The organism is Anaerobacillus sp. 1_MG-2023, assembly GCF_030547345.1.
Classification (GTDB): Bacteria; Bacillota; Bacilli; order Bacillales; family Guptibacillaceae; genus Guptibacillus; species Guptibacillus hwajinpoensis_B.
Genome location: NZ_JAUORD010000007.1, coordinates 115,343 through 217,602, shown reverse-complemented (window position 1 = coordinate 217,602; position 102,260 = coordinate 115,343). Strand labels below are relative to the sequence as shown.

Here is a 102,260-nt window from a genome sequence, read left to right as displayed (position 1 = left end):
CTAAAGTATTAGGTTAATAGAGCAAAAGTGTAAAATCTCATCAAGCGATTACTGTCAACTTTATTCTAGCGTTTACATAGGGATTATTACTGGTTATAAAATAGGTAAAAGGCAGCGTGATTAAAGTAGATGTAGAAAGTATTTCTTCCATTATCATCGGAGCTTATCTGGAAGACCAACAACGTAATAACTTAATATAAATTCACCTGAGTCCGGTGCTACTAGTCGATAGCTTTGATCAAAATTAAGAAGGAGTGATCTAACTATGGCAAAAAACAAATTACTAAGAATGGACAATGTCGGCATCGTTGTAGAATTTCTTGATGACGCAATCTCATTCTTCGAGGAGATTGGCTTGAACCTCGAAGGGCGAGCTACTGTCGAAGGTGAATGGGCTGGTCGCGTAACAGGATTGGGTTCTCAGCGCGTAGAGATTGCTATGATGGTTACCCCAGATGGTCACAGCCGACTTGAACTTTCGCGATTTCTCACCCCACCTACTATATCAGATCACCGGACTGCTCCTGTAAACGCCCTCGGTTATCAACGCGTCATGTTCACCGTTGAAGACATTGACGAAATGGTATCCAGACTCACTAAGTATGGTGCTCAGCTCGTTGGCGAATTAGTTCAATACGAGGACTCGTATCGGCTCTGCTACATTCGTGGAATCGAAGGACTTCTAATCGGTCTGGCAGAACAACTCGATAACAAATAAGTAAGCGAGGTATTATAAAGAGCCTTTACTGAAATATAAATTACTGAAGTAAAAATTGAAACAGACAAGCAGTGTGAAAGTAATTCGAATAAGTAGGTGATTCACGTAAATACATTATCCTTTTTGTTACGATTATAGAGCATTTAAAAGAGGTGTGACCTATGATATTAGTGAGTTCCTGTTTAGCTGGGTTAGAAGTAAGGTATGACGGTCACCATAGTTTAAATGAAAATGTTAGAAAATTAGTAGAAGAGAATAATGCTGTAACAATCTGTCCAGAATTGCTTGGTGGATTTTTAACTCCAAGAGAACCTGCGGAAATAGTAGGTGGGGAAGGAGAAGACGTCTTAGATGGTAAAGTTCGAGTCATTGAAAGATCTGGAAGAGATGTAACCGAACTATACATAAAAAGTGCCTATAATACCTTAGATAAAGCGATAGAAATAGGTGTATTGTTGTTCTAAAGGAGAATAGTCCATCTCGTGGTAGTTCAATGATTTATAATGGAGAATTCACAGGAAAAAGAGTTTGGGGTAACGGGGTTACTTCAGTATTATTAAAAAGAAATGGAATAAGAGTCATTTCAGAAAAGCAGTTTGCAGAAGACTCATTCTAGAGTATATAAACTAGTAGAGTCTTCAACAATCTCGGAGCAACTCTCTAATATCATAGCTTTGTAAACGTGGAATATCAATCTTCATTTTTCAGACGTAATCCCCAACTGAGGAATTACGTCTTTTTTTAGAATAAGGTTGAGTATGTGGGTGTGCTTTGAAATAATTGGAATTAAGTGATAAGTTAGCAATTTTGTTATGAATGTACTTTTATTTTAATTGGAGGTTTTTTTATGTTATTAGCAGCTGGATTTAATACTGGGGATGTTATATTCCAGGTTATTGCATTTCTTCTTTTAGTAGCTATACCTGTAGGGATTGTGATGCTCATCATTTTATTAAATAAGAGAGCGTCTAGACTAGGGCGAGTGGAAGCGAAGATAGATAGGTTATTAGAAGAGAAATCTGATCGAACGTAAAACTTCGATCATTACAAGATAGATTAATTTGAGATCGAGTCTTCAACAAACTCTGAGCGATAGCTGCACAGATGCTATCGCTTATTGTGCTAACGGAGTAGGTTTAGGTTACTTTAACAATGAATTTAGATTGAGGAGTGGGTATTTATGAAGCTGATGAAAATAACTGGTGTTATAGCTGTTTCTTTAATTATTTTTGTCGGTGGTTATTTTACCGGTAATCTAAACAATAATGAGGCTTCCAGGGAAATCAGGATTGGTTATCAAAACAGCGATAATCCAAGTCGAATTGATTATCGCAATGTTTTTAAAGATACGGAAAACCAAGCCATTATTGATAATTTACTAATGATTTATTTAGGTAAAGAGAAGATGAAGAATGTAAATATAGATAAAGAAAATCCAGATATTTATTATAAGTTAATAAGTCCGAGGCAATCGGTTAGCTTAATTGACTCTAGAGTATGGTTCACAAATGATGGTGCTATTATTGGTGAGCGTAGTGGAGAAGGCTGGGACCAAGTAGAATATTATAAACTTGATAAAAATAATGCTAAATATCTTAAGGAAACTATTGATTATAAAGAAGGATAACTTTCTTGAACTAACGAGTGCATTAATTTAAGATTTGCTTCAATTATCTCGAAACCAATTCTTCCAGTATCTCGGAGATTTAATAGATCAATACTTACAAAGTCAATAAAGGAGGAATGAAAATGTTTCGAGGCTTTAGGTGTGTGCCATGGTCATGGGTGAACAGATTGTTTATTCATGATTAACGTAAAACTTAATCATTTAATAACTGATCTGTTTTCTACTCTAGTATTGATGTAAACAAATAATGCAGCCCTATAGAATGGAGAGATAACATGATTAAGTTAAGTATGGTTAATGAAGTGGAGTTCAAGGAGTATTTGGATTTTATGATTCCTGATCATGATAATGAAATTATTAAAAACTTCAATTTAACATTGGAGCAAGCTTTAGAGGAATCAGAAATGATGATCACGACATGTTTAAGGATGGCTTAGCCACTGAGGGACAATGTCTCTATAATATTATAAAAACTAACTCAAATGAAAAAGTGGGACTTCTTTGGTACAGCATCATTCCAGAAATTAATTCAGCCTACTTGTATCACATTTTAATTGATTATGGGACTAAGACTATTGAGATGCTACAAGATAATCTTAGAGAACGTGGTGTGAATTCAATTGGGTTAAGTGTGTTTGGGAAGAATGATGGAGCTTATAGGTTGTACAAGAAAATGGGATATTCAAATACGAGAATATCAATGGAGAAAACTCTTTAAGACCTAATTACTTTAGAGTCAGCCATTTGTTATGAAAGCGCTCCTTTGTCATGGCAAGAATCTTGGTTTATTCCATAAAATCGGAGCGATAGTTTAAAAGAGTGTTTGCTTTAGGCTCCAAAGTTGCTGTTATTTTAACATTAAAAGAGAAAGGAATTGATAATGATTCGTTCAATATTTTCTATAGTAAGTTTAGGGTGTATATTTTTATTGACCGCCTGTATAGGGGAGGATTACGATTTCACTCCTCCAACAATGACAGTTTGGTACCACCATCTAAACGACTATGATTCATATGAGCTTAAAGAGGCTTCCTTGAATTGGGAAGGTCCTAATGAGGAATACAAAAAGACTGTTGTTGATTTTCAATCATTAGGAATCGAACAGAATCAAATTAAGGTCAATGCTGGTTCAGAGGGAAACCTAGAATTAGGACATTCTGATTTTCAATTAGAAAAGTTTCAAGTATCTCTGTGGCAAAACAATGAAGAGATTGAATTGCCTGTAAATAAATCTAATGGTTTTCAATTTCCCGATTCAAAAGGTAATTATATCTTAGAAGTGAATCTGTCTTCTGATATGGGAGAGGTTCAATATGTGGGTAACATCGATCTAAATTAACAATAATTTAGGGTGAATTCTAGAACTTATCCTGATCCCAAGTCTTCTGGTTTATCGGAGCTTATCTGTAATAAGATAGGCTTCTTTTTAATTAAATAAAAGATGGAATTGTAGTTGGTGTTTTGAAATAATTGGTACTAAGCTATTGAGCAGTATAGTAATACATTGGAATTCAAAGGAAAACAGGAAGAGGTTCTTGTTTATGACTAAGGCGAGGTTTATACAAGTAAGTGATTATAAATTGTTTACTAAATTGATTGGAAAGTAGAAAGGTAAACCGACTGTTGTTATGGAAGCCGGATATGGGGATTATTCCAAGGGTTGGGATTCGATTATTTCTGAAGTTGCTTCGTTAACAGAAGTGCTTGTTTATGATAGAGCAGGTTTAGGAAAAAGTGAAGTAAGCTCTAAACCTAGAAATAGTTTAGAGATGGTAAAAGAACTGAAGGAACTCCTTGATAACATGTCAATTACTCCTCTATACCTATTAGTTGAACACTCCTTTGGTGGAGTTAACGCAAGGCTGTATGCCTGTAAATATCCTGATGGTGTTAGTGGCTTAATACTAGTGGACTCGACTACGGAAGATTATAGAGAAAGGTTCCTGCCCACTATGTCAGAAGAATTTCAAGAAGCCTATCGTAAACCATTCACTGTAGGAGGCAATTATAATGAATTTGGTGAAAGGTTAAATCAATTAAAGGAATGCAAGGTGCGGCTAAGCGTCCCTTTGATTGTTCTATCAGCTGGCAAAAACGATCATTATTCGGGTGAATCACAAAAACTATGGAATCAAATGCAGGAGGAGATTCTTCCGGTTCCTTTTATTAGTGAACTGATAATTGCTGAAAATAGCGCTCACTACATACAAGATGATGAACCATCCGTTGTTATAGGTGCAATAAAAAGGCTATTAGAAACATCGGAAAAGATTTAATCGACTATTATCTAAGTTTCCATACTCACAAATGCAATCAGTTTATTAAAATAGAGGAAAGACAACATGGAAAACAACTTTACTATTATTCATGAGCCACCAACTCCTGAGGAGTACATTGAATTACGATTAGAAGGTGGTATAAGTGGAAAGTCACACAAAGCTGCAAAAGTTGGCTTGGAAAATTCATTGTTTGTGGTGAGCATCTACGATAATAAGTCATTAATTGCCATGAGGCATGTGATTGGTGATGGTGGTGCCTTTTTTCAAATAGTCGATATAGTAGTAAAACCAAGCTATCAAGGTCGAGGACTTGGTAAAGTGGTAATGAAGGAACTAATTAACTATCTTGGTGAAAATACTTATTCTGGTTCTTTTGTAAGTCTTATAGCAGACGATCCAGCAAACAAACTGTATGAACAGTTTGGATTCAAGTATACGTTTCCTAATTCACATGGCATGTTTAGAATGTACTAAAGCTCCTATTCCATAAACGCGGAGCTTTCCTGGAACAGATTTATTGAAAAGAACTGGTTAAATCAAAGAAAAGGGATTGAGTGGTTTGTTAAATAAGATTATGGTTTACGCTTTTTATAGGAATGGTAGTGCTGATATTAGGAATGGGGTTTACTACCCCTTCCAAAGCAACTTTTAATAAATGGGTACACGGACATTACGATATTAAGTGTGAGGAAGGTTATTGCTTAAAAGAAGATGAAAAAATAAAATTGACTGCTTCACATTTAAAAAACGCCTTTGTATTTTCTTCTTATGAACAGCAATTTCAGAGTTCTAATGGAAAGGAGTCTACGATTAGAACTGTAGGCGTGTTTGGTAAAGTTTTTGAGATGGAAAACAATCAATTATGGGGAACGCTCAATTAGATTTTTTATGTATTAAACATTAAGAAGGTAACTTGAATTATCTCAAGTCTTCATGTAAATCGGAGAAGTTCTTTAAAAAGGTAGGCTATTTGAAAGCTGGTGTTTTTTACTATGAAGTTATTAGGTCAAATCCTTTTGCTAGCCGGAGTGCTTCTCTTATTGGCTAGTTGGCTAATAGATGGTATACAAATCTTTACTATTTCATTAGTGTTATTAGGAATTGGTGTTATAGCAATACTGATCTCTTCTATCAGAGAACATACAAGTAAGCCTTTACTATGCAAAATAGGTTTACACAGATATAAGCATATGGATTGGGAGCAAGGTTCTCCTAGAGCTATTTATTAATGTGAAAGATATGGAGAAGTAAAAAGAGTTATGAGAGGAATGTAGAAAAATATTGCTCTCTAAGAAGGTCTTCCACAATCTCGGAGCTGATTGATGCACAGATTGATTAGTTTCTAATTAATTTTTTGTGAGGAGGAAGTGCTGATGTTTGTCAAAGTATATGAATATCAAATTCATCCCGAAAGCATAGTATTATCTCATTCAACAAAAAGCTGGAAAAATTTATGGAAAGTATATAGGCGTCGAAACCACTTACTTACAAAGCAAGGAAGATTCATCAAAGTGGATGGAAATTGCAAAATATGAAAGTGAAGAAGATTATCAGAAGGCAATGGCACTAATAAATCAGGAAAAGGAGATTCAAGAATTATTTAAAGCATTTGAAGACATCCTCTTGTCGGAGAAAAATATGATAAGGGATGAAGACTTCATGGATATTAAAGAGATATCAAATTTTGATCAACAATCTCGGAGCAGTTAATCTAAAAGAACTACGCTCTGCTTTAGTATAGCTAATAACACGTTAGCTTAATGGGGTAAAGGTACTCCGAAATTCTAAAACAAATTGGACAGTAGAGTTCAGTAAAGTCAAAATGATAGGTTGGTATGTAGAAGATGAGAGTAGGGGTATTTATTATAAAATCAAATAAATTAATTCTAACTGTTTTAACATTGATGTTATTTCTTTTGAGTGCTTGTCAAACGAATACTGTAAAAGAAGCGCCATATGAAGGCGTACCTTTAAAGATTGCAGTTGTTGGTGAACAACCTAATGTTAGAGAGGAACAGATAAACTTTAATGAAATATCTTTAAGTGAATTACATAATTCAAACTCAAGAAAGTATGATGCAGTGTTCATTATGGAAGACCATTTATCTGATGCTTCAAATTCAAAATATGTAGAAATGTATAAGAATAAGAAAGTTCCATTCTTCTTTGTTGGCTCCCTGGCAAATACAATACCATTTCAAGGTTTAGAAAATCCCGTGTCTTATGAAGAAGAGGATGAAAAGGTTAATGGTACGCAGAATTTTATATTAGGAATGTTGTATGGAGAAGAAGAAAAAGGCTATCGTGGCTGGAAATTTGCATACCCAATTAAAAACAGTGAAGTACAACGAGATAATGTAAAAGCAATATACTCTGAGGTATTCAAGGTCGTTGAAAATGAAAAAAATAAAAATTTTTAAACTACAGGGGGATTAGCTCAAAACCTGAGGATATCTCGAATTCAATTTTTCCGTAAAATCGGAGCGATTACTCGCTTTAATCACATAATCATATAGCAAAATAAAAATTAATTTATAAATGACGGTGCAGGCTTACTAGTTATTTCAATAAAAACCCTAAGATGAAGGTGGTGTATCTCACAATGGTCGATATTGTAATGTGTCCTGAATGTGGTAATCAGTTGAAGCAAGGATATATTTTCTCTCCTCGAAGAATTTGCTGGTCAGACTCGCCTAATTCCATCTTTGCGGATTTTGGAAGTGAAACATTAATAGGTGATGCATGGTTAAAAGTCAAAAAAGTTCCAGCGTTAAGATGTGAAGAGTGTAGTGTAGTTATTTTTAAACATGGGGAAAACAAAAATATAAAATAGAAGTAAAGTAATTTTGAACTTAACTTATTTAGCAAACGGGGGTAAATCAAGAATGTTGAATTGAGTCCATTGTTCCTTTATCTCGGAGCTTATCCATAGTAAGGATTAGCTTCTTGAAATGTCAATATAACTGGAGTATGGGCAATATTGCTATAAGGAGTGAAATTAATGTCAACCCCTTATTTAATAGTTGTCACTGGTCGACCAGGTTCAGGGAAAACAACATTTTCTAAGGAACTTGGTAATGAGATCTTTATGCCAGTAATCAGCCGAGATCAAATTAAGGAAGGGTATGTGCATACTTTCGGTAAAAGCCATAACGAGCTTCCTCCTGAAGCCAATATAGCAGCCACGGAAATCTTCTTTGATACGCTCATGGGGTTGATATCAAACAATGTGTCAGTGATTGCTGAAGCAGCGTTCCAGCATAGTATATGGTCATCGATGCTTGAACAGTTCATGGGGAAGGCGCAGGTTTATCTGTTGATTTGCAAGGTTGATGAAAAGATAGCGCTTGACAGGTTTGTCCGTCGAGGGCTGGACAACCGGCTTCGAGAGTACTTCCATGGCGATAAGAAAGTGGACCTGGCTAGGAAAGGAATTAAACTTAGCTTAAGCCCTTACGAGGAACCGAGGATCGACGTCCCTAACTTCTACATTGACACTTCAGGGGTATACAACCCCTCCATTAAGGAACTAAACAAGAAAATCTTCGACGAATAGGATCGTCATTCTAGAAGAAGAGTGGAACAACTAAAATATATAATAGATTTACAACTTAGTACTTAGCTAATAAAAAATTAATTAAATTAGATTTATCTTGAATTAAAGTCTTCATTTAACTCGGAGCGATTGCTAAGCAGGTGTATATAGTGAAGTAAATAGATTGGTGGTATGTTAGTGTCCGAGTGGAAAGAAATAGAAGTCATCGGAATTTCTGCTATAGAAAAATGCGTTGCTGAATTCCAAGTATGGGAAATAGAAACAGTACCTACTGGAAAATTTAAAGTGAAGATTTTTGAAAACAAAAGAGGTAGTTATAAAGGATTTGCAAATGTTGCAGTGATTGTAGATGCATCGCCTGAGTTTGGTGTAGGCTCTGGCAATACTATTGAAATGGCGTTAGAGAATACAATTAAAAACTTCGTAAAGGATCTAACAAACAAGAAATCAACAAAGGGTGAAGAATTAACTGATGAGGACTTTGCCTGGGCTGATCCGAACGATTTCTAGATTCTAATGTGTAGACTTAATAAATCAGCACAAAATAGTCACTCGTTCGTATAGCAATAGATAATGAAGTCGACTTATTAAACAATCTCGGAGCGTTTGCTTAACGAAAAGCAAACGCTCTTTATAGAATCAGAGCAATAATAGGGGTAGGAAAAATCTGGGGAGGCTATTTATTGAGTAGGATATTAGTTTCAATAATGTCAATTTTATTGTTGCTTTTGATGGGGTGTTCAGAAAAAGAGCTTTTTTACACTGAAATTAATAGTAAAGATGCAAAAGAGAAAGTTAGGGACTTTATTAAAGAGACTGAAGATCTCAATGGAACCCATTTGTATTATAAAAATGATCAAGTAGTCTATGTATTTCTGAATGCAATAAATGTAACCCAAGGTGATGAAGCCATTCATTTTAAAGACTTTAATTTAAATGTTGATAAGGAGAACGATGCCTTAGAGATTTCTTACACCCAAAATAAAACTGAAGATTATTCAAACAAAGAGTTAAATCATCAACTTTTATACAAAGTGGTGTTAGATAAGAAATATGATACTCTGATTGCTTTTCAAAATGGGGAACGCGTTCCTTTTGGTACAGTTATGTCTGCTGATTGATTCATTCATTCATTCATTCAACAATCTCGTAGCGATGGATCAATAGAGTACTAGCTCTTTTTTTATATAAGCAAAAGGAGTATCAGACCTATTGACAAAGCAGATAAGTTTAAGATTGTACGATATATTTAAACTCCAAATTGTTTTAAATGGTGGTCAAGATGCTTGTAGATGCCTTTTCCCCATTGGTCAGAAGTAAGTTTTCCGAAAAAAGGATGTGGATGTTCTGTACAAGACTCTGGTCCATTCTTTTGAAATGTTATTATTTTTTGTTTTAGTTTTTCTCTTTCAACTTCAAAATCTCTTCTAGATGTAATTAAAATGGTTGGAATAGTCGGCATGTTGTGATCTAAAGGTTTATCATTATAAAAGATTGGTTTTGCAAGTCTACCTATTAATAATCCTAACAAACCTCTTTTAGGGAAAGAATCTCCCATTGCGATATCTTGGAAAGATGAGCAATGAGCTAGCATTTGAGAAACGTCCATCTCACCCCATATTGGTTGTGAATTTATATTTAAGTTTTCGATACGAATTAATATTTCATCTGTATGCTTGAGCTCGAGAATATTATTCATTAGAATCCTCCTTTAGTTTTTAAAACTAAAAAATCCCATTAAATATTATAAGAGTTCACCGTCACCGTTGTTAATCCTTTAAACTAGCAGGTGCTTTAGTTTAAAATCTGCTCCAAGATATATCTCGGATTTGAGTCTTGCAGATTAGCGAGCAACTCAAGAATATAGAGTTGAGTCTATTGTTCCGTTAACTCGGAGCATTAATCTAAAAAGGAATGCGCTCCTTTTTGTTTAAGTTAATAACAGGGAAGTTTAACGGAATAAGAGGTTGTTATATTTAATCCATAAAAGGGCCAGAGATTGTTGAAGAAAAACCTGTTCAGTTTATGCTAGAAACTAAATGGAATACTAATCATAAAATACATTAAAAAGTGGGGATATCAGTGGTTGCAAAAACTAAAAAGGATTTTGAAGGATTGAAAATAATTGGTGGAATTTGTGGAGCGATTCGTGATGAATTGGTCCTTAGTACAAAACCCGGAATTACCACAAAAGAACTCGATGAAATGGGAAGAGAGATGTTTGAAAAGGCAGAAGCTCAATCTGCGCCAAAAGGAGAATACAATTTTCCTGGGTATACGTGTATTAGTATAAATAATGAAGTGGCGCATGGGATACCGAAGAGAAAACGGGTCATCCATGAAGGAGATTTAGTGAATATAGACGTTTCAGGTTCAAAAAACGGATATTATGCAGATACTGGAATTTCATTTGTAGTAGGGAAAGGAGACGCGGCATTACAAAAAATATGTGACGTTTCTAAAGAGGCATTCCATGCTGGACTTAAGCAGGCAAAGCCAGGTTCAAAAAAAAGTGCTCTTGGAAAGGCTGCACATAATGTAGCGAAACGCCATGGGTTAACAGTAATAAAAAATCTTACAGGACACGGTATTGGACGTTCGCTTCATGAAGAACCTGAACATATTTTTAATTATTTCGCTAGTTGGGATGATGAAATTTTAAAAGATGGTGCGGTAATTGCCTTTGAGCCTATGATCTCTACATTTGAAGAGGAAGTTTTCCAATCTGAAGATGGATGGACCTTCTTAACCAATGAAAGCTTTGTGGCTCAATACGAACATACGGTTATTCTTACAAATGAAGGACCCCTTATTACGACATTATAAAAAGCACAACACGGCAATCGAGCGCTATTCATGAATATTAATTAAGTCCTGTTCCGATATCTCGGAGCATTAACCTAAAAAGGAATGCGCTCCTTTTTGTTTAAGTTAATAACAGGTCAGGGTGCTTTAGGAAGGATTAATGCTCATTTATGTGAAATATACTAGATAATGAAAGACAATTAACTTTCTACAAGAGTGGAGGGGTATCAAATGCAGAAATGCAAAAACTGTGGTAGAGATTTATTTGTAAAAATACCAGAGTATGAAAAAGAACTCACTGTCTGTTTGGAGTGTGGGGAGGTGGTTTCAATAAGGTTCGTAAACCCAAGTATATTAAAGAAATATGCTAATTCAGATATTGTAAAATAAACATATATTAACATAGATAGATTTGATATTATAATTGCCTTTTCTAAATAAAATGGTCATTATAACCAAGAAATATTCTACAATCGAGGCAACTTAAGAATATTGAATTGAATCCATTGTTCTATTAAATAAGAGCTATAGCTGTATAGTGGCTATAGCTTATTTTGCTAACGAAGCAGGTTAAGCTAATGATTATGTTCATTAGCTTTCAAAAATCGGTTCAGTTTATTGTTTTGCTTATTAACTAAAGCAATAGGTTAATTAAGTGGGATATCATTTCCTCTCAATCATTGAAGATATCCTTCATTTCATTTTTTTCTTTTTTTAATCGTTGAAAATGCCTTTCTATTCGTCTTGCTATAAAAGGCAGAAATATAACTATTAACATAAGCCAAAGCATAAAAGTCCACCTTCATTTAAGATTTTCCCAGTCAAACTCCCCTAATCCTTCCGTTTAAGGAAAAAAGAAATGTTAGATATTGAACTTATTTAATCTAAGTGTATCATAAGTTTTGTACGAAATTTATCATCAGACTTAAATTGATATAACTCCATCCTTTTTCAGTCGCATAAGTTTTAAAGTTACGCCAAGAGCACAAGACATTTTTCTGGAAAGCTTATGACCGATGTTTTATTTAATTGATCTTTTGTTAACCGTCCCATTCCCATTGTCTAAAAGAAGGTCATCTTATCACGGTCTCTTGCAACTAAAGCACATACTTGCTTATTACTTATACCATGTTTTTTGCGATGTTCTTTTAAGCCGTTAACTATATTATAACTACGATTATTATATATGGTAATGTACAGTAGTGGACTGTTAGGATCGTTATTTACTATATTCTAGTATCTGGGAGTTCATCTGTAATAAGATGGGCTCCTTTTTGTGAAATAAGCATTGGATTTATTAGAACTGTTTTGAAATAATTGGGATTGACGAGTAGAGCAGGATTATCTAAGAGAGTTGTTACTGTTTGAATAACAATTGTAACATTTACTAGAGGGGGATATTTGTGATTAGTTTATTAGAGATTATATTTCAAGTATCAGGAGTTGTGTTGCTCATATGTGCAATTTATTATTATTTTCATTTTAAGAAAATCAAACGGGAAAGGAAACTGACTCCAGTTGAGTTAACAGTTTTCGCTGTAACTCAACTGGCATTTCTTCTTTTAGGAAGTAGCTATTTACTACTACTTTTGAATAAAAATTATTAAACAAACTCAGAGCTTTTGTGTAACAAGGCAAGTTTAATTCTTAATGAAGAAATGGGATGGAGGGAACTAGATTGATTGATGAATTAAAAAAAATCGTAGAAAGTTCTACCGAACAAGAAGTGAAATCATTGTTATTTCAATTTTTATTGCGGATGAATATGGCTGAAGAAGTAGAATAATATTCTGATACACAATTGGTGAAGGATTTGAGAAAGGCTTGTAACTCGTTTCTGGAGTATAAAACAAATCAAATCACCAGGGAAGATGTAATCCGGTATCAAGCAGTTCATATAGTGTTTGGTGCTTCTCTCTCAGGAAGTTTAAACATAGTTTTCAAAAAAATGAAGTTAAAAGATACCGAAAAAATCATTTCCTTTTCGGACTTGTTATCTATTGGTCCAGTGTGGCGTTTACATGAAAAGGTTGGTCTTAGAAAAAGGTATGAATGGTTAAAGAACCATATAAATTTTAATGATGAAGATATAGATAATTATCAAAAGAATTTCAACGATACGACTTTGGAAATTAGCGCTATCCCTGAAAATACGCCAATTATTATCTGGATGGGTCATAACGCACATGAACAAACAGCTCTAAGGTACGTTCTTTATCTTTTAAAAGGAAAAACTAATGATATCTCTTTAATAGATGCAACTAAAAAATTCAAAGATCTATTTGTTACAACAGATACGAAATATACTTTGTTACATACAGGGGAAATTCCGCCTGAGAAATTAGAGTTGATTTATAAAAGCAATAGCCAGAATTCACCGTTGTCTCAAGAGGAAAGGAAACAATTTGAGGAGGAATGGGAAGCGTTATCTACTAAACAAGAATTACTTAGGATTTGGAAAAATAGTGAGATATGTCATGTTGATGAAGCCTATTACGATGACTATATAATAAATGTAGCCAAAAGGTTACATAACGAGCAAGAGCAAGATGGATTTATGAAATCAGCCCGAGTTATTGGAGAGATCATTGGACATTTAGATCAGTATATCGGTGATCAGTATATTGAGTACAGGTTAAGGAATTTAATATTAGATGGTTCCTTAGAAATCCAGGGTATTCCAAAAGCTATGAGGTATTATAGTGTGAAACCCAGATAAAATCTTATTTAACTGTAATAGCTTATTTTGATAACAAGTCTTCAAGAATCTCGGAGCATTATCTTTAATAAGCTAGTCTGCGGTCGCTTTGTATAAATAAACACGGCTTAACAGGTTGGCCATGTTTATTCAGTTATCTTTTATAATTTTTCTTAGAAAACATTAAGATTTCCTAGGTATTCAGCTGTATGCCATAGGCTGATCGACTGTATTGCGTCTTCTGTAGATGCTTAATAATAAACCGACAGCAGTCATTTCAAGTAGTATATGGAAGCCGCCGAAACTCATGAAAGGCATGGCAGCGGTAGGGACCCCCGATAAACCGAGGTTTATAAGTATGCTTAGAATGAACTGAACCGAAAATGTGGTTGCTAGACCGATAGTAAGAAGTCGTCCATAGGAATGAACCATGTTCCTGCCCGTACTAATGATTCTCCAAATGAAATATACAATCAGCACGAAAACGATGCTGGCGCTAGATACGGACATAATGGCAATGGATACGATCAGGGTGATGAATGAGGCGGCCACTGCCCCGTTCGTTGAAAGCAAAAGGATCGGTACGGCAAGAAACCTTGTGATGATGGAATGAAATGGCAGATTTGAGGCGTTTGTTTAGAGAAGGATGGAAAGAGAGATGTACTTCCTTTATAATGAGGGATAATTCAACTGGAATTGGAGAACTTCTATGACGTACAACGATGAATATTTCATGAAAATAGCTATCCAACAGGCTTCAAAATCAAGAGCAGAAGGAAACGAACCTTTTGGTGCAATCCTGGTTAAAGGCAATGAAATTGTAAAAGCTGCTGAGAATAAAGTACATACCCAATCAGATCCTACCTACCATGCAGAAATAGGTCTAATCAGAGATTTTTGTTCAGAGAATCAGCTATTTGATTTGGAGGAATACACCCTGTACACTAGCTGCGAGCCTTGTGTAATGTGTTCAGGTGCAATGGTTTGGTCAAATCTAGGTAAATTAGTATATAGCGTTACACATGATCAATTAGCACAAATAGCAGGTGGCAACATAATGATTTCCTGTAAAGAAGTATTTACTAAAAGCCCACTAAAACCTTCAGTAGTAGAACAAGTATTGAATGACGAAGGTTTGAAGGTATTTGATAGATACACGTTTAGATAAAACAGCTTGATTGTAAATAACCCCAGGCAAAAAATCTTTTGTCTGGGGTTTTTAACGCAGCAAGGGAGCGAATTAGAAGAAAGGGTTGTAAAGTAGTATCATAGTTTCCAATAAACTCGGAGCATACTTGTATTAAGATAAGCTCCATTTATCTGAAATAAAGATTGATTACTGTTCCCTGATTCGAAATAATTGGAATTAACACCTAGGAAAGTTTACTTTAGAAAAATTATGGAGGTGTCAAATATGTCTAAAGAAGTTATTTTTATCTTAGTTCTAGTATCTATGGCTATATGGGTTACGGTTTCTAAAGAGGCTGTAAAACCTTCAAAGGAAATAAACTGGTGGAAAATGATAACATTACTGTCTGCTGGTTCTTTATCTACATTAGTTATAACTCTTACTCTTTTTCAAAGTCTGTCGTTTTAGTTCCGTTTATTCGGAAAATTGCTGTTATAAAGGAGCAAAGAAGAGGTTGAAGACCGAACTTCATTAATCGTGCGCTCAACGTTTTTTTACATATCAGATCAACTTAAAGAAAACACTAACCTTTCTTTTTGGTGATAAGGATACTTTCTACTATCTATGTGATCATATAAAAGTTGTTTTAAAACCTAATGATTTTTATGAGAAGGAACAAGGAGTATTTATGATAAAAAATGGATGATGTTGGTATCCACATACTCATACTTGTATCGCTCGATGAGGAATCATGAAACACAGCGTTAATTCATTCACATATTGATAAAGCAAAGGTATTTGGAGAGGAAGTAACTGCACCATCGCCTAAAAACTTCAAACAAGTTAAATGTTAACGTGATAATAGATCAGGGGATTGAAACGTTATCATATGGTTTAAAACATAATAAAGTCATGAAAATGAAAATAAGTCTGCCGTTCAAATTGGATGGCGGGCTTATTTTCATTTTTATATTTATTACAGTACCTTAATCATTTTTTAATTATCTTAAAATAACTTAATATTTGAAATAGAAAAATATTTTTGATTATAATAAAGAGTTTAAAACTTTTTTTGACTTTATTAAAATATTAAAATATTATAGTAAAGGAATAAGGGAGGTAGTAACATGTCATCAATGAATAAACAGAAAATTGTGGATAGCGTCCCTCAAAAAGGTTTCTTTGGACATCCGAAGGGATTATTCACTTTATTCTTCACAGAATTTTGGGAGCGCTTTTCTTATTACGGAATGCGTGCCATCCTTGTATTCTACATGTACTATGAGGTTTCAGAAGGCGGTTTGGGTCTAGAGCAAAACACAGCTTTAGCAATCATGTCGATTTATGGTTCACTTGTATATATGTCCGGAGTAATCGGAGGCTGGTTGGCAGATAGGATATTCGGAACTTCGAAAGCCGTTTTCTACGGTGGAATATTCATCATGTTTGGTCATATTGCATTATCATTTCCAGGAAGTTTAGCTATGTTCTTTGTTTCCATGGTATTGATCGTTGTGGGAACAGGACTATTAAAACCGAATGTTTCAACTGTGGTTGGAGAGATGTACAGTGAAAGTGACACGCGTCGCGATGCAGCATTCAGTATTTTCTATATGGGTATCAACCTTGGTGCATTCATTGCTCCGCTAATCGTTGGTAAACTTATGGAAACAAAAGGATTCCATTGGGGATTTGCGGTTGCAGCCGTCGGTATGTTCGTAGGTCTTGTGGTATTTATGATAACAAAGAAGAAGAATCTTGGTCTTGCTGGTACTTATGTTCCAAACCCGCTTGCCCCATCTGAGAAAAAGAAATATGGATTAATCGTAGGTTTAGTTATTGTTGGTCTTACTATCGTTTTAGGTATTACGATTCCTGCGGGCTTATTTACATTAAACGTATTTATTAATTTAGTAGGTATCTTCGGAATCGTCGTTCCAACCATTTACTTTATCGTGATGTACTATAGTCCGAAAACAACGCAAACTGAACGTTCCAGAGTCATCGCTTATATTCCATTATTTATTGCAGCTGTTATGTTCTGGGCAATTCAAGAACAGGGTTCAACTATCCTTGCAGTTTACGCAGATAAGCGAACTGAACTGGAATTCATGGGAATCAGTATATCCCCAGCTTGGTTCCAATCGTTAAACCCTTTATTTATCATTCTATTAGCTCCAGTATTTGCTTGGATGTGGGTGAAACTTGGCAATCGTCAACCGTCGATTCCGAAGAAGTTTTCATTTGGTCTATTGTTTGCCGGTTTATCATTTTTAGTGATACTACTGCCTGTATATTTGGGAGGAGAAGATTCACTAGTAAGTCCATTATGGCTCGTGCTTAGCTATTTTATCGTTGTACTTGGTGAGCTATGCTTATCACCTGTAGGTCTTTCTGCCACAACTAAATTAGCTCCAGAAGCTTTCTCTGCTCAAACTATGAGTCTATGGTTCTTAGCTTCAGCTGCCGCACAAGCATTGAATGCACAACTTGTCCGTTTCTATACACCAGAAACAGAAACGCTGTACTTCGGGGCAATCGGAGGTATGGCAATCATATTGAGTATTGCACTATTCCTACTTTCACCTAAGATCAAGAAATTGATGAAAGGTGTAAAATAATTGATTTAACCCTCTGAATGTTTTCAGAGGGTTTTTATATACTTGAAGGGGGAATGGAGTGGCTTCTTCAATGCCAGTAAAGTAGAAAAGAATTCCGCTATCTAACAATTAGTAAAAGTCCCAATCACATGTTCTTTTACGTCTTCTTCTATGATTATCTTTAAAAAGATAGGCTTCTTTTAACTGGAATTAAAGATTGAGTTATGCGGAATTATTTGAAATAATTGGTATTATAAATTTGGGTAGTTTAGTAAAACAATTTACTTTCCTATCCTTAGATTGGACGCAAATAAATTGAAAGTTTGTAATGGAGGTATGAAAGGTGAAAGTTGAAGTTCTTATATTTGTGATAAGTGTATCGTTAATGGCTTACTTTTTGTTTGAACTTTTTAGTGGCATTAGTAATCAAGCAGGAATTAAATCACTAATCTCCTCAATTTTTATGTTGCTATTGTTAGTTTCCTCTGCAAGCCTTATTGTAAGTCATTGGAAAGAGAAAAAAGAGTCCAGAATGTAATATTAAAGGGAAATAAAAAGTATTTAAGCTAATAGGGGCGTTAGCAATAAGACAATAATATCAAACAGAACTTCCGTTTTATGGAGGTTCTGTTTTTTCTATAAATATCAACATTATACTTTCACAGTGCCTATGAAATATAGATTGATATAGTCTATGCGGTTTGAAATAAGTGGCATTAAGTTGTTGACAAGGTTTTAGCGAATGCTAAAAAGAGTTCTCTTAATTGCATAAGTGCAGAGAGTATCATAAATGTATCTTTAAGGGGGTTACGAAGTGTTAAAAAGTAAGGTTTTCTTCATTATTACAGTTTTAGCTATTACTATGATAGGTTGTTTACAGGTTGAAGAAGCAACATTTATTAAAGGGGAAATAACTAAAATCAACAAAGAAAGTGCGGAAATCGAGGTCGAATCTTGGTCAACAGTTAACGATGCAGAATCCTCTACAGAGTCTTATGTATTTAAGGAGATGCCAGATATACAAACTATACGAATTTCCAATCCAGAAAGATTCGATGGAGGGCAAAAAGTACAGGGGAAAGTTATCAAAAATTATAAAGAAGATGGCTGGGATATAGATAGGTTAAAATTTGAAGTAGAAAAGGCAATTTTGACTATTAATCTATGGGTTACGTTAGTGGAAAGTCCTAAAGAATTGTCAAAATCAAGTCTTCCATAAGCAATCGAAACTTGTCTTTAAAAAGATAGGCTCCTTTTTTAAAAGTAAAGATTGAGTTATACATGCTATTTTGAAATAATTGGTATTAATCCAACGTTAACGTTCAGTAAACTTGAAATAGCGTTAAATAATAAGACGCTAATAAAAGTATTGATTTGCTTTAAGAGGATTTTATTTGAATACCGTAAGACTAGATTTGATTATCTTATTAACCATGATCGCTGTAGTTCCGAAATGTACAATTCTACCTTATTTTGGAATAACTCCGGATCTTTCACTATTTTCATCTTGCCTCATAGGAGTAATGTCTTCTGTCCTACGGATACAAACCAATAGTTGAAAACACCGTTAACACATAACGATGTTCCGTAAACTCGGAGTTATCTGGAATAAAGTTCATAGACAAGTCCGTGTTAGTGGCAATTAGTTTGTGGTTGAGAAGAGAAAACTAAGGCAATGGGAGGGGAGTTATGGGAGAATACCACAATGAAAAATCTATATTAAAAACCATGTTGCAAAAGTTGATTTACATCATACTCTGCCCTGTTGTAGTAGGAATTGTTATTTATATTATTACACTGATGGAAGGCGAGCCGTTTCGGTTAAAAGCTGAGTTGCCATTAATGCTTGGAGTATCGATACCACAATGGATTATTATTCTGTTTTTTCCTCATTTTTACGGTTCACTAGGAAAGGAAGAAAGGCAAAAAAAGAATCAAATTCTGAGGAATACCATCTTTTGTTTGTTAATTTTAACTATCATTCTACTTATCATTTTGTTATTTAATTAACTTTAGGAGTGTAATAATTATTCTACAGTCTGCGGTTTTTTAACATCACCGAGTTAAAAGGATTGTAAAAGAAACGTCAGCAAGGGGGATGAGCGGTGAGAAGGTTGCAAGCTGTCGATGTAGTCGAATGATCAGATTCTTTTTGAAGAAGGAATAACCGAAATGTATGGGGAAGAATCACTTGCATTTGTAAGAATGGGGAAGGGGGATGTAAATACTGTTTACTCAAGAGAGGAAAGTTCATATAACGTTTACATTAGGCGTTTAAAGGTGAGTTTTATTGAGCGGGAGATCAAATGACAATAGAAGAGCTAAAATGTTTTAAGATTTGTTATGATAATAGCACGCACATGTATGTATTTATCTAATTGATTATCCATTAAAAATCGGAAAAAAGAACAACTATTGACTGTTTCTCTTTTCCGATAAGTAACATACTAGGTAGCAAGAAAAGCGGTGCTCTCTTTTAATTAACTAAATCGATCTGAAGAAAGTTTTCAACTGTAAAGGCTACTACGCCTAGGGCAGAAGAATGAGTTGAATGCTCAGAAAAATCAATCCTAAGTCCTTTCTGTTGAAATCTTTGTGTATGATCATTGATATGTTTGTTTACTGGTTTTTTTAGCCATTTTTTGGCTGAAGCGAGACGATTTCCTATGATAACTTGTTCTGGATTGAATATATTTATGATATTGTTAATGCCGATTCCAAGGTAAGTTCCTATTTCTTCAAACAAATCAGCAGAACGCTGATCCGTATTAGCCAGTTTAATCAATGCATCTAAACAAAGTTCTTTTCCTTGGTGTGGGTTTAACTTTAATTCTTTAGCTTTTTTAAGCAAAGTATTCTCTGAAGCATATAATTCCCAGCACCCCTTATTCCCGCAGCGACATTCGAGACCATTCACATCAATTGTCATGTGGCCCATCTCTCCTGAAAAACCATCATGACCCTGATAAAGTTTACCGTTCAAGAGTAAACCAACGCCAATTCCAATTCCAGCACTAACATATACAATATTATCAAATGCCTGACCAACTCCGAATTTCTTTTCGCCATATGCTCCAGCATTTGCTTCATTCTCGATGATAACAGGAATGGCAAACTCATCTTCAATAATGGTTTTTAACTTAATGTTCTTCCACCCCAGGTTTGGAGCTAATAAAATTTCGCCGTCTTTATTCACAATTCCTGGTACGCCAATTCCAATTCCTATTACACCGTATTTGCATGAAGGAGTGTTCATTGAAAGACTCTTGATCATGGCAATGAGTTGAGACTCAATTTTATTATATGTTAAATCATAGAAATTCAACTTTTCCTCTTTGACAATGTTGCCATTTAAATCTGTTAAGATGCCTAACATATAGTTTACACCTAGATCAATTCCAATTGAAAAACCGGCAAGCTCGTTGAACAGAAGCATAACGGGTCTTCTGCCACCACTCGATTCTCCAGGGCCAGATTCATATATCAATTCTTCGAGAAGGAGCTCGCTGACAAGAGAGGAAACAGTACTTTTATTAAGCCCGGTCATTTTCGCTATATCCGCTCTTGAAATCGGAGTATTGTCTTTTATTACTTGTAGTACGATCGATTTATTCCCTCTTTTTACAACGTGTTGATTCCAAGTGTGGTTTAGTGTCATTTTCATTTTGTTCCCCTTTTCGATTAACTTCTTACCAATATTCTAACACAAACTTAGTTTATCCAGTAGACAAACATAAATGTATTTGCTATTCTGAATTTACGGAAAGCGGTTTATTAATTATAAGGGGGGATTTTAGATGGGTTATAAGAAAGCGTTTACATTTTTTGTGATGGTTTTATTCACGGTCTTACTAGCTACAGGTTGTGCTTCTTCAAGTAGTAATGAAGAATCGAGTGGTGATACGAAAACGATTGATTTCATGCACCTTTGGCCTGAAGGAAGTTCTAAAGATCACAACAGAATTGTAAGCGAAATCATTTCGGATTTTGAAAAAGAAAACCCGGATGTAAACGTTAACCTTGAGGTGCTTAGTAATGAACAATATAAAGATAAGTTAAAAGTATTATCTACGTCAGAACAGCTACCAGATGTAGGAATGACGTGGCCAGCAGGATTTTTGGAACCTTATGTGGATGGTGAGATGTTTACACCACTAGATGATGTTCTGGATGATGGATTAAAAGATCAATTCGTCTCAGGTACAACTGAGGCATATGAGATTGATGGAAAGACGTACGGACTTCCACTTGAATTAAATATTGCAACTGTCTTCTATAACAAAGCGATTTTTGAGAAGTATGGTCTTAAGGCGCCGAAAACGTATGAAGAATTAAAAAACGTAGTAAAAACATTGAATGAAAATAATGTGGAACCAATCGCATTAGGAAATAAAGATAGATGGACTGGCTCATTGTGGTACATGTATCTTGCAGATCGAATTGGTGGATCAGACATGTTAACTAAAGCGATTGATCGTTCTGGCACTTTTGAAGACCCGGCCTTAGTGTCAGCAGCAGAAAAGGTTCAAAACCTTGTAGACATGGGAGCGTTTGAGAAGGGGTTTAATGGCCTGTCAGATGAAGAAGCCAAAAGTATGTTTATGAACGGACAAGCTGCTATGTATTTAATTGCAACTTGGGATCTACCAAACTACACGACGAATGAAGATGTTCCTCAGGAGTTTAGAGATTCAGTTGATTTCTTTAAATTTCCAACAGTTGAAGGTAGTGGTGATGAGAATAGTTTCGTTGGTGGTCCAGGTGTTGGGCTTTTTGTAGCGGATAATTCAGATGTTAAAGAGGAATCGAAGGAATTTGTTAAATTCTTCGTAGAGAAATGGGGAGAGAAGTCTGTAGAAGAAGCGGGCGTAATCCCTGCAACAAAGGTGAATAGTGAAAATCTTGAGCTTCCAGATATGTACAACGATGTACTGAATGAATTAAATGAAGCTAGTAGTATCACGTTGTTTGCGGATGTGCAAATGAAGCCAGAGGTGGCCCAGGTTCACCTTGATGCCATTCAGGCGCTTTTCGGAGGAGAAATTACACCTGAAGAGTTTGCGAAGTTGCACGAGAAAGCACTCTCGGATTCTGAGTAATGGGAAATAAAAGTATAGCTGGCCTCTATTGCAAGTGAGGCCAGTTTCTTTCCTTTCTAATAACAAAAATAGCAAATAAAGAAGCGCCTCTTATTTCCTTTGTATTTTGGTTAAACATATTAATTTGTTTTTCATTGAAAATAATAAAGTCGTCCTCTCTAGCGAGTAGGTAGCATTTTCTAATCTGAACAGTATGGAGTTGTGGTTATGAATAAAGTTATGTCGAATAAGTTTGTCATTGCGTTATACGTTCTACCATCTCTGTTACTTATAGGGCTTCTCATTTTCATCCCTCTACTATTGAGTGGTTATTATGGGTTAATGGATTGGGATGGTATAAGTGCGATGAAATTTATTGGAATGGATAATTATATTAATGTTATTCAGGATGATAAGTTTTGGGATAGTGCTCTACATTCTTTTCTCCTTGCATTGTTTTCAACACTCAGTTTGATTATCTATCTGGCCATTTCTCTTATCCTCGTATCGAAGATAAAAGGTGCCGATTTATTGAGGAAAATTTATTTGATCCCTATGCTTTTATCTTCTGTTGCAATCGCACAGCTATGGATTAAAGTCTACAATCCTAATAATGGTATTCTGAATAGTATTCTTATAGGGATTGGAATTGATAATCCGCCTTCGTGGTTAGCGGAGCCTTCGCTTGTATTATACGCCATTTTCATCCCAATTCTATGGCAGTATGCAGGGTTTTACATATTGATCTATTATGCTGCGCTCAAGAATATTCCAGATTCGATTATTGAAGCTGCAAGGATTGATGGGGCATCTGCTCTGCAAATCGCTTATAAAATAAAACTTCCACTTATTATGGGCGTCGTAAAAGTGACTGTCGTACTTGCCATTGTAGGTTCTTTAAAATATTTTGATCTCATTTACGTTATGACTGGCGGAGGGCCGAACGGGGCTAGTGAAGTTATGGCTTCCTATATGTATAAGCTAGCATTTTCAAATTATAAGTTTGGCTATGGAAGCGCGGTAGGTTTTATGCTTCTTCTAATTACGTTGATCGTGACACTCATCATTCGTAAACTGACGGAATCGGATGAAAATATCCAGTACTAGGAGGGCTTCTTTTATGAATCGTTTAGGTTATGTCTTGCTCTATCTCTGCTTAGGGATATTAGGTTTATTTCAAATATATCCAATCATTTGGTTGTTCTTATTCTCTCTGAAAGATAATCAAGAGATTTTTTCGGGATCTCCTTTTTCCTTTCCCAGCAAGTTTAATTGGGAAAACTACCAGAAGGTTTGGGATGGAGGGGTTGGCCTATATTTCTTCAATAGTGTATGGATTACAGCGGTAGCCATCCTATTAACAGTACTATTAGCCAGTATGGCTACTTTCGCGATTACGAGGCTGAATTGGAAATTAAGTAAACTAGTACTGGGGTTGTTTATGATTGGTTTGATGATCCCGATTCATTCAGCTCTCATTCCGTTGTTTAATATGTTTTTAAATGTGAATTTGATAGATAATCCATTGTCTATTGTTGTCACTTATACGGCATATAACTTACCGATCACAATGATGATTTTACTAGGATTTTATTATACGTTGCCCCGTGAGATTGAAGAAGCAGCGATTATTGACGGTTGTTCCATTCATCGATTGTTTTTTAGAATTATTTTGCCAATGACGATTCCAGTTATGTCTACAACCGTAATTATTAATATGATCTATAACTGGAATGAGTTTGTATTTGTTAACACGTTTATTAGCTCAGATAAGTACAAGACGTTAACGGTTGGTATTCAGAATTTCATTGGTCAGTACATGACGGATTGGGGGGCAATCGGAGCTACTTTGATCATTAGTGTGTTACCGATTTTAATTGCATTTATTTTTTTCAGTAACAAGGTTGTAGAAGGAATATCATCTAGTGCAGTTAAGGGATAGCTTATTATAGGAAAAGAGAGGGATAGTTATGCCAGAAAACAATTTTTATAATGCTCATCATTCACCGATCGGTGCTTTTTCAAGTTTTACATTAGGTTATGGGGGTAATGGAGGTGGACTCGATTTAGAACTAGGGCGTTCACCGAGGAAGAACATATACGTTGGACTGGAATCACTGAAGCAAAAAGGTCATTATGATGCTCTTCCATTCTTTGATGCGAATGACGATGAGAGTAAGCGGTATGATATTGAGAACCCGGATCCTAACCCAGACAATCCTGACATCATTCATTCCTTTCCCAAAGACCAAGTTGAACGAGATTTTCAACTATGTACAGATACCTGGAAAGCAGGTGATTTAACATTTACGGTGTATTCCCAGGTTCATCCAGTAGAGAATCCAGAAACAGCAAGCGAAGAGGAATTGAAACGAACGCTTGTCCCGGCAGTTCTAGCAGAATTAACCATCGATAATACAAAGGGAGAGAGAAAGCGTCGAGCCTTTTTTGGATACGAAGGAAGTGACCCGTATTCTTCAATGCGGCGATTGGATGATACGGCAGAAGAATTGGCAGGTATCGGTGAAGGAAGAATAACGGCTATTGCAAGTAAGAAGGCTGAAACGAAGTCAGCTATGCACTTTAGTATGGAAAATATCCTAACTACTCCTTTAGAGGAAAATTGGACGTTTGGTCTCGGACCAGTAGGTACGCTTATTGCCGATGTGCCACCAGGGGAAAAAGCCACGTATCAATTTGCCATCTGCTTCTATCGAGGGGGAATTGTGACAGCTGGTATGGATACTTCTTATTTTTACACAAAATACTTTTCAAACATAGAAAGCGTAGCAAACTTTGCTATTGAAAACTTTGATGAGCTGAAACAACGGGCACTGCAAAGCAATGGGATGATTAGTGAAGCAAATTTATCGAACGATCAGAAGTTCATGATGGCTCATGCGGTCCGTAGTTATTATGGAAATACTCAATTACTTGAACATGAAGGGAAGCCTTTCTGGGTAGTTAACGAAGGCGAATATCGAATGATGAATACATTTGATTTAACAGTGGATCAGTTGTTTTTTGAGTTGAAAATGAATCCTTGGACAGTGAAGAATGAATTGGATATGTTCATTAATAGATTCAGTTATGAAGATCAGGTTCGTTTTCCAAATGAAGAAGAATTGTATCCAGGTGGAATCAGTTTCACTCATGATATGGGCGTAGCGAATACGATCAGTCGTCCACACTACTCTTCTTATGAAGTGTACGGGATTGATGGATGTTTCTCTCATATGACAGGGGAGCAGCTGGTTAACTGGGTACTCTCTGCGTCAGTTTATATTGAACAAACCCATGACGAACAATGGTTATTAGACAACTTAACTATTTTTAAAAGCTGCTTCGAGAGTATGTTAAATCGCGACCATCCAGACCCAGTTAAGCGCAACGGGTTGCTAGGGCTGGATTCAAGTCGTGTTATGGGCGGAGCAGAAATTACAACGTATGATAGTTTGGACGTTTCCTTAGGACAGGCTAGAAATAATATTTACCTTGGAGGGAAAATGTGGGCGGCCTATGTCGCGCTAGAAAAGATTTTTTCAGATCAAGGGGAAAAAGAGCTGGCTACAATAGCTGGAAGACAAGCAGAGAAAAGTGCTCATACGATGGCAAGTCATTTGACGGATTCTGGCTATATCCCTGCTGTGATTGGGGAGAATAATGATTCTAGAATTATTCCTGCTATTGAAGGACTAATCTTTCCATATTATACGAATTGTAAAGAAGCTCTTGATACAGAAGGAAGATTTGGGGAGTACATTAGGGTTTTAAAAACACATCTCGATACGGTCCTAAAAGAAGGCGTGTGTAAGTTTGATGATGGAGGGTGGAAAATTTCCTCTACTAGTAACAACTCCTGGCTTAGTAAAGTGTATCTTTCTCAATTTATTGCTCGTGAAATATTGCATCACGTTGATGAAAACGGAGCAAAAGCGGATGCGGCGCATGTGAAATGGCTGACACATCCAGAATTGTCAGTTTGGAGCTGGAGTGACCAAATTATCTCTGGTGAAATAACAGGAAGTAAATATTATCCCCGAGGAGTTACAAGTATTCTATGGTTAGAAGAAAAGGAATAATACTGACAAAAGGACGAAACCGATTAGGTTTCGTCCTTTTGTTTTGCTAAGTGTGGGAGCATTACAATGAACAAGCTCCCCGCGAAGCGAGGAGCTTTCATGAGATTACGCCAATTTCTTTTCCTTAATACCTTTTTTTCGTAAAAGCATTTCTAATTCTTCTAATGATTTTCCTTTTGTTTCAGGAACAAACTTCCATACAAAAATGGCTGATAGAATACTCATAATTCCATAAAAAGAGTATGTCAGACCACCGCTTACTTCCATCATCATAGGATAAGTAGAAGAGATTAAGTAGTTAGCCGCCCATTGAGCAGCAACAGCGATTGCGACGGCTTGTCCTCGGATTTTGTTCGGGAAAATTTCTGAAATTAATACCCAAACGATCGGTCCCCAGGACATCATAAAGGAAGCTGTATAAATAATAATGAAAACTAACGTGGCTATACCGATAATGCCAGAGAAAGCCATTCCAGCTACGCCGAACATTCCGATTGTCATACCGATTGAGCCGACAATGAGAAGAGGTTTTCTGCCCCACTTATCAACCGTTAAGATGGCGATAATCGTAAAGATCACATTGACTAATCCCATGATAATCGTCTGAACCATTGAGGCGTCTCGTGCTGCTCCCATACTTTCAAATATTCGTGGTGCATAATAGAGAGCTACATTTATTCCTACAAACTGTTGAAAAATAGATAGCAAAATACCTACAAATACGATGGTTTTCCCAAAAGCAAAGAGTTTTGCTTTATTCGTGTCAAATGAATTTTTTATCTCATATAGGGTTGCCTTAGCCATCGTTTGATCATGAATTTTTGAAAGGATAGCAAATGCTTCTTCATTTTTATTGATAGATACGAGGTACCTTGGTGTCTTAGGCACCGTAAACAATAGCAACAAGAATAGTAGAGCCGGGATAGCTTCAGAAGCAAACATATACCTCCAGCCTATATCATTCATCCATTCTAGGGGTTGCCCCTTAGCGATGCCCCAGTTAACGAAATAGACGACGAGCATCCCGAAAATAATAGCGAATTGGTTAAGAGATACTAACGTTCCTCTTATATTAGATGGAGCGATTTCTCCAATATACATTGGGGAAACAGCTGAGGCTAAACCAACTCCGATCCCACCTATGATTCTATAAAGATTAAACATAATTAACAAAGAGTAAGTCGGCTCCTCACCATAGCCAAAAAACAAAAATTCGGGATAAGCTGAGCCGAGAGCTGATAGTAAAAAGAGTACAGCAGCTAGTATAAGAGAATATTTTCTGCCAATCTTTTTGGAAAAGTAACCTGATAAAACCCCACCGATGATACAGCCAATTAACGCACTTGATACAGTAAGTCCGTGAACCAGAGAGCTAAGCTGTAAATGATCTGAGAAGTATGTCTGTAGTGACCCTTCTGCCCCAGAAATTACTGCCGTGTCGTAACCGAATAAAAGTCCTCCTAAAGTTGCAACAAGGGTGATTAACATAATGTAAATGCTTCGGTTTAGTTCCATTTTTTACAGAGTAGAGAATATCTACTCTTTCCTCCCTTCGAATGAAATCGCTTGCAATGTTTTCATTTTATCAGAGGTTTCTTAGTTTGTATAGTGGATAAACTAACTATGGGTTTTTTATTTATGATAGAAATCACTAGCGCATGTTTGTAGGTTCTCATAGATGTTTAATCGAATTTTTACTGGTTACTTTAGAAAATGCATGAAGAGATAGCCACATAAGAATGAAAGCTGTTGCACTGCCTCCAAAGATAAACGCTAGTGCGGGTAATAGTTTAATTATAAAATAGATAGACGTTAGACAAATAACCATCATTATCGTAGTTAAAGGGCTAAGCAACATTATAAAGAAAGTATTTTTGAAGACAGTGCTCAGCTTAATTTCGAAATGAACAAAAGTAGGGAAAATGTATAAGAATAGTAGTCCAATCAATAGAATAAAAGCGAACAAAGGAATATAAGTCCATTGATCTGGATGTATGTGCTTGATATAAAACAAATCAAGACAGATAAAGCCAATCAAGAAATATAAAATTGCTCCTAGAATATTTCCTTTCCAAAAATCTGCTTTATAATAGTGCCAGAATGATTTACTGATTGATAACTGTGTATTTCCTTTTAACCATTGTCTAATAACAGCAAACATAGCAAGCGTAGAAGGGAAGATCCCAAGTAGAATCCCTCCTCCTAATGAAAATAGTAACCAAAGCAAATTAAGAAGAGCGAGTTTCGTTATCCACTCAAAGGTACTATAAAAAGCATTAAATGTATTTGTCATTTCTATACCCCCGATAGCTATTAGCTTGTGTGCTTAGATTACTATAAGCTAAAAAAAGTATATCACAATAGCCTGATACTCCTCGTTATTTGTTAACTGTTCTCGTAGTGTTTGAAAGGAATTTTCTATGAATTTGAGTAGGATAGATGAATGTTACATCGTCGTCTAAGTTAATATAGCAGCATTTACGACTTTCTGATTTGGGGGGAGGGATATAATGAACTCCGATTACTATAAGAACGTTGAGGCAAGCAGAATCAATATTGGAGGAGTATATATGGCTAGAAATACAAATATTTACAGAGGGGGCGAATAGCAGTCCACTTTTTTAAATAAAGAAGTCCGGTAGAAGCAGAAAATTGCGTTGAGTGTAAGTGCATTCGTGAAAGAGAATTACCATTGGATGAATAATCTCTTACTAGTGAAGATGTCTTATTTCTCCAAATCAACTATTAATGATATAACTGCCTCTACAAGTAGCATCTATTTGAGTAAATTATTAATATTGTTCACTTTAGTAATTATGAACTTTGTTTATCTAATAGACAAACTAATTTAGGGGTGCTATACTTTTGAATGAAAGCAGTTACATAAAGTCATTAGAAAGTAGATTAGTATTAAGGATTTTTTAACTATAGGTGACATCATGTTCTCTGCTTTACATCATGAAGTTCTTATCTAGTAACAGGTAGGGTTAAGCATTGGTTAGCTAATTTTATTTGAGGAGGAGATTATTTTGGGTTATTTTAACAACATTAATCGTATTCAGTATGAGGGAGCACAATCCACAAACCCATTTGCATTCAAATATTACAATCCTAATGAAAAAATTGGTCATAAAACGATGAAAGAACATCTTCGTTTTTCGGTTGCTTACTGGCATACATTCACTGCAGATGGTGCTGATCCATTTGGTGCTGGCACGATGATACGTCCATGGAGTGAATACAGCGGTATGGATCAAGCAAAAGCAAGGGTCGAAGCTGCATTTGAACTGTTTGATAAGCTAGATGCGCCATTTTTCTGTTTTCATGACGTAGATATAGCTCCTGAAGGAGAAACACTTAAAGAGTCATATAATAACCTCGATACTATCGTTAAGATGATAAAAGACTACATGAAAACAAGCTCTACAAAGCTGTTGTGGAATACGGCAAACATGTTCACCCATCCGCGATTCACTCACGGAGCTGCGACCACCTCTGAAGCAGACGTGTTTGCTTATGCAGCAGCGAAAGTGAAGAAAGGACTGGAAGTTGGGAAAGAACTTGGCGCAGAGAATTATGTATTCTGGGGTGGGCGTGAAGGATATGAAACTTTGCTTAACACAGATATGAAGCTGGAACTCGACAACCTAGCACGCTTTTTCCACATGGCGCTTGATTATGCAAACGAAATTAATTTTACCGGACAATTTCTTATTGAACCGAAACCAAAAGAACCATCAAAGCATCAATATGATTTTGATGTAGCTACATCTCTATCATTTCTTCAAAAATATGATTTGCAGAACCATTTTAAATTCAATATCGAAGCGAATCATGCGACGTTGGCAGGTCACACGTTTGAACACGAACTTCATACCGCTCGAATAAATGGCATGCTAGGATCTGTGGATGCTAATCAAGGTGATACACTTCTTGGGTGGGATACTGATGAATTCCCAACGGATTTGTACGCTACTACTCTCGCAATGTATGAAATATTAAAAAATGATGGACTTGGAAAAGGTGGCTTGAACTTTGATGCTAAGGTTCGTCGGAACTCCTTCGATCCTGACGATCTTTTCCACGCCCATATTGCTGGAATGGATAGCTTTGCAATTGGATTAAAGGCGGCTCATCAAATGTTAGAGGATCGAATTCTTGAGAATTTTATTTCGGATCGCTATCGTAGTTTCTCAGAAGGTATTGGGAAAGAAATTATCGAAGGAAAGACGGACTTTCATAAGCTTGAGAAATATGCTTTAGGACTTAATGACATTGAGACAAAATCAGGACGTATGGAAAAACTAAAAGGTGAGATTAACTCATACTTACTAAATGCTTTTTCAAATGTTCGTGTATAAGTTAAAGAATGAAACTTAAAGTAAAAGGTTGAGAGAAAGGAGGAAGCACCATGAGCTATGTTATTGGAGTTGATCTAGGCACAAGTGCAGTTAAAGTCATCGCTGTAGATCGAACTGGGCAAGTTCAAGCAGAAGTATCAAAGACATATCCACTTCATCAACCGAAGTCTGGATACAGCGAGCAAAACCCTGAAGATTGGGTGGAACAAACCCTTCATGCTTTGGAGGAGATTACCCGACAACTTCCTTCCTCGGCAATTATTGAAGGAATGAGTTTCTCTGGGCAAATGCATGGGCTTGTCTTACTGGATCAAGAAAATAAGCCTCTTAGGCAGGCCATTCTCTGGAATGATACAAGAACAACTGCACAATGCCGAACGATTGAGAAACTTGTGGGGAAAAAGAGGTTGCTTGAAATCACCCATAACCCTGCGCTCGAAGGATTTACACTTCCTAAATTACTTTGGGTGAAAGAGAATGAACCAGATTTATACGCTAGAACTAAGGTTTTCCTCCTTCCAAAAGATTATGTACGTTATCGTTTAACAGGTGAGCTCCAGATGGAGTATTCAGATGCAGCCGGGACCTTGATGATGGATATTAGTGGGAAGAAATGGAGTGAAGAAGTCGCTTCCAAGACTAACATCAGTCTATCCCTATGCCCACCGTTGATTGAATCTACTGCCAAAGTCGGTAATATAACAAAGGGATTAGTGAAAGGCTTGGATAATGTAGAAGTTTTTGCTGGTGGTGCTGACAATGCATGCGGGGCTATTGGAGCTGGGATTCTTAGAAATGGTAAAACCCTCTGTAGTATTGGAACTTCTGGCGTCATTTTGTCATATGAAGATCGCAATCAACTTGATTTTGACGGTAAGGTTCACTTTTTCAATCATAGTAAGCCGGGTGCTTATTATACAATGGGGGTCACGCTTTCCGCAGGTCAGAGTCTGAACTGGTTTCGGGACCAATTTGCCGAAGGAGCGACATTCGATGAATTGCTTTCTTCTATCGACAACATCCCTGCAGGTGCGAATGGATTGCTCTTTACGCCATATTTGGCCGGAGAGAGAACGCCGCATGCGGATTCATCCATACGAGGAAGTTTTATCGGAATGGATGTTTCACACACTAGAACTCATTTTGTAAAAGCAGTATTAGAAGGGATCACTTTTTCGCTGAAGGAGTCACTTTCTATTTTTAGAGAAAATGGAAAAGACATTCATGAAATTGTTTCTATTGGTGGTGGGGCAAAGAATGACTCCTGGCTTCAAATGCAGGCAGACATTTTTGATGCTACTGTTGTAAAGCATGAGAGTGAAGAGGGGCCAGCACTTGGGGCGGCGATGCTAGCAGCTGTGGGTTGTAACTGGTTTTCTACACTTGAATCCTGCAGTGATTCCTTTATAAAAGTGAAAGAACGTTTCACTCCGAATCAAGCTAATGTAAAAGTATATAGAAAACTGTTTTCGATTTATCAATCCGTATATATTCAGACAAAAGAATTAAGTGAGCAGTTAAAATCAATTCGTCAATAAAAAATGAGTATGAGTAAACATTAGCTTAAATTGAATAAAAAAAAGGTCCCGTTCATCAGTATTGGATAAACGGGACCTTTTTTTGCCGAGTTTGTTCCTATTCTAGTATGTGCACTAATGGTTTCCTAATACCTTCATCTTTTTTACACGAGTATAAAACCAAGCTATTATATATGAAAGACGACACCTGATCCACTAAGGATTTAAGTGTCGTCTTTCTTTTGTATAAGATCTACTAGTCGATTCTGCTACATCATATCCAACGAACTTAAGCAACTAACAGAACAAACTAAATGTTGATATCTTTCTCTGAAGGAAAAAATGATGGCAAGATTCGTGAAATGCTGTTAAACCGTTTCAAAACATTACATCAAACGGGGAGGCTTTGGTAGATTAACGCTATATTTGAGAGTCTATGTCTGTTGATAAGAACCTTTGTCATCTGGCAGGAAAACTGGTGTAGAGGTATGGAATAACTCATTATAAAATCAACGGGGAGGAATGATGAAGATGAATAATACTTTGATGATTTCCAGGGTGGCTTCCATGTTGAACGTGTCTCGTCATACATTGAAATTATGGGAAGAGCAATTTGCTCCGTTTTTAACTATACCACGTGATGAAAATAACGCTCGGACGTATACAATTGGTGATATTGAAGTGCTTCAATTAATTAAGAATATGAAGGAAAGCCATGCCGAAGATGAGGTCATTATTAATGCATTGGATCAACAAGGGAAAGGGATTGAAAATACTCCTGAACCGATTAACAATCCTGCTGATCAGACTGATATTCAATCATCTCTCTCAAAAATTATCTCCTTTGTTGAATCTGATGAAGTGAAGAAACTACTGAAAATCGATGAAACGGTTAAACGATTGGAAAAGGATATTGTCCATCAGGTTCATGAAATTGTTCATGAAGAAATCGCGACTGCATCAGATGCACATGCAACCATTAATCAAATGGAACTCAATTCTATCGGTAAAAAAATCGATAACCTTGCTGATATTTCAGTTGATGAGCGTGAGTTTTATCAATTTGAAGTGACAAAAGAAAGAAAGATCGCTGAAGATCATATGTCAGCTCGAGAAGAAAGACTGATGGCAGTGGTACAGGATCGTTTCCGTGATGAAAGCAGATCACATGATCCTAAATGGGGCGTAACGAAAATTAAAAATATTTTCGGATTTGCAAAATAAGGAATCGTAATAGAGTAGAGAGAAATCCGAATGGGGGAAGATGAAATGGATCAGGTTAAGGTGATGTTTTCCATACTCAGTCTCCTCGTCGCTGCTACATTCGCGGCTCTCTATATTTATATTTTCTCACTGCATACCGCAGTGAATGGTACAAAGGTGAAAGCGCATGATCAAGTAGTATCTTCTGCATCATTCCCGGCCGAATATAAACAAGTGGAAGAGTTTGTCGGAGATTTTCATGCTTTTTACAATCGAACAACGGGTTATGGCATGATTGATCGTCCGATGGACATAGAAGCCCAACAAGTTCAAGCGGATGCTGCTGTAGCATATATCAATGTGTTTTTAGAAACTGGTGTAGATCATGACGATCTTAAGAAGGACTTAATGGCGATTAAGGGTCTTGCTAGTATGGAGATTACGAGGTCAGAGGTTCGAGAAATTCACAGGTATTTTCATGACCTTGATAAAGCACTGAACAACTACGACCACGAAGATACCTTTGGTGTCACCGTTACTTTAGGAGATCAATAAGATGAACCATTCCACTCATGCTGTATAGCCAAAAGCGATATCGATTAGCTTATGAGATATCGCTTTTGTTGCGTTAAAGATCAGAATAATAAGGGAGGCTATGTCGTGATGAATACCAGACTAAGATTCATCATACTTGGTCTAGCTACAATAGGTAGCTTGGCCCTTACCATTTATGCCCTATTTTCTATAAACGAAAATGTGCAAACTTCAAGTAAGGAACTCGTATCGCCGGTTTTGGAGGATAGACAAGTTTATTCGAAGGAAGAAATGAAGGATATTGCCTCTCTTCTTCCTGAAAAGACAGATTTCGAAAACCTGAACGCATTTATTGCAGCGAATCATGCCTATTACAATCAGACAACAGGATTTGGAGAAATAACAAATTTGAATACAAATGATCAAACCGATAAAGCTATTGAAATCGTATCTTATATAAATTTTTATGCAAACAATGAGGAGAAGGATCTTGAAAGAGATCTTCAGGAGATCAAATCCATCGCGCTTCGTTACGTTGAGCATGCAAGTCAAAAGGATGTGCAAATGCTGCATCGCTATTTCCACGACCTCGATATTGGGTTAAATGGCTACGGAGCATACGATAAAGTATGGGGTGTCACTGCTGTGCTTGGTAAAGGTGAATGAAGAAGTCTTAAACTTATAATGGGGGATAAGGAGGATTGCTAAGTGACTAGCATGTCCTTTTTTTGTTTTGTCATAAAAGAGTTTATATGAATGATGAAAAACATTGTGATATGTGCATTATTTTGACAAAATGAATAATAAAGAAAGTTGAAATAAGTGGATTTGTTAACAAGTGATGATCCGCTGATGATGTAAGGTTGTTTAAACGAAATGGTAAGTAAAAAGTAGGTGAGAAAGGTCTATGTACAAACTATTAATTTCAGACCGTGATTCACAAGAACTGAGCGGATTAGAATGGTTAATTTCAAAGTATTCCTTTCCTATTTCCTTATTCATAACTGCGAACCATCTAACAGAAGTGATGACTATGTTAGAAAGGGAATTACCAGATGTGTTTTTCATTGAATTAGATATGATTCCCCGGGGGAAGTGGGGTCTTATGAGAACTTTTATTAACCGGTATGCAGGTGAAGTTATTGCGATGACGGCAGAACCAACGTTTGAGCGGGCAAAAGAAGCAATTGAAATCGGTGCAATAGACTTAATTGTGAAACCGCTTTCTCCTCTAGAGGTGAAAACTTCTCTGCAAAAAGCTTTTCGTAATGCTAAAGCGGGAAATAGGAAACTGTCAGGAGAAGAGGCATATGAAAGAGTTTGGTATAAATCATTGTTTATTGATGATCAAGTAAACTATCACTTTCCAGTATATTTAATGAAGTTAGAGAAGAGCGATTATCTTGAGGATTTGCGTCAGTTTATTGATCAATTTGATTTTTATGACAAACCACTTGTCTTTTCAACGAGTGACCGAATCGTTGTTGTGTTTGAGAGTACCATTCCAGATTCAAATAGTCAGGCACAGCGCTTCTTACGGGAGTGGGAGCAGTTGAATGAATCGCCCCTTGTCATAGCCGTGCATCTTGGTAAGTCAGATCTGTCACTACACCAAATTTATATGAAGTTAAAAAAAGTTATGGAAATGGTGTTCTTCACTGGTTATCAACAAATCCTTCGTGCTGATCAAGATGAAGCGTGGGAGGAGATAGATCCATTTTTGACGATTACAGAACAGCGGAAGTGGGTGTTCATGCTAGATGAATCTCGAATAGATGAAATGAAAAAGTGGATGTATGAGCAATTTTATGGAATGGAACCTCCATATCCAGAGCCAGGATTGCTGCGAACACGTTTAACAAGCATTCTTGCTCAAATTCGAAGGTTTATGGTTCGAAAAGGGCTAACGGATGTCCGTAATGAAACTTTGTATAAAGAAGTGTTTGAATCGATATTATATAGTTCTGTTCTTTACCGAATTGTACAGGACTTAATATTATTCATCACACAACTTCTTCATCAATTAGCCGATAACCCGCCTTTAAAAAGAAATATCATTGAGGAAACGCTCGCTTACATTGATGATCATTCCAATGATCCTAATCTATCATTAGAAGAAGTAGCTAATAATGTCCTTCGCAATCCAGCTTACCTAAGCCATACATTAACACAAAAATATGGGAGGTCATTTCGGGAAATATTAACGTCTACCCGTATTCAAAAAGCAAAAGAGTTGCTCATTACGACACAAGAATCTATTCAATTCATTGCGAGTGAATCAGGATTTAAGAGTGCGAACTATTTTAGTCGAGTTTTTAAAGAAGTCGCAGGGCAAACTCCAGGAGAGTATCGACGGCTTCAGTCAAATGAACCGAAAGTGAAGAAGTTCTCCACATAACAAACGGGTGCGAATACATTCTCGTATTCACACCCGTTTCGTATTGATCAGAAGAAATAAACTACTATATCTACTTGTTACTATTTTTTATTAACTGATGCATCATAAATGGAATCAACCGCACTTTGCAACGCTTCATTAAATTCTGCATCAGACTGATTCGCATTTAAATCAGCCGCTAATGCTCTCGAAAAGCTTGCGATCAGACCATCATTTTCTTTCAGCTTTTCATTGGCTTCATCACGAGAATAACCGCCTGAAAGTGCTACAACGCGAAGAACGCGAGGGTGTTCAATCAATTCTTTGTAAGCATTTGCTCGTGTTGGAATTGAAAGCTTTAGCATGACATTTTGATCTTCAGTTAAATCATTGAGTTGCTTCATAATTTCATCGCGCAAAATCTCTTCAGATTTTTCTTTGTTTTCACTATGGATATTAACTTCTGGTTCAATAATTGGCATAATATCAGTCGCTAAAATTCGTTTGGCAATTTCAAACTGCTGATCCACGACTGCTTTAATGCCACTTGGATTAGGCTCATGGATGACAGAGCGCATTTTAGTCCCGAAAATCTTTCGCTCAGATGCACGACCTAGCGTCTCATCTAAATCATGAATTGGTTTCATAAGCTGTACGCCATTCTCTTGATCTGCTAGTCCTTTATCCACTTTTAGGAAAGGAACGATCCCTTTGTCTGCAAGAAAGTCTGCTGTATACTTTCCTTCGATTTCGCGATCCATTGTTTGTTCGAATAAGATAGCACCTAGAATTTGATCTCCACTAAAAGCGGGTGAAGTAATAATTCTTGTACGCATTTGATGTACTCGGTCAAACATTTCATCTTCGTTAGAGTAAGAATCTTCAGGAACGCCATATTCTGCGAGCGCCTTAGGAGTACTACCACCACTTTGGTCTAACGCTGCGATAAATCCTTTTCCGTTCTTGATTTTGTCAAATTGACTGTTATTCATGTTCTCCACTCCTTTTTGATTCTAAACTATAAAAGCAACCACCTATACTCTTCCCATTATTACGTCATACATAACACGGAATTTCTTCGATAACAGAATACTAATAAAACCGATATAAAATATCGCTTTTTCTATTTTCATAGACTTTCATAAACAGATGGTTCCCTACATTCATGAAACTTACCCGACTGGGCTTACTTTTATTCATGTAATGGAAATAGCTTAATTACTCTTTACAAAATAATTACTATTCGTTTTGATAGCAGCATAAACTGATATTGTTTTTTATAAATAATTTGCTATTATTCGAAAATTGGTCATCTATTTCCATAGTGATAGTCATGCTACGATTTCAATATGAACGCATTTCGAAAGGATGGGGATTATGTCGGATATCAAATCAAAAAGAGTGACGCAGTATAGAGGCACAGAGCTTCATACAAAAGGCTGGGTTCAGGAGGCAGCTTTACGGATGCTTAGTAATAATCTACATCCTGATGTGGCAGAAAATCCAGATGAACTTGTTGTATATGGAGGAATAGGAAAAGCAGCACGTAACTGGGAGTGTTATGAGGCGATCGTGAATTCGTTAAAAGAGTTGGAAAATGATGAAACGTTGTTAATACAGTCTGGAAAGCCGGTTGCTGTTTTCAGAACTCATAAAGATGCTCCGAAGGTATTGATTGCTAACTCTAATTTAGTTCCAGCATGGGCTAATTGGGAGCACTTTCATGAGCTCGATCGAAAAGGGTTAATGATGTATGGCCAGATGACGGCTGGCAGCTGGATCTACATTGGAAGTCAGGGAATTGTACAGGGGACATATGAGACGTTTGGTGAATGCGCCAAACAGCATTTCAATGGAACTTTAAAGAATACGATTACCCTAACAGCTGGCTTAGGCGGGATGGGGGCTGCTCAACCGTTAGCTGTAACTCTTAATGGTGGGGTTTGTATTGCGATAGAAATGGATCCAAAGCGAATGGAGCGGAGAATTGAAACAAACTATCTTGATACTTCTACTAATAGTCTTGCTAAAGCGATTGAAATGGCGAAGAATGCAAGTGACAAAGGAGAAGCGCTTTCAATTGGTTTACTTGGTAATGCAGCAGAGATGTTACCTAAAATGATCGAAATGGATTTTATTCCAGATATTCTAACAGATCAGACTTCGGCACACGATCCCCTTAATGGATATATTCCAGTGAAATTAGATCTAATAGAAGCGAATAAATTAAGGATAGAAAATCCAGTCCAATATAACAAATTGGCAAAGAAAAGTATCGCTACACACGTTCAAGCTATGCTTGAAATGCAAAAACTCGGAGCCATCACCTTTGATTATGGAAATAACATTCGTCAAGTGGCAAAAGACGAAGGGATTCAAAATGCATTCGATTTTCCAGGTTTTGTACCGGCTTATATTCGCCCGCAATTTTGTGAAGGAAAGGGTCCATTTCGCTGGGTAGCTTTGTCGGGAAATCCAGAAGATATTTATAAAACAGATGAAGTGATTTTAAAAGAGTTTAGTCATAATGAACACTTGTGCAATTGGATTCGAATGGCAAGGAAGAAAATTAGTTTCCAGGGACTTCCCTCACGTATTTGTTGGCTCGGCTATGGGGAACGAGCTAAATTCGGAAAAATTATAAACGATATGGTAGCGAGCGGAGAATTGAGTGCACCAATTGTGATTGGACGTGATCATCTTGACTCTGGCTCTGTAGCTTCACCAAATCGAGAAACAGAAGCCATGAAAGATGGAAGCGATGCTGTAGCCGACTGGCCCATTTTGAATGCCATGATTAATAGTGTAGGTGGAGCAAGCTGGGTCAGCGTACACCACGGTGGCGGTGTTGGAATGGGATACTCTCTCCATGCAGGGATGGTCATTGTAGCAGATGGCACGAAAGAAGCGGAAAAACGTCTTGAACGTGTGTTAACAACTGATCCTGGTATGGGTGTCATTCGACACGTTGACGCGGGGTATGAACTAGCAAGGAAAACAGCAGTAGAGAAAGGGATTCAAGTCCCGATGTTACGAAAGAAATAGGAGGTGGATTGTAATGAAAAAGCGACTATTAATAAAGAATGCGGCCCAGCTAATCACGATGGAAGGTTATTCCAATCATCCTGCTAGAAAAGAAGAAATGTCGCAAATTGGAATGATTGAAGATGGTGCGGTTTATATGGAAAATGGAATTATTATTGAAGTAGGACCAAGCGCCGACATAGTTGATAAGTATCAAGATTCTATTCATGATGCGTCAGAGATCATCGATGCAATAGGGAAAGTGGTAACTCCAGGGCTAATAGATCCTCATACGCATTTAGTTCATGCAGGGACGAGGGAAAATGAATATGCGATGCGATTACAAGGGATGACGTATATGGAAATCATGGAAGCAGGCGGGGGGATTCATGCAACAACTCGCGCGACTCAAGAAGCGAGTCATGAAGAACTTTTCGAACAGTCTAAAAAACGCTTGAACAAATTTTTGTTACATGGTGTGACAACACTTGAGGCCAAAAGTGGTTACGGGCTAACGCTAGATCATGAGATAAAGCAATTAGAGGTAGCTAAACAATTAAATGAGTCGCACCCTATAGATATCGTTTCAACCTTTATGGGTGCTCATGCTGTTCCTTTATCAGAGAAAAACGATCCTGAAGAATTCGTCTCGAAAGTGATTACTGAAATGATCCCTGAAGTAGCGAAGCGGAAGTTGGCTACTTTTAATGATGTTTTTTGTGAACGGGGTGTTTTCACACCGGATCAATCAAAGCGAATCCTTGAAGCAGGTAAAGCACATGGACTAATTCCCAAAATTCATGCAGATGAAATTGAACCTTATGGCGGAGCGGAACTAGCTGCATCCGTTGGGGCCATTTCAGCAGATCACCTTCTCAGAGCATCGGATCAGGGGATAAAGGACATGACAGACGCTGGAGTTATTGGCGTATTACTTCCGGGAACAGCATTTTTCTTAATGGCTGATTTTGCAGAGGGGAGAAAAATGATTGATGCAGGAATAGCCATTGCGTTGTCTACTGATGCGAATCCAGGGTCATCTCCCACACTTTCTCTCCCATTTATTATGAACTTAGGCTGTTTGAAAATGGGAATGACACCTGAAGAAGTGTTAACTGCGACTACAATCAATGCAGCCCATGCAATTGGTTGTGCAGATGTGGCTGGAAGTATTGAGTCTGGAAAAAAAGCAGATTTCACAATATTTGATGTTCCGAATTATCTAACTCTCTCCTATCAATATGGAATGAATCATGTCGATACCGTCATTAAAAGGGGAGTGCCACTCGTAGTAGGAGGCCATCTGCAATGAACGATTATCCATACCCAATGTTAAATCGCCCTAGTATGATTTGGTCAAAGCAAACAGATAAACGAGTTGACCTAAAAGTCCATGAATGGATTGAGACAATAGGGGAGATGAAACCACACTGGGAGGATTATGACGTTACCATTCTCGGGGTACCTTTATCTAAATCGTCTATTAGTACGTCTGCTGCTAGTGAAAATCCTGATGCCATGCGAAGAGCATGGCGGGCATTTGGCACTTATAACCTTGAAGAAGAGGTTGATCTAGCTCGTTTAAAAGCAATAGATCTTGGAGATGTCAAGCAGCATGTGACGGATATCAGGTATACACACCAGCAAATTCAGCAAGCGATGGTAGCCATGAGAGAACACCATCCACATACTATACCATTAATGATGGGTGGGGATCATTCGATTACTGCTATGTTAATTAAAGGCTGGAAGCAAGTTCATAACAACGAAACGATTGGCATTTTACAATTGGATACACACTTTGATTTACGAGATTTAGCACATATCGGTCCAGCAAATGGAACGCCGATTCGTCAATTAGTAGAAAGTCACACAGTTGAAGGAAAGCATGTTCATACGATCGGATTGCATGGTTTTTTTAATAGTCATGAGTTGAAGAATTATGCTGATCAACACGGCGTTCACTATACTACGATGAAGAAGGTAAGAAAAAACGGGATTCGACACATTGTGACGGAGGCCTTAGCTCAACTAGAAAAAGTGGTTGATACGATTTATTTAACGGTTGATATGGACGTCCTTGATATCGCATATAACCCGGCAGCACCAGCAGCAACGCCTGGTGGTATGAGTACGGAAGAGCTGTTTGAGGCTGTTCAGTTAGCTGGTGAGCATTCGAAAGTAAAAGCAATGGACATTGTGTGCTTGGATCCTAGAAAAGATGTAGGGGAGATGGGGGTGAAAAGCGCCGTTCATACGATGCTCTCATTTTTAACAGGCGTTTGCAGAAGATATTGATCATGATCAAAACATCCTAAATCATCTTGACCGCACATATTGGTAGCGCTTACAATTAAGTGAGATATTAGTGAATAGTAGAATGATAGACAGGTGAGAGTATTGGCACAAAAAATTTTGATTGGAAAATTAGCGATGCTTGTGGCTTCTTTAACTCCTGAAGAGTTAGAACCATTTTTAGCTCAGCTAAAAGATGTTGATTACTGTCAGGGAAAGTCAGGATCTATGAGCATGCAAAAAGTAATATCAGCTGTCGAAACATCCGCAAAAAGGAATAATATTATTTCGGAAGACCTCTATCGAGAAACGCATGCGTTATATCATGCCATCTTAGAGGCATTAGAAGGGGTCATGCGGGGGCAAATTGGAGCAGGTGACATGATGAGGACTGTAGGATTGCGCTTTGCTATTGTACGCGGCTCTCCTTATGAGCATTATGACGAAGGTGAGTGGCTTGCGGTAGCATTCTATGGAACAATTGGTGCTCCGGTGAAAGGTCTTGAACATGAAACTTTTGGACTAGGGATTAATCATATAGGTTAAAAGCTGCCTAAAGCCATTAGCGATGAGGAGGCGGCAATGGAACAGTCTGTTCCATTGTCGTCTCTTTTTTTTGGCGATCAAATTACTGAAAGAAGGGGATCGACATGATTCAATTAAACGGATCTAATTTAACATTAATCGAAATGAAACAACTTATTTATGATGGAGAACAGATAACGATTGATCCAGTCAGCATGAATAAAGTGAAGCGGAGCAGAGAGGCTGTAGAAAGGATTGTTGCTAGTGGAAAGACCGTATATGGGATCAATACAGGCTTCGGTAAATTTAGCGACGTTCGTATACAGGATAAAGATGTTGATACACTTCAGCTCCATCTCATTCGTTCTCATGCGTGCGGGATAGGTGAATACTTCCCAGAATCAGTGAGTAAAGCAATGGTTGTACTCAGATTGAACGCTTTACTCAAAGGATATTCTGGCGTGCGTCCTTGTATTGTGGAGCGCCTTTGCCATCTTGCGAATGAAAATATCATTCCAGTTATACCAAGTCAAGGTTCTCTTGGTGCTTCCGGGGATCTAGCACCCCTATCTCACCTTGCGCTAGTTCTGGTAGGGGAAGGAAAAGTGCACTATAAGGGCAGCATCGTTCCTACAAAAAGTGTGTATGATGATCTCTCTTTGCCTGCTCTTTCCTTAAAGGCAAAAGAGGGGCTTGCACTAATTAACGGTACACAGGCAATGACGGCGATGGGAGTCATTAACTATATTGAAGCAGAGCGCTTAATAAATCAGTGTGATTGGATTGGAGCAATGACGTTTGAAGCGCTTGAAGGTATAGTAGATGCCTTCCATCCAGCGATACATGAAGCGCGTGGGTATCCAGAACAAATGGAAGTTGCAGAGCGAATACGAGCGCTCACGAACGATAGCAAACTCGTGACACATCAAGGAGAGAAACGAGTGCAGGATGCTTACTCGCTTCGCTGTATCCCGCAAGTACATGGAGCTTCTAGACAAAGTTTAGTGTATATTAAAGAAAAACTTGAAATCGAAATGAATGCTGCAACAGATAATCCTCTCATCCTAGAGGATGGACAAACGGTCGTGTCCGGAGGGAATTTTCACGGTCAGCCCATTGCAATTGCGATGGACTTCTTAAAAATAGCTGTAGCCGAAATGGCTAATATTTCGGAACGACGAGTGGAGAGACTCGTTAATCCTCAGCTAAATGATCTCCCAGCATTTCTAAGTCCGGACCCTGGTTTGCAGTCTGGCGCCATGATCATGCAATATGCGGCTGCTTCTCTTGTATCAGAAAATAAAACACTAGCACACCCAGCAAGTGTTGATAGCATTCCATCTTCAGCAAATCAGGAAGACCACGTAAGTATGGGGACAATAGGGGCTCGTCATGCTTATCAAATTATATTGAATGCCCAAAAGGTAGTCAGCATTGAAATGATTTGCGGGATGCAAGCATTAGAAATTCGCGGAATCTCGTTAGCTTCTAAATCAGCTCAGAAGCTTTATGAAGAAGGTCGATTAGTTGTCTCTTCCATCAAGGAAGATCGTGTTTTCTCCGAGGATATCGAAGCTCTTACAAAATGGTTAAAGACAGATCAGTTTGATTGGTCCATTAATCGTCAGTTAATTCCAGGATAAGGCGTAGCTAATCAGAGGAGAAAATAGTGAAATAAGCTAAAAAGGACAATGCCTATTAAATAGGATTGTCCTTTTCAATGTCATCTCTTAATCTTCGTAAAATTCGTGGTCCGTTTCAAAGAGAACTTCTTCCTGACAGGATACACAGTCATTGAAGCATCGTGTGAAGTCTAAAGGAAATAAACGACGACAAACGTTAGAGCAGTATCTAGAACAGCTCGGACCTGTTTGGCGACCTCTTGTGTCACTATCTCTTGATCCACATCCTCTAGATCTACGATCAGTTGTTTCACCTTCTGTTTGGTTGTTTCGTTTAACATATGTTCTAGGGTTACTTGTATTACGGCGATTTCCCATTTTAACACCTCCTGTCTCTCAATACTTTATGTCGAAAGAGCTGGACATGCTTATCCATTAGCCTAATAAAACATGCAAATATTCAAGTTTCGAATAAATTTTCAGAAAATAGTTTATTAACCTTGTATTTTTAGAAATGTATGTAAAAATAGGTATAAATGCCCTTTTGGACTTACGAAACGTTAAATCTAATCAATCCCTTTCCGATTTAAGAAGGATCGATTTGTTTAAGGAGTTGGAACAGTCAATGCCATCTACAAAAACATTAATCATTTCCATTTCTATTATTTTGGTCTTCATATTTGGATACACTTACTGGTTTATTTCTGATTTAGGTTGGGATTTAAAAGAAACAACGAATGAAGCGGATACCGTTGATGAAGCGACTGGATCATCTGTTGACCCTGCGCGCTATGTAAGTGACAGTGAAGAACCGATTAGCGCTGATGGCATACCAAAGGAAAGCAAATTTCAGGATTACATTCACGGTATGACTCATCAAAAAGTGGTTGCTAAAGATAAATGGGGAATCTATCAAATTTCAGAGGAACGCATCGATAATATGTTGGAAGTATTAGAGAAAGTACAGGGAACGAATGAAGAATATAAATATCAAGATTTTTACGTTGAAACATTAGAAGAATGGGACGAGGGAGATTTTTCTAATGCGGTAGAAGTTCATAATTACATATGGGATTTAAATGGAGGAACAATTGGAAAAGCAAAAAGATTAATGACAACCGAAGAAGAGCAAAAATATATTGATCAAACATATGATAAGCGGTAATTCCGCTTATTTTTGTTTTTTAGGATTATAGAGCCCATTTTGGTACACTGAAGATAGATAAACCAAGAAACGGAGGGTGTAAACGTGAAAAATCAAGCCAATCAGCCATACGAAAATAAGTTAATTCATGAAAAGTCGCCCTATTTGCTTCAACATGCTCACAATCCAGTAGACTGGTATCCATGGGGAGAAGAAGCGTTTGAAAAAGCGAAGCGGGAGGATAAGCCTGTTCTCGTTTCGATCGGGTATTCGACCTGTCATTGGTGTCATGTAATGGAAAGAGAAAGCTTTGAGGATGAGGAAACAGCAAAGCTTTTAAACGATCGATTTGTAGCGATTAAGGTCGATCGCGAAGAGCGTCCAGATATTGATTCAATATATATGAAAGTTTGTCAGGGATTAACGGGTCAGGGTGGGTGGCCATTGAACGTTTTTCTAACTTCTGATCAAAAACCATTCTACGCAGGAACGTACTTCCCGAAAGAAAGCAGATACAATATTCCTGGGTTTAAAGATGCTATCATACAGCTTTATCAGCAATATAAGGAAAACCCTGATCGAATTACAGGAATCGGAGATAAAATTACAGCCTCCTTGCAGGAGCGGATGAATGCAGAAGGTGGGGAATTAACAGAGGAACCATTACATAATGCTTTTGAGCAGATGCAAAATTCCTTTGATACCATTTTTGGTGGTTTTGGTCAGTCTCCTAAATTCCCCTCACCTCATATGCTGATGTATTTACTTAGATATTATCGACAATACGATAATGATCTCGCATTAACAATGGTTACACGAACGCTTGACGCGATGGCAAAGGGCGGGATATATGATCATGTTGGCTATGGCTTCGCAAGATATGCGGTAGATCAGGAATGGCTAGTGCCTCACTTTGAGAAGATGTTGTATGATAACGCCATGCTTGCCCTTACCTACACGGAAGCTTATCAAGTAACGGGAGAAGAACACTATAAGAAAGTCGCTTGTGATGTTCTCGAGTATGTGACGCGAGATATGACTAGTGAGCAAGGTGGCTTTTATTCCGCTGAAGACGCTGACTCAGAAGGAGAAGAGGGGAAGTTTTATGTTTGGACAGAGAGTGAGGTCCACGACATCCTTGGCGATAAGCTAGGCTCCCTATATTGCAAAGCTTATGACATCACGTCAAAAGGGAACTTTGAAGGGAAAAACATTCCGAACTTGATTCAAACCGATCTTTCAAAGGTAGCTAAATCATTTAGCATGACAGAAAAAGATGTTAATAAGCAGTTAGAAGAGGCTAGAAAGAAGCTGTATGAGGTTCGTGAAAAACGGATTCACCCCTATAAGGATGATAAGATCCTTACAAGCTGGAATATGCTTATGATTGCAGCTTTCGCTAAGGCAGGAAGGGTGTTCGCTGAACATACCTACACACAAACTGCTGAGGAATCATTCAGATTCATCGAAGAAAATCTCGTCATAGACGGTAGATTAATGGCTCGTTACCGTGATGGTGAAGTGAAATTTAAAGCATACCATGATGATTATGCTTATGGATTATGGGCATTAAACGAATTGTATGAAGCTACGTTTAAGTCAGAGTACCTCCTCAAAGCGAAAAAACTGTCAGATGAGATGCACGATTTATTCTGGGACGATAGCGCTGGAGGTTTCTATCTTTACGGCCATGATGCAGATGAATTAATTGCACGACCTAAGGATGTGCATGATGGGGCGCTACCGTCTGGAAATAGTGTAGCTGTTCTTCAACTGCTCCGTTTGTCGAAGTTAACGGGGGAGGCAAAGTATGATGTGTGGGCTAACAAGATGTTTACCGCTTTTTCAGGTGATGTATCTTCGTATTCCAGTGGACATGCTTATTTCTTAATGAGCAAGCTTTATACTTTATCCTCTCCAAAAGAAGTTGTTATTGTTGGGGATAATGGTGATACAAGCAAAGAAAAGATTGAAGAGTTTTTACAGCAGAACTTTTTCCCTGAACTTACAGTGATTAGTACTGCAGATCCTACCTTGTTAAAAGAAGCAGCTTCGTTTGCAGCTGAATTTGAAAAGACAGATACGACAACGATCTATGTTTGTGAGAATTTTAGTTGTTCGCTTCCTGAGACGAATGTAGAGAAGGTAATAAAAGAATTGGATAATTAAACAAAGAAGCTACCCAGGTTGTGAGACCATGGTAGCTTCTTTGTCACTAATTAGGTTGTCGGATGAGAAAAAATATGGTGATGAAACATTTTCGATAGAAAACTTCTATTGCACCCTTAGTTGATATGTTTATATTTTGAAGATAAATACGCGTGCCTTAAGAGAAAAGTGTGTTCTCTTAAAGAAAGATATGAGCTCGATTCTAATAGCATTGGCGAAGGTTTTCGATTATTAGTTAGTAGGTAATGGAAAAGCTTTACTTTCAAATCAAAACGGTATCCATTCGAACGCATATTCGCTACAATAGAAATAGAATAATTTTTGAGGTGATCGGATGGAAAGAAAAAAGAAACTGCCCCAGCTACTGGAGATGTTTCAGCAGGAGGAAAAGTATCGATCCAATATTGTTAATTGGAAAACGATTGAACCGAAAGAAGCTAAAACAGCGTCATATCCTGCAGGATTGCAGCCTGAGTTAAAGAAAGCACTTGAAGATAGAGGAGTGCAACAGCTATATACTCATCAGGCTACAGCATATGAAGAAGCTTCAAAGGGGAACAGTTTTGTCGCTGTTACACCAACCGCCTCTGGGAAAACTTTGTGCTATAACTTGCCTGTTTTGGATACGATCTTGAAGGATCCGTCAAGTCGGGCACTGTATTTATTTCCTACAAAAGCCCTTGCACAAGATCAAAAAAGTGAAATTAATGAATTGATTGATGAAATGGAAGTGGATTTAAAAGGGTATACGTATGATGGGGACACTTCTCCAACCATTAGACAAATCGTTCGAAAAGCAGGCCACATTGTGATGACGAATCCAGATATGCTGCATTCTGCTATTCTCCCACACCATACGAAGTGGGTTTCTCTTTTTGAGAACCTTAAAGTGATTGTCATCGATGAGCTACATACGTATCGTGGTGTTTTCGGGAGTCACGTAGCCAATGTGATTCGAAGATTGAAAAGGATTTGTCGATTCTACGGAAGTAATCCCATATTTATTTGTACTTCGGCTACAATTGCGAATCCAAAAGAGCTTGCAGAGGAGCTTACTGGTGAAGGAATTACGTTAATTAATAACAATGGGGCTCCTACTGGACGAAAGCATTTTGTTCTTTATAATCCCCCTGTTGTAAATCAAGCCTTGAACATTAGACGATCGGCTACACTTGAAGCACGAAACTTAGCGGCGGAACTATTAAAAAACAACATTCAAACAATTGTTTTCGCACGTAGTCGTGTTCGGGTTGAGATCCTTCTCACATACTTACAGCAGCTAGAACAGCGTGAATTAGGACCGCGTTCTATTATGGGATATCGGGGTGGTTATTTACCGAAGCAGCGAAGGGAAATTGAAAGAGGACTTCGAAATGGAGACATTAAAGGCGTGGTAAGCACGAACGCCCTCGAACTTGGTGTGGACATTGGACAGCTTCAAGCGTGCGTGCTGACAGGCTATCCAGGCACCATTGCGAGCACGTGGCAGCAGGCTGGACGTGCAGGTCGCCGTCAAGATGAGTCTGTTGTATTTGTTGTCGCTAGTTCTAGTCCGCTTGATCAATATATGATTACACATCCGGATTACTTTTTTGAACGGAACCCAGAAGAGGCGCGAGTGAACCCTAATAACTTAATTATTCTTGTGGATCATGTTAAATGTGCAGCGTATGAGCTTCCGTTTCAACAAGGGGATACGTTTGGTGGGGAAGACATTGAGGATGTTCTTGAGTTTTTAACAGACGAACAGCTGCTTCATCATCGGGCAAATCGCTGGTTCTGGATGAACGATGCATTCCCGGCTCATAACGTAAGCCTTCGTTCTGCCTCGCAGGAAAATGTCGTTATTATTGATCAAACAACGGTTGCTAATGTAAAAGTCATTGGAGAAATGGACAGATTTAGTGCCATGACGCTTCTTCATGAAGAAGCGATTTATCTTCACCAGGGTGTGCAATATCAAGTGGAGCTTCTTGACTATGACGAGAAAAAAGCTTGGGTAAGGGAAGTTGATGTGGATTACTATACGGATGCTAATCTTGCTGTTCAACTGAAGGTTCTAGAAGAAGATAAGCGTGAACCGCTCCCACACACAACCGCAACGTATGGAGAAGTTATGGTAAATGCTATGGCAACTATTTTTAAGAAAATTAAATTTGAAACTCACGAAAATATTGGATCAGGTCCGATTCACTTACCAGAAGAAGAGCTTCACACGAATGCTTGCTGGTTCGACTTTCCTGAAAGCTTTGTTCAAACAATGGGAGAAAATCGCTTAGAGGAGGGATTGTTAGGGCTTGGTAACGTTCTTCGTAACGTTGCTCCGCTGTTTGTCATGTGCGATGTATCCGATCTCCATGTGACACCACAAATCAAAGCTGTCCATTCAAACAAGCCTACCGTTTTCTTCTATGATCGCTACCCTGGGGGCATTGGGCTATCGGAGCGAGTTTACAAAGAGCTAGGGGTTGTATTAAAAGAAGCCGAATCCATTGTTGTTAATTGTGAATGTGAAAGTGGCTGTCCTTCGTGTGTGGGCGTTTCCGGTGAAACGGGTGAAAATAGTAAGCAAACAGCCATCTATTTACTTGAATATTTAAGAGGTGAACATTCTGATGTCACTGAAAGCTAAATTAAATCGAATGAAAAAGCATATGAACTTGAACGAAGGAGAAGAAGTGGAAGCGAAAGTAGAGCAGCCGATTCACGAAGTTCCTCATTTGAATAAGTGGCGTGATCTAGATGCTCATCCGTTTTTCTTTGACGGAGAATATGCGCTAGTGAGAAAAAAACAGTATCCAACTTCCTATAAGCATGGACGTTACACTTTCCAAGAACTTGAGCAAGTTGTCGAACGCTGGAATCGTCACTATCGTGCACATCCACTCTCCTCAAAACACCTTCAGCCCTCCGATTTATTGTTTTTTGATACAGAAACAACTGGCTTAGGAGGTGGGGTTGGAAATACTATCTTTCTACTTGGATATAGCCAGTATACAGAGGAGGGAATTTCTGTAAATCAGTATTTTTTGCCTGGCCCAGGTGCAGAAGTTCCGATGTATCAAGCTTTTCTAGAAGATGTAAAAGAATTGAAGAACCTAGTTACCTACAATGGCAAAGCGTTTGATTGGCCACAGGTGAAAACACGTCATACGCTTATTCGTGAACAAGTCCCTAAGTTACCGCAATTTGGTCATTTCGATCTGTTGCACGGAGCGAGGCGATTCTGGAAAAATGATATGGAGTCTGTTAGACTCGCGAACGTAGAAGAACAGCAGCTAGGTTTTGAACGGGAAGAAGATATTCCAGGCTATTTAGCTCCTATGCTTTATTTCGAGTTTGTAAAAGATCCAGATCCAGAGCTGATCGCAGGCGTGATGAAACACAATGAAGAAGATATCTTATCTTTAATCACGCTATATACTCGTTTGTCTAATCTCCTTCTTGATGTGGAAGGAAAGTCCTTAACAGCTGGTGAACAATACCAGTCTGCTCGATGGTGGGAAGCTGTTGGAGAAGAGGATCATGCGGCTTTACTATATGAAAAGACAACTGGTCGTCATGAACAGGACGCCAAAAAGGCGCTTGCTCGGATATATAAGAAGCAGGATAACGTTCAAGAAGCCATCGAGATTTGGCTGTCGCTATCACAATCCACAAATGATGAAGAGTGCGATATTGAATTAGCTAAATATTATGAGCATAAAGCGAAAGACTATGAGAAAGCCCTTCACTATGCTCTGTCTGCATACCAAAAATGGAAAGAGAAGAAACGGATTCTTAAAGATAAAGAAGAGAACGAGCGGCTGCAATATATGAAGCGAATCGAGAGAATTGAGCAAAAAGCAGCTCGCTAACGATAGGAGGTTGTTATGCAGGATTTCTATGAAGTGTTGAAGAAAAAGGAACCATTTCATTCTTTGAGCGATGCTGAAATCGAAAGTCTAATGGAATCAGCACATTTCGCAACTTATCAAAAGGGTGAATTTTTATATCACGAAGATGAAGATACGAATACGCTTTATCTCCTCGTCTCTGGTATTGCTAAAAACATTGTGCACAAAGCGAATGGGCAACAAACGACAATGCGTTTCTATTATCCCGGAGATCTAGTTGGGCTCATGATTATGCTTACAGATGAGTCTATGACGTTTTCTGTGCAAGCTAATGAAGATTGCCAGGTTATTCGAATCAAAAAAGAAGTCATGCTAAAGATCATGACAGAAAACCCTGCCTTTTCACATAATGTACTCGATACCATTGGTGAACGTATGAGAAGCCTCTATGATGAAATTAAGCAAGAGCGAGATCGGGAGGCTGATGGTGAAAACATCGCCTTGTATAGAACACGAGTGAGCTCGATTATGGATACGAAAGTGACGATCCCACCAACTTATACGGTATTAGAAACCGCGGAGCTCTTTCGAACGAAAAATTATGACGGTGTGATAGTAAGCGAAGATCGTGAAAGTGTTCTTGGTACAATAACACCGCTAGAGGTCATAAATGCACTTACAATGGGACAATTTCAAGATCCTATCCATAAGTGGATGTATCAAAAACCTAATATGGTAGAAGAGGATGCCTTTAGTTATGAAGCATTGGCGTATTTAAAATTTCACAAAGTCTCTTCGCTACCTGTTGTAAAGCGAGATCGTATTGTCGGAATGGTTTCAGCAAAATCTTTCTTAGGAATTCAGGAATCGGCCTATTTAGATCTGTCCTATCGACTATCACGAGCTAAAGAGCTTAATGAAATAATGAATCTTTCACCACCAATACATGAAGAATTTCGCTCATTTATTCAAGAGTTACTTGACGCGAATACGTTGGGTTATGAAATATGTGAGATGATGTCCAATTATAATGATGAAATGCATCGACGCATTATTTTACTTGCAGAGAAGGAAATGATCAGTGAGGGATATGGACGGGCGCCAGTGAACTTTTGCTTCATCGTTATGGGGAGCGAAGGGCGCAAAGAACAGGCTTTTAGTACAGATCAAGACAACGGACTTATTATTGATGATTATGAACACCTCGAGCATAAACAGGAAATTGAAACGTATTTCTCGATATTTGCAAGGAAAATCAATACGATGCTTACGACATGTGGTCTCCCTGAGTGTGAGGGGGGGATAATGGCGAAAAATGAGAAATGGAGACGCTCCCTTTCTAATTGGCAAACAGAAGTAAATCGTTGGATTACTGAAACAGATGCTGAAGAGATCCGGAATTTTACAATTTTTATGGATTTTCGTCCTGTTTACGGAGATTTTGATCTCGCACGAACATTAAGAAGTCGCATTACTGCGCGAATTAAGAAAGCTCAAACGCTTCAAATGCTGTTAATGAAGGATACGATTCGTTTTCGCGTGCCGTTAAATCCTCTTGGAAAGCTTCAACTTCGTGGGAAAGAAAAAACGCTTGATTTGAAAAAAGCTGCTATTATGCAAATCGTGAACGGTATTCGAATATTTGCAATGAAATATGGAGTGGAAGAAGTTAATACAATTAAAAGGCTTCATGAGTTAAAGAAAAAAGAAATTTTTCATCATCGTGATGTGATCAATATCGAAACATCTCTTCATTACCTTTATACGTTCCGTGTTAGACAAAACCTTTATCAACTAGAAAAAGGGGTAGAGATTTCGAATCAAGTAAGGCCAATCGAATGGGAAAAAGAAGAGAGAAGGAAAATGAGGGAAGCGTTGCTTGTAGCAAAACGGATGCAGCAGGTAAGTGAATTAAGCTTTCGAAGGAATCGGAGTATTTAACAATGTCGTCCATAGGTTTGAAATTATTGCGCTATTATCTATATGATCGTGTGAAATGGCAGAAAAAGATCAAAAGGGACAAGGATTTACCAGTTTATGATCGCTTGCAGGAGTCTCTGTTATTATATCAAGAATCAAGCAGTCGATATTTTACCGTTTACGATCTCGAAACGACGGGTTTTTATCCAGCTATCGGGGATGAAGTAATCTCGATCGGTGCGGTGAAAATCGATCTTGTGGAAGGAAGGATCCTCGAAGAAACTTTCTATCGAATTGTTCGCCCTATTCATAAAGTACCGCGGGTTGTTAGACAGCTAACGGGTCTATCCATTGATGAAATAAGAGCGGGATGGACATTTATTGAAGCGTTTGAAGAATTTATGGCGTTTAGTAAAGGGACGACTCTTATTGCTCATCCCGTTAAATTTGATGTTTATTTTCTACAAACACTCGTTCAAAAATGGGGGTTGCCAGATTATTTACCTCCTTATTTGGATTCGGAAGCACTGGCGAAGGAATTATTTCCTCGCAGTAATCCGCAGCTGGATTCGTTGATAAGGAAGTTGAATATTGAACGTCATGAACGTCATCATGCCCTAAACGACGCAAGAATGACAGCGGAGCTCTGTTTGAAAATGTTTCACAAATTGGACATGAAAGACGGTCATGAACAAGAAATAAGACGGCGAATTGCGAGAGATAATCTCGTATTTGGTAGGAAATAGCTTCATTTACCTAATTATTCCCCGGGCAAGCGCACAAAGAGATGATATTCGACGATTTCTTTTAGAAAACATGTAGAAACACCGTTTACAATTGTCGTCTCTTGTTGTAACTTTGAGTAGTATATTGAAGTTTCTGTTTTTTTTAGAAAAGGATTCAGATTTGATGTAATGGAGAGATGGTAATTGAAGCAGGTCATTATGGTAATGTTTTTTATGGTAATTGCGTTAACAGTGGTCGTTATGAGTCAAATTAGTGAGTCGGCCCAGATTTATAGTGACAATGAAGTAGTCGTACAAAAATAGGCGTGGAAATTGCGTTTGTATTGAGGAAATAAGGACGAATACACAGTACATGTACATTGTGATCAACATAGGCTAGTAGGGAATTCACCAATTTAAGAAGGGGGAACCTACACTATGTTTCATAGACATCATCGCATGGGCCCGAATGGAAATATGCCAAACCAGGTAAGTCCAGCAATGCAGGGACCTAATGCGAATATGCCAAATCAAGTAAGTCCAGCAATGCAGGGTCCAAATGCGAATATGCCAAACCAGGTGAGTCCGGCCATGAAAGGCGGCATGCCAGGGCAGGTAAGTCCAGCAATGCAAGGTCCTGGAGGTCCATGTCCGACAAGTCCTGTTGTTTATCCGACAAAGTGTTGTGTCAAGAATCACTATTATAAGCACAACGTAGATCATATTCATCCTACGCATATTAAAAACGTCCATCATCACATGTATGAGCACAATCATAGTTATCCTTTAACAGAGTCAGAGGAAGTGCTAGCTTCACACATGAACAATTATCCGCCACCACGCCCGACAGGCGCAATGCCGGCTGGATACGCACCTACTAATCCTTCCCAAGTAGCAGGAGCTATGCAAGGACCAAATGGCAATGGTATGCCAGGTCAAGTAAGTCCTGCCCAAAAGAGAAGAAAATAACGAAATAATGAAACGAACTGGTCTTCCAGTTCGTTTTTACATAGGAGGTGTCTAAGTGGCAAACGTTTTACTTGTTACTGGCTATAAGGCACACGAACTAGGAATCTTTAACGACGATCATCCTGGACTTCCAATTATAAAGGCAGCCCTTCAGAGTCGCATGTCTCAGCTTATCGAAGAGAGAGATTTTGAGTGGATACTAATCAGTGGGCAAACTGGTGTTGAGCTCTGGGCTGCTGAAGTCGCACTTGATCTAAGAGAACTCTATCCCGAATTGAAGCTAGCCGTTTTAACGCCATTCCTAGATCAAGAAAGTAAATGGAAAGAACCTACTCAAGAATTTTATCATATGATCATGGGAGAAGCTGACTTTGTTGAATCAATCACAAGTCGACCTTACGAAAATCCAGGGCAATTGAAAGCAAAGAATGAATTTCTCGTTCGTAAGAGTCATGCTATGCTCGTATTATATGACGAAGATACGCCTGGTTCTCCTGATTATTACTTGAAAGAAGCAAAGAACAGACAGAGAACTGATGAAGGTTACGAAGTTTTTACCATCACACCTATTGACCTTGATTTATTAGAGCAGGATTTACGTGAAAGTAATCCCGATTTCTACAGTCAATAAGGAGAATAGAAGAGATTCCGATTGACAAGAGGAAGCTCTTTTGGAAGAATAAAATAAAGACAATAACTGCATACATACAGAGGTGATAAAATGGCAGAGCAACAACCGACTCAATTAACAGCTAAAGATATTCTTGAAAAAGATTTTAAAAGCGGATTTCGCGGTTATGATCAGGATGATGTCGACAAGTTTTTGGACGTAGTAATTAAAGATTATGAGCGTTTTGAAAATGACATTGAACAGCTGAGACAAGAGAATACGCGTCTTAGAAGAGAGATGGATCGTATGTCTGAGCAACAAAAGCGACAGCAGACGCGTTCTCAAACGCAGCCTGGAAATACCAATTATGATATCCTAAAACGACTATCAAACCTAGAGAAACACGTTTTCGGGAGTAAGTTGTACGAATAAACCACCAAACGGCGGTTTATTTTTTACAGTTTTAAAATTTCAATTACCGTACTATATTAATAAACATAAACATAACAATTCTTTAAGCAACCTTGCATCATTGTAGAATATAAGATATAATTGCTTTTGCTGTCCTAACAATGATAACGTTCGGGTAGTCGCTGTATGTCGCAATTAAGCGGCATGTAGAGGAAAGTCCATGCTCGCACGATCTGAGATGATCGTAGTGTTCGTGCCTGATGAAACAATAAGTCAGGGTAGTCCAATTGGGCTAACGGCGGGGAAACGGCCTAAGTTCTTCACGGATAAGGCCCGAATACTCTGAAAGTGCCACAGTGACGAAGTCTTAATGGAAACATTAAGAGTGGAACGAGGTAAACCCCACGAGCGAGAAACCCAAATTATGGTAGGGGAGCTTTCTTGAAGGAATTGAACGGAGAGAAAGCCAGGCGGTGAGGACGCGTCTGGAGATAGATGATTACCACCTGAGTACGAGGGGAGACCCGTTCGCAGTACGATGGAACAGAACATGGCTTACAGAACGTTATCATCTTTGATGAAAAGCCCTTAAGGGGCTTTTTTGTACGTTAAGGCTATGAATGCGCATGGATTGGAAAGCATAATAAAAAGACTTAAAAGAATACATTCTCTTCTCCACGCGAAATAGGTCTAACATGAAACGATTAATTTTGTATGATAATAGGGTAAACCTACGTTACATAAAAGAGCAAAAGATTGGAGTGGGTAAAATGGCGAAAATGGAACTAATTGCAACGGCCACCATGGGGCTCGAATCATTGGTTGCTCGTGAAGTAAAGGATCTTGGTTTTGAAAATGTACGTGTCGATAACGGAAAAGTCACTTATGAAAGTGATGAGATTGGAATATGTCGATCGAACTACTGGTTAAGAACAGCTGACAGGGTTAAGCTTAAAGTTGGGGAATTCAAAGTAACGACATTTGATGAGCTTTTCGAAGCAACGAAAGCACTCCCGTGGGGAGATTTACTACCCGAAAATGCTGAGTTTCCCGTAAGTGGTCGATCTGTAAAGTCGACATTATATAGTGTTCCGGACTGCCAGGCGATTGTCAAAAAAGCGATCGTAGAGAGCATGAAGGAAAAATATAACGTTTCGTGGTTTGATGAAGATGGACCACTATTTAAAATCGAAGTTGCGATTCACAAGGATACGGCTATTCTTACAATTGATACGAGTGGCAAAGGCTTGCACCGTAGAGGGTACAGGTACCTCCATAGTGCAGCTCCACTTAAGGAAACTATGGCAGCAGCAATGGTGATGCTCACAAATTGGAATGCAGATAAACCATTCATGGATCCATTCTGTGGATCAGGAACCCTTCCAATTGAAGCAGCTATGATCGGCCAAAACATCGCACCCGGTTTTAATCGAGAATTTGCTTCTGAAGATTGGGAGTGGATCGGGAAGAAGCGCTGGGAAGAAGCTATGATTGAAGCGGAGGACCTTGCAAATTACGATCAACCTCTTCACATTTTTGGTAGCGACCTTGACCCTAAAATGGTCGACCTTTCTAAGAATAATGCTCTTGAAGCTGGATTCGGAGATATGATTCAATTTAAGCAGATGCAAGTTACGGATGTTAGCTCTAAGTTTGAGTATGGAACTCTCATCGGAAACCCACCGTATGGTGAGCGTCTTGGTGAAAGAGAAGAAGTGGAAGACATGTATAGAAAGATGGGGAAAGCCTTCCGTGAGCGTCTTGATACATGGTCTGTTTATATTCTAACGTCACATCCTCGCTTCCAAGAAGTTTATGGAAAGAGATCAACAAAGAACCGCAAACTCTACAATGGTGATATCAAAACGCATTACTATCAATACTTTGGACCGAGACCGCCAAAGAAAGATTAATATAATAAGACTGTAAAAACACCTCTCTAGTGACGAGAGGTGTTTTAATTTGGATTTTTTGATAGTAATTATCTTTTATAACAGGTCATTATACTTTTTCAACAACATAAGCACGTTTATCCCGAAAGTACTTCTCACCTTCATCAGAAGAATGTTCAAAAAAACCTTCCACTTCATGGGTCACCTTATACTCACGTTCCGGATCAGAAAAAAGTTGTGAAGCATTACTTGAAAGTAAAAGAACATCCGTAGTTGATACAAAGCTATCCAGTTCTTTGGCGGTATAGTGTTCACCTGGTTTTAGCGTATTGATTCGATGTTGTCTCATTTTCATTTTTCCTCCCCTTAACTTATGATGTACTTATTTGTTCCCACGTCTAATAGACATTTAAACGGAATAATATGTATATGGTATAAAAGAGCTAAAGAAACAAGAGAGGGGTGAAATGAATGAAAAAAACGATGTCTATTATCATCGTCGTATTGGGGTTCGTAATGTTTCATACAAATCCTAATCTGACTGATTATAGTAGGTGGGTAGGGGATCAACTTAAAAAAGACCAAAATGCGCTTATGGAAATAGGCGTCGATTTGGCTGTCATTCCATATGTTGAAGCAAATACCACTAGAACGAATAGGTACGTGTTTTCTGTATATCGAACAAAGTTATGGAATGATAAAGAAATAGTAGCTTATGGATTATTTAATCATTTTTACATAAATAAAGAAAAATTAGAAATTATTATAGACGAATCATAAAATATCGTGTATTCTTTCCGGGTCGGGAATGACGGAAGGAGGGTTTACAATCGAGTTTATTGGTCTTATTGTACCTATTGCAGTCGCCATATTTCTAATAATGGACGCCCCAAAGCATGATAAGAATCCCTGGTTATGGGGAGTATTAGGATTCCTATTTACATTTCTTACACTTGGAATTTATCTACTTAAAACGGGACGTAAAGTAGCTGGATGGATTTTTATAGCGCTTTCTATATTATCAATTATTGCAACAATTGCTCTTATTGGTGTGGTGATTGCAATTATTATGAAGGCTGTATAAAGGAGTTGGAAATGTAGAAAAGCCATGGGCAGCATTGCCCATGGCTTTTCATGTACGTATCACTAGAAACTTATGGTAGGATAGAACAAGAGGGATTAAAAGGCTTTCATTTCTTCATGCGTGAAGTACTCTGGTTTCTTTGCGCCTTGTGAGTGGAGCTCTTTAAAATAGGTTTGATACTCATATAAAGAAATCGAACCTTGTAAATAATTCACCTGGATAAAGTCGAGTAGTTCGTCTGCACTAGCAGGCTTTCTTCCTTTTACTTGATCAAATGTGTTTATCAGATTTTGAATTGACACCTGAATCCCTCCTTGAACTATTGAGCTTATCCAAAGGATAACATGAGATAGTTCATATCCATTATTTTAGAATTTTTTAACTTCCGACAAATCCTTACATAGTTAAACGAGATATGTCGAATTTATTGTTATGAAGGAAATTACTTTTTAAGGAGTTGAACGATTTGGCAACAGAAATCAAACAAACCGAGCAGGAATTTTTAAATTATGTAAAGAAAATGACGAGTTTTAATGAAGCGATTGGTGTAATGTATTGGGATCTCCGCACTGGCGCACCAAAAAAAGGTGCTGAACAGCGCTCTGAGGTTATTGGAATGATGTCTTCTGAAGTTTTTGAAATGTCGGTATCTCCTGAAATGAAGGGGTATCTTGATGAGCTTACAAAGGAAGACCAGCAAACTGAATTAAGTGAAATCACTCGTAAAACGGTAGAAGAGTGCCGTAAAGACTACGATCGGAACATAAAAATTCCTGCAGAAGAGTACTCTGATTATGTCATTTTAAGTTCGAAAGCAGAGACGATCTGGGAAGAAGCGAAGGAAAAAGCTGACTTCGAATTGTTTAGACCGTATCTCGAAAAGCTTGTGGCATTCAATCAGAAATTTGTCGAATATTGGGGATACGATGAAAATAAATATGATACGCTGCTTGACCTATTTGAACCAGGTGTAACAGTGAAAATGATTGATCGCGTATTTAACCAACTTAGAGAACATATTGTGCCACTTGTAAAACAAGTTGTTAATGCGAGTGATCAGCCCAAAACTGACTTTTTGTTTGAACATTTCCCACAAGATAAGCAACAAGCCTTCAGTATGGAAGTATTGAGGAAAATGGGGTATGACTTTGACGCTGGTCGTCTTGATACGACGGTTCATCCATTTGCAACAGGACTGAATCCTGGTGATGTGCGTGTTACGACGAAGTATGATGAAGGTGATTTTCGCACAGCAGTATTTGGTACGATTCATGAGGGTGGTCATGCTTTATACGAACAGAATTTATCACCCAAATTGATTGGCACGCCTTTATGTACGGGTACGTCTATGGGGATTCACGAATCACAGTCTCTTTTCTGGGAAAACTTTGTTGGTCGTCATCAATCATTTTGGAAAAACAATTACGACAAGCTTAAAAGCTATTCAACTGGACAGTTTGATGATGTTTCATTAGAAGATTATTACCGTGCCATTAACGTTGCAGGTCCTTCTTTGATTCGAATTGAAGCAGATGAAATGACGTATGCGCTGCATATCATGGTTCGTTACGAAATTGAAAAAGGATTGATTAATGGAGAAATTGAAGTGAAGGATTTGCCAACGATCTGGAACGAAAAAATGGAGGAGTATTTAGGTATTACTCCAGATAACGATGCGGTCGGCGTTCTTCAGGATGTTCACTGGTCAGGTGGCTCATTTGGTTATTTCCCTTCCTATGCGCTAGGTTACATTTATGCGGCTCAAATTAAGAATGCTATGTTAAAAGACATCCCACAATTTGATGAGCTATTAGAACAGGGTGACTTGATGCCTATTAAAGAATGGTTAACAGAAAATATCCATCAGTACGGTAAGCTAAAGCAACCAATTGATATTATTAAAGACATTACTGGCGAAGGGCTAAATGCTGAATATTTAATTCAATATCTTGAAGAGAAGTATTCACAAGTTTATCGCCTGCAAAAATAATAGATGAAAAATCCTGCCGGCAAGGCAGGATTTTTTTCAATTAATCTGTCGATAGAGCATCATAATCGTTCTCGTTAACACCAACGAATCCATTAAGTATGACCGCTGCAAATAGCGGAGTACGCTCTTTCAATTCTTCTACTGTATATAGTCCTGAGAAATATTGGACGATTAATCCATCAATCATCGCCACAAATGCGCTAACGCCTTCACGGTAGTGAAGTGGCCAATATTCTTTGTCTGGATCGAGCGCCACAAAGCGATCTCTTAAATATAGGAGCATTTCATCAAATGCTCTTTTAAATTCTTCGGGTTCTTGATTCTGAGCTTGTTTCCCCATTTCTTCCGTTAGCTTAGGAAGGTTCTGTTCGTTGTAGTCCATTGAGCCATATATGAAATTCTCTACAAATTCTGGAACAGTTTCCCCTTTGCAGTCATCTGTGAATTTTTCATATTCTTGTGTGAGCTGGTATAAGTTTTTATTCATCTTCATTCTTCCTTTCAAAGTGATAAAACACTATTTCCCAATTTTATCTATGTAAAACATGAATTTTATATTGAATAGTGAGAACGGCTACATGTATGATAAACGAAAGACATACCATACGGTCAGTATGAAGGAGGCTATTATGAAGAAAATGAAAACGAGTTGGCCAGAAGGTGTTTCAGAAACGTTAGAATACTTATATGGAAAAAAGCCGCTTCATGAATATCTTGCATTAAATGCCGAAGTTTCACCAAATCAAACAGCAATCCATTACTATGGTTACGAATTGACATGGAAGGAATGGAATGAGCGATCAAATCAATTGGCTAATTATTTGGCAAGGATAGGGGTAACGAAAGGCGATCACGTGGCAGTATTTATGCAAAACTGTCCGCAATATCTTATTTCCCATTATGCGATCCAAAAGCTCGGGGCAGTTGTTGTACCATTAAACCCAATGTATAAATCATCAGAGCTTTCATATTTAATAAGCGAAGGAGATATCAAAGGTATCGTATCTGGCCTAGAACTGTTGCCAATGCTTCACGAAATGGAAGATAGTCTCTCCTTTATTGTTACGGTTTCTTATCAATCGCTTATTCAGCAGGACACACTCTCTCTCGTACCGCAAGAATTACTTAACTCCGAGGAAGCCTCAAGGTTTACGACTCTTGAATCACTTTTTGAAACAGAATCGAATCTATTTCATTCTTCTAATGTTCAATTAGATGACGTTTCTCTGATGGTGTTTACATCTGGCACAACAGGAAGACCGAAAGCAGCTATGTTAACTTATGAAAACGCTTTATATAAAACCGCTGCAACAATGACATGTAATCAAGTAGGGGAAGGTGAAAAGCTACTGGCCAATGCCCCGTTATGTCATATTGCTGGAATGGTTATGGGCGTCAATCTTCCAGTTTATAGTGGCAATGAAACGGTGTTACTAAGTCGATTTGACCCAGAAACCGTAGTTCGTACAATTGAGGATCATCGTATTACAATGTGGTATAGCATTGCTCCAATGAATGGAGCGATCATGCAAATACCAAATATTGAACAGCGTGATTTTACTTCCCTTCGACTAAACTTAGCGACGAGTTTCGGGCTCCAAGTAACTGAAAAACTAGCAAATCAATGGAAAGAAATAACGGGCGGTTTGCTTTATGAAGCTTCTTATGGATTGAGTGAGACACATACATGTGACACTTTTATGCCAAAAGAAAACATTAAGTATGGGAGTTGTGGCATTCCGATTCATCATACTACCATTAAAATCGTCGGTCTTGAGAGTGGGGATGAGCTACCACCTTATGAAGAAGGAGAAATTATTATTCAAAGCCCTGGTGTGTTTAAAGGGTACTACAATCGACCCGAAGAGACTGCGGCTACGCTTAAAAACGGATGGGTTCATACAGGCGACATTGGTCACCTTGATGAAGAAGGATATTTGTATTTTAAAGGTCGAGTAAAAGAAATGATAAAGAGCTCAGGATATAGCGTTTTTCCAGAAGATGTAGAAGCACTAATGAATGAACACCCAGCCATTATGCAAACAGCTGTTATCGGAATACCTGATCAGCAAAAAGGAGAAATCATTAAAGCTGTCATTGTCCTTGACCCTAACGATTCAAATCGATCTATAGAAGAATTATTAGCATGGGCTAAAGCTCATATGGCAGCTTATAAAGCACCAAAAGTGATTGAAATTCGAAAGAGCTTACCCGCAACATCTTCAGGTAAAGTATTGAGAAGACTGTTAAAAGATAGATAAGGAGAGTGAGATTATGGAGAATATTGTAGAAGAGTTAAAGAATCGTAGAGTTTTTGCAGAGCGGATGGGGGGACAACATAAAATCGACGCGCTTCATGCAAAAGGTAAAAAGACAGCTAGGGAGCGAATTGCCCTACTAGTGGATGAAGGGTCCTTTCTTGAACTTGGTAAATTAACCTCGTCTGATATTCCAGGACTCGAGGAAAAAAGTCCAGGTGACGGTGTGATCTGTGGAGTTGCTCGGGTAGATGGACGCCCGGTAGTAGTTCAAGCTGGTGATAAAACAGTATTTGCAGGTACAGAAGGTGCTGTCCATATTCGAAAAACAAAAGCTGCTCATGCGTATGCATTAAAGAGAGGTTTACCATTAGTTAATTTAAGTGAAGGGGGAGGTCTCCGAATGCCAGATGGAATGGGCTCTGATGGTATTAGTGATAAGCTTTTCCCTCAAGAAATGTTAATGCATCACCGTGAAGTTCCGATGGTCACAGCGATTTTAGGTGATAGTTTCGGAGGACCAACATGGCTAGCGGTGTCTTCGGATTTTGTGACACAGCTGAATGGGACGTGCATGGGGGTAGCTGGTCCAAGAATGCTTGAGATTGCAACTGGAGAGAAAATAACAGAGAATCAGCTAGGAGGTGTTGAAATTCATCATAAGCACACAGGTCAGATTGATCAATCTGCAGACTCGGAAGAGGAATGCATTGATCAATTGAAGTTATTCTTAAGCTATCTTCCTTCGCATAGTGAAGAGGAACCACCATTATGTCACAATGAGGATTCGCTCGAAAGGCGAGTTGATCAGCTACTTTCAATTGTTCCAGAGAAACAGAATCGTGCGTATAACATGAAAAAGGTGTTGAAAGAGTTAGTCGATAACGGGGAGTTCTTTGAACTTAAACCCGAGTTTGGACCTGCTCTCTTAACTGTTCTATCAAGAATAGGAGGAAGGACAGTAGGGATTATTGCAAATCAACCGATGAAATATGCAGGTGCTGCTGGTGTACAGGAATGTGAAAAGGCGACTGATTTTATCTGTATGTGTGATTCATTTCATATACCTTTGATTTTCCTTCACGACATTCCAGGGTTCCGAGTAAGTTCCGAAGCAGAAAAGGGAAAAATCCCGACGAAAATTATGGTGTGGAATCAGGCTCTAGCGCAGTCCACGGTTCCGAAACTTTCCGTAGTCATCAGAAAAAGTGTAGGGGCAGCTTACGGGAATATGTGTGGCCCAACAATGGGAGCGGATTTTGTCGTCGCCTGGCCATCAGCAGAAATTAATTTTACTGGACCAGAAGTTGGTGTGAATGTCGTTTATGGCAGAGAATTAATGCAATCTGAAAATCCTAAACAAGATCGAGAGAAGCTTTTAGAGAAATGGAGCTTTGATAGTTCTCCTTATAAAGCAGCCGCGAAGCATTTAATCGATGATGTCATTGATCCAGGGGAAACGCGGGTGTTTCTTGCCAGAACCCTTGAACTGGCGTGTTATAAAAACGGTTCAAAAAGCAATAGAAATTTAGCTAATTGGCCAACAGGATTTTAAATTCTAACATTTGTATTGAATATTTTGAATAATAAATTTATACTTATTACAAGAACATACCAACCGGTTAGTTAGATAACTGGTAAAAGGAGCCAACAAATGATGAATTTCGACTATTCAGAGCGTTGCTTATCGTATCTTGAAAAATTAACCGCATTTATGGATGAGAATGTATACCCTAATGAAAAAGTCTATGAAGAACAGCTTTCAGCGCAAGATAGTAGGTGGTCTGCCATTCCACCAATTATGGAAGAGTTAAAACAGAAAGCGAAAGATGCTGGATTATGGAATCTTTTTCTTCCAGATAGTGAGTATGGCGCAGGTCTTACCAATGCTGAATATGCTCCTCTTTGTGAAGTAATGGGGCGTTCTATGATTGGGCCTGAAGTATTTAACTGTGCGGCACCTGACACTGGAAATATGGAAGTATTAGTCCGTTACGGAACAGCGGAGCAAAAGAAACAATGGCTTGAACCTCTTCTTTCTGGGGACATCCGCTCCTGCTTCTCAATGACAGAACCTGATGTTGCGTCATCTGATGCTACAAATATTCAAGCACGAATCGAACGTGATGGTGATGAGTACGTTATCAACGGAACTAAGTGGTGGTCGTCAGGTGCAGGTGACCCTAGGTGCAAAATTGCTATTGTAATGGGCAAAAACAATCCGAACGCATCAAAGCACGAACAGCAGTCGATGATTCTTGTTCCTCTTGATACGAAAGGCGTTACAATAAAACGTGTTCTTCCTGTCTTTGGGTATGACCACGCACCGCACGGACATGCTGAAATTGAATATAAAAATGTTCGAGTACCTGCTACAAACATGCTATGGGAAGAAGGAAAAGGTTTTGCAATTGCTCAAGGGCGACTTGGTCCTGGTCGAATTCACCACTGTATGAGATTAATCGGTACGGCAGAGCGTGCACTTGAAGATTTATGTAAGCGCGTACAAGAACGAGAAGCGTTCGGGAAGAAAATATCTGAGCAAGGTGTTGTTCGAGAATGGATCGCTGATTCTCGTATTGAAATTGAACAGGCAAGACTTCTTACCTTAAAAGCGGCATATATGATGGATACAGTTGGGAACAAAGAAGCGAAAGCAGAAATTGCGATGATCAAAGTAGTGGCTCCTAATATGGCGCTTCGTGTTATTGATCGCGCCATCCAAGCTTTTGGCGGTGCTGGAGTTAGTGATGATTATACGCTAGCTGCTCACTGGGCTAATGCGAGAACGCTAAGACTGGCTGATGGTCCGGATGAAGTGCATCGTAGCGCAGTAGCAAGACAAGAATTGAAGAAGTATAGATAACGAGGGGGATATAGGATGAACGTTATGCAACTGTTTGACTTAACTGGTAAGACTGCGATTGTTACAGGAGGTGGAAGAGGACTTGGTAAGCAAATCGCAGAAGGATTTGCAGAAGCTGGAGCTAATGTAGTTATTTGTTCAAGGAAACGAGAGGCTTGTGAAGCTGTTAGTGAGGAGCTACAGAAAGCCGGAGTAAAGTCTCTAGCTTTTGAATGTGATGTAACGAATCAAGAGCAAGTTCAGCATGTTGTAGATGAAACGATGAAAGAATTTGGTCGCATTGATATTCTTGTCAATAACAGCGGTGCATCATGGGGTGCGCCAGTCGTTGAAATGCCACTTCAAGCATGGCATAAAGTTATGGAAGTTAATGTAACTGGGACATTTCTCTTTGCACAGGCCGTTGGAAAAGAAATGATTAACCAAAAAAGTGGAAAAATCATTAACATTGCTTCTGTCGCAGGTCTTGGTGGTGCTGATCCACGCTATATGGACGCGATTGGTTATAACACGAGTAAAGGAGCCGTTATCACATTTACAAAAGATCTTGCTGTAAAGTGGGGTGGCTATAACATAAATGTTAATGCGATTGCACCAGGATTCTTCCCTACAAAAATGTCGAAGGGATTGATTGATGCAGGTGGCGAAAAAATGTTAGAAACGACTCCACTTAATCGCTTTGGTTCAGATGATGATCTAAAAGGTGCAGCACTATTTCTAGCATCAAATGCTTCTAATTATGTAACAGGAAATATTTTAATTGTTGATGGTGGACAACATGCAATGTAATGGGGGAGGAAACTAATATGAAACGTGATGCAGTTATTGTCTCAAGCGTAAGAACACCTATTGGTAGGCAAGGAGGAGCGTTTGCTGGGATTCAAGCACACGAGCTTGGGGCAATCGCTCTTAAGGAAGCCGTTGCTCGAATCAATTTGGAGGTTGAATCAATCGATGATGTGATCTTTGGAAATGTTATTGGCGGTGGCGGAAATATCGCTAGACTGACAGCATTGCAGGCTGGTCTTCCGCTTTCTATACCAGGTTTAACAATCGATCGACAGTGCGGATCCGGACTGAATTCGATTAATCTTGCTGCACAGGCGATTAAATCGGGAGACGGAGACGTTTATATTGTCGGAGGGGCAGAAAGTATGAGTCAAGCGCCTTATTTAATGGAAAAGCCTTCAAAACCATATAGTACAATGCCACCACGCTTTATGAAATCCAGGCTTTCCCCTGATGAAATTGGAGATCCTCCAATGGGAATTACAGCCGAGAATTTGGCAGAGAAATATCAAATTTCTAGAGAAGAACAAGATGAGTTTGCACTAAGAAGTCAGGAACGAATGGGTAAAGCTATGGTAGAGGGATATTTTGACTCGCAGATTGCTTCTGTTCATGTTCCTGTTCGTAAGGGTGACCCAATTGAAGTGACAAAGGATGAACATCCTAGACCTGAAACTACTTTGGAACGGCTTTCTTCCTTGGCACCTGTCTTTAAGAAGGGAGGATCGGTGACAGCTGGATCTAGCTCAGGCTTAAATGATGCGGCATCCGCTCTCATTGTCATGTCGCGTGAAAAAGCAGGGCAGCTCGGTTTGAAACCACTTGCCGTAGTTAAAGGATATGCTGTAAGCGGAGTAGATCCTAATATTATGGGAATTGGACCTGTTCCTGCTACAAATAAAGTTATGCAGCAAACTGGATTATCTCTTGAGGAAATGGATTTAATTGAAATTAATGAAGCGTTCGCTGCACAGGTACTTGCATGTGATCGAGAACTTAACATGAACCATGATGTGCTGAACGTCAACGGAGGAGCTATTGCTCATGGTCACCCATTAGGTGCAACAGGAGCGATTTTAGCCACAAAGGCAGTTTATGAGCTTGATCGTAGAGATGGAAAATATGCGCTGATTACAGCTTGTATTGGTGGAGGTCAGGGGATCGCTACAATACTTGAAAGAGAATAAGGGAGGCGTAAAATGAGGCTGCAGGATAAAATCGCGATTGTTACTGGAGGCGGAGGAGGAATTGGAAGAGCGACTGCCATTCGCTTTGCAAATGAAGGGGCGAAAGTAGTTATCTCAGATATTCACTCTGAAACTGGAGAGGAAACTGTCGAACAAGTGAAGAAAATGGGAGGTGATGCCATTTTTGTAAAAACAGACACAGCAAATGAAGGAGATATGAAAGCGCTTGTAGAAGAATGTGGAAAGCATTATGGTGGACTCGACATTCTTTTTAATAATGCTGGTGTTAGTAATGAAGAAGTAAAGTTAGCTGATATGTCCGTTGATGAATGGGACCGTGTCGTGTCGATTAATTTACGAGGCGTTTTTCTAGGAATGAAATTCTGTATTCCGTTAATGGAAAAAAGAAATGGTGGTTCCATTGTTAATACATCTAGCCTTCTAGGACTAAAGGGGAAAAAATTCATGGCCCCTTACAATGCATCTAAAGGCGGGGTGATTACATTAACGAAAAATGCTGCACTTGAATACGGAGGTAAGAATATTCGAGTGAATGCTGTGTGTCCAGGTGTTATCGATACGAATATTGTTACACCATGGAAGGAAGACGATCGTAAATGGCCCATTATCTCAAAAGCCAATGCACTAAAAAGGGTAGGACAACCAGAAGAAATTGCAAACGCCGTGCTGTTTCTAGTCTCGGATGAGGCCTCATACGTAACAGGAACTAGCCTTCTTGTTGACGGAGGAGGATTAACGTTTTAATTATTCGGAGGTGTAAGCATGAACGAGCATAAGAGTTGGTTTAAGCATTACCCTGAATCGATTTCCAGTACGATTGATATCCCGAACATTTCACTTCAAGATATGTTAATGAAAACAGTGAACGATTATCCAGATCATGTTGCGCTATCTTTCTATCAGAAAAAAATAACGTACCGTGAGCTTGGGCACTTTTCTTCAGCATTTGGTTCTGCGCTTCAGAATACCTCACAAATGAAACCAAAAGATCGTGTCGCCCTCATGCTGCCTAACTGTCCACAGTTTGCTATTAGCTACTATGGTGTATTAAGAGCAGGAGGAACCATTACACAAATTAATCCAATGCTCGTTGAACGCGAACTTCAGTACATATTAGCGGATTCAGGTGCGGAAACGATTGTGATCTATGATGCCCTTTATCCAAGATTAAAAGCGATACAGAATGAAACGAGTGTGAAAAACGTTATTGTTGTTTCCCTTCAGCCTACTGAGGCATCTTTCGCTCCAGATATGCCCTTTGACCAATTTATTCAAAGCTCAACTCAGCAACTAAACGAAATTTCTGTCGATCCAAAGGAAGAAATCGCTGTTCTTCAATATACTGGCGGGACAACTGGGAGATCAAAAGGAGCAATGCTCACTCATCGTAATCTAATTGCAAATGTAGAGCAAAGCCTTGAATTCTTTAAAGGAGAGTTTATCTTTGGTGAAGAGAAGTGCCTAACGGTCATTCCGTTATTTCACGTTTTTGGAATGACGTCTTGTATGAATTTATCAATTCGAATTGGTGCGGAGAGCGTGATTTTACCAAGATTCGATGTTGATGAAGTATTGAAGACGATCGAAACTGAAAAACCAACAATGTTTCCAGGCGTCCCAACGATGTATGTAGGACTTACAAACCATCCTGATGCAGAAAAGTATAATCTCGGTAGCATTCGGACCTGTAATAGCGGAAGCGCCCCAATGCCCGTTGGATTAATGAAGGAATTTGAGAGGAAAACTGGGGCCAAAATACTCGAAGGATATGGATTGAGTGAAGCTTCACCGACGACTCATGTAAATCCCCCATTCGGTGAACGTAAGCCTGGTAGTGTTGGAATTGGTTTTCCTTCAACGGATTATAAGGTTGTCGACCTAGGTGAAGGGAAAACAGAGCTTCCGTTTGGTGAGTCAGGGGAGCTGGTGATTAAAGGACCACAAATTATGAAAGGGTACTGGAACATGCCAGAAGAAACGGCTAATACATTGCGAGATGGTTGGCTATATACAGGCGATATTGCAAAGATGGACAGCGATGGGTATATTTCCATTATTGATCGCAAAAAGGACCTTATTATTGCTAGTGGGTATAATATTTATCCGCGTGATATTGAGGAGGTTCTATATGAACATCCTGCTGTTATGGAAGCTGTTGTAGTAGGTGTTCCGGATCCTTATCGTGGTGAAACTGTCAAAGCCGTTATCGTTAAGAAGCCAGGAGCTGAATTAACAGAGCAAGAAGTTGTTTCTTATTGTCAGGATGAAATGGCTCCATACAAAGTGCCAAAGGTCGTCGAATTCCGTAGCGAGCTCCCTAAAACTAGCGTAGGGAAAATTTTAAGAAGATCCATTCGCGATGAAGCACGTCAAGTATAGCTAAGGATGCTTCTGAGTAGCCTCCATATGATATAATCTTAATCAATGAACATTGATAGATTGAGAGGGTACTAGCATGAAACACAAACTGACTGTCAAAAGTATTGAGCTTTTTGAGAAGCAAGGCTTTAGTGAAACGTCAATTCAAGATATTGTCGATGCCATTGGCGTAACGAAGGGCACATTTTATTACTATTTTAAGAGTAAAGAAGAACTGCTGATGGATATTCACTCTTCTTATATCGACGGAATGATTAAGCAACAAAAGGAAATTTTAGAAGATGTGTCGAAAGATTGTAAAACTAAGCTATACGATATGGTGTACATGTTAATTCACAACGTCGAATTAGAAGGTCATAGTGCACGAGTTTTCTTCCGTGAGATGAAAAACTTGAAAGAAGAAAACTTAGCCGAAATTCTTCCAAAGCGTGATCAAATTCGCTATTACTTTCAGGATCTATTAAAACAAGGTGTTGAAAACGGAGAATTCAAAAGTGATCTCAATATTGGGATTGTGACGTTTGCCATTCTTGGCATTACAAACTGGACGTATCAGTGGTATAAACCAAACGGTCCAGTTTCAGATAAGGAAGTAGCTAGCATTTTTGTGGATATGGTACTAAACGGAATAGAGGAAAGCGAATAAGCTTTCCTTTCTCATTTCACTATAATGTAAACGCTTTCGATCCAAACATTCTAACCGGTTAGTTAATTAAGGAGGAAAAGGTATGAAAATCGATGAAGTCAAGAACATCACAGTATTGGGAGCAGGTTCAATGGGTCACCAAATTGGGATGCTTTGCGCACTTGGTGGCTATGAAACAACCATTCAAGATATCAATGAAAAAGCACTAAAAGAAGCTGGAGAAAAGCTTGAAGGAATTATGTCAAAGTGGGTTTCAAAAAGGAAGATAACCGAAGAACAAAAATCAGCAGCATTTGAACGCCTGCAATTCACGACTAGTCTTGAAGAAGCTGCTGTTCGAGCTGATTTTATCATTGAAGCAATTGTAGAGAAGTTAGATGTGAAACGAGAGGTATTTGAAAAGCTCGATCAACTAGCTGATCCGAATACAATTCTTGCTACGAATAGTTCAACGATTGTGAACTCGTTAATTGCGTCCGCAACGAATCGTAAAGATAAAGTTGTGAATATGCACTTTTTCTTCCCACCACTAGTGATGGATTGTGTGGAAGTTGTTATGAGCGATGCAACGTCGGAAGAAACAGCTAAGCTTACAATGGCTGTTTGTGAGCAAATTAATCGAACAGGTGTATTGTTAAAGAAAGAGATTTCCGGTTTTGTTGCGAATCGCATTCTTGGTGCCTTACAAAAAGAAGCGATGTATTTATATGAGGAGGGCATCGCTGATTTTGAAGATATTGACCTCATCTGTAGAAAAGCCTTAAATCATCCGATCGGTCCGTTTGAATTGATGGATTTATCAGGAATTGATGTAGGTTATTACGTGATGCAGCAACGCTATAATGAAACAGGTAACCCAGAGGATAAACCTTCAAAGGCGATAGAAGATAAAGTGAAAGCTGGAACATTAGGAAGAAAAACAGGTAAAGGCTGGTATGACTATACAAAAGAAGGAGTGAAGAATTAATGAAAATGGTAACGTATGAAATTCATGAGAAAACAGCGGTTGTGACGATTAATAATCCCCCTTTAAATGTGATGAGTAAGCAAGTATCTACAGAACTTTTTGAAGTATTTACAGAGTTAGAAGCCAATCAAGATGCTGTTGCAGTGATTTTAACAGGTGCTGGTAATAAAGCATTCATGGCTGGTGCAGATATTAAGGAATTTCCTGAGTGGATTGGACATACAGGGTTTAAAGATATCGTGATGGAAACTCATCAGGTATTAAACTATCTTGATCACTTTCCTAAGCCAACAATTGCGGTTCTTAATGGTTTAACATTCGGCGGTGGATGTGAACTTGCGATGACATGCGATATGCGTATTGCTGAAGAGCATGCTCAACTCGGACTTCCTGAAATAAAGCTAGGTCTTTTCCCAGGAGGTGGGGGAACTCAGCGGCTCCCTAGACTGATTGGAGAAGCAAAAGCAAAAGAAATGATGTTTACAGGAGAACCGATTTCTGCAGAAGAAGCCGATCGATATGGGCTAGTAAATCACGTTGTACCGTCGGGCCAGGGAATGGCTTATGCGCAGGGACTAGCCGCCAAAATAACTGGACAATCCCTACAGGCTTTATCACGAATTAAGCACGCTGTGAACAAAGGAGCTCATCTTCCAATTGAATCAGCTGTTGAGCTTGAGGCTGAATTGTTCGAGGAAGTTTTCCAAACAGATGACATTAAAGAAGGCGTTCAAGCATTTATCGAAAAGAGAAAGCCTGCTTTTACTCATAAGTAATAGAAAAGAGGAATCGATATGAGCGTTCATACAAGTGTGAGAGTAAGATTTTGTGAAACGGATGCGCTTGGCCATGTTAATAACACAAGCTACTTTATATATCTCGAGGAAGCACGTGTACAATTTTTTGATTATCTAGGTAAACGTTCTGGAACAGATGATTGGCCATTTATTCTCGTTTCTACGAAATGTGATTTTCTAAAACAAGCTTATTTTAAACAGTCACTTCATGTAGAAACTTCTGTTAAGCGAATTGGCACAAAAAGCTTTACACTCATGCACTATATAAAGGATACGGAAAGTGATGGTGTAGTAGCTGAAGGTGAAGCGACTGTCGTCTATTATGATTTTAAGAAACAAGTAAGCGAAGTTATACCGGATGAATTGCGAAGTAAGCTTGAGGAATCTTATCAACTGCTATAATCGTGGTATTTTTTAAGGGTAAATGACTGAATATTACGTAATCAGGAGAGTGGCGTATGACTTATTCACACGATACGATACCTGTCCGAGATGGAGAACAGCTCGATCTAAAGAAACTAGAGAGGTTTATTAAGGAAAACATTGACCATCTGAGTGATGATCCTCTCATAGTTGAACAGTTTGGAACAGGTCACTCAAATTTGACGTATGAGCTATCGATTGGTGAGTGGGAAGCAGTTCTCAGAAGACCGCCTCTTGGTCCTGTTGCTCCAAAAGCGCATGACATGGAACGAGAGTATACGATTTTAAGAGAATTACATCCCGTTTTCCCACTAGCACCAAAACCATACATCTATAATGAAACTTTACTTGATGCCCCATTCTTTCTTATGGAAAGAAGAAGGGGAATTGTGCTTGACACCTCGTTTCCTGATGGCGTTCAACCTACTGAAGAGTTGTGCAGAAGGATCTCAGAAACGATGGTAGATACGCTAGTTGATTTGCACAGTGTTGATTATCAGAAGACAAATTTAAGTAAAGTAACTCACCCTGATGGTTTCATGGAACGTCAGGTGCACGGCTGGATCAAACGATATAACCGCTCGAAAACAGATGATATTCCTGGTATTGATGAATTGACGACATGGATGGCTTCGAATATCCCTAAATCACAAAGCCCTACTGTGATTCACTACGACTATAAATTAAACAATGCGATGTTTGATCAGGAAGACTATAGCAGAATGGTAGGTTTATTCGATTGGGAAATGACAACTGTTGGTGATCCTCTGGCTGATCTTGGTGCCGCAATGGGGTACTGGTTGCAACAAGATGACCCAGAAATCTTAAAAAAGGGCATGGGTAAAGCACCGGTAACTGTTATGAATGGATTTATGACGAGAGAAGAATTTATTGCGTCTTATGCTACTAAATCAGGGCGTGATGTCTCGCAAATGAACTTCTATTTAACATTTGCTTATTTCAAACTTGCTGTCATTTGTCAGCAAATCTATTATCGCTGGAAAATGGGTCAAACATCGGATGAACGCTTTCGTCATCTTAATCAGTTTGTAGCGAGTTTAATTGCACATGCTCGTGACAATGCCAAAGTAAAGCGTTAGGAGTTCATATGGGAAAAATACATGTCGTTTTAAAAAAGGAAGATATTGATCAGGCAAAAATTAGTGAAGAAAAAATTGCGGTTGTGCTTGATATTCTTCTAGCAACATCAACCATAACCTCAGCACTTGAATTTGGTGCAGAACGGGTTATTCCTGTTCTAGATCAACACGAAGCATTGCAAGAAGCGAAAACGTTACCTGAAGGAAGTTATTTGCTTTCAGGTGAGTATGAAGGGCGAACAATTGAAGGGTTTCTAGATCCTAATCCATTGCAATTAAAGAAAGCTGTTAAAGGAAAAACGTTAATTTTATCAACTACAAATGGAACCGTAGCAATTAAACGAACGAGAGAAGCTAAACGAGTGTATGTGGCTTCGTTACTGAACGGTCATGCCATCGCAAAAAAGCTCAATGATAGTCACCGAGAGGAAACGATTGTGATTGTTTGCTCGGGTTCATCCGGCGAATTTGCCTTGGAGGACTTCTACGGTGCTGGATATCTTATACATCAAATGCTTACTACTCACGATTGGGAGCTTACTGATTCCTCACGTGCTGCTGTTTCATTTTATGAAGGTAGTTCGAAAAGCGGTGAGGACGTGTTACTTTCCTCGCGAGTCGGTGAAATGATTAAGAGGTACGGATTTGAAGAAGAAGTAAGTTTTGTTGCTACCGAAGGGATTTTCTCAGTCGTCCCTTATGTGAAGGCGCAAAAAACGGTGGTTCGAGAGGAGGTTCATCATGACACAAACCAAGTCTAGTCGTTCTGGTGCGGATTTTATGTTTCAACATTCTAGTTCAGAAGAAATATTCACACCAGAAGATTTTACCGATGAACATAAAATGATTGCAAAAACAGCTCACCAGTTTATTACTAAAGAGGTTGAACCGCATAGAGAATCGATTGAAAATCAACAGTTTGACAAGGTTGTAACTTTGATAAAAAAAGCTGGTGATCTTGGTCTTCTCGGTCATAGCATACCTGAGAAATATGGTGGTCTTGGACTAGATAAAGTTTCAAAAGGGATCGTAGGAGAAGTGGTTGGCCGGACAGGTAGTTATGGCGTTGCTCAATCCAACCACACCTGCATCGCTACGCTTCCAATTACACATTTTGGAACGAAGGAACAAAAGAATCATTATTTACCGAAACTCGCTTCAGGCGAATACATTGGTGCTTACTGTTTAACTGAACCTAACGCAGGCTCTGATGCCCTTGCATCCCAAACCACGGCTATTTTAAATGAGGAAGGCACTCATTATATTTTAAATGGGACAAAGCTTTATATCACGAATGCGGTCTTTTCAGATACTTTTATTATTTATGCCAAAATAGACGGAAAGCACTTCTCGGCATTTATCGTAGAAAAGAATTTTCCAGGTATTTCTCTTGGGCCAGAAGAAAAGAAGATGGGTATAAAAGGATCATCGACAAGATCGGTTATTTTAGAAGATTGCCTAGTTCCAATTGATAACCTTCTTGGTGATAAAGGGAAAGGTCACGTTATTGCTCTTAATGTCTTGAATTTGGGAAGGTTTAATCTGGGATCTGCTTGTACTGGAGGAGCAAAACATGCTCTAGGACTGGCGTTACAACATACAAGTGAGCGTAAACAATTTGGTCGAACCATTGCCGGTTTTTCAGCTACTCAAGAAAAAGTAGCGATGATGATGGCTAAAATTTATGCTTCAGAATCACTACAATATCGGACAGCCTCTCTACTTGAAGGTGCGATGGAAGGTTTATATGACGAAGAAGACCACAGGATTGTTGGAAAGCAAATGATGGAGTATGCCGTGGAGTGCGCTATTTGTAAAGTATTTGGATCTGAAACGCTCGATCAAGTTGTTGATGAGTCATTACAACTTCATGGCGGGGCAGGATTTATTCAGGAATACCCAATTGAGCAGATGTACCGCGATTCCAGAATCAACCGAATTTTTGAAGGAACGAATGAAGTGAATCGTTTGTTAATACCAGGAAATTTATTTAAGAAAGCGATGAAAGGCGAAATTCTTCTTGAAGAGCACATTGAAAAAGCGAAGCAGGGATTAATGCAGCCGAACAATCGTTTATTAAATGAAGAAGCGGCTATTCAAAGCATACGAAATGTATTTCTTGTATGTGCAGGTGTAGCCTACAAAGAGCATGGTAAAGAACTGATGGAGCATCAAGAATCCCTTATGAAGCTTGCGAATATAGCGATTATGCTTTATGCAAGTGAAGCTGCAGTTCTCCGAGCATTTAAGAAGGATGAATCAGCCGGTGATTTGAAGCAGATGCTAGCTAGAACTTTCCTTGAAGAAGCTCTTTTGCAAGTAGAAACGTCAGCTCGCAAACTGGTTATGAGCGTACTCTCTCAAGATGAAAAGGAACAAACATTAGGATTAATTATTCAAGAACTTTCGAAATATGACTTTGGAAGTTCGCTAGAACGAAATCGACTAATTGCAAAACAAAGCTACAATAAATTAAAGTACGAAGTTTAGAAAGCGGTGAAAGAAATGGGAAGGTTTTCAGGACGAACGGCAGTGATAACCGGGGGTGGCAGCGGAATCGGTGCCATGACTGCAAAGCGGATAGCGAGTGAAGGAGGAACGGTTATTCTTGTTGGCCGTACAGAGGCTAAGCTGTTGCAAACGGCTAACGAGCTTAAAGAACTTGAAGGAAAAGTTCTTACTTTTGTAGCTGACGTAACAAAGCAGGAACAAATTGATCACCTAACAACATTCGTTAAAGAAAGTACTGAAACTCTTCATGTATTAATTAATAATGCTGGAGGGTCTCAAGGTTCCCCCATTCTTGAAATGACGGAAGAAAATTGGGATCTTGCACAAAATGTGAATTTAAAAAGTGTTTTTCTCGTTTCGAAGGCGCTGGGGAAATTAATGCTAGAAACCGCAAAGAAAGAGGAAGAAATGGTAGATTTCTCTATCGTGAACGTAGCCTCGTTATCAGGGCATAAGGCTGGTGCACAAATTCCTCATTATAGTGCAGCGAAAGCAGCCGTTATTAATTTTACAAGAGCACTGGCGGTAGAACTTTCCCCATACATTCGAGTGAATTCAGTTTCCCCTGGATTTGTTGAAACTCCGTTAACAGAAGACGGTTTGAAGAATGAAAGGTTTGAGGCGTCAATTAAGCGAAATACAGCTTTGAATCGAGTGGGACAGGCTGAAGAAATTGCAAACGTTATTTCATTTGCTGCTTCACCTGAAGCGAGTTATATGACTGGATCTGATCTATTAGTCGACGGTGGCTGGCTCATCGTATAAATAATAAGGAGAGTGTTTAAAAATGGAAACAACAGTAAAAACGGATCATCTTAAAGTAAATGTACATGGTGCTGTGCTTCATCTTACACTTAATCGACCTGAAGCGCTAAATGCGTTTAGTCCCGAAATGATCTTAGGACTAACAAAAGCGATTCAAGATGCGAAAGAAAACGACGACATTCGAGTTGTTATGCTTTCAGGTGCCGGCCGTTCTTTCAGTGCCGGTGGTGATGTAAAAACGATGGGGGATACTTCTTCAACAGAAGTTTATGAACATATTGGTAAGTTAAATGAACTAGTTCTTACGATGAGGGACCTTGAGAAGCCGATTATTTCAGTTATTCATGGTTTTGCTGCTGGAGCAGGATTTAATCTAGCGCTCGCTAGTGACATTATTCTAGCAGCAGAAGATAGTAGTTTCGTATTAAGTTTCTCTCAGGTCGGATTAATTTCAGATGGTGGAGGACTATCTTTCCTTCCGCGTTTAATCGGTCCTTATAAGGCGAAAGAGCTTTTCTTCTCTGCCCAGCCTATTACTGCAAAAGAAGCGAAACGATTAAATATTGTAAATCAAACTTATCCTTTAGCTAGCTTAGAGGAAGAAGCAATGGCATATGCTGATAAGCTTTCTAGAGGTCCTGGTAAAGCATATGGTTTTATTAAAAAGATTGCCGATGCTTCACTCACTTCATCTTTATCTGAAGTGCTTGAACAAGAACGTATTACTCAGGCTTTAATGGTAACGACAGAAGATCACAAAGAAGGCGCAAATGCGTTTAAAGAAAAACGTGCTCCTCAATTTAAAGGTAAATAAACTTGTTAATCTGGATTGAAGATTTCTTCAATCCAGATTAATTCCCACATCTTGAATCCTCTTCATAAGTCCGCCGTCCCCTTAGTCTGGATCCTATCTAATAGAGGAGGAATAACATGGAGCTCCTTTTCCAGCAGATTTTTAACGGACTTACAATTGGAAGCGTTTACACGCTTGTTGCCCTTGGTTTAACACTGGTTTTCGGTATTTTACATGTTCCCAATTTTGCTCATGGTGCTTTTTATATGGTGGGTGCTTACGTTACTTTAATGATGATGGTAGGTTTTGGTTTTCACTATTGGATCGCTATCATTGCATCGATTGCTGTCGTTGCTCTTCTTGGAGTAGTGACTCAACAGCTTATTTTCAGTAAGTTAGAAGGCGCTGATGGGATGAGAATGATGGTTGCGGCCATTGGTATCCTTCTTTTTCTAGAAGCATTTGGTCAATTTATGTGGGGAACAGAATACCACAGAATGGACACCCCATATGGTTCTGTCGTTAACTTATTCGGTTTAACGGTAACTCTGCAAAGACTCTTAATTATCGTGGCAGCTGTGATCCTTATGCTTGCGCTTCATTTTTTCTTAACCAAAACAATGATTGGGGCAGCTATTATTGCCATGGCTCAAAATCGAGAAGGGGCCTTTCTAGTAGGAATTAATGCAAATCAGGTAGCATGGCTCACGTTCGCGATTGCTGGTGGTTTAGCGGCTGCAGCAGCTTCACTTGCTTCGCCAATTAATCTCGTATTCCCTACGATGGGAAACCTCGTCATCATGAAAGCATTTGTCATCATCATCATTGGCGGAATGGGGAGTATCCCTGGTGCCATACTTGGAGGTTATTTACTTGGATTAACGGAGAGCATTGGAGCAACGTACATATCCTCTGACTATAAAGATGTGATTGCGTTTCTCTTACTCGTTGTGATTCTCACAGCCAAGCCGACCGGGTTGTTTACTAAGGGGGTTCAGTAATGCTAAATGTTCTTTCAAAACGAACCCTTTTACTTTTGATAGCGTGTGTTGCTGTTCTTTTTCCGCTAGTTTTCCCAAATATGTATGTGCTGCAATTACTAACACTTGTGTTTATTTGGTCCATTGCAGTCTACGGTTTTAACATCATTTCGGGCTATGTGGGTTATTTATCTCTCGCTCATGCAGGATTTTTTGCAATAGGAGCATATGGACTTGGATTACTGACGACAAAAGCTGGAATGCCTTATTGGATGGCTTTATTTCTTGCTGTCGCGATCACCTCTATAGCAGGCGCTATTGTCGGTGTGGTTGCTCTTCGGACGAAATCACATTTCTTTGCTATTTACACGATGTGTGTAGGCGTTATTATCTATCTCCTAATAGATAAATGGGATAGTTTAACTGGAGGAGTGCGAGGGTTAATTGGAATTCCCGCTCCTGGGAGTATCGGTCCCATCACTTTTGATACGTTAACATCTCAGTATTATCTGGCTCTATTTTTTCTATCATTTACGATTTTTCTTTGTTATCGCATCGTACATTCATTACTTGGTAGGACATTTATTGCGATCCGAAATAGTGAAGAGCTTGCGAAAACGATTGGTATTTCTATCATGAAAAATCAGTTGCTTGCTTTTACCCTATCAGCATTATTTGCTGGATTATCTGGGGCTTTGTACGCGTCTTTTATTCGGTTTATCGGACCACAAATCTCAGCTATTACCGTTACGTTCGAGATGTTGATGTACCTTCTTGTGGGAGGGATTGGAACTCTAGCAGGTCCGATTGTTGGCACTCTCATTGTCATCTCTCTTACGCAATCATTGCAGTTTCTTGAAGAGTATCGAATGCTCATTTTCGGTCCTGTAGTTGTTTTATTAGTCTTATACTACCCTCGTGGAATATCAGGTAGTATTCAAGCGTATATGCAAAAAAAGCGGCAGAAAAAGGTGGAAACCGCTAAGGAAGAGCGTGATGTTAAAAGGAACGTAGGGGAGGCAGGCTAATGTTTTTTTCAACGGAGGGAATCACGAAGCGCTTCGGGGGACTAGCGGCAGTTGAAGATGTGAATGTGTCTATAGAAAAAGGGACCATTACAGCAATCATTGGACCTAACGGCGCCGGGAAGTCAACTTTTTTTAACTTGATTAGTGGGATACACCCACTGACATCTGGAAGAATTAATTTCAACGGAAAAGAGATTACAAAGTTACCTCCACAGCAAATTGCAAGACTAGGAATAGGAAGAACTTTTCAAACAACAAACTTATTTGAACAATCGACTGTTCTAGATAATGTGCTAATCGGCCATAGGCTTCGTACCAAATCCGGAATATGGGATGCGCTTTTCCGTACGAAAAGAGAAAAAGATGAAGAAAAAAAGTCCTACGAAAAGGCATTAGAAGCGCTAAAGTTTGTTGAAATGATGCATGTTGTTGAACATCCTGTATCTCTTATATCACAGGAAGAAAAAAAGAGACTCGCATTTGCTCTAGCTTTAGCGACTGATCCTGAAATGGTTCTTCTTGATGAACCAGCTGCCGGAGTGAATCCAGATGAAACAGATGGACTTGCGTATTTAATGAGGAAGATGGCTGACCACGGCATTACGGTTTGTCTTATTGAGCATAAGATGCCGATGATTATGAGTCTAGCAGATCAGATTGTGGTCTTGAACCACGGGAAGAAAATTGCAGAAGGGCGACCAGAGGAAATTCGCCAAAATGAAGCTGTGATTCAAGCTTATCTAGGGGGTACAGCGCATGCTCCAGCTATCCACAATTAATGTCAACTACGGTGCATCGAACGTTCTTCACCAGATTTCCTTAAATGTTCACGAAGGAGAAACGGTTGTTTTACTTGGAGCTAACGGGGCAGGTAAGAGCACTATATTTAGAACGATCAGTGGTTTGATGAAACCAGTATCTGGTGATGTTCTGTTTATGGATCGCAAGGTAACGGGAAAACCGCCTCACTCTCTTGTGAAGGAAGGCATAGTCCAGTGTCCTGAAGGGAGAAAGTTATTTCCACAAATGTCTGTCTATGAAAATCTGAAGATGGGTAGTTATGTTCCTCGAAAGCATCGAAAGGAAATGGAAAATCAGTTAAAGGAGGTGTATTCTCTTTTTCCTATTTTATTCGATAAGCGCCATCAAGCAGCTGGATCTCTAAGTGGTGGTCAACAGCAGATGCTTGCCATTGGTCGCGCATTAATGGCCAAGCCGAAAGTCCTTCTCCTTGATGAACCATCATTAGGTCTAGCGCCATTGATCGTTGAGCAAATGTTCCACATTATCGAGGATATCAATGAGCAGGGAACAACGATTCTGTTGGCAGAGCAGAATGCAAATGCAGCACTCCAGATTTCTGATCGGGGTTATGTCATTGAGAGTGGCAAAATTGTACTAGAAGGAAGCAAGGAAGAACTTTTGTCTAATGATGAGATTCGAAAAGCTTATATTGGAGCATAATTGGAATCGATTAGTATAGGGGGGATAGCGATGAAAATTGGGAAAAAGCTTTTTGTATTTATGATGGTGTTAATTGGACTGATGGTTGTGGGCGGTTGTGCGGCGGGATCCGTTAGTAACTCCAGTAATTCAGAAGGATCTTCTAATGAAAATAAATCAAAAGACACTAGTACAAATGCAGATGCAACATCTTCTGCAGAGAACACGGTCAACATTGGGTTTAGTGGCCCACTAAGTGGACCTGCAGCATATTATGGGGAAAATACGTTGAGCGGATTAGAAATGGCCGTAGATGAGATTAATCAAGAAGGTTTCGAAGTGAATGGCAAACAATATGGCATTAACCTTGTGACACTAGACGATCAATATCTACCGAATGAAACAGGTACAAATGCAAGAAGACTTGTACAAGAAAATGATACGCCAATTATTTTTGTTCCTCATAGTGGAGGCGTATTCGCTACTCAAGTATTTAACGAACAAGAAGACTTTCTTATTGCAGCCTATACGAGTGAACCGAAAATTATGGAACAAAATAATTCGCTGACATTAGGGGTTCCGCCAGCTTACAATGCTTATCCTGAGCCTTTTACAGACTATCAAATGGAGCGATTTGGAAAGAAAATAGCTCTTCTGCCTACTTCCTCTCAATATGGTAAAGATTGGACAGAAGCATTAAAGCCGGTATGGGAAGAAAATGGGGGAGAAGTTGTATTTGAAGGCTCTATTGATTTTAGTAAGGATACAGATTTCTTCTCCATCGTGACAAAAGCATTAAGCAACAATCCTGATGTAATGTTTGTAGGAGGACCTTCTCAGCCTACAGCGCTCGTGATTAAACAAGCAAGAGAGCTTGGTTTTGAGGGCGGTTTCATGCTGATGGATCAGTCAAAAATCGAAGAAATTGAGCCAGTACTAGGCGGGCTTGATCAGTTAGAAGGTACGATAGGTGCTCTTCCAATTATTGATAGTGATGCTCCAGGGGCTGAGAATTTTATTCGTCAATACAAAGAACGATTCGAGCGGATTCCAACTGCTGAAGGTGCTTTTAACTATCAAGCGATGCATGTCATCGTAAATGCGATGAAAGAAGCCGGGTCAGTTGACGATCCAGCCAAAATCATGGAAAGCATGGATGCAGGTGTTCAATCACTTCCCGACGAGCAAATGGTTTGGCATTTAACTGGCATTTATAACGGTGGTGCATTTGACTGGAAACCAGCTATCGGAGCTGTTGAAGACGGAAAAGTAGTTAAGATAGAAAATTAAGTGGACTTGAAAGGGGATCGAAAAAATGCAAACAAATCATTTTAAATTCTGGCCTAAACGAGTACCATATTCACTTACCGTTCCTGAAACGACAATCTATGATAACCTCGTTGTTTCGGCCAGAAGATATCCGAATAAAGAAGCAATAATTTATTACGGAGCAACACTAACATACAAAGAGCTACTAACGGAAGTTGATCGTACGGCTGCTTTTCTTGAGCAGTTGAAGGTCACTGAGGGTGAAAACGTTCTTCTTTTCATGCAGAATTCTGCACAGTTTGTCATTTCCTATTATGCGATCCTAAGAGCGAATGCTGTCGTTGTTCCCATTAATCCAATGTTAACAGCAGAGGAACTCTCTTTCTATATTAAGGATTGCGATATTAAAACCGCAATCGTAGGTCAGGAGCTCTATGAAAAGGTAGAACCTCTAGTAGGGGCAACCACACTTACTAATGTTATCACGGCAGCTTATTCTCACTATGCCGGTAACGAAAGCGATATACCAGCAGAAGTTTCACTAGAAGCTAGAAGAGTGGACAAGGCGAATCATAATACGTGGGAAGATGTAGTCAATCACCAATATTCACCTGGAGAATATGTAAGATCTATTCATGACGTTGCGGTCATGCCCTATACATCTGGTACAACGGGTCTTCCAAAAGGATGCATTCATCCAAACCGCACGCTTCAAGCAAATGCTGTAGGAGCATCTCAATGGATGAATATCACAGCAGATGGCATGCATCTTGTAACGCTACCTTTATTTCATGTGACAGGTATGCTCCATAGCATGCATGCTCCCATTTATAGCGGGGCTCCAATGGTAGTCATGACACGTTGGGATCGGGATTTGGCTGCTAAATTTATTGAAAAATATGAGGTTGCTAACTGGGTTAATATTAGTACAATGCTGATTGATTTTCTATCAAACCCTAATCTACCAAACTATTCAATTTCATCACTAAAAATACTAGCTGGGGGCGGTGCTCCTTTACCAGCAGCTGTTGGGGAGAAATTATATAACTTAACAGGCTTACGATTTATAGAAGGGTATGGTTTATCTGAAACGATATCTCACACTCATTTCAATCCACCTGATTTTCCAAAACTTCAATGCTTAGGCGTTCCTTCATTCGACGTGGATGCTCGTGTAATCGATCCTAATACAATGAAAGAGCTTGGACCAGGTGAGCCAGGTGAAATCGTAGTGAACGGCCCACAAGTGTTTGATGGATACTATAATCGAGAGGATGAAAATCGCAATTCGTTTATAGACCTTGATGGGAAGTCTTTCTTCCGAACGGGTGATATAGGACGCTATGATGAAGAAGGATACTTTTTTATGATTGATCGCGTAAAGCGAATGGTCAATGCTTCGGGTTTTAAAGTGTGGCCAACAGAAGTCGAGTCAATCTTATATAAGCACCCAGCTGTTCAGCAAGCTTGCGTTGTCGGTGTTCCTGATCCTCGTCGAGGTGAAACAGTTAAAGCTTTTGTCATTCTAAACGAGGGTGATAAAGGAAAAGTCACGGAAGAAGAGATTATCGAATGGTCCAAAGAACAAATGGCAGCTTATAAATATCCAAGAATGATTGAGTTTATGGATGCATTTCCAACTACGAGTAGTGGAAAGATTTTATGGAGAAAACTCCAGGATAACGAGCGTCAAAAAGCAGAAGGAGTGAAATAATATGGGGAAAACAGTAGAAACAGTGACGGGTCCAATTCCGGTAGAGCAGCTCGGGAAAACGCTAGTTCATGAGCATTTTGCATTTGGTTATCCTGGTTTTAGTGGGGATGTTTCTCTTGGAGCATTTGATTTTCAAGAAGCACTTCAGGTAGGTATATCAGTTGCCGAAAGTGTCATGGCACACGGTGTGAAAACGGTAGTGGATCCTACGCCGAACGAGTGTGGTAGAAATCCGGAACTTCTTCGAACAATATCAACTGAAACAGGACTACAAATAATTTGTGCGACCGGATACTACTATGAAGGGGAAGGTGCGACCCCTTATTTCAAATTTAGACAGGGTCTTGGAACGGCAGAAGAAGATATTTATGAGATGTTTAGCAAGGAAATTTCGGATGGGATTGGAACAACTGGAATTAAACCAGGGGTTATTAAACTAGCCTCTAGTAAAGATCAAATTACAGATTATGAAATGATGTTTTTTAAAGCCGCTGCACGTGTCCATAAAGAAACGGGCATTTCAATTTTAACGCATACACAAGAGGGGACAATGGGGCCTGAGCAAGCACAGCTTTTGATTGAAGAAGGTGTCCACCCACAATCCATCATCATTGGTCATATGTGTGGAAATACAGATGCTGCTTATCATTTGAAGACTTTAGAAATGGGGGTAAATATCGGTTTTGACCGCTTTGGCATACAGGGACTCGTTGGTGCTCCTTATGATAAAGAACGTCTTATTACGTTAATTGGATTATTGAATAGCGGATTTGAAAACCAAATCATGCTATCACATGATACCGTAAACTATTGGATGGGGCGCCCACCAGTTCTTCCAGAGGCAGTGGAAAAAATCATGGCTAATTGGCAACCAGCGTATATTTTTGAAGAAATCATTCCTAAATTGAAGGCAGCTGGAATATCCGACGAAACGTTGACGATTTTATTTGAAGAAAATCCAAAGAAATTATTTTCCTCAGAAGCAAAAGTAAAAGCATAAGAAAAAGCGAGGATTCATCCTCGCTTTTTCTTATGCTGGTTTATTTTTTTTGAATTTCGTACGGTTTTATTAAACGATAAAGCGTTTCTGTATAAGGAAGTTTCAGCTTTACCTGCTCAGCAAGACGAAGCGCCCCTCCTTGAAGATGCTCGACTTCTAGCTTGTTCTTTTTTCTTTTATCTTGATGCATGGAAGAAGTCGCTTCGTAAGGAAGGGATTGGAATGACTTCATGCGGCGATCAATATCTTCTTGATTGATGTGTATGTCATACTGTGATGCAAGTGTTCTGATCTCATTCATCACATTTTCAACTAGTTTGAGGGTTTCGGGTACATCTCTTATGATGCCCGTGTGAAAATCCCCAGCCGTAGTTACACCAGACATCGCTGAAATGAACATATACTTTTTCCACATCTCTTCTTCGATGTTTGAAGTTAATTGAGAATTAAAATTCGCATGCTCATTCATTTTGCTTATTGAAGCACAGATCTTTTCTTGGGAAGGGTGGAGCGGACCGAAGATTAGGTCATGTAGTTCACTCGTATGTTGTACGTGCCCGTGGTCATCAAGAGTAGCAATAATATATGATAATCCACCGAGTACTGATTCTTCCCCGAGTTCATCTTTGAGGATGGAAATATGTTCAATTCCATTTAGTATAGGAAGAACCTTTGCTCCTTTCGCAACAAACTCTTTGAGAACTGGAAGACTATCTTCAAGGTGATACCCTTTAACGCCCAGAAGAACAAGGTCAACGGAAGATACTTCAGACGCATTTGTGATGAGTTTAGGAGAGCGCATCTTCGTATTACCTTTTACACTTATTACTTGCAACCCCTCTTGTTCAATTTGCGCTTTTCTTCCTTCACGAACATAAAAGGAGACGTTTTCCCCAGTTTCAGACCATCTTAACCCGAAATATGTACCAAGTGCACCAGCACCAAAAATTATAATATTCATAAGCATCCTCCTTGTCGAAATCTTCTTTCTAATAACACTCTACTTATTCTTACAAATAAATTCAAGTAGGGATAAAAGGAAATGACAACGTTGTCCAGAAATTAGCTATAAGTGACCGAAAAGGTAGAAAGGGTTGATTAATGTGAAGATATTATCACAAGACCGTTTTGAAGCAGCATGTTCCTTTGTACGTAATCATGCGAGGCCGGTTGATCGAGAGTATTATGCTTTTTGGAAAGGAAATGGCGACAAAGAAAGTGTGCTCAAAGAACTGGAAGAATTCCGAAATAAAGATGGGGGATTTGGGAACAATCTTGAACCTGATTTTCGCCTGAAAGAGTCTTCTCCTATGGCCACCTCAGTTGCTTTTCAATACATGAGTCAGCTTGACCTCGATTCTGATCACCCGTTTGTTAAGGATGGTCTTCACTATTTGAGAAGTACATATCAAGTTGATAAGCAGAGTTGGCAAGCTGTACCTCATTCAGTGAATTCAGTGCCACACGCTCCGTGGTGGAAGGTAACGGAAGGAGAAGTCACTTATTCTGCCAATCCCGATGCAGAAATTGTAGGGTATTTTTTACACTATGGGAGTAATTATCCGATCACTTCAGAATCATTGGCTAAAGTGATGAATCACCTGGATAGCCTAAATGAATACGAAATTCACGAGGTACAATGCTATCTTCGTTTAGCTCAGTTAGCTGGTGGTGAGATCAACAAAAAAATTCACGAGAAAATTAAGCAGAAATTGCCATATATCATAGATCGTCCTGAAAAATGGGATCATTATGGTGTACAGCCCGTTGTTCTTGTTGAGTCTGATCAATCCCCTTTTGCTAAAGAGCTCAATCAAGAGCTTCAAGTGAATTTGGATTATTTAATTCAAAAACAACTTTCTAATGGCAGTTGGGAACCAAGTTGGTCATGGGGACAATACGAAGACAGTTGGGAAGGCGCAAAAAAAGAATGGCAGGGATTTTTAACAGTTCAGAACTTAATAACACTCTCTAAATTCGGACGTATTGAAAGTTAGTCTGTTTAGAATGAGGGATATAACGGGAACATAGTAGAGAATCAATGATTGAGAGGAGTTTCTACTATGAAAGCAGTTGTTATTGAACAGTATGGAGGAAAAGATCAGTTAGTTGAAAAAGAGGTAGCCTCACCTTCTCCAGGAGAAAACCAGGTTGTTGTAGAGAGTTATGCAACGTCGATCAATCCAATTGATTGGAAATTGAGGGAAGGCTACTTGAAAGAAATGCTCCCTTTTCAATTTCCAATTATCCTTGGTTGGGATATTGCAGGTGTCATAAAAGAAGTAGGCTCAGCCGTAGAAGGTTTCAAAGAAGGAGATCGAGTATTTGCAAGACCCGCAACAACTGCAAATGGTACATATGCAGAAGAAGTCGTGGTAGATGATCATTTGCTTGCCTTCATTCCAGATAATATTTCATATGAAGAAGCAGCATCGGTTCCGCTTGTAGGTTTAACCGCATGGCAGTGCTTAATTGATTTCGCTGATCTTCAAAAAGATGAAAAGGTGTTAATTCATGCTGGGTCCGGTGGTGTCGGTAGTTTTGCCATCCAGCTTGCAAAACACAAAGGGGCATATGTTGCCACAACAGCGAGTGGCAAAAACGAAGCCTATCTAAAGTCACTTGGAGCAGATCGAGTTATTAATTATCGTGAAGAGGACTTTTCAGAAGAATTAGAAGAATATGATGTAGTTCTTGATACGATGGGTGGCGAAATTCAAGAAAAAAGCTTTACAGTTCTCCGTGGTGGAGGTCGATTGGTTTCGATTGTAGGAGAGCCTGATAAAGAGAAAGCGAAGGAAAAAGGTGTTCGCTCAGGAAATGTATGGCTTGAACCAAATGGAGAACAATTAAAAGAAATTTCTTCATTAATGGAAAACGGTCATATTAAAGCGACGATCGGTCACCGTTTCCCATTTAGTCAAGAAGGCATTCAGGAAGCACACGAACTAAGTGAATCACATCATGCTAAAGGAAAAATTGTTATTTTGTTTGATAAAGAATAAAAAAACGCGGCTAATATGCCGCTGTTTTTTTACGCAAATTAAAAATTTCATATACCGTATTTATAATAAAAAAATATAAAAATGCTATTTAAAAGTATCAATTATATAAATAATAGCAAGAAACAAAATAAAAAATCCGGAACTATTTGTCCCGGATTTACTAATTTAGAAAATAATATGTGCCATGACTACAATAATAGGTAAAGAAATAATCGTACGTTCAATGAAAATAATAAATAGGTCAATAAATCGTACAGGAACTTTTGATCCTAAGAGCAAGCCACCAACTTCAGACATATAAATTAGCTGAGTAACAGACAGACTAGCGATAACAAAGCGAGTAAGATCGCTTTCGATATCTGCACCAATTATGGCTGGTAAGAACATATCTGCAAAACCTATTACCATAGTTTGAGCTGCTTCAGCAGCTTCAGGAACTTGCATTAAATTTAGAATAGGAACGAACGGAGCACCAAGATAACTGAATAGTGGTGTTGTTTCAGCAATAATTAAAGCAATGGTCCCGATCGCCATAACAATTGGAATAACGCCCATCCACATGTCGAGTACATTTTGAAATCCGCCTTTGATAACGTTCGAGGCACGATTATCTACCGCTGTTCTTGTTGCTTGGATTACTCCCCACTGAAAACGAGATTTGCCTTCAGGTATCGTATCATCAGGAGCATCTGCTTCTGTTTCGTAAGTAGTATCGGGTTTCCTTGAGAGGGGTGGGATTCTCGGCATAATAACAGCTGCCACAATTCCAGCTAATACGATCGTTAAATAATATTGTAAGAAGTATTCCTCAAGTTTCATTTGTTGCAGTACAACAATACTGAAAGTGATCGATACTACCGAGAATGTTGTGCCAATGACGGCTGCTTCTCGTTTCGTATAATAACCATCTTCATATTGTTTACTCGTTAAAAGAACACCGATTGTACCATCACCCATCCACGAAGCAAGACAATCAATTGAAGAACGACCTGGTAGAGTGAAAATCGGACGCATTATTTTCGTAAGAAGGGTCCCGCAAAATTCCAACAAACCGAAGTTTAGTAGAAGAGGTAAGAAAAGCCCTGCAAATAAAAATACAGAAAAAAGAATAGGAATGAGATCATTTAGTAATAATCCTCCAGTTGCGTCTGACCAAACCCATTCTGGACCAATTTTAAATAGTGTTAATATCGCGAAAATCATACCCAGAATACGAGCAAGTAACCAAATACCTGATACTTGTAATAGACTCGTCAGGAAAGAACTCTTCGTAATCCAATCAGGTTTAGCTACTACTGCTAGGAAACTAAGTACTGCTGTAATTGTAATAACAATGGTCATAATTGCGGGAAGAGAGAAAGGGATAGCTGTCCCAAATAGGCCCTGGAGCCAACCAGCTAGTTTTGCTATTGGAATCGTAACACCTTCATCATTTGGTATGGGAATCATGAATAAGAAAATACCAATGAGAGATGGGATAATAAATTTTAATAATCCTTCTGAAGTTACTTTTCTTTGATGAGTACTGTTCACGTAGTGTCACCTCTGTCGTTTTGCAACGGATTTTCTATCAACTAAAACGTATTTTTATAAAAACATAGTTATGAATATAACATATCAACCCCCTTTATGTAACATGAAAATACAAACTCTTGAATAGAAAAAGTGTTCAGAAAAGAGCGACCAATTGCATTATATCTTGAAAACGCTCACAATAAAAGAGTGAAACAGATATATATAATGCTTCTTTCAAATTAATCAGCCTTAAACTTGAGAAATGAACGATCATATGTAACTATTCCAAAATAAAAAGACAGGGATCAGCTGATCCTTGTCTTTGACAAATTTATCTATTGATTTATTTGCTTTATATAGTCAATGAACGTTTATACGTATTTTGGAGGATTGTCAAATTCATAATGTTCTTCAAAAGTTGAGCCAAAGAAACAGGATGCACATTTGCGATAGCCTTTTTGTCTAAGAAAAACGAGAAGTTCTTCTTCATGGTTGGCTTCTGAACGATCTTTGATCGGCGTCTCGGGTAAATGACACTCATCACCAGCGTAGGCTGTCCTATGGACAATTTGTTTTTGGTGGTCAATCATGTATTTTCCCATATATGTTTATCAAGTCCCATCTCTAATAAGTTCCTATAAGTGTAACATACTCATCTTGATATTGATACAACCTAAACTTACTAGTATACCCTAAATAGGGGAGAAGTATTACTCTTTATGCGTATTTTTTTATTTTTTTTTAGAATAATCATCAATCAGGCATTCACTCTAGTGTAAAAAGTACCGATAGTAGTATGGTTAGGGGTTTGCATCAGTTATAGAATGAAGCGTGTAATGGAGGTTGAAAAGATGAATTTCATTATCAAACATGATGAGTTAAGTATTCGTTATCTTCAAGAAGGGGATGAACTTTTTCTATTAAAGTGGTTAACAGATCAACAAGTTCTTGCTTATTACGAAGGAAGAGACCGGCCATATACAAGAGAAAAAGTTTTGGAAGATTTTTTTATAGAAGACGATGAAGTAAGATGCCTTGTGTTGTTTCATAATATTCCGATCGGATACATACAGTTTTATTTGTTAGCAGAGGTAGAGAGGATCAAGCTCCCTGATCATTCATATGGAATGGACCAGTTTATCGGGGAAACCTCATATTGGAATAAAAATATTGGGAAAAAGCTCATTCAATCAGTTGTGTATTATATTGAAAGAACTTTAAAAGGTTCTCTTGTTGTTATGGATCCACAGCACTGGAATAAGAGAGCGATACGGTGTTATCAGCAGGTGGGTTTTGCGAATTTAGGTATCCTTCCTAAACATGAATTGCATGAAGGTTCTTGGAACGACTGCATCCTAATGGCTTATGATTTTGCTGGATACCGTATTTTGCCCATTAATCATTGTAATAGAGAGACGTTGTCCCGATTGTTTGTTCAATTGTGGGGCAGCACAGAAATGGTGATCTCTACCGGAACGTATATATTACATGAATTAGATGGATTCATAGCTTATGATTCAGATGGAGAGATAATAGGTGTTGCAACCTATCGATTGTATGAAGATCACGTTGAAATCATTTCACTTGATAGTTTGATTGAAAAGGAAGGGATTGGCGGTCGGTTATTGATGAGAATAGAGCTTGTGGCAGTCGAGAATGGATGTTCCGAAATGAAGGTGATCACAACCAACGATAACCTTAGCGCTTTTGAATTTTATCAGCGAAAGAGATACAGAATGAAAGGAGTTGCTAGGGGAGCGGTTGATTTAGCTCGTCAAGTAAAGCCTGAGATTCCATTAACTGGCCATCAAAACATACCAATTCATGACGAAATACTCCTTAGTAAAAAGCTCTCTTCTAATAAGCATCGTAATTGATAAGACTTTGATTGAAAGGGCGAGTGAGGATTGGAAATAAAACGAGTGGAAAATAACCGATTATCAGAAGAAGTTCTTGAAGAATGGGACACTAAATTTGTGTCCGATAATGATCTCTTATTCTTTGGAAATAAACCGACGAAATTCACAGCTGTTATGAGTTTCTTTCCTCTTTAGAATCGAATGGATATAAAAAAGTGAGTAGTCGAAATACCGTGCATTCTGAGGGTGTGCTTGTTTGGTTCAACAATAACATGCCTGTTCATAACGTATTGGATGATTGGTCTAATAAAGGATTTAATCATTTATAGAAAATAAACAAGCCCCGGACGAAAGATCGTCAGGGGCTTGTAAAGCGATTTATGCTTTTGTTACGTTAGCTGCTTGTGGTCCGCGGTTACCTTCTACGATTTCGAAGTTAACTTCTTGGCCTTCGTCAAGTGTTTTGAAACCTTCACCATTGATTGCAGAGAAGTGTACGAATACGTCGTCTCCACCTTCAACTTCGATGAAACCGAAACCTTTTTCAGCGTTGAACCATTTTACTTTACCGTTTTGCATAAAAAATTGCCTCCTAATGTACCTCATCGTACATAATTTAAAATTCACCATTTACCATTGTAATACGTTTACATTAAAAAACTGCAGCTTTTTAAGAGGATTTAACTTTGTTACCCTCTTTCGAAGCTACAGCTAATTTAAATCCTAAATATATTAATAGTAAAATGGTTTAAATATATAATAGCATCGCCTCTTATAAATTGCAAACCATTCTGGAAATTTATTTACCGATTTATTAGACTGGATCCCAGTTTTGCTCGCCTTTTGTTGATTTGAACTGGAAGAGTTGATCCTATCAGTGCGACAATGGCTGATCCGATGAGAATACCCTGAATGCCGCTGGTTGCAAACAATGTTAATAATGTGAAGACAACTAAATCAAATACAGAATCTAATATGGATAGCAAAGAGATCGTAGTTGCTCTTATGTGAGAAGGGATGAGGTCATTACTCAACTTGGAATAAATCGGATATCTAATGGCGCCTACCCATCTTAAAAACAAGACGACAAACAAAATAACCCAGAGCTGATTCTGAAAAATTGCAGCGACGACTAGCCCGCATGCTGAAAGAAAACCAGAAAAGTACATAAGCACCTTATAAGAGAAATTCCTATGAAGCATATTGATACTTCTAGATGAAAAGAATGCAAGTAATGCACCAACAGCATAAATAGGCCCAATGATGTAGACAGGCAGACCAGCATTAATCATCAATGGCTGATCAAATTTTTGAAACACCGCAACGGTAGGAATGAAGACGAGCGTAAGGTTTAGGAACAGGAATAACAGTTGAGGTGCTTTCTTAATCACCTGAATCCCTTCAATTACATTTTGTAAAGATGTCCCTTTAACTTCTACCTTGCCTGATGGTTCATGGATGAATAGCAGGAGAATGAATTCAATAATATAAGAAATGATGCTGAAGAGAATAAGTAGCTGAAATTGTTCGCTCTGTAAATCTTTAGCAAGAAATGATCCAACTAGAACAGCAATCATCATAGCTATAAATCCCGCTGATTGAATTTTCCCCATGACTTCATCCATTTTGTGATGGTTTTTATCTTTCTTTAATGACTCATAAATTAATGCTTCGTCTGCACCAGAAAAAAAGGTGACCGATAATCCATTAAAGATGCTAAACAGCATAAACATTGTTAAGCTATCTGCCATTAAAAGAATGCCGATACTGCTTATCTTGATGATGGATCCTATTAGAAATGCATTTCTAGCTCCATATGCATCCGCGAAAACTCCTGTTGGGATTTCACCGATAAAGACAGCGCCGCTCCAGCACATCAAAATGATGAGGATATCAGCTTCATTTAATCCGTTTTTTACATAAAAAAGCGTAAGAACCGGTTGCAAGAAACTGATGGTACCAAAAAAGTTCACCCAGAATAAAAGGGTAAGATTTCGTGTTGAATGAGATGACATGTTCCTCCAACTTTCAATGTAAGTTCCGATAATAGAAAGATAGGAGGGGGTACAGTTAAATTAAAGTCATACGTCCCTCCCGTTTGATGAGATCAATCGTAGGATTTTTGACATATTGAAATCTCCCTTCAGTTAATTAAGAAAATTATAACAAATAGATAAAATAGAAGCGAGGCTACTAAGAAGCAAAATATGTAAATCTAGAGCAGGTTGGATAAAGAAATAGACCACTTACGCAAAAATGACGAAAGAAGAATTGATCGCAGAAATTCAACCAGAGTTGCCGGAACTATTCTGTAAATGGGAGAATGATATTCAATCAGCTTTGTTGGATCATGATACAAGTCCTGATTTGTATCGTGCTGTCGGTAGCGAGATTCGCAACATGGTTTCTAGTGCCAATCAATTAGACAAATTCAATTTCCCAAATCTTCCTCTTACTGTCATTGGAAGAGATGGAAAACGTGCTTCCAAACAGCAGATAAAAGCAGGGACTCCTGCAAATGAAGCTGTCACTTTTGAGAAAGTTTGGGAGGAACTAATTTTCGAACAAGCGCAACTCGCTAGTGGTTCACGATACATAAAGGCAAAAGATGCGGGGGATAATATTCCTTATGACTGAGCTTGTAATAAAAGAGATGTCTTGGCTCTCACAAGAGCTTTGAGCGAAATAGTTTTTCTCTGCTCATACATCTTCTATAATAGAGATATACCATAAATTGCAAAGGGGAGAACTACATGGCAATTGAAAACCCGACTCGAGAAGAAATCGGCAAGATCCTAAAAACAAATAAGCGAATTGCCGTCGTTGGTTTATCAAATAATCCAGGGCGTACTTCATTTATGGTCTCGCAGGCCATGATGGATGCAGGTTATGAAATCATCCCGGTTAATCCAACAATTGATGAAGCGCTCGGCAAAAAAGCGGTAGATTCATTGAAAGATATTAAAGGTCACGTAGACATCGTGAATGTATTTAGAAGAAGCGAATTTCTTCCTGATATTATGAAAGAAACCGTGGAAATTGGTGCGGACGTTTTCTGGGCACAGCTTGGCGTAATGAATGAAGAAGCTTATGAATATGGGAAAAAGCATAATATGAAAATGATTATGGATCGCTGCATTAAAGTTGAACATGCGATGACAAAATAGGGCGTTGATACGCCCTATTTTTATGAGGTAAGAAGAAAAATTAATGTCACCTGCGCACATATTGTTAATTGACCAGGTTGTATTTGCGTACTTTGCATTTCGCTAAACATGCGAGGTGATGGTGCTGCAGAACCAGTTTCAATGATTCGGTGTGGTGTATTTGGTAGAGAGATGTGGAGAGACTGAGCGATTGTTTGAGCCTTTTGATTGGCTTTTTCCATAGCGGCACGTAACGCTTTCTGATAGTAAACATCAGGTTCTTTTATCTCAAAACGAATATCTGAGACGACATTTGCGCCAGAATTTACCGCAACGTCAATGACTGCTCCTGCTTTCTCCACTGGCTCAACTGTAACTGTCAGCACGTGTGTAACTTTGTATCCGAGAAAGATTTTCGTGTTGTCATCATATCGGACGTTTTCTTCGATCCTGTAATCAGACGTTTGAATGCTTTCTGTCGGTATTCCGATTGATCGCAATGACGATACAATCGCAGCGATTATTTCTGCGTTTTCTTCTTGAGCTTCCGTAACTTGCTTAGAAGTTGTGGTAGCACCTGTAATAATAGTGGCGATATTAGGAGTTGCACTCACTTCACCCGTTCCAAATACCGTTATGGTATTGTCGCATTGACACTCACTATTTATACTTACATTCGATTTTGTCATTTTTCACACTTCTTTCTATTAGTCTAAACAAATCATTGCGATTAAGAGGACAGAAAGCTTCTCTTTTGTTAAAATTTTAGTAGTCGTTTCGATACTAAGGAGGAATGCATGTTGCCAGAAAAAATCATGTTAGAAAAGTATGCAGAACTTGCTCTTAAACGAGGAGTAAATTTACAAAATGATCAAATGCTAGTTGTAAACGCTTCTATTGAAGGAGCTGATTTCGCACGAATCGTCGTAAAAAAAGCCTACGAAATAGGCGCTAAGACTGTACATATCAATTGGAGCGACGATGATCTTGACCGTTTATGGTATGAAAACGCAGCCCAGGATGTGCTTGAAAACGTACCGGAATGGCGTGTGAAAATGTTTGATCATTTCGCAAGTGAAGGGGCAGCGATACTATCAATCCGCTCTACAAACCCTGATCTACTAAAAGGAATTGAATCTTCTCGTATCTCAGCATCGAATAAAGCGAGCGGAGAAGCGATGAAGAACTTCCGTAAATACACGATGAATGACAAAATTACGTGGTCAATTGTAGCTATTCCAAATAATGAATGGGCAAAAAAAATCTTCCCTGATTCATCAGAGGAACAAGCTGTTGAAAAGCTCTGGGATCAAATCTTCAAAATTACTCGTGTTGATCAAGAAAATCCAGTAGCAGCCTGGAATGAACATAATGCCACTCTTGCAAAAGCAAGAAAAGTCTTGAATGACAGACATTATAAAAAGCTCGTCTATAAGGCTCCAGGGACGGATCTTGAAATTGAATTGCCTGAAGGGCATATTTGGAAAGGTGGTTCATCTGTTTCTGAGCAGGGCATCGAATTTAATGCTAACATGCCAACAGAAGAAGTGTTTACGTTACCACACAAATATGGCGTGAATGGTACCGTTTCAAGTACAAAGCCACTAAGCTATGGTGGTAACTTAATCAATGATTTCTCACTTACTTTTAAAGAAGGTAAAGTGGTAGACTTCTCTGCAAAAGAAGGATATGAAACCCTTGAGAATTTATTGAACATGGATGAAGGCTCTCGTCGACTCGGTGAAGTCGCCATTGTGCCACATCAATCTCCTATCTCTCAATCAGGACTTATTTTCTTTAATACCCTGTATGATGAGAATGCTTCCTGCCATCTTGCTCTGGGTAAAGCTTATCCAAGCAGCGTAAAAGGTGGAGCGAACATGGACGATGAAGCATTAGATCAAAATGGGGTAAATAACAGCGTAACTCATGTTGATTTTATGATGGGTTCTGGAGAACTCGATATTGATGGTGTGAAGGAAGATGGATCTACAGAAGCGATTTTCCGTGATGGAAATTGGGCAATTGATGTGAACTAACGAAAAAAACGCTCTATCTGGTTTAATCAGATAGAGCGTTTTTTATCTAGTTTAACCTGTTGGAAATTGAAAGTCTTATGAAGATCTTTCTATAATAAAGAAAAACAGTGAGTGGTGATATATGATGGGAACTGTTGAGAAGCTATCTGGGATTCGTTTAAAAAATTACCTTGATTTTCGTAAAGATCCATTAGGTTTCTTATTGAAAACGAGGGAAGTGGCTGATTTTGTAGAATTAGGAGCTTCCTCTTATGTTGTTCATCAACCAGAGGCGATAAAGCAAATACTAGTTACAAACGCAGCATCCTTTCAAAAAGAAAACTCCGCTTCATTACTCAGTCAAACGATTGGTAGAGGCTTGCTTACTTCTGAAGGGAAAATCCACGAAAGCCAGCGAAGATTGATTATGCCCGCTTTTCATAAAGAGAAAATGGCGCAATATGTAGAAATTATTCTAGATGAAACAAATCAGTTTATCAAAGCATGGAATGACGGAGATGTTATCTGTATTAGCTCCGAAATGATGAAGTTAACACTACGGATTATTATGAAAACAATGTTTGGACAAGATGTCTCAAAACCAGAAAGTGCTGAGCTAGTTAAAGCAGTTACTCATATTATTGAAAAATCAGCCGGAGATTTATTCTTACCTTTTCCTATTCCATCCTTTATTCCTTCAGAACGTAATAGACGCTATCAAGTTGGAAAAAAGAGATTAAACGAATTGGCTGGTCGACTTATTGTCCATACTCCAAAAGGTGATCATTTATTAGCTCTCCTTCAGGAAACCACGTATTCTGATGGCTCGCCGATTTCAAGAGAAGAAATAAGGAGTCAGATTTTGACGATGTTAATCGCGGGGCATGAAACAACAGCCAATGTCCTCTCCTGGATGTGGTATGAACTCTCTGTACATCCCGAATTAGAAAAACAATTGGTGACTGAATGGCGATCTTTAGACGAGCATGACCTTAAGAATCGACCATTAACAGACCAGTTTTTTAAAGAAACGTTAAGGCTTTATCCTGCAGCATGGGTATTATTAAGAGAAGCGTTAGAACCTGTTGAGATAATGGGCCATCCGTTCAAAGCTGGATCGTCGTTTTTAATCAGTCCTTATATCATGCATCGTAATCCTGCTTTTTTTGAAAACCCCGAGCAGTTCTCTATTGATCGAATGAAAAGAAAACAAGTTCCGTTCACATACATCCCGTTTGGCGGCGGTCCGAGAAGCTGTATTGGTAGTCAGTTTGCTACATATGAAGCTCAACTCATTTTCGCTACAATTGGGAAAAAGTTTCACCTTCAACAAGCTTCGAGCGATCAACGTGTGGAAGCCGAGCCGCTTGTGTCTTTACGAATTAAGAATGGGCTATTAATGAATGTGCATAAACGAAAAATTAGGTGATAAGATGAATGAAATGATTAATGTATCCGTTCGACCTCTTGTCGAGTATGCGTTTCGGAGGGGAAGTATCGATGCTCGTTTCCGTACAGCCACAGCGATGACGGAAGGAACTCGACTTCACCAGATGATTCAGAAGACTTATGGAGAACATGATAAAAAAGAAGTACCGTTTGAAACGAATTTGATTTATGAAGAGATGACTTTTCATATTGAAGGTCGATGTGATGGCTTACTTAAAAACGATGAACAATTTATTGTCGATGAGATTAAATCCACGTCACTCCCGCTTACTGAAGTGGATGAAGGGACACACCCAGTTTATTGGGCGCAAGCGAAATGTTATGGATACATGGCTGTTGAGGAATACAACTTAGAGAAAATCACGATTCAATTAACATATATTCAGTCAGAAACAAATGAGATCATCCGGTATCAACAGGAAACAACTGCGTCTGAGCTAAATAACTTTATGAAATGGGTTGTCGAACAGTATGCTCCATTTGCTAGATGGAAGCAAAAGCATATTACCATGCGTGATGACAGTAGCAAATCACTCACTTTCCCGTTTGATTCCTATCGAGAAGGTCAGCGAAAGTTAGCAGCGAGCGTCTATAAAACGGTTCAAGATGAATCGACGTTGTTCGCTACGGCGCCTACAGGAATAGGAAAAACAATTAGTACGTTATTTCCAGTTATTAAGGCAATGGGAGAAGGGTATGGTAATAAAATTTTCTATCTCACAGCCAAAACGATAACGAGAGAAACCGCTCAAGAAGCTTTTGAATTAATGGAAACGAAAGGACTTCATGCTTCATCTGTGACCATTACCGCAAGAGATAAAATTTGCTTTAAGGAAAAAACCATTTGCGAGAAAGATTATTGCGAATATGCCAATGGCTATTACGACCGAATTAATGATGGAATGCTTGATATTTTGCACCATGAGACGCGTATCACTCGAGAGGTTATTGAAAAATATGCTCATAAGCACCGACTATGTCCGTTTGAGCTATCTCTAGATTTGTCTTACATGGCTGATGCGGTTATATGCGATTACAATTACTTATTTGACCCTCGCGTTTCTTTAAAGCGACTTATTGAAGAACAAAAGAAACAAACGACGGTTCTTATAGATGAGGCGCATAATCTCGTTGATCGGGCTAGAGAAATGTATTCTGCCGAATTAATGAAGTCACCCTTTCTTGAGTTGAAGCGGAATTACAAAAGACAAAATAGTGAAGTATCAAGCGCAGCAGCATCAATAAATAACACGTTTATTGCGTACAGAAAATCGACGCAGAATGGTTCGTTAGTTCTATCCGAAATTGATGAAGAGCTTATTGTTCAGCTTGATACGTTTGTGCAAGTGAGTGAAATCGAGTTGCTTCAGCAAGGAAGCGATGAGCTTTTACTTGAAACATATTTTTTAGCACAGAACTTTATTCGAATTGCAAAACTTTATGATCAGCGATACATGACGTATGTAAAGGCAGGAAAGTCCGAGGTGAAAATCAAGCTCTTTTGTTTCGATCCTTCGCATCTCCTTCAAAAAATGCGGAAAGGGTTTCGATCGAACGTTTTTTTCTCAGCTACTTTTACACCTTTCTCTTATTATCAAAACATGCTTGGTTGGAAAGAAGAGGATTACGCTGTGAAAATACCTTCTCCTTTTCCACGTGAACATGCGAATGTTTATATTGCTCCTCTTTCGACGAAGTACCGCGATCGTGAGCGCACCCTACCAAGACTTGTTACACTTCTTCAAAAAGTGCTTCATGAAAAACCCGGTAATTACTTGTTCTTTTTCCCATCATATGGCTATATGGAACAAGTTTTTGAGGCGTTCACTTCTCCAGACGAAGTGGAAACGATCATTCAACAAAGCGGGATGACGGAAGCAGAAAGAGAGTCGTTTTTAAAAAAATTCACATCTGATCGAAAAGGTAGCTTAGTTGGGTTTGCTGTTGTAGGTGGCATCTTCTCAGAAGGGATAGACTTAAAAGGGAATCGTCTTACAGGAGTGGTGGTCGTTGGAGTAGGGCTCCCTAATTTTGATACCGAGCGGCAGCTAATGAAATCTTACTTTGATCAAGCTGGAAGAAATGGTTTTGACTACACTTACGTTTATCCAGGGATGAACCGTGTTCAACAAGCAGGCGGTCGACTCATTCGAACAGAAACTGATCGAGGTCTTTTATTACTAATTGATAATCGTTATTTAGAAAAACGCTACCTGCAATTACTACCGTATGAGTGGCAACACTTTGAACTAATTCAGGTACCTTAGTTTTCGAACTGCTTGCTCACAACTATTCATTTAACAAAACCCCCGCTCTTTAGGAGTCGGGGGGGTTATTTTCCCGGTCACCATGCCTAAATTCCTTCTTAATAACTCATGTCCCAAAACATATACCCATACCTTGGAAATCTCACTTGTTAATGCAATTATGGAACATTACATTTTCGAGTCATTCTATTTATTATGGTTTAGTATTAACTTGGGAAGGAAATGGTGAACAAGGAAATCGAACGTATTAAGGAGATCATCTATGAATTTAATATTTACAATTCTACTATTTATTTTAGCGGCGATTGCCACCTATTTCGTTGCTACTCGACTTGCTATGTATGGTGATGCCATTAGTGAGAAAACAAAAACGTCTTCAGCGTTTATGGGAATTATCATTGGTGCTGCTATATCATTGCCCGAACTAACATCAAGCGTGACGGCAATTGTTATTGATAGTCCAGATCTTGCAATCGGGAATTTGCTTGGGAGTAATTTATTTAATCTATTAGCCCTCGCCGTTCTTGATATGGTCTACCGTCGCGAACAGATTATGGGACAAACAGATGTAGGGAGTAAGCTATACATCTATCTTGTTATCGTGATGACGTTAATTGTTGTAGGAGGTTTATCCTTAACACTACCAGCGAGCATTTATCATATCGGATATAGTTCGATCATTCTTGTTCTTGTGTATTTTGCTGGTGTGAAGTGGATTAACAAATTAACAGAAGAGAAAGTGAAACGGAGAAGTCGAAAGAATGAAAAATACGGTGAGTTTTCATACCAAAAAGTTCTAACGATGTTCATCTTATCCGCTGTCGGTATTATGATTGTCGGAACGGTATTAACATTAACTGCCGATCGAATTGCGGAAAGCACAGGATTAGGAGCTTCGTTTGTTGGATCATTTCTTGTAGGAGCGAGTACTTCTTTGCCTGATGCTGTAAGTGTTGCAACAGCGTTGAAACTTAAGAATTACAGTATGGGAATAACCTCCCTTCTAGGAAGTAACGCATTTAATATCATGCTGCTTTCGTTTACAGATGCTATTTATCTTAAGACAAACTTATTTAGGCATGCTAGCATGTCTAATATTGTGACAACCGTATCATCAATTGTGGTGGTGCTCGTCATTTTATATAGTATTACAAGAAAACAGAAACGTAGCACGCTTTTTTATATGGTTCCATCCACATTAATTGTTTTGATCTATTTTGTCGCTACGTATTTCGTCTATCAGATGAAGTAAGTTGCAGAGAGTTAATACTCTCTGCAACTTTTT

At 38.7% G+C, this 102,260-nt stretch carries 101 protein-coding genes, 1 other RNA gene and 3 pseudogenes; 88 read left to right on the top strand and 17 right to left on the bottom strand.

Annotated elements, in window-relative coordinates:
* Nucleotides 1-265 precede the first annotated feature (265 nt).
* The 16 genes and pseudogenes from Q4550_RS13980 to Q4550_RS13905 all read left to right on the top strand — a co-directional run bounded on the left by Q4550_RS13980 (nt 266) and on the right by Q4550_RS13905 (nt 9,301).
* Nucleotides 266-718, top strand: a complete 453-nt coding sequence (locus Q4550_RS13980) for a VOC family protein (RefSeq protein WP_303533613.1) — start codon at nt 266-268, stop codon at nt 716-718.
* Between the two features lie 161 nt (nt 719-879).
* A pseudogene (locus tag Q4550_RS13975) lies at nt 880-1,334 on the top strand (2-thiouracil desulfurase family protein).
* A gap of 231 nt (nt 1,335-1,565) precedes the next feature.
* Nucleotides 1,566-1,751, top strand: coding sequence for a hypothetical protein (locus Q4550_RS13970; RefSeq protein WP_303533611.1), 186 nt, complete (start codon nt 1,566-1,568; stop codon nt 1,749-1,751).
* A gap of 147 nt (nt 1,752-1,898) precedes the next feature.
* The gene (locus tag Q4550_RS13965; protein ID WP_303533609.1) at nt 1,899-2,345 is read left to right on the top strand and encodes a hypothetical protein; all 447 of its coding nucleotides are present in this window, start codon (nt 1,899-1,901) and stop codon (nt 2,343-2,345) included.
* Nucleotides 2,346-2,620: 275 nt separating this feature from the next.
* Complete coding sequence (locus Q4550_RS13960; RefSeq protein WP_303533606.1) at nt 2,621-2,782, top strand: hypothetical protein; 162 nt, start codon at nt 2,621-2,623, stop codon at nt 2,780-2,782.
* Nucleotides 2,764-3,063, top strand: a complete 300-nt coding sequence (locus Q4550_RS13955; protein ID WP_303533604.1) for a GNAT family N-acetyltransferase — start codon at nt 2,764-2,766, stop codon at nt 3,061-3,063. Before Q4550_RS13960 ends, Q4550_RS13955 begins: the two co-directional genes overlap by 19 nt.
* Before the next feature lie 162 nt (nt 3,064-3,225).
* Entirely contained in the window at nt 3,226-3,684 is a 459-nt protein-coding gene (locus Q4550_RS13950; RefSeq protein WP_303533602.1) for a hypothetical protein, read from the top strand.
* Nucleotides 3,685-3,886: 202 nt separating this feature from the next.
* Nucleotides 3,887-4,621 (top strand): annotated as a pseudogene (locus tag Q4550_RS13945) (alpha/beta fold hydrolase).
* 66 nt (nt 4,622-4,687) lie between these two features.
* Nucleotides 4,688-5,098, top strand: a complete 411-nt coding sequence (locus tag Q4550_RS13940) for a GNAT family N-acetyltransferase (protein ID WP_303533601.1) — start codon at nt 4,688-4,690, stop codon at nt 5,096-5,098.
* A gap of 143 nt (nt 5,099-5,241) precedes the next feature.
* On the top strand, nt 5,242-5,505 hold the full coding sequence (locus tag Q4550_RS13935; protein WP_303533600.1) for a hypothetical protein: 264 nt from the start codon (nt 5,242-5,244) through the stop codon (nt 5,503-5,505).
* A 634-nt stretch (nt 5,506-6,139) separates the two neighbouring features.
* A complete protein-coding gene (locus Q4550_RS13930) occupies nt 6,140-6,334 on the top strand; it encodes a hypothetical protein (RefSeq protein WP_303533599.1) in 195 nt (64 codons plus the stop codon).
* 134 nt (nt 6,335-6,468) lie between these two features.
* Nucleotides 6,469-7,044, top strand: a complete 576-nt coding sequence (locus Q4550_RS13925; RefSeq protein WP_303533597.1) for a hypothetical protein — start codon at nt 6,469-6,471, stop codon at nt 7,042-7,044.
* A 182-nt stretch (nt 7,045-7,226) separates the two neighbouring features.
* Nucleotides 7,227-7,457, top strand: a complete 231-nt coding sequence (locus tag Q4550_RS13920) for a PF20097 family protein (RefSeq protein ID WP_303533595.1) — start codon at nt 7,227-7,229, stop codon at nt 7,455-7,457.
* Nucleotides 7,458-7,625: 168 nt separating this feature from the next.
* A complete protein-coding gene (locus Q4550_RS13915; protein ID WP_303533592.1) occupies nt 7,626-8,180 on the top strand; it encodes an AAA family ATPase in 555 nt (184 codons plus the stop codon).
* 177 nt (nt 8,181-8,357) lie between these two features.
* Entirely contained in the window at nt 8,358-8,690 is a 333-nt protein-coding gene (locus Q4550_RS13910; RefSeq protein WP_303533590.1) for a hypothetical protein, read from the top strand.
* A 173-nt stretch (nt 8,691-8,863) separates the two neighbouring features.
* Nucleotides 8,864-9,301: a hypothetical protein gene (locus Q4550_RS13905; RefSeq protein WP_303533588.1), complete on the top strand. Its 438-nt coding sequence runs from the start codon at nt 8,864-8,866 to the stop codon at nt 9,299-9,301.
* 128 nt (nt 9,302-9,429) lie between these two features.
* Here Q4550_RS13905 and Q4550_RS13900 read toward each other — a convergent pair whose 3' ends face one another.
* Complete coding sequence (locus Q4550_RS13900) at nt 9,430-9,879, bottom strand: DUF1569 domain-containing protein (protein ID WP_303533586.1); 450 nt, start codon at nt 9,877-9,879, stop codon at nt 9,430-9,432.
* A 383-nt stretch (nt 9,880-10,262) separates the two neighbouring features.
* Here Q4550_RS13900 and map point away from each other — a divergent pair, with 383 nt between their 5' ends.
* On the top strand, nt 10,263-11,006 hold the full coding sequence (map, locus tag Q4550_RS13895) for a type I methionyl aminopeptidase (RefSeq protein ID WP_303533583.1): 744 nt from the start codon (nt 10,263-10,265) through the stop codon (nt 11,004-11,006).
* Between the two features lie 210 nt (nt 11,007-11,216).
* Nucleotides 11,217-11,375, top strand: a complete 159-nt coding sequence (locus Q4550_RS13890; protein ID WP_303533581.1) for a hypothetical protein — start codon at nt 11,217-11,219, stop codon at nt 11,373-11,375.
* A 495-nt stretch (nt 11,376-11,870) separates the two neighbouring features.
* Here the strand turns inward: Q4550_RS13890 and Q4550_RS13885 are convergent.
* Nucleotides 11,871-12,122: pseudogene (locus tag Q4550_RS13885) on the bottom strand (IS1595 family transposase); the annotation flags it as partial.
* Nucleotides 12,123-12,885: 763 nt separating this feature from the next.
* On the opposite strand from Q4550_RS13885, the gene Q4550_RS13880 reads away from it, so the two are divergent.
* On the top strand, nt 12,886-13,704 hold the full coding sequence (locus Q4550_RS13880; RefSeq protein ID WP_303533578.1) for a DUF1835 domain-containing protein: 819 nt from the start codon (nt 12,886-12,888) through the stop codon (nt 13,702-13,704).
* A 180-nt stretch (nt 13,705-13,884) separates the two neighbouring features.
* Here Q4550_RS13880 and Q4550_RS24640 read toward each other — a convergent pair whose 3' ends face one another.
* Entirely contained in the window at nt 13,885-14,115 is a 231-nt protein-coding gene (locus Q4550_RS24640; RefSeq protein ID WP_369290139.1) for an FtsW/RodA/SpoVE family cell cycle protein, read from the bottom strand.
* A 28-nt stretch (nt 14,116-14,143) separates the two neighbouring features.
* Here Q4550_RS24640 and Q4550_RS13875 point away from each other — a divergent pair, with 28 nt between their 5' ends.
* The 7 genes from Q4550_RS13875 to Q4550_RS13845 all read left to right on the top strand — a co-directional run bounded on the left by Q4550_RS13875 (nt 14,144) and on the right by Q4550_RS13845 (nt 19,422).
* Nucleotides 14,144-14,296 (top strand): hypothetical protein, encoded by a 153-nt coding sequence (locus tag Q4550_RS13875; RefSeq protein WP_303533577.1) that lies wholly within the window; start codon nt 14,144-14,146, stop codon nt 14,294-14,296.
* A gap of 96 nt (nt 14,297-14,392) precedes the next feature.
* Nucleotides 14,393-14,851 carry a nucleoside deaminase gene (locus Q4550_RS13870; RefSeq protein ID WP_303533575.1) on the top strand — a complete coding sequence of 153 codons (459 nt, stop codon included), beginning with the start codon at nt 14,393-14,395 and terminating at the stop codon, nt 14,849-14,851.
* A 246-nt stretch (nt 14,852-15,097) separates the two neighbouring features.
* Entirely contained in the window at nt 15,098-15,280 is a 183-nt protein-coding gene (locus tag Q4550_RS13865; protein ID WP_303533573.1) for a hypothetical protein, read from the top strand.
* 659 nt (nt 15,281-15,939) lie between these two features.
* Nucleotides 15,940-17,433, top strand: coding sequence for a peptide MFS transporter (locus tag Q4550_RS13860; RefSeq protein WP_303533571.1), 1,494 nt, complete (start codon nt 15,940-15,942; stop codon nt 17,431-17,433).
* Nucleotides 17,434-17,755: 322 nt separating this feature from the next.
* The gene (locus Q4550_RS13855; protein ID WP_303533570.1) at nt 17,756-17,950 is read left to right on the top strand and encodes a hypothetical protein; all 195 of its coding nucleotides are present in this window, start codon (nt 17,756-17,758) and stop codon (nt 17,948-17,950) included.
* Between the two features lie 276 nt (nt 17,951-18,226).
* Nucleotides 18,227-18,631: a hypothetical protein gene (locus Q4550_RS13850; RefSeq protein ID WP_303533567.1), complete on the top strand. Its 405-nt coding sequence runs from the start codon at nt 18,227-18,229 to the stop codon at nt 18,629-18,631.
* A gap of 470 nt (nt 18,632-19,101) precedes the next feature.
* Nucleotides 19,102-19,422, top strand: a complete 321-nt coding sequence (locus tag Q4550_RS13845; RefSeq protein WP_303533565.1) for a hypothetical protein — start codon at nt 19,102-19,104, stop codon at nt 19,420-19,422.
* Between the two features lie 466 nt (nt 19,423-19,888).
* Here Q4550_RS13845 and Q4550_RS13840 read toward each other — a convergent pair whose 3' ends face one another.
* On the bottom strand, nt 19,889-21,070 hold the full coding sequence (locus tag Q4550_RS13840; RefSeq protein ID WP_303533624.1) for an ROK family protein: 1,182 nt from the start codon (nt 21,068-21,070) through the stop codon (nt 19,889-19,891).
* 139 nt (nt 21,071-21,209) lie between these two features.
* On the opposite strand from Q4550_RS13840, the gene Q4550_RS13835 reads away from it, so the two are divergent.
* The 4 genes from Q4550_RS13835 to Q4550_RS13820 all read left to right on the top strand — a co-directional run bounded on the left by Q4550_RS13835 (nt 21,210) and on the right by Q4550_RS13820 (nt 26,572).
* Nucleotides 21,210-22,511: an extracellular solute-binding protein gene (locus Q4550_RS13835; RefSeq protein ID WP_303533564.1), complete on the top strand. Its 1,302-nt coding sequence runs from the start codon at nt 21,210-21,212 to the stop codon at nt 22,509-22,511.
* 207 nt (nt 22,512-22,718) lie between these two features.
* Nucleotides 22,719-23,597: a carbohydrate ABC transporter permease gene (locus tag Q4550_RS13830; protein ID WP_303533563.1), complete on the top strand. Its 879-nt coding sequence runs from the start codon at nt 22,719-22,721 to the stop codon at nt 23,595-23,597.
* A 13-nt stretch (nt 23,598-23,610) separates the two neighbouring features.
* Nucleotides 23,611-24,432, top strand: coding sequence for a carbohydrate ABC transporter permease (locus tag Q4550_RS13825; RefSeq protein WP_303533562.1), 822 nt, complete (start codon nt 23,611-23,613; stop codon nt 24,430-24,432).
* Between the two features lie 28 nt (nt 24,433-24,460).
* Nucleotides 24,461-26,572, top strand: coding sequence for a glycoside hydrolase family 52 protein (locus tag Q4550_RS13820; RefSeq protein WP_303533561.1), 2,112 nt, complete (start codon nt 24,461-24,463; stop codon nt 26,570-26,572).
* Nucleotides 26,573-26,677: 105 nt separating this feature from the next.
* Here Q4550_RS13820 and xylE read toward each other — a convergent pair whose 3' ends face one another.
* Entirely contained in the window at nt 26,678-28,087 is a 1,410-nt protein-coding gene (gene xylE, locus Q4550_RS13815; RefSeq protein WP_303533558.1) for a D-xylose transporter XylE, read from the bottom strand.
* Between the two features lie 157 nt (nt 28,088-28,244).
* On the bottom strand, nt 28,245-28,865 hold the full coding sequence (locus Q4550_RS13810) for a YesL family protein (protein ID WP_303533556.1): 621 nt from the start codon (nt 28,863-28,865) through the stop codon (nt 28,245-28,247).
* A 736-nt stretch (nt 28,866-29,601) separates the two neighbouring features.
* Between Q4550_RS13810 and xylA the strand changes: the two genes are divergently transcribed.
* The 6 genes from xylA (at nt 29,602) to Q4550_RS13780 (ending at nt 36,585) form a co-directional block, all read left to right on the top strand.
* Entirely contained in the window at nt 29,602-30,933 is a 1,332-nt protein-coding gene (gene xylA / locus Q4550_RS13805; protein ID WP_303533555.1) for a xylose isomerase, read from the top strand.
* A 50-nt stretch (nt 30,934-30,983) separates the two neighbouring features.
* Entirely contained in the window at nt 30,984-32,471 is a 1,488-nt protein-coding gene (gene xylB / locus Q4550_RS13800; protein ID WP_303533553.1) for a xylulokinase, read from the top strand.
* Nucleotides 32,472-32,981: 510 nt separating this feature from the next.
* Complete coding sequence (locus Q4550_RS13795; RefSeq protein ID WP_303533550.1) at nt 32,982-33,674, top strand: MerR family transcriptional regulator; 693 nt, start codon at nt 32,982-32,984, stop codon at nt 33,672-33,674.
* 45 nt (nt 33,675-33,719) lie between these two features.
* Nucleotides 33,720-34,208: a hypothetical protein gene (locus Q4550_RS13790; RefSeq protein ID WP_303533548.1), complete on the top strand. Its 489-nt coding sequence runs from the start codon at nt 33,720-33,722 to the stop codon at nt 34,206-34,208.
* A 108-nt stretch (nt 34,209-34,316) separates the two neighbouring features.
* Nucleotides 34,317-34,853 carry a hypothetical protein gene (locus Q4550_RS13785; protein ID WP_303533546.1) on the top strand — a complete coding sequence of 179 codons (537 nt, stop codon included), beginning with the start codon at nt 34,317-34,319 and terminating at the stop codon, nt 34,851-34,853.
* 241 nt (nt 34,854-35,094) lie between these two features.
* Nucleotides 35,095-36,585, top strand: a complete 1,491-nt coding sequence (locus tag Q4550_RS13780) for a helix-turn-helix domain-containing protein (protein ID WP_303533544.1) — start codon at nt 35,095-35,097, stop codon at nt 36,583-36,585.
* An 80-nt stretch (nt 36,586-36,665) separates the two neighbouring features.
* On the opposite strand, the gene Q4550_RS13775 is transcribed toward Q4550_RS13780, so the two are convergent.
* Complete coding sequence (locus tag Q4550_RS13775; RefSeq protein WP_303533542.1) at nt 36,666-37,556, bottom strand: fructose bisphosphate aldolase; 891 nt, start codon at nt 37,554-37,556, stop codon at nt 36,666-36,668.
* Nucleotides 37,557-37,941: 385 nt separating this feature from the next.
* On the opposite strand from Q4550_RS13775, the gene hutU reads away from it, so the two are divergent.
* From hutU to hutH, 5 genes are all read left to right on the top strand, one after another.
* Nucleotides 37,942-39,609 (top strand): urocanate hydratase, encoded by a 1,668-nt coding sequence (hutU, locus tag Q4550_RS13770; protein WP_303533539.1) that lies wholly within the window; start codon nt 37,942-37,944, stop codon nt 39,607-39,609.
* Nucleotides 39,610-39,622: 13 nt separating this feature from the next.
* Nucleotides 39,623-40,900: an imidazolonepropionase gene (gene hutI, locus Q4550_RS13765; protein WP_303533535.1), complete on the top strand. Its 1,278-nt coding sequence runs from the start codon at nt 39,623-39,625 to the stop codon at nt 40,898-40,900.
* On the top strand, nt 40,897-41,886 hold the full coding sequence (locus Q4550_RS13760; RefSeq protein ID WP_303533533.1) for an agmatinase family protein: 990 nt from the start codon (nt 40,897-40,899) through the stop codon (nt 41,884-41,886). The genes hutI and Q4550_RS13760 overlap by 4 nt, the downstream gene beginning before the upstream one ends.
* A 102-nt stretch (nt 41,887-41,988) precedes the next feature.
* The gene (gene hutP / locus Q4550_RS13755; RefSeq protein WP_226613503.1) at nt 41,989-42,429 is read left to right on the top strand and encodes a histidine utilization transcription antiterminator HutP; all 441 of its coding nucleotides are present in this window, start codon (nt 41,989-41,991) and stop codon (nt 42,427-42,429) included.
* 104 nt (nt 42,430-42,533) lie between these two features.
* A complete protein-coding gene (gene hutH / locus Q4550_RS13750) occupies nt 42,534-44,051 on the top strand; it encodes a histidine ammonia-lyase (protein WP_303533528.1) in 1,518 nt (505 codons plus the stop codon).
* A 170-nt stretch (nt 44,052-44,221) separates the two neighbouring features.
* Here hutH and Q4550_RS13745 read toward each other — a convergent pair whose 3' ends face one another.
* A complete protein-coding gene (locus tag Q4550_RS13745) occupies nt 44,222-44,416 on the bottom strand; it encodes a hypothetical protein (RefSeq protein ID WP_303533526.1) in 195 nt (64 codons plus the stop codon).
* Between the two features lie 239 nt (nt 44,417-44,655).
* Here Q4550_RS13745 and Q4550_RS13740 point away from each other — a divergent pair, with 239 nt between their 5' ends.
* The 11 genes from Q4550_RS13740 (at nt 44,656) to Q4550_RS13690 (ending at nt 57,727) form a co-directional block, all read left to right on the top strand.
* On the top strand, nt 44,656-45,195 hold the full coding sequence (locus Q4550_RS13740; RefSeq protein WP_303533523.1) for a DUF6241 domain-containing protein: 540 nt from the start codon (nt 44,656-44,658) through the stop codon (nt 45,193-45,195).
* 84 nt (nt 45,196-45,279) lie between these two features.
* Nucleotides 45,280-47,343 (top strand): thioredoxin domain-containing protein, encoded by a 2,064-nt coding sequence (locus Q4550_RS13735; protein ID WP_303533519.1) that lies wholly within the window; start codon nt 45,280-45,282, stop codon nt 47,341-47,343.
* 334 nt (nt 47,344-47,677) lie between these two features.
* Nucleotides 47,678-49,975, top strand: coding sequence for a DEAD/DEAH box helicase (locus Q4550_RS13730; RefSeq protein WP_303533516.1), 2,298 nt, complete (start codon nt 47,678-47,680; stop codon nt 49,973-49,975).
* On the top strand, nt 49,959-51,200 hold the full coding sequence (locus tag Q4550_RS13725; RefSeq protein WP_303533513.1) for a ribonuclease H-like domain-containing protein: 1,242 nt from the start codon (nt 49,959-49,961) through the stop codon (nt 51,198-51,200). The genes Q4550_RS13730 and Q4550_RS13725 overlap by 17 nt, the downstream gene beginning before the upstream one ends.
* 15 nt (nt 51,201-51,215) lie before the next feature.
* On the top strand, nt 51,216-53,120 hold the full coding sequence (locus Q4550_RS13720) for a DUF294 nucleotidyltransferase-like domain-containing protein (RefSeq protein WP_303533510.1): 1,905 nt from the start codon (nt 51,216-51,218) through the stop codon (nt 53,118-53,120).
* 2 nt (nt 53,121-53,122) lie between these two features.
* The gene (locus Q4550_RS13715; protein ID WP_303533507.1) at nt 53,123-53,845 is read left to right on the top strand and encodes a 3'-5' exonuclease; all 723 of its coding nucleotides are present in this window, start codon (nt 53,123-53,125) and stop codon (nt 53,843-53,845) included.
* A 417-nt stretch (nt 53,846-54,262) separates the two neighbouring features.
* Nucleotides 54,263-54,793 carry a CotD family spore coat protein gene (locus tag Q4550_RS13710; protein ID WP_194221819.1) on the top strand — a complete coding sequence of 177 codons (531 nt, stop codon included), beginning with the start codon at nt 54,263-54,265 and terminating at the stop codon, nt 54,791-54,793.
* Between the two features lie 55 nt (nt 54,794-54,848).
* Complete coding sequence (locus Q4550_RS13705) at nt 54,849-55,424, top strand: SLOG family protein (protein WP_194221818.1); 576 nt, start codon at nt 54,849-54,851, stop codon at nt 55,422-55,424.
* A gap of 90 nt (nt 55,425-55,514) precedes the next feature.
* Nucleotides 55,515-55,835, top strand: coding sequence for a cell division regulator GpsB (gpsB, locus tag Q4550_RS13700; protein ID WP_048309322.1), 321 nt, complete (start codon nt 55,515-55,517; stop codon nt 55,833-55,835).
* A 146-nt stretch (nt 55,836-55,981) separates the two neighbouring features.
* Nucleotides 55,982-56,377: RNase P RNA component class B (gene rnpB, locus Q4550_RS13695), an RNA gene on the top strand.
* Nucleotides 56,378-56,584: 207 nt separating this feature from the next.
* A complete protein-coding gene (locus tag Q4550_RS13690; protein ID WP_194221817.1) occupies nt 56,585-57,727 on the top strand; it encodes a THUMP domain-containing class I SAM-dependent RNA methyltransferase in 1,143 nt (380 codons plus the stop codon).
* Nucleotides 57,728-57,815: 88 nt separating this feature from the next.
* Here the strand turns inward: Q4550_RS13690 and Q4550_RS13685 are convergent, their stop codons facing one another.
* On the bottom strand, nt 57,816-58,055 hold the full coding sequence (locus Q4550_RS13685; protein WP_194221816.1) for a hypothetical protein: 240 nt from the start codon (nt 58,053-58,055) through the stop codon (nt 57,816-57,818).
* A 122-nt stretch (nt 58,056-58,177) separates the two neighbouring features.
* Between Q4550_RS13685 and Q4550_RS13680 the strand changes: the two genes are divergently transcribed.
* Together Q4550_RS13680 and Q4550_RS13675 are read left to right on the top strand one after the other, a co-directional pair.
* Nucleotides 58,178-58,486, top strand: coding sequence for a hypothetical protein (locus Q4550_RS13680; RefSeq protein ID WP_303533501.1), 309 nt, complete (start codon nt 58,178-58,180; stop codon nt 58,484-58,486).
* Nucleotides 58,487-58,514: 28 nt separating this feature from the next.
* Nucleotides 58,515-58,790: a hypothetical protein gene (locus Q4550_RS13675; protein ID WP_303533499.1), complete on the top strand. Its 276-nt coding sequence runs from the start codon at nt 58,515-58,517 to the stop codon at nt 58,788-58,790.
* 95 nt (nt 58,791-58,885) lie between these two features.
* Here the strand turns inward: Q4550_RS13675 and yppF are convergent, their stop codons facing one another.
* On the bottom strand, nt 58,886-59,092 hold the full coding sequence (gene yppF, locus Q4550_RS13670) for a YppF family protein (protein ID WP_194221813.1): 207 nt from the start codon (nt 59,090-59,092) through the stop codon (nt 58,886-58,888).
* Nucleotides 59,093-59,256: 164 nt separating this feature from the next.
* On the opposite strand from yppF, the gene Q4550_RS13665 reads away from it, so the two are divergent.
* Complete coding sequence (locus tag Q4550_RS13665) at nt 59,257-60,780, top strand: carboxypeptidase M32 (RefSeq protein WP_303533496.1); 1,524 nt, start codon at nt 59,257-59,259, stop codon at nt 60,778-60,780.
* 40 nt (nt 60,781-60,820) lie between these two features.
* On the opposite strand, the gene Q4550_RS13660 is transcribed toward Q4550_RS13665, so the two are convergent.
* Entirely contained in the window at nt 60,821-61,267 is a 447-nt protein-coding gene (locus Q4550_RS13660; protein WP_303533493.1) for a hypothetical protein, read from the bottom strand.
* Between the two features lie 142 nt (nt 61,268-61,409).
* Here Q4550_RS13660 and Q4550_RS13655 point away from each other — a divergent pair, with 142 nt between their 5' ends.
* From Q4550_RS13655 to Q4550_RS13545, 23 genes are all read left to right on the top strand, one after another.
* A complete protein-coding gene (locus Q4550_RS13655; protein WP_303533491.1) occupies nt 61,410-63,041 on the top strand; it encodes a class I adenylate-forming enzyme family protein in 1,632 nt (543 codons plus the stop codon).
* A 13-nt stretch (nt 63,042-63,054) separates the two neighbouring features.
* Nucleotides 63,055-64,593 (top strand): acyl-CoA carboxylase subunit beta, encoded by a 1,539-nt coding sequence (locus Q4550_RS13650; protein ID WP_303533488.1) that lies wholly within the window; start codon nt 63,055-63,057, stop codon nt 64,591-64,593.
* 102 nt (nt 64,594-64,695) lie between these two features.
* Nucleotides 64,696-65,904: an acyl-CoA dehydrogenase gene (locus Q4550_RS13645; RefSeq protein ID WP_303533622.1), complete on the top strand. Its 1,209-nt coding sequence runs from the start codon at nt 64,696-64,698 to the stop codon at nt 65,902-65,904.
* A gap of 15 nt (nt 65,905-65,919) precedes the next feature.
* Complete coding sequence (locus tag Q4550_RS13640) at nt 65,920-66,693, top strand: SDR family oxidoreductase (RefSeq protein ID WP_303533486.1); 774 nt, start codon at nt 65,920-65,922, stop codon at nt 66,691-66,693.
* A 17-nt stretch (nt 66,694-66,710) separates the two neighbouring features.
* Nucleotides 66,711-67,880, top strand: coding sequence for a thiolase family protein (locus Q4550_RS13635; RefSeq protein WP_303533483.1), 1,170 nt, complete (start codon nt 66,711-66,713; stop codon nt 67,878-67,880).
* A 12-nt stretch (nt 67,881-67,892) separates the two neighbouring features.
* Nucleotides 67,893-68,645 carry an SDR family NAD(P)-dependent oxidoreductase gene (locus Q4550_RS13630; protein ID WP_303533480.1) on the top strand — a complete coding sequence of 251 codons (753 nt, stop codon included), beginning with the start codon at nt 67,893-67,895 and terminating at the stop codon, nt 68,643-68,645.
* Nucleotides 68,646-68,663: 18 nt separating this feature from the next.
* On the top strand, nt 68,664-70,280 hold the full coding sequence (locus tag Q4550_RS13625) for a long-chain-fatty-acid--CoA ligase (protein WP_303533478.1): 1,617 nt from the start codon (nt 68,664-68,666) through the stop codon (nt 70,278-70,280).
* A gap of 76 nt (nt 70,281-70,356) precedes the next feature.
* On the top strand, nt 70,357-70,926 hold the full coding sequence (locus Q4550_RS13620) for a TetR/AcrR family transcriptional regulator (RefSeq protein WP_194221803.1): 570 nt from the start codon (nt 70,357-70,359) through the stop codon (nt 70,924-70,926).
* 82 nt (nt 70,927-71,008) lie between these two features.
* Nucleotides 71,009-71,893 carry a 3-hydroxyacyl-CoA dehydrogenase family protein gene (locus Q4550_RS13615; RefSeq protein ID WP_303533473.1) on the top strand — a complete coding sequence of 295 codons (885 nt, stop codon included), beginning with the start codon at nt 71,009-71,011 and terminating at the stop codon, nt 71,891-71,893.
* Nucleotides 71,893-72,669, top strand: a complete 777-nt coding sequence (locus Q4550_RS13610; RefSeq protein WP_194221801.1) for an enoyl-CoA hydratase — start codon at nt 71,893-71,895, stop codon at nt 72,667-72,669. The genes Q4550_RS13615 and Q4550_RS13610 overlap by 1 nt, the downstream gene beginning before the upstream one ends.
* Nucleotides 72,670-72,687: 18 nt before the next feature.
* Nucleotides 72,688-73,092 carry an acyl-CoA thioesterase gene (locus Q4550_RS13605; protein WP_303533470.1) on the top strand — a complete coding sequence of 135 codons (405 nt, stop codon included), beginning with the start codon at nt 72,688-72,690 and terminating at the stop codon, nt 73,090-73,092.
* A gap of 56 nt (nt 73,093-73,148) precedes the next feature.
* Complete coding sequence (locus Q4550_RS13600; RefSeq protein WP_303533468.1) at nt 73,149-74,213, top strand: phosphotransferase family protein; 1,065 nt, start codon at nt 73,149-73,151, stop codon at nt 74,211-74,213.
* Between the two features lie 8 nt (nt 74,214-74,221).
* The gene (locus Q4550_RS13595; RefSeq protein ID WP_303533466.1) at nt 74,222-74,974 is read left to right on the top strand and encodes a 2-phosphosulfolactate phosphatase; all 753 of its coding nucleotides are present in this window, start codon (nt 74,222-74,224) and stop codon (nt 74,972-74,974) included.
* Nucleotides 74,955-76,703: an acyl-CoA dehydrogenase family protein gene (locus Q4550_RS13590; protein WP_303533464.1), complete on the top strand. Its 1,749-nt coding sequence runs from the start codon at nt 74,955-74,957 to the stop codon at nt 76,701-76,703. Before Q4550_RS13595 ends, Q4550_RS13590 begins: the two co-directional genes overlap by 20 nt.
* A gap of 15 nt (nt 76,704-76,718) precedes the next feature.
* Nucleotides 76,719-77,489, top strand: a complete 771-nt coding sequence (locus Q4550_RS13585) for an SDR family NAD(P)-dependent oxidoreductase (RefSeq protein WP_303533462.1) — start codon at nt 76,719-76,721, stop codon at nt 77,487-77,489.
* Nucleotides 77,490-77,511: 22 nt separating this feature from the next.
* Complete coding sequence (locus tag Q4550_RS13580; RefSeq protein WP_303533461.1) at nt 77,512-78,303, top strand: enoyl-CoA hydratase/isomerase family protein; 792 nt, start codon at nt 77,512-77,514, stop codon at nt 78,301-78,303.
* 116 nt (nt 78,304-78,419) lie between these two features.
* Complete coding sequence (locus Q4550_RS13575; protein WP_303533458.1) at nt 78,420-79,283, top strand: branched-chain amino acid ABC transporter permease; 864 nt, start codon at nt 78,420-78,422, stop codon at nt 79,281-79,283.
* A complete protein-coding gene (locus Q4550_RS13570) occupies nt 79,283-80,290 on the top strand; it encodes a branched-chain amino acid ABC transporter permease (protein ID WP_303533456.1) in 1,008 nt (335 codons plus the stop codon). The genes Q4550_RS13575 and Q4550_RS13570 overlap by 1 nt, the downstream gene beginning before the upstream one ends.
* Nucleotides 80,290-81,069 (top strand): ABC transporter ATP-binding protein, encoded by a 780-nt coding sequence (locus Q4550_RS13565; RefSeq protein ID WP_303533454.1) that lies wholly within the window; start codon nt 80,290-80,292, stop codon nt 81,067-81,069. Before Q4550_RS13570 ends, Q4550_RS13565 begins: the two co-directional genes overlap by 1 nt.
* The gene (locus Q4550_RS13560) at nt 81,047-81,754 is read left to right on the top strand and encodes an ABC transporter ATP-binding protein (RefSeq protein WP_303533452.1); all 708 of its coding nucleotides are present in this window, start codon (nt 81,047-81,049) and stop codon (nt 81,752-81,754) included. The genes Q4550_RS13565 and Q4550_RS13560 overlap by 23 nt, the downstream gene beginning before the upstream one ends.
* Before the next feature lie 30 nt (nt 81,755-81,784).
* Nucleotides 81,785-83,023, top strand: a complete 1,239-nt coding sequence (locus Q4550_RS13555; RefSeq protein ID WP_303533450.1) for an ABC transporter substrate-binding protein — start codon at nt 81,785-81,787, stop codon at nt 83,021-83,023.
* Between the two features lie 25 nt (nt 83,024-83,048).
* Nucleotides 83,049-84,716, top strand: a complete 1,668-nt coding sequence (locus tag Q4550_RS13550) for a long-chain fatty acid--CoA ligase (RefSeq protein WP_303533448.1) — start codon at nt 83,049-83,051, stop codon at nt 84,714-84,716.
* 1 nt (nt 84,717) lies between these two features.
* Nucleotides 84,718-85,716, top strand: a complete 999-nt coding sequence (locus tag Q4550_RS13545; protein ID WP_303533446.1) for a phosphotriesterase family protein — start codon at nt 84,718-84,720, stop codon at nt 85,714-85,716.
* 40 nt (nt 85,717-85,756) lie between these two features.
* Here Q4550_RS13545 and Q4550_RS13540 read toward each other — a convergent pair whose 3' ends face one another.
* Entirely contained in the window at nt 85,757-86,677 is a 921-nt protein-coding gene (locus Q4550_RS13540; protein ID WP_303533443.1) for a ketopantoate reductase family protein, read from the bottom strand.
* A gap of 142 nt (nt 86,678-86,819) precedes the next feature.
* On the opposite strand from Q4550_RS13540, the gene Q4550_RS13535 reads away from it, so the two are divergent.
* Nucleotides 86,820-87,713 (top strand): hypothetical protein, encoded by an 894-nt coding sequence (locus Q4550_RS13535; RefSeq protein WP_303533441.1) that lies wholly within the window; start codon nt 86,820-86,822, stop codon nt 87,711-87,713.
* Between the two features lie 66 nt (nt 87,714-87,779).
* Entirely contained in the window at nt 87,780-88,721 is a 942-nt protein-coding gene (locus Q4550_RS13530) for an NADP-dependent oxidoreductase (RefSeq protein WP_303533438.1), read from the top strand.
* A gap of 165 nt (nt 88,722-88,886) precedes the next feature.
* Here the strand turns inward: Q4550_RS13530 and Q4550_RS13525 are convergent, their stop codons facing one another.
* Both Q4550_RS13525 and Q4550_RS13520 read right to left on the bottom strand, forming a co-directional pair.
* Nucleotides 88,887-90,254 carry a YjiH family protein gene (locus Q4550_RS13525; protein WP_303533437.1) on the bottom strand — a complete coding sequence of 456 codons (1,368 nt, stop codon included), beginning with the start codon at nt 90,252-90,254 and terminating at the stop codon, nt 88,887-88,889.
* 353 nt (nt 90,255-90,607) lie between these two features.
* On the bottom strand, nt 90,608-90,826 hold the full coding sequence (locus Q4550_RS13520) for a hypothetical protein (RefSeq protein ID WP_303533435.1): 219 nt from the start codon (nt 90,824-90,826) through the stop codon (nt 90,608-90,610).
* A gap of 261 nt (nt 90,827-91,087) precedes the next feature.
* On the opposite strand from Q4550_RS13520, the gene Q4550_RS13515 reads away from it, so the two are divergent.
* Nucleotides 91,088-92,113, top strand: coding sequence for a GNAT family N-acetyltransferase (locus tag Q4550_RS13515; RefSeq protein ID WP_303533434.1), 1,026 nt, complete (start codon nt 91,088-91,090; stop codon nt 92,111-92,113).
* Nucleotides 92,114-92,143: 30 nt separating this feature from the next.
* The gene (locus Q4550_RS13510) at nt 92,144-92,290 is read left to right on the top strand and encodes a hypothetical protein (protein WP_303533432.1); all 147 of its coding nucleotides are present in this window, start codon (nt 92,144-92,146) and stop codon (nt 92,288-92,290) included.
* Between the two features lie 183 nt (nt 92,291-92,473).
* Here Q4550_RS13510 and cspD read toward each other — a convergent pair whose 3' ends face one another.
* Both cspD and Q4550_RS13500 read right to left on the bottom strand, forming a co-directional pair.
* On the bottom strand, nt 92,474-92,674 hold the full coding sequence (cspD, locus tag Q4550_RS13505; protein ID WP_048309367.1) for a cold-shock protein CspD: 201 nt from the start codon (nt 92,672-92,674) through the stop codon (nt 92,474-92,476).
* A 224-nt stretch (nt 92,675-92,898) separates the two neighbouring features.
* Entirely contained in the window at nt 92,899-94,110 is a 1,212-nt protein-coding gene (locus Q4550_RS13500) for an MFS transporter (protein ID WP_303533428.1), read from the bottom strand.
* A gap of 256 nt (nt 94,111-94,366) precedes the next feature.
* On the opposite strand from Q4550_RS13500, the gene Q4550_RS13495 reads away from it, so the two are divergent.
* Together Q4550_RS13495 and Q4550_RS13490 are read left to right on the top strand one after the other, a co-directional pair.
* Entirely contained in the window at nt 94,367-94,732 is a 366-nt protein-coding gene (locus Q4550_RS13495) for a hypothetical protein (RefSeq protein WP_303533426.1), read from the top strand.
* A 116-nt stretch (nt 94,733-94,848) separates the two neighbouring features.
* Entirely contained in the window at nt 94,849-95,262 is a 414-nt protein-coding gene (locus Q4550_RS13490) for a CoA-binding protein (protein ID WP_303533424.1), read from the top strand.
* A 20-nt stretch (nt 95,263-95,282) separates the two neighbouring features.
* Here the strand turns inward: Q4550_RS13490 and Q4550_RS13485 are convergent, their stop codons facing one another.
* Nucleotides 95,283-95,930: an SIMPL domain-containing protein gene (locus Q4550_RS13485; RefSeq protein ID WP_303533422.1), complete on the bottom strand. Its 648-nt coding sequence runs from the start codon at nt 95,928-95,930 to the stop codon at nt 95,283-95,285.
* Nucleotides 95,931-96,056: 126 nt separating this feature from the next.
* On the opposite strand from Q4550_RS13485, the gene Q4550_RS13480 reads away from it, so the two are divergent.
* The 4 genes from Q4550_RS13480 to Q4550_RS13465 all read left to right on the top strand — a co-directional run bounded on the left by Q4550_RS13480 (nt 96,057) and on the right by Q4550_RS13465 (nt 102,227).
* Entirely contained in the window at nt 96,057-97,280 is a 1,224-nt protein-coding gene (locus tag Q4550_RS13480; RefSeq protein ID WP_371017588.1) for an aminopeptidase, read from the top strand.
* 124 nt (nt 97,281-97,404) lie between these two features.
* Nucleotides 97,405-98,688, top strand: a complete 1,284-nt coding sequence (locus tag Q4550_RS13475; RefSeq protein WP_303533418.1) for a cytochrome P450 — start codon at nt 97,405-97,407, stop codon at nt 98,686-98,688.
* Nucleotides 98,689-98,692: 4 nt separating this feature from the next.
* Nucleotides 98,693-100,975 (top strand): ATP-dependent DNA helicase, encoded by a 2,283-nt coding sequence (locus Q4550_RS13470; RefSeq protein ID WP_303533416.1) that lies wholly within the window; start codon nt 98,693-98,695, stop codon nt 100,973-100,975.
* A 262-nt stretch (nt 100,976-101,237) separates the two neighbouring features.
* Nucleotides 101,238-102,227: a sodium:calcium antiporter gene (locus tag Q4550_RS13465; RefSeq protein WP_303533414.1), complete on the top strand. Its 990-nt coding sequence runs from the start codon at nt 101,238-101,240 to the stop codon at nt 102,225-102,227.
* The last annotated feature ends 33 nt before the right edge of the window (nt 102,228-102,260 follow it).

Coding starts and splice junctions, on each gene's coding strand:
- Q4550_RS13570 (WP_303533456.1), top strand. CDS start 79,283: ATGCTAAATGTTCTTTCAAAACGAACCCTTTTACTTTTGATAGCGTGT.
- Q4550_RS13690 (WP_194221817.1), top strand. CDS start 56,585: ATGGCGAAAATGGAACTAATTGCAACGGCCACCATGGGGCTCGAATCA.
- Q4550_RS13585 (WP_303533462.1), top strand. CDS start 76,719: ATGGGAAGGTTTTCAGGACGAACGGCAGTGATAACCGGGGGTGGCAGC.
- Q4550_RS13950 (WP_303533602.1), top strand. CDS start 3,226: ATGATTCGTTCAATATTTTCTATAGTAAGTTTAGGGTGTATATTTTTA.
- hutI (WP_303533535.1), top strand. CDS start 39,623: ATGAAAAAGCGACTATTAATAAAGAATGCGGCCCAGCTAATCACGATG.
- Q4550_RS13590 (WP_303533464.1), top strand. CDS start 74,955: ATGACACAAACCAAGTCTAGTCGTTCTGGTGCGGATTTTATGTTTCAA.
- Q4550_RS13470 (WP_303533416.1), top strand. CDS start 98,693: ATGAATGAAATGATTAATGTATCCGTTCGACCTCTTGTCGAGTATGCG.
- Q4550_RS13720 (WP_303533510.1), top strand. CDS start 51,216: ATGCAGGATTTCTATGAAGTGTTGAAGAAAAAGGAACCATTTCATTCT.
- Q4550_RS13890 (WP_303533581.1), top strand. CDS start 11,217: ATGCAGAAATGCAAAAACTGTGGTAGAGATTTATTTGTAAAAATACCA.
- Q4550_RS13810 (WP_303533556.1), bottom strand. CDS start 28,865: ATGACAAATACATTTAATGCTTTTTATAGTACCTTTGAGTGGATAACG.
- hutU (WP_303533539.1), top strand. CDS start 37,942: ATGTCGGATATCAAATCAAAAAGAGTGACGCAGTATAGAGGCACAGAG.
- gpsB (WP_048309322.1), top strand. CDS start 55,515: ATGGCAGAGCAACAACCGACTCAATTAACAGCTAAAGATATTCTTGAA.
- xylB (WP_303533553.1), top strand. CDS start 30,984: ATGAGCTATGTTATTGGAGTTGATCTAGGCACAAGTGCAGTTAAAGTC.
- Q4550_RS13715 (WP_303533507.1), top strand. CDS start 53,123: ATGTCGTCCATAGGTTTGAAATTATTGCGCTATTATCTATATGATCGT.
- Q4550_RS13825 (WP_303533562.1), top strand. CDS start 23,611: ATGAATCGTTTAGGTTATGTCTTGCTCTATCTCTGCTTAGGGATATTA.
- Q4550_RS13655 (WP_303533491.1), top strand. CDS start 61,410: ATGAAGAAAATGAAAACGAGTTGGCCAGAAGGTGTTTCAGAAACGTTA.
- Q4550_RS13600 (WP_303533468.1), top strand. CDS start 73,149: ATGACTTATTCACACGATACGATACCTGTCCGAGATGGAGAACAGCTC.
- Q4550_RS13860 (WP_303533571.1), top strand. CDS start 15,940: ATGTCATCAATGAATAAACAGAAAATTGTGGATAGCGTCCCTCAAAAA.
- Q4550_RS13830 (WP_303533563.1), top strand. CDS start 22,719: ATGAATAAAGTTATGTCGAATAAGTTTGTCATTGCGTTATACGTTCTA.
- Q4550_RS13635 (WP_303533483.1), top strand. CDS start 66,711: ATGAAACGTGATGCAGTTATTGTCTCAAGCGTAAGAACACCTATTGGT.
- Q4550_RS13475 (WP_303533418.1), top strand. CDS start 97,405: ATGGGAACTGTTGAGAAGCTATCTGGGATTCGTTTAAAAAATTACCTT.
- Q4550_RS13560 (WP_303533452.1), top strand. CDS start 81,047: ATGCTCCAGCTATCCACAATTAATGTCAACTACGGTGCATCGAACGTT.
- Q4550_RS13965 (WP_303533609.1), top strand. CDS start 1,899: ATGAAGCTGATGAAAATAACTGGTGTTATAGCTGTTTCTTTAATTATT.
- Q4550_RS13580 (WP_303533461.1), top strand. CDS start 77,512: ATGGAAACAACAGTAAAAACGGATCATCTTAAAGTAAATGTACATGGT.
- Q4550_RS13785 (WP_303533546.1), top strand. CDS start 34,317: ATGAATACCAGACTAAGATTCATCATACTTGGTCTAGCTACAATAGGT.
- hutH (WP_303533528.1), top strand. CDS start 42,534: ATGATTCAATTAAACGGATCTAATTTAACATTAATCGAAATGAAACAA.
- Q4550_RS13530 (WP_303533438.1), top strand. CDS start 87,780: ATGAAAGCAGTTGTTATTGAACAGTATGGAGGAAAAGATCAGTTAGTT.
- Q4550_RS13490 (WP_303533424.1), top strand. CDS start 94,849: ATGGCAATTGAAAACCCGACTCGAGAAGAAATCGGCAAGATCCTAAAA.
- Q4550_RS13480 (WP_371017588.1), top strand. CDS start 96,057: ATGTTAGAAAAGTATGCAGAACTTGCTCTTAAACGAGGAGTAAATTTA.
- Q4550_RS13465 (WP_303533414.1), top strand. CDS start 101,238: ATGAATTTAATATTTACAATTCTACTATTTATTTTAGCGGCGATTGCC.
- Q4550_RS13725 (WP_303533513.1), top strand. CDS start 49,959: ATGTCACTGAAAGCTAAATTAAATCGAATGAAAAAGCATATGAACTTG.
- Q4550_RS13485 (WP_303533422.1), bottom strand. CDS start 95,930: ATGACAAAATCGAATGTAAGTATAAATAGTGAGTGTCAATGCGACAAT.
- Q4550_RS13575 (WP_303533458.1), top strand. CDS start 78,420: ATGGAGCTCCTTTTCCAGCAGATTTTTAACGGACTTACAATTGGAAGC.
- Q4550_RS13500 (WP_303533428.1), bottom strand. CDS start 94,110: ATGTCATCTCATTCAACACGAAATCTTACCCTTTTATTCTGGGTGAAC.
- Q4550_RS13710 (WP_194221819.1), top strand. CDS start 54,263: ATGTTTCATAGACATCATCGCATGGGCCCGAATGGAAATATGCCAAAC.
- Q4550_RS13775 (WP_303533542.1), bottom strand. CDS start 37,556: ATGAATAACAGTCAATTTGACAAAATCAAGAACGGAAAAGGATTTATC.
- Q4550_RS13790 (WP_303533548.1), top strand. CDS start 33,720: ATGGATCAGGTTAAGGTGATGTTTTCCATACTCAGTCTCCTCGTCGCT.
- Q4550_RS13730 (WP_303533516.1), top strand. CDS start 47,678: ATGGAAAGAAAAAAGAAACTGCCCCAGCTACTGGAGATGTTTCAGCAG.
- Q4550_RS13685 (WP_194221816.1), bottom strand. CDS start 58,055: ATGAGACAACATCGAATCAATACGCTAAAACCAGGTGAACACTATACC.
- Q4550_RS13760 (WP_303533533.1), top strand. CDS start 40,897: ATGAACGATTATCCATACCCAATGTTAAATCGCCCTAGTATGATTTGG.
- cspD (WP_048309367.1), bottom strand. CDS start 92,674: ATGCAAAACGGTAAAGTAAAATGGTTCAACGCTGAAAAAGGTTTCGGT.
- Q4550_RS13840 (WP_303533624.1), bottom strand. CDS start 21,070: ATGACACTAAACCACACTTGGAATCAACACGTTGTAAAAAGAGGGAAT.
- Q4550_RS13595 (WP_303533466.1), top strand. CDS start 74,222: ATGGGAAAAATACATGTCGTTTTAAAAAAGGAAGATATTGATCAGGCA.
- Q4550_RS24640 (WP_369290139.1), bottom strand. CDS start 14,115: ATGGTTCATTCCTATGGACGACTTCTTACTATCGGTCTAGCAACCACA.
- Q4550_RS13970 (WP_303533611.1), top strand. CDS start 1,566: ATGTTATTAGCAGCTGGATTTAATACTGGGGATGTTATATTCCAGGTT.
- Q4550_RS13615 (WP_303533473.1), top strand. CDS start 71,009: ATGAAAATCGATGAAGTCAAGAACATCACAGTATTGGGAGCAGGTTCA.
- Q4550_RS13645 (WP_303533622.1), top strand. CDS start 64,696: ATGAATTTCGACTATTCAGAGCGTTGCTTATCGTATCTTGAAAAATTA.
- Q4550_RS13515 (WP_303533434.1), top strand. CDS start 91,088: ATGAATTTCATTATCAAACATGATGAGTTAAGTATTCGTTATCTTCAA.
- Q4550_RS13520 (WP_303533435.1), bottom strand. CDS start 90,826: ATGATTGACCACCAAAAACAAATTGTCCATAGGACAGCCTACGCTGGT.
- Q4550_RS13640 (WP_303533486.1), top strand. CDS start 65,920: ATGAACGTTATGCAACTGTTTGACTTAACTGGTAAGACTGCGATTGTT.
- Q4550_RS13795 (WP_303533550.1), top strand. CDS start 32,982: ATGAATAATACTTTGATGATTTCCAGGGTGGCTTCCATGTTGAACGTG.
- Q4550_RS13780 (WP_303533544.1), top strand. CDS start 35,095: ATGTACAAACTATTAATTTCAGACCGTGATTCACAAGAACTGAGCGGA.
- Q4550_RS13960 (WP_303533606.1), top strand. CDS start 2,621: ATGATTAAGTTAAGTATGGTTAATGAAGTGGAGTTCAAGGAGTATTTG.
- Q4550_RS13870 (WP_303533575.1), top strand. CDS start 14,393: ATGACGTACAACGATGAATATTTCATGAAAATAGCTATCCAACAGGCT.
- Q4550_RS13550 (WP_303533448.1), top strand. CDS start 83,049: ATGCAAACAAATCATTTTAAATTCTGGCCTAAACGAGTACCATATTCA.
- Q4550_RS13660 (WP_303533493.1), bottom strand. CDS start 61,267: ATGAATAAAAACTTATACCAGCTCACACAAGAATATGAAAAATTCACA.
- Q4550_RS13940 (WP_303533601.1), top strand. CDS start 4,688: ATGGAAAACAACTTTACTATTATTCATGAGCCACCAACTCCTGAGGAG.
- Q4550_RS13875 (WP_303533577.1), top strand. CDS start 14,144: ATGAAATATACAATCAGCACGAAAACGATGCTGGCGCTAGATACGGAC.
- Q4550_RS13630 (WP_303533480.1), top strand. CDS start 67,893: ATGAGGCTGCAGGATAAAATCGCGATTGTTACTGGAGGCGGAGGAGGA.
- Q4550_RS13930 (WP_303533599.1), top strand. CDS start 6,140: ATGGAAATTGCAAAATATGAAAGTGAAGAAGATTATCAGAAGGCAATG.
- Q4550_RS13565 (WP_303533454.1), top strand. CDS start 80,290: ATGTTTTTTTCAACGGAGGGAATCACGAAGCGCTTCGGGGGACTAGCG.
- Q4550_RS13740 (WP_303533523.1), top strand. CDS start 44,656: ATGCCATCTACAAAAACATTAATCATTTCCATTTCTATTATTTTGGTC.
- Q4550_RS13925 (WP_303533597.1), top strand. CDS start 6,469: ATGAGAGTAGGGGTATTTATTATAAAATCAAATAAATTAATTCTAACT.
- Q4550_RS13610 (WP_194221801.1), top strand. CDS start 71,893: ATGAAAATGGTAACGTATGAAATTCATGAGAAAACAGCGGTTGTGACG.
- Q4550_RS13620 (WP_194221803.1), top strand. CDS start 70,357: ATGAAACACAAACTGACTGTCAAAAGTATTGAGCTTTTTGAGAAGCAA.
- Q4550_RS13935 (WP_303533600.1), top strand. CDS start 5,242: ATGGGGTTTACTACCCCTTCCAAAGCAACTTTTAATAAATGGGTACAC.
- Q4550_RS13835 (WP_303533564.1), top strand. CDS start 21,210: ATGGGTTATAAGAAAGCGTTTACATTTTTTGTGATGGTTTTATTCACG.
- Q4550_RS13545 (WP_303533446.1), top strand. CDS start 84,718: ATGGGGAAAACAGTAGAAACAGTGACGGGTCCAATTCCGGTAGAGCAG.
- Q4550_RS13865 (WP_303533573.1), top strand. CDS start 15,098: ATGTCTAAAGAAGTTATTTTTATCTTAGTTCTAGTATCTATGGCTATA.
- Q4550_RS13920 (WP_303533595.1), top strand. CDS start 7,227: ATGGTCGATATTGTAATGTGTCCTGAATGTGGTAATCAGTTGAAGCAA.
- Q4550_RS13915 (WP_303533592.1), top strand. CDS start 7,626: ATGTCAACCCCTTATTTAATAGTTGTCACTGGTCGACCAGGTTCAGGG.
- Q4550_RS13980 (WP_303533613.1), top strand. CDS start 266: ATGGCAAAAAACAAATTACTAAGAATGGACAATGTCGGCATCGTTGTA.
- Q4550_RS13900 (WP_303533586.1), bottom strand. CDS start 9,879: ATGAATAATATTCTCGAGCTCAAGCATACAGATGAAATATTAATTCGT.
- Q4550_RS13955 (WP_303533604.1), top strand. CDS start 2,764: ATGTTTAAGGATGGCTTAGCCACTGAGGGACAATGTCTCTATAATATT.
- xylE (WP_303533558.1), bottom strand. CDS start 28,087: ATGGAACTAAACCGAAGCATTTACATTATGTTAATCACCCTTGTTGCA.
- Q4550_RS13555 (WP_303533450.1), top strand. CDS start 81,785: ATGAAAATTGGGAAAAAGCTTTTTGTATTTATGATGGTGTTAATTGGA.
- Q4550_RS13680 (WP_303533501.1), top strand. CDS start 58,178: ATGAAAAAAACGATGTCTATTATCATCGTCGTATTGGGGTTCGTAATG.
- Q4550_RS13625 (WP_303533478.1), top strand. CDS start 68,664: ATGAACGAGCATAAGAGTTGGTTTAAGCATTACCCTGAATCGATTTCC.
- Q4550_RS13820 (WP_303533561.1), top strand. CDS start 24,461: ATGCCAGAAAACAATTTTTATAATGCTCATCATTCACCGATCGGTGCT.
- Q4550_RS13675 (WP_303533499.1), top strand. CDS start 58,515: ATGACGGAAGGAGGGTTTACAATCGAGTTTATTGGTCTTATTGTACCT.
- Q4550_RS13605 (WP_303533470.1), top strand. CDS start 72,688: ATGAGCGTTCATACAAGTGTGAGAGTAAGATTTTGTGAAACGGATGCG.
- Q4550_RS13650 (WP_303533488.1), top strand. CDS start 63,055: ATGGAGAATATTGTAGAAGAGTTAAAGAATCGTAGAGTTTTTGCAGAG.
- Q4550_RS13845 (WP_303533565.1), top strand. CDS start 19,102: ATGGGAGAATACCACAATGAAAAATCTATATTAAAAACCATGTTGCAA.
- Q4550_RS13540 (WP_303533443.1), bottom strand. CDS start 86,677: ATGAATATTATAATTTTTGGTGCTGGTGCACTTGGTACATATTTCGGG.